At 71.6% G+C, this 115,343-nt stretch carries 91 protein-coding genes, 1 tRNA gene, 2 rRNA genes and 1 other RNA gene (2 of these 95 only partly in view); 34 read left to right on the top strand and 61 right to left on the bottom strand.

The features are described from left to right. On the top strand, positions 1 to 54 hold the final stretch of the coding sequence (locus tag DEJ46_RS25000) for an isochorismatase family protein (protein WP_150269826.1). The gene continues 543 nt to the left of window position 1, outside the view; 54 of the gene's 597 nt are visible here — the last part of the coding sequence; the start codon falls outside the window, past its left edge; the stop codon is at positions 52 to 54. A gap of 35 nt (positions 55 to 89) precedes the next feature. Here DEJ46_RS25000 and DEJ46_RS24995 read toward each other — a convergent pair whose 3' ends face one another. Both DEJ46_RS24995 and DEJ46_RS24990 read right to left on the bottom strand, forming a co-directional pair. Beyond that, on the bottom strand, positions 90 to 401 hold the full coding sequence (locus DEJ46_RS24995) for a hypothetical protein (protein ID WP_024756391.1): 312 nt from the start codon (positions 399 to 401) through the stop codon (positions 90 to 92). A gap of 123 nt (positions 402 to 524) precedes the next feature. Next, positions 525 to 2,933 (bottom strand): immune inhibitor A domain-containing protein, encoded by a 2,409-nt coding sequence (locus DEJ46_RS24990; protein WP_150269824.1) that lies wholly within the window; start codon positions 2,931 to 2,933, stop codon positions 525 to 527. Between the two features lie 370 nt (positions 2,934 to 3,303). Between DEJ46_RS24990 and DEJ46_RS24985 the strand changes: the two genes are divergently transcribed. Beyond that, positions 3,304 to 3,603, top strand: a complete 300-nt coding sequence (locus DEJ46_RS24985; protein ID WP_150269822.1) for a hypothetical protein — start codon at positions 3,304 to 3,306, stop codon at positions 3,601 to 3,603. Between the two features lie 35 nt (positions 3,604 to 3,638). Here the strand turns inward: DEJ46_RS24985 and DEJ46_RS24980 are convergent, their stop codons facing one another. Together DEJ46_RS24980 and DEJ46_RS24975 are read right to left on the bottom strand one after the other, a co-directional pair. Further along, positions 3,639 to 4,397: an RDD family protein gene (locus tag DEJ46_RS24980; protein WP_150269820.1), complete on the bottom strand. Its 759-nt coding sequence runs from the start codon at positions 4,395 to 4,397 to the stop codon at positions 3,639 to 3,641. Between the two features lie 102 nt (positions 4,398 to 4,499). Further along, positions 4,500 to 6,014: an RDD family protein gene (locus DEJ46_RS24975; protein WP_150269818.1), complete on the bottom strand. Its 1,515-nt coding sequence runs from the start codon at positions 6,012 to 6,014 to the stop codon at positions 4,500 to 4,502. A gap of 328 nt (positions 6,015 to 6,342) precedes the next feature. Between DEJ46_RS24975 and DEJ46_RS24970 the strand changes: the two genes are divergently transcribed. Next, positions 6,343 to 6,834 carry an SsgA family sporulation/cell division regulator gene (locus tag DEJ46_RS24970; protein ID WP_150269816.1) on the top strand — a complete coding sequence of 164 codons (492 nt, stop codon included), beginning with the start codon at positions 6,343 to 6,345 and terminating at the stop codon, positions 6,832 to 6,834. 35 nt (positions 6,835 to 6,869) lie between these two features. On the opposite strand, the gene DEJ46_RS24965 is transcribed toward DEJ46_RS24970, so the two are convergent. Continuing rightward, complete coding sequence (locus DEJ46_RS24965) at positions 6,870 to 8,237, bottom strand: FAD-binding oxidoreductase (protein ID WP_150269814.1); 1,368 nt, start codon at positions 8,235 to 8,237, stop codon at positions 6,870 to 6,872. 98 nt (positions 8,238 to 8,335) lie between these two features. On the opposite strand from DEJ46_RS24965, the gene DEJ46_RS24960 reads away from it, so the two are divergent. Then, positions 8,336 to 9,919 carry a tetratricopeptide repeat protein gene (locus DEJ46_RS24960; RefSeq protein ID WP_223835066.1) on the top strand — a complete coding sequence of 528 codons (1,584 nt, stop codon included), beginning with the start codon at positions 8,336 to 8,338 and terminating at the stop codon, positions 9,917 to 9,919. Between the two features lie 116 nt (positions 9,920 to 10,035). Here DEJ46_RS24960 and hppD read toward each other — a convergent pair whose 3' ends face one another. Continuing rightward, on the bottom strand, positions 10,036 to 11,181 hold the full coding sequence (gene hppD / locus DEJ46_RS24955; protein WP_150269813.1) for a 4-hydroxyphenylpyruvate dioxygenase: 1,146 nt from the start codon (positions 11,179 to 11,181) through the stop codon (positions 10,036 to 10,038). A 121-nt stretch (positions 11,182 to 11,302) separates the two neighbouring features. Between hppD and DEJ46_RS24950 the strand changes: the two genes are divergently transcribed. From DEJ46_RS24950 to DEJ46_RS24935, 4 genes are all read left to right on the top strand, one after another. Next, positions 11,303 to 11,770, top strand: a complete 468-nt coding sequence (locus DEJ46_RS24950) for an Lrp/AsnC family transcriptional regulator (RefSeq protein ID WP_150269811.1) — start codon at positions 11,303 to 11,305, stop codon at positions 11,768 to 11,770. 135 nt (positions 11,771 to 11,905) lie between these two features. Continuing rightward, the gene (locus DEJ46_RS24945) at positions 11,906 to 12,487 is read left to right on the top strand and encodes an ArsR/SmtB family transcription factor (RefSeq protein WP_150269809.1); all 582 of its coding nucleotides are present in this window, start codon (positions 11,906 to 11,908) and stop codon (positions 12,485 to 12,487) included. A 53-nt stretch (positions 12,488 to 12,540) separates the two neighbouring features. Further along, positions 12,541 to 12,735, top strand: coding sequence for a hypothetical protein (locus DEJ46_RS24940; protein ID WP_150269807.1), 195 nt, complete (start codon positions 12,541 to 12,543; stop codon positions 12,733 to 12,735). Next, complete coding sequence (locus tag DEJ46_RS24935) at positions 12,732 to 14,144, top strand: MFS transporter (RefSeq protein WP_150269805.1); 1,413 nt, start codon at positions 12,732 to 12,734, stop codon at positions 14,142 to 14,144. The genes DEJ46_RS24940 and DEJ46_RS24935 overlap by 4 nt, the downstream gene beginning before the upstream one ends. Here the strand turns inward: DEJ46_RS24935 and DEJ46_RS24930 are convergent. Next, positions 14,077 to 14,859, bottom strand: a complete 783-nt coding sequence (locus tag DEJ46_RS24930; RefSeq protein ID WP_150269803.1) for a S16 family serine protease — start codon at positions 14,857 to 14,859, stop codon at positions 14,077 to 14,079. The genes DEJ46_RS24935 and DEJ46_RS24930 overlap by 68 nt on opposite strands. 9 nt (positions 14,860 to 14,868) lie before the next feature. After that, positions 14,869 to 16,038 (bottom strand): alpha/beta hydrolase family protein, encoded by a 1,170-nt coding sequence (locus DEJ46_RS24925; RefSeq protein ID WP_150269801.1) that lies wholly within the window; start codon positions 16,036 to 16,038, stop codon positions 14,869 to 14,871. An 86-nt stretch (positions 16,039 to 16,124) separates the two neighbouring features. On the opposite strand from DEJ46_RS24925, the gene DEJ46_RS24920 reads away from it, so the two are divergent. Continuing rightward, complete coding sequence (locus DEJ46_RS24920; RefSeq protein WP_150269799.1) at positions 16,125 to 17,114, top strand: ArsR/SmtB family transcription factor; 990 nt, start codon at positions 16,125 to 16,127, stop codon at positions 17,112 to 17,114. Here the strand turns inward: DEJ46_RS24920 and DEJ46_RS24915 are convergent. From DEJ46_RS24915 to DEJ46_RS24880, 8 genes are all read right to left on the bottom strand, one after another. Continuing rightward, positions 17,111 to 17,752, bottom strand: coding sequence for an IclR family transcriptional regulator (locus tag DEJ46_RS24915; protein ID WP_017237054.1), 642 nt, complete (start codon positions 17,750 to 17,752; stop codon positions 17,111 to 17,113). The two genes, DEJ46_RS24920 and DEJ46_RS24915, sit on opposite strands and share 4 nt — an antisense overlap. A gap of 440 nt (positions 17,753 to 18,192) precedes the next feature. After that, on the bottom strand, positions 18,193 to 19,983 hold the full coding sequence (locus tag DEJ46_RS24910; RefSeq protein WP_150269797.1) for a DEAD/DEAH box helicase: 1,791 nt from the start codon (positions 19,981 to 19,983) through the stop codon (positions 18,193 to 18,195). Between the two features lie 123 nt (positions 19,984 to 20,106). Then, positions 20,107 to 20,478 carry a type II toxin-antitoxin system death-on-curing family toxin gene (locus tag DEJ46_RS24905; RefSeq protein WP_055643226.1) on the bottom strand — a complete coding sequence of 124 codons (372 nt, stop codon included), beginning with the start codon at positions 20,476 to 20,478 and terminating at the stop codon, positions 20,107 to 20,109. Next, complete coding sequence (locus DEJ46_RS24900) at positions 20,475 to 20,672, bottom strand: Arc family DNA-binding protein (protein WP_055646260.1); 198 nt, start codon at positions 20,670 to 20,672, stop codon at positions 20,475 to 20,477. The genes DEJ46_RS24905 and DEJ46_RS24900 overlap by 4 nt, the downstream gene beginning before the upstream one ends. A gap of 33 nt (positions 20,673 to 20,705) precedes the next feature. After that, complete coding sequence (locus DEJ46_RS24895) at positions 20,706 to 22,208, bottom strand: MFS transporter (RefSeq protein WP_150269795.1); 1,503 nt, start codon at positions 22,206 to 22,208, stop codon at positions 20,706 to 20,708. A gap of 203 nt (positions 22,209 to 22,411) precedes the next feature. Next, positions 22,412 to 23,197 (bottom strand): ABC transporter permease, encoded by a 786-nt coding sequence (locus DEJ46_RS24890; RefSeq protein WP_150269793.1) that lies wholly within the window; start codon positions 23,195 to 23,197, stop codon positions 22,412 to 22,414. Positions 23,198 to 23,295: 98 nt separating this feature from the next. Next, complete coding sequence (locus DEJ46_RS24885) at positions 23,296 to 24,261, bottom strand: ATP-binding cassette domain-containing protein (RefSeq protein WP_150269791.1); 966 nt, start codon at positions 24,259 to 24,261, stop codon at positions 23,296 to 23,298. Positions 24,262 to 24,379: 118 nt separating this feature from the next. Continuing rightward, positions 24,380 to 25,048, bottom strand: a complete 669-nt coding sequence (locus DEJ46_RS24880; RefSeq protein ID WP_150269789.1) for a DUF4097 family beta strand repeat-containing protein — start codon at positions 25,046 to 25,048, stop codon at positions 24,380 to 24,382. Positions 25,049 to 25,305: 257 nt separating this feature from the next. Between DEJ46_RS24880 and DEJ46_RS24875 the strand changes: the two genes are divergently transcribed. From DEJ46_RS24875 to DEJ46_RS24850, 6 genes are all read left to right on the top strand, one after another. Continuing rightward, complete coding sequence (locus tag DEJ46_RS24875) at positions 25,306 to 26,055, top strand: helix-turn-helix domain-containing protein (protein ID WP_150269787.1); 750 nt, start codon at positions 25,306 to 25,308, stop codon at positions 26,053 to 26,055. A gap of 118 nt (positions 26,056 to 26,173) precedes the next feature. Continuing rightward, positions 26,174 to 26,248, top strand: a tRNA-Cys gene (locus DEJ46_RS24870). A gap of 177 nt (positions 26,249 to 26,425) precedes the next feature. Then, positions 26,426 to 26,809 (top strand): phage holin family protein, encoded by a 384-nt coding sequence (locus tag DEJ46_RS24865; RefSeq protein WP_150269784.1) that lies wholly within the window; start codon positions 26,426 to 26,428, stop codon positions 26,807 to 26,809. A 335-nt stretch (positions 26,810 to 27,144) separates the two neighbouring features. Further along, positions 27,145 to 28,113 carry a serine/threonine protein kinase gene (locus tag DEJ46_RS24860; RefSeq protein WP_411757780.1) on the top strand — a complete coding sequence of 323 codons (969 nt, stop codon included), beginning with the start codon at positions 27,145 to 27,147 and terminating at the stop codon, positions 28,111 to 28,113. A 78-nt stretch (positions 28,114 to 28,191) separates the two neighbouring features. Continuing rightward, complete coding sequence (locus DEJ46_RS24855; RefSeq protein WP_150269782.1) at positions 28,192 to 30,384, top strand: protein kinase domain-containing protein; 2,193 nt, start codon at positions 28,192 to 28,194, stop codon at positions 30,382 to 30,384. Between the two features lie 64 nt (positions 30,385 to 30,448). Continuing rightward, positions 30,449 to 32,551, top strand: a complete 2,103-nt coding sequence (locus DEJ46_RS24850) for a protein kinase domain-containing protein (RefSeq protein WP_150269780.1) — start codon at positions 30,449 to 30,451, stop codon at positions 32,549 to 32,551. Positions 32,552 to 32,590: 39 nt separating this feature from the next. Here DEJ46_RS24850 and DEJ46_RS24845 read toward each other — a convergent pair whose 3' ends face one another. The 15 genes from DEJ46_RS24845 to DEJ46_RS24775 form a co-directional block, all read right to left on the bottom strand. After that, positions 32,591 to 33,241 (bottom strand): hypothetical protein, encoded by a 651-nt coding sequence (locus DEJ46_RS24845; RefSeq protein ID WP_223835064.1) that lies wholly within the window; start codon positions 33,239 to 33,241, stop codon positions 32,591 to 32,593. A 17-nt stretch (positions 33,242 to 33,258) separates the two neighbouring features. Next, positions 33,259 to 35,577, bottom strand: a complete 2,319-nt coding sequence (locus tag DEJ46_RS24840; RefSeq protein ID WP_150269777.1) for a DUF6571 family protein — start codon at positions 35,575 to 35,577, stop codon at positions 33,259 to 33,261. 63 nt (positions 35,578 to 35,640) lie between these two features. After that, on the bottom strand, positions 35,641 to 36,057 hold the full coding sequence (locus tag DEJ46_RS24835) for a hypothetical protein (RefSeq protein WP_150269775.1): 417 nt from the start codon (positions 36,055 to 36,057) through the stop codon (positions 35,641 to 35,643). 52 nt (positions 36,058 to 36,109) lie between these two features. Continuing rightward, the gene (mycP, locus tag DEJ46_RS24830; RefSeq protein WP_150269773.1) at positions 36,110 to 37,348 is read right to left on the bottom strand and encodes a type VII secretion-associated serine protease mycosin; all 1,239 of its coding nucleotides are present in this window, start codon (positions 37,346 to 37,348) and stop codon (positions 36,110 to 36,112) included. A 17-nt stretch (positions 37,349 to 37,365) separates the two neighbouring features. Next, entirely contained in the window at positions 37,366 to 38,853 is a 1,488-nt protein-coding gene (locus tag DEJ46_RS24825; RefSeq protein ID WP_223835062.1) for a WXG100 family type VII secretion target, read from the bottom strand. A gap of 93 nt (positions 38,854 to 38,946) precedes the next feature. Beyond that, positions 38,947 to 39,420: a hypothetical protein gene (locus DEJ46_RS24820; RefSeq protein ID WP_150269770.1), complete on the bottom strand. Its 474-nt coding sequence runs from the start codon at positions 39,418 to 39,420 to the stop codon at positions 38,947 to 38,949. A gap of 121 nt (positions 39,421 to 39,541) precedes the next feature. Continuing rightward, positions 39,542 to 41,869 carry a xanthine dehydrogenase family protein molybdopterin-binding subunit gene (locus DEJ46_RS24815; protein ID WP_150269768.1) on the bottom strand — a complete coding sequence of 776 codons (2,328 nt, stop codon included), beginning with the start codon at positions 41,867 to 41,869 and terminating at the stop codon, positions 39,542 to 39,544. After that, a complete protein-coding gene (locus tag DEJ46_RS24810; protein WP_150269766.1) occupies positions 41,866 to 43,359 on the bottom strand; it encodes a 2Fe-2S iron-sulfur cluster-binding protein in 1,494 nt (497 codons plus the stop codon). The genes DEJ46_RS24815 and DEJ46_RS24810 overlap by 4 nt, the downstream gene beginning before the upstream one ends. Then, positions 43,356 to 44,231: an FAD binding domain-containing protein gene (locus tag DEJ46_RS24805; RefSeq protein WP_150269765.1), complete on the bottom strand. Its 876-nt coding sequence runs from the start codon at positions 44,229 to 44,231 to the stop codon at positions 43,356 to 43,358. Before DEJ46_RS24805 ends, DEJ46_RS24810 begins: the two co-directional genes overlap by 4 nt. A 249-nt stretch (positions 44,232 to 44,480) precedes the next feature. Beyond that, complete coding sequence (locus tag DEJ46_RS24800) at positions 44,481 to 46,121, bottom strand: beta-N-acetylhexosaminidase (RefSeq protein WP_150269764.1); 1,641 nt, start codon at positions 46,119 to 46,121, stop codon at positions 44,481 to 44,483. A 4-nt stretch (positions 46,122 to 46,125) separates the two neighbouring features. Further along, positions 46,126 to 46,971 carry a carbohydrate ABC transporter permease gene (locus DEJ46_RS24795; RefSeq protein WP_150269763.1) on the bottom strand — a complete coding sequence of 282 codons (846 nt, stop codon included), beginning with the start codon at positions 46,969 to 46,971 and terminating at the stop codon, positions 46,126 to 46,128. Continuing rightward, entirely contained in the window at positions 46,968 to 47,948 is a 981-nt protein-coding gene (locus tag DEJ46_RS24790; RefSeq protein WP_150269762.1) for a carbohydrate ABC transporter permease, read from the bottom strand. The genes DEJ46_RS24795 and DEJ46_RS24790 overlap by 4 nt, the downstream gene beginning before the upstream one ends. A gap of 9 nt (positions 47,949 to 47,957) precedes the next feature. Continuing rightward, positions 47,958 to 49,262, bottom strand: coding sequence for an extracellular solute-binding protein (locus DEJ46_RS24785; protein WP_150269761.1), 1,305 nt, complete (start codon positions 49,260 to 49,262; stop codon positions 47,958 to 47,960). A 268-nt stretch (positions 49,263 to 49,530) separates the two neighbouring features. Beyond that, complete coding sequence (locus DEJ46_RS24780) at positions 49,531 to 49,818, bottom strand: DUF3039 domain-containing protein (RefSeq protein ID WP_024761666.1); 288 nt, start codon at positions 49,816 to 49,818, stop codon at positions 49,531 to 49,533. A 30-nt stretch (positions 49,819 to 49,848) separates the two neighbouring features. After that, entirely contained in the window at positions 49,849 to 50,409 is a 561-nt protein-coding gene (locus DEJ46_RS24775) for a YqgE/AlgH family protein (protein WP_093875854.1), read from the bottom strand. Between the two features lie 297 nt (positions 50,410 to 50,706). Between DEJ46_RS24775 and murA the strand changes: the two genes are divergently transcribed. After that, positions 50,707 to 52,047: a UDP-N-acetylglucosamine 1-carboxyvinyltransferase gene (gene murA, locus DEJ46_RS24770; protein WP_150269760.1), complete on the top strand. Its 1,341-nt coding sequence runs from the start codon at positions 50,707 to 50,709 to the stop codon at positions 52,045 to 52,047. A 115-nt stretch (positions 52,048 to 52,162) separates the two neighbouring features. Here the strand turns inward: murA and DEJ46_RS24765 are convergent, their stop codons facing one another. From DEJ46_RS24765 to DEJ46_RS24735, 7 genes are all read right to left on the bottom strand, one after another. Continuing rightward, complete coding sequence (locus tag DEJ46_RS24765; protein WP_017237029.1) at positions 52,163 to 52,444, bottom strand: HU family DNA-binding protein; 282 nt, start codon at positions 52,442 to 52,444, stop codon at positions 52,163 to 52,165. A gap of 312 nt (positions 52,445 to 52,756) precedes the next feature. Further along, positions 52,757 to 54,169 (bottom strand): NAD-dependent malic enzyme, encoded by a 1,413-nt coding sequence (locus DEJ46_RS24760; RefSeq protein WP_150269759.1) that lies wholly within the window; start codon positions 54,167 to 54,169, stop codon positions 52,757 to 52,759. Positions 54,170 to 54,581: 412 nt separating this feature from the next. Beyond that, positions 54,582 to 56,921 (bottom strand): HelD family protein, encoded by a 2,340-nt coding sequence (locus DEJ46_RS24755; RefSeq protein ID WP_150269757.1) that lies wholly within the window; start codon positions 56,919 to 56,921, stop codon positions 54,582 to 54,584. A gap of 63 nt (positions 56,922 to 56,984) precedes the next feature. Next, the gene (locus DEJ46_RS24750) at positions 56,985 to 57,545 is read right to left on the bottom strand and encodes a GNAT family N-acetyltransferase (protein WP_150269755.1); all 561 of its coding nucleotides are present in this window, start codon (positions 57,543 to 57,545) and stop codon (positions 56,985 to 56,987) included. A 66-nt stretch (positions 57,546 to 57,611) separates the two neighbouring features. Continuing rightward, a complete protein-coding gene (locus tag DEJ46_RS24745) occupies positions 57,612 to 58,751 on the bottom strand; it encodes a uroporphyrinogen-III synthase (protein WP_150269753.1) in 1,140 nt (379 codons plus the stop codon). An 84-nt stretch (positions 58,752 to 58,835) separates the two neighbouring features. Beyond that, complete coding sequence (locus tag DEJ46_RS24740; protein ID WP_150269751.1) at positions 58,836 to 60,191, bottom strand: nitrate/nitrite transporter; 1,356 nt, start codon at positions 60,189 to 60,191, stop codon at positions 58,836 to 58,838. Between the two features lie 193 nt (positions 60,192 to 60,384). Beyond that, the gene (locus tag DEJ46_RS24735; RefSeq protein WP_317852192.1) at positions 60,385 to 61,386 is read right to left on the bottom strand and encodes a LysR family transcriptional regulator; all 1,002 of its coding nucleotides are present in this window, start codon (positions 61,384 to 61,386) and stop codon (positions 60,385 to 60,387) included. A gap of 47 nt (positions 61,387 to 61,433) precedes the next feature. Between DEJ46_RS24735 and DEJ46_RS24730 the strand changes: the two genes are divergently transcribed. Next, positions 61,434 to 62,726 carry an MFS transporter gene (locus tag DEJ46_RS24730; RefSeq protein WP_150269749.1) on the top strand — a complete coding sequence of 431 codons (1,293 nt, stop codon included), beginning with the start codon at positions 61,434 to 61,436 and terminating at the stop codon, positions 62,724 to 62,726. 49 nt (positions 62,727 to 62,775) lie between these two features. Here DEJ46_RS24730 and ssrA read toward each other — a convergent pair. The 5 genes from ssrA to ftsE all read right to left on the bottom strand — a co-directional run bounded on the left by ssrA (position 62,776) and on the right by ftsE (position 66,713). Further along, positions 62,776 to 63,169: a transfer-messenger RNA gene (gene ssrA / locus DEJ46_RS24725) on the bottom strand. A gap of 98 nt (positions 63,170 to 63,267) precedes the next feature. Further along, positions 63,268 to 63,816 carry an SsrA-binding protein SmpB gene (gene smpB / locus DEJ46_RS24720; protein ID WP_223835059.1) on the bottom strand — a complete coding sequence of 183 codons (549 nt, stop codon included), beginning with the start codon at positions 63,814 to 63,816 and terminating at the stop codon, positions 63,268 to 63,270. Positions 63,817 to 63,834: 18 nt separating this feature from the next. Further along, the gene (locus DEJ46_RS24715) at positions 63,835 to 65,004 is read right to left on the bottom strand and encodes a S41 family peptidase (protein WP_150269747.1); all 1,170 of its coding nucleotides are present in this window, start codon (positions 65,002 to 65,004) and stop codon (positions 63,835 to 63,837) included. 78 nt (positions 65,005 to 65,082) lie between these two features. After that, on the bottom strand, positions 65,083 to 66,000 hold the full coding sequence (ftsX, locus tag DEJ46_RS24710; RefSeq protein ID WP_150269745.1) for a permease-like cell division protein FtsX: 918 nt from the start codon (positions 65,998 to 66,000) through the stop codon (positions 65,083 to 65,085). A 23-nt stretch (positions 66,001 to 66,023) separates the two neighbouring features. After that, positions 66,024 to 66,713 carry a cell division ATP-binding protein FtsE gene (ftsE, locus tag DEJ46_RS24705; protein ID WP_150269743.1) on the bottom strand — a complete coding sequence of 230 codons (690 nt, stop codon included), beginning with the start codon at positions 66,711 to 66,713 and terminating at the stop codon, positions 66,024 to 66,026. Positions 66,714 to 66,948: 235 nt separating this feature from the next. Between ftsE and DEJ46_RS24700 the strand changes: the two genes are divergently transcribed. Further along, the gene (locus DEJ46_RS24700; RefSeq protein ID WP_055643192.1) at positions 66,949 to 67,131 is read left to right on the top strand and encodes a hypothetical protein; all 183 of its coding nucleotides are present in this window, start codon (positions 66,949 to 66,951) and stop codon (positions 67,129 to 67,131) included. 161 nt (positions 67,132 to 67,292) lie between these two features. Here DEJ46_RS24700 and DEJ46_RS24695 read toward each other — a convergent pair whose 3' ends face one another. From DEJ46_RS24695 to DEJ46_RS24680, 4 genes are all read right to left on the bottom strand, one after another. Beyond that, positions 67,293 to 68,108, bottom strand: a complete 816-nt coding sequence (locus DEJ46_RS24695) for an LPXTG cell wall anchor domain-containing protein (protein WP_150269741.1) — start codon at positions 68,106 to 68,108, stop codon at positions 67,293 to 67,295. A 397-nt stretch (positions 68,109 to 68,505) separates the two neighbouring features. Then, positions 68,506 to 69,609 carry a peptide chain release factor 2 gene (prfB, locus tag DEJ46_RS24690; RefSeq protein WP_150269739.1) on the bottom strand — a complete coding sequence of 368 codons (1,104 nt, stop codon included), beginning with the start codon at positions 69,607 to 69,609 and terminating at the stop codon, positions 68,506 to 68,508. Positions 69,610 to 69,742: 133 nt separating this feature from the next. Continuing rightward, positions 69,743 to 70,999, bottom strand: a complete 1,257-nt coding sequence (locus DEJ46_RS24685; protein ID WP_150269737.1) for a serine/threonine-protein kinase — start codon at positions 70,997 to 70,999, stop codon at positions 69,743 to 69,745. Positions 71,000 to 71,106: 107 nt separating this feature from the next. Then, a complete protein-coding gene (locus DEJ46_RS24680; protein ID WP_150269735.1) occupies positions 71,107 to 72,825 on the bottom strand; it encodes a serine/threonine-protein kinase in 1,719 nt (572 codons plus the stop codon). A 449-nt stretch (positions 72,826 to 73,274) separates the two neighbouring features. Here DEJ46_RS24680 and DEJ46_RS24675 point away from each other — a divergent pair, with 449 nt between their 5' ends. From DEJ46_RS24675 to DEJ46_RS24660, 4 genes are all read left to right on the top strand, one after another. Beyond that, positions 73,275 to 77,537 carry an FHA domain-containing protein gene (locus tag DEJ46_RS24675; RefSeq protein ID WP_150269733.1) on the top strand — a complete coding sequence of 1,421 codons (4,263 nt, stop codon included), beginning with the start codon at positions 73,275 to 73,277 and terminating at the stop codon, positions 77,535 to 77,537. Between the two features lie 123 nt (positions 77,538 to 77,660). Further along, positions 77,661 to 79,037: an ABC transporter substrate-binding protein gene (locus DEJ46_RS24670; protein WP_150269731.1), complete on the top strand. Its 1,377-nt coding sequence runs from the start codon at positions 77,661 to 77,663 to the stop codon at positions 79,035 to 79,037. A gap of 9 nt (positions 79,038 to 79,046) precedes the next feature. Next, positions 79,047 to 80,384 carry a carbohydrate ABC transporter permease gene (locus tag DEJ46_RS24665; RefSeq protein ID WP_150269729.1) on the top strand — a complete coding sequence of 446 codons (1,338 nt, stop codon included), beginning with the start codon at positions 79,047 to 79,049 and terminating at the stop codon, positions 80,382 to 80,384. Continuing rightward, positions 80,381 to 81,304 carry a carbohydrate ABC transporter permease gene (locus DEJ46_RS24660; protein WP_150269727.1) on the top strand — a complete coding sequence of 308 codons (924 nt, stop codon included), beginning with the start codon at positions 80,381 to 80,383 and terminating at the stop codon, positions 81,302 to 81,304. The genes DEJ46_RS24665 and DEJ46_RS24660 overlap by 4 nt, the downstream gene beginning before the upstream one ends. Before the next feature lie 50 nt (positions 81,305 to 81,354). On the opposite strand, the gene DEJ46_RS24655 is transcribed toward DEJ46_RS24660, so the two are convergent. Next, the gene (locus DEJ46_RS24655) at positions 81,355 to 81,954 is read right to left on the bottom strand and encodes a TetR/AcrR family transcriptional regulator (RefSeq protein WP_190622874.1); all 600 of its coding nucleotides are present in this window, start codon (positions 81,952 to 81,954) and stop codon (positions 81,355 to 81,357) included. A gap of 139 nt (positions 81,955 to 82,093) precedes the next feature. Here DEJ46_RS24655 and DEJ46_RS24650 point away from each other — a divergent pair, with 139 nt between their 5' ends. From DEJ46_RS24650 to DEJ46_RS24640, 3 genes are read left to right on the top strand one after another with little or no spacing between them, the layout of a single operon-like run. After that, a complete protein-coding gene (locus tag DEJ46_RS24650; RefSeq protein WP_150269724.1) occupies positions 82,094 to 83,074 on the top strand; it encodes an ABC transporter permease in 981 nt (326 codons plus the stop codon). Then, entirely contained in the window at positions 83,067 to 83,900 is an 834-nt protein-coding gene (locus tag DEJ46_RS24645) for an ABC transporter ATP-binding protein (protein ID WP_150269722.1), read from the top strand. Before DEJ46_RS24650 ends, DEJ46_RS24645 begins: the two co-directional genes overlap by 8 nt. Positions 83,901 to 83,930: 30 nt before the next feature. After that, positions 83,931 to 85,295 carry a glycosyltransferase 87 family protein gene (locus DEJ46_RS24640; protein WP_223835058.1) on the top strand — a complete coding sequence of 455 codons (1,365 nt, stop codon included), beginning with the start codon at positions 83,931 to 83,933 and terminating at the stop codon, positions 85,293 to 85,295. A 95-nt stretch (positions 85,296 to 85,390) separates the two neighbouring features. On the opposite strand, the gene DEJ46_RS24635 is transcribed toward DEJ46_RS24640, so the two are convergent. Beyond that, a complete protein-coding gene (locus tag DEJ46_RS24635; RefSeq protein ID WP_150269720.1) occupies positions 85,391 to 90,358 on the bottom strand; it encodes an NAD-glutamate dehydrogenase in 4,968 nt (1,655 codons plus the stop codon). A gap of 431 nt (positions 90,359 to 90,789) precedes the next feature. On the opposite strand from DEJ46_RS24635, the gene DEJ46_RS24630 reads away from it, so the two are divergent. Then, positions 90,790 to 91,344, top strand: a complete 555-nt coding sequence (locus tag DEJ46_RS24630; RefSeq protein ID WP_150269718.1) for a DJ-1/PfpI family protein — start codon at positions 90,790 to 90,792, stop codon at positions 91,342 to 91,344. A 217-nt stretch (positions 91,345 to 91,561) separates the two neighbouring features. Here the strand turns inward: DEJ46_RS24630 and DEJ46_RS24625 are convergent, their stop codons facing one another. Together DEJ46_RS24625 and DEJ46_RS24620 are read right to left on the bottom strand one after the other, a co-directional pair. After that, complete coding sequence (locus DEJ46_RS24625; RefSeq protein ID WP_150269716.1) at positions 91,562 to 92,230, bottom strand: HAD family hydrolase; 669 nt, start codon at positions 92,228 to 92,230, stop codon at positions 91,562 to 91,564. A gap of 62 nt (positions 92,231 to 92,292) precedes the next feature. Continuing rightward, positions 92,293 to 92,802 (bottom strand): DUF6912 family protein, encoded by a 510-nt coding sequence (locus tag DEJ46_RS24620; RefSeq protein WP_150269714.1) that lies wholly within the window; start codon positions 92,800 to 92,802, stop codon positions 92,293 to 92,295. A 274-nt stretch (positions 92,803 to 93,076) separates the two neighbouring features. Between DEJ46_RS24620 and DEJ46_RS40090 the strand changes: the two genes are divergently transcribed. Next, the gene (locus tag DEJ46_RS40090) at positions 93,077 to 93,544 is read left to right on the top strand and encodes an Rv3235 family protein (protein WP_150269712.1); all 468 of its coding nucleotides are present in this window, start codon (positions 93,077 to 93,079) and stop codon (positions 93,542 to 93,544) included. 105 nt (positions 93,545 to 93,649) lie between these two features. Here DEJ46_RS40090 and secA read toward each other — a convergent pair whose 3' ends face one another. After that, positions 93,650 to 96,457, bottom strand: a complete 2,808-nt coding sequence (gene secA, locus DEJ46_RS24610) for a preprotein translocase subunit SecA (protein WP_150269711.1) — start codon at positions 96,455 to 96,457, stop codon at positions 93,650 to 93,652. A gap of 239 nt (positions 96,458 to 96,696) precedes the next feature. On the opposite strand from secA, the gene DEJ46_RS24605 reads away from it, so the two are divergent. Then, a complete protein-coding gene (locus DEJ46_RS24605; RefSeq protein WP_150269709.1) occupies positions 96,697 to 97,284 on the top strand; it encodes a GNAT family N-acetyltransferase in 588 nt (195 codons plus the stop codon). Between the two features lie 42 nt (positions 97,285 to 97,326). Continuing rightward, a complete protein-coding gene (locus DEJ46_RS24600) occupies positions 97,327 to 98,496 on the top strand; it encodes a winged helix-turn-helix domain-containing protein (RefSeq protein WP_190622872.1) in 1,170 nt (389 codons plus the stop codon). 41 nt (positions 98,497 to 98,537) lie between these two features. Here DEJ46_RS24600 and DEJ46_RS24595 read toward each other — a convergent pair whose 3' ends face one another. The 7 genes from DEJ46_RS24595 to mtrA form a co-directional block, all read right to left on the bottom strand. Next, positions 98,538 to 98,654: a LuxR C-terminal-related transcriptional regulator gene (locus DEJ46_RS24595; protein WP_411757834.1), complete on the bottom strand. Its 117-nt coding sequence runs from the start codon at positions 98,652 to 98,654 to the stop codon at positions 98,538 to 98,540. 61 nt (positions 98,655 to 98,715) lie between these two features. Next, positions 98,716 to 99,483: a response regulator gene (locus DEJ46_RS24590; RefSeq protein ID WP_150269705.1), complete on the bottom strand. Its 768-nt coding sequence runs from the start codon at positions 99,481 to 99,483 to the stop codon at positions 98,716 to 98,718. Between the two features lie 215 nt (positions 99,484 to 99,698). Then, complete coding sequence (hpf, locus tag DEJ46_RS24585; RefSeq protein WP_055643172.1) at positions 99,699 to 100,379, bottom strand: ribosome hibernation-promoting factor, HPF/YfiA family; 681 nt, start codon at positions 100,377 to 100,379, stop codon at positions 99,699 to 99,701. A 294-nt stretch (positions 100,380 to 100,673) separates the two neighbouring features. Then, positions 100,674 to 101,489 (bottom strand): ComF family protein, encoded by an 816-nt coding sequence (locus DEJ46_RS24580; protein ID WP_150269701.1) that lies wholly within the window; start codon positions 101,487 to 101,489, stop codon positions 100,674 to 100,676. A 190-nt stretch (positions 101,490 to 101,679) separates the two neighbouring features. Next, complete coding sequence (locus DEJ46_RS24575) at positions 101,680 to 103,548, bottom strand: LpqB family beta-propeller domain-containing protein (protein WP_223835056.1); 1,869 nt, start codon at positions 103,546 to 103,548, stop codon at positions 101,680 to 101,682. Then, complete coding sequence (gene mtrB / locus DEJ46_RS24570) at positions 103,538 to 105,553, bottom strand: MtrAB system histidine kinase MtrB (protein WP_190622870.1); 2,016 nt, start codon at positions 105,551 to 105,553, stop codon at positions 103,538 to 103,540. Before mtrB ends, DEJ46_RS24575 begins: the two co-directional genes overlap by 11 nt. 2 nt (positions 105,554 to 105,555) lie before the next feature. After that, the gene (gene mtrA, locus DEJ46_RS24565; protein ID WP_024758631.1) at positions 105,556 to 106,233 is read right to left on the bottom strand and encodes a two-component system response regulator MtrA; all 678 of its coding nucleotides are present in this window, start codon (positions 106,231 to 106,233) and stop codon (positions 105,556 to 105,558) included. A gap of 330 nt (positions 106,234 to 106,563) precedes the next feature. Between mtrA and DEJ46_RS24560 the strand changes: the two genes are divergently transcribed. Genes DEJ46_RS24560 through DEJ46_RS24540 form a run of 5 tightly spaced genes read left to right on the top strand, consistent with a single transcriptional unit; the run spans position 106,564 to position 111,980 of the window. Beyond that, on the top strand, positions 106,564 to 107,778 hold the full coding sequence (locus DEJ46_RS24560) for a hypothetical protein (protein ID WP_150269697.1): 1,215 nt from the start codon (positions 106,564 to 106,566) through the stop codon (positions 107,776 to 107,778). A gap of 4 nt (positions 107,779 to 107,782) precedes the next feature. Beyond that, a complete protein-coding gene (locus DEJ46_RS24555) occupies positions 107,783 to 108,475 on the top strand; it encodes a DUF4129 domain-containing protein (RefSeq protein ID WP_150269695.1) in 693 nt (230 codons plus the stop codon). Further along, complete coding sequence (locus tag DEJ46_RS24550; RefSeq protein ID WP_150269693.1) at positions 108,472 to 109,677, top strand: DUF4350 domain-containing protein; 1,206 nt, start codon at positions 108,472 to 108,474, stop codon at positions 109,675 to 109,677. Before DEJ46_RS24555 ends, DEJ46_RS24550 begins: the two co-directional genes overlap by 4 nt. Then, complete coding sequence (locus DEJ46_RS24545; RefSeq protein ID WP_150269691.1) at positions 109,674 to 110,657, top strand: AAA family ATPase; 984 nt, start codon at positions 109,674 to 109,676, stop codon at positions 110,655 to 110,657. Before DEJ46_RS24550 ends, DEJ46_RS24545 begins: the two co-directional genes overlap by 4 nt. A 12-nt stretch (positions 110,658 to 110,669) precedes the next feature. Further along, positions 110,670 to 111,980 (top strand): DUF58 domain-containing protein, encoded by a 1,311-nt coding sequence (locus DEJ46_RS24540; protein WP_150269689.1) that lies wholly within the window; start codon positions 110,670 to 110,672, stop codon positions 111,978 to 111,980. A 105-nt stretch (positions 111,981 to 112,085) separates the two neighbouring features. Here DEJ46_RS24540 and rrf read toward each other — a convergent pair. Together rrf and DEJ46_RS24530 are read right to left on the bottom strand one after the other, a co-directional pair. Continuing rightward, positions 112,086 to 112,201, bottom strand: a 5S ribosomal RNA gene (gene rrf / locus DEJ46_RS24535). Positions 112,202 to 112,285: 84 nt separating this feature from the next. After that, positions 112,286 to 115,343, bottom strand: a 23S ribosomal RNA gene (locus DEJ46_RS24530); it runs 61 nt beyond the window's last position.

Here is a 115,343-nt window from a genome sequence, read left to right as displayed (position 1 = left end):
CTGGAGGAGCTCGCGACGGCGGGCGTGGAGCTGACCGGCGAGCCGGTGGTCTGAGAAGCCCCTGGGTGGTCTGCAGGCCCCTCGCGGAGCTACGCCGCGGGCTCCTTCGGGAGCGTGCGGACCGGGTGCCAGAGTTCCTGGGCGGCGCCGGGCGCGGATCTCCAGAGCAGGCCGTCGGGGTGGTGCAGGACGGCCGTGATCTCGTCCGGGGTGGGCGGCTCGCTGTTGCCGCGGAGGTAGACCGCGCGCAGACCGAGGTTCCGCAGCCGGGTCAGGGCGCGGGCGCGGTTGGCGGCGTGGACGAGGAAGCGGACCGAGGCCCCGTCGCGGGCCGGGCTGGGCAGCCCTATCGCGACGACCACGCTGCCGCCCGGCAGCTTGCAGAACCCTCCGTTGGGCATGCGGAACCACTCCCCCGTGGATCGGATGTCAATAAGAACTGCGGTCAGACGCACCTAAACACGATCGGCCGCCGCCCGCTAGGGGGCGACGGCCGATCATGGTTTGACCTGCGGTTTTACCGACTACTTGGTCGACGGACCAACCTGGACCGTGATCGTCTGGCCATCCTTCGGCTCCTTGACGACCTGAATCTTGGTGTTGGTGTCAGTTACCTTGACACCGGCACGCTCGGTCTCGGGGTACCAGTAGGTGCCCTTGCGGTCGTCGAAGACCGGGTTACCGGCCTGCGACGGAACCCAGGTGCCCACGCCCGCCTTGTGCAGCTGGAAGCCGTCCGTGCGGGAGAGGCTGAAGGGGGCGTCGTACGACTGGACGCGGTTGCGCATCAGCGTGCCGTCGGACCACTTCAGCGGGCTCGGGTGCGCGTCGATCGGGAGGATACGACCCACGCCCGGGTGCTTGGAGGTGTTGTTGTCCTTCTGGGACAGGTCCCACTTCCAGATGAGCAGACCGTTCTGGTACGGGTAGTGCTCGACCCAGCCGGCCTTCTCGCCCGTGAACCCGAAGTTGTACGGGCCGACCTTGAGGGTCGAGTCGTACGAGACGTACTGGCGGTTCTCCGCGATGTAGTACTGCTCGTAGTCCTTGCTGAAGCCCTTCGCGATCCGCGAGAAGCCCTTCGAGACCCAGCCGTTGTCACCGTTCTCGGCGTTGTCCGAGAAGACGGTGGCACCGTCCGCGGCGAGGGTGATGGCGTCGGCGGTGAAGCCCTTGCCGCCCGCGCCGCCGTCCGTCTGGTAACGGAAGCGGAGGTCGAACTTCTTGCCCGCGAAGGCGTCGAGGCTGTAGACGAGCTTCTTGTGCGCACCGGAGACGTCCGTCAGCGACGGGGAACCGGCGGCGTCGCGCGGGAGCGCCACACCGTCGGCCGTGCCGTCGAGGACGGTCCAGTTGGCGCCGCCGTCGGTCGAGGCCTCGGCGTAGAGGAAGTCGTAACCCTTCTCGATGTCCCACCAGCCCTGGAGCTCCAGGGAGGCCGAGGACTTGCCGGTCAGGTCGACCGGGCGGGTCAGGGTGTTCTTGAGGTCGTCACCCATGTTGCTCCACCACTGGGTGGCACCCTCGGCGGGGGCCACGACCTCGGTGGGAACCGACTTCTTCGGCAGCTCGACGACGAGCGCCTGCGGGTTCTTGGTGTTGTACTCCGAGACGCCCAGCTTGTGGGTGGTCTTGGTGCCACGCTGCCAGTCGTTGACCTTGGCGTAGTTCAGCCAGCCGAGCTGGAGCTTGTCCCAGGAGGTCATGTCGCCGGGGAGGTCGCCGATGGCGTCCTTGCCCTGGCCGAGCCAGGAACCGGACGACATCAGGGTCCAGAACCCGGTCGAGTTCTCGCCGCCCGAGGTGTCGTAGTGGTCCGGCAGACCGAGGTCGTGGCCGTACTCGTGCGCGAAGACGCCGAGGCCGCCGTTCTCCGGCTGCATCGTGTAGTCGCCGACCCAGATGCCGGTGTCGCCGATCTGCGTACCGCCGGACTTGTTGTTCGCCGGGCCGGTCTTGCCGGCGTTGGTGCCGTACGCGTACCAGCGGTGGGCCCACAGCGCGTTGGTGCCCTCGGCGCCGCCACCGGCCGACTCGTCCTCGCCCGCGTGGACGATCTGGAAGTGGTCGATGTAGCCGTCGGGCTCGTTGAAGTTGCCGTCGGCGTCGAAGTCGTAGCGGTCCCACTGGTCGTACTGCGCCAGGTCGGCCTTGATCTGGGCGTCGGTCTTGCCCTGGGCCTTCTGGCCGGCCGCCCACGCGGTGACGCCGTCACGGACGGTGTCCCAGACGTTGGGGCAGTTGGTGTCGCCGCAGTAGTTCGAGCCGTAACGGGCCTCGTTGTAGTCGACCTTGACCCAGTCGGAGACCGCACCGTCGACCGAGTAACGGCCGGACGAGGTCTTCTCGTAGTAGGTCTTCAGGGACTGCTTCGGCTTGCCCTTGGCGTCCTTGCCGGTACCGAAGTACAGGTCCTGGAAGTGCTGCCGGTTGTAATCCGCCTGCCAGGCCGTGGAGTTGTCGTTCGCACGGTCCGGCTTGGCTATGCGGTTGTGCAGCGGACCGGGCTCGCCGCCGTACATCGGCTTGAGCTCGTCCGTGTCGTCGTCCTCGCGGTCGACGAGGGTGGTGTTGTCCACCTTGTCGCCGAACTCGACGAGGATCGTGAAGATCTTGTCGGTCTTCTCGCGGCCGAGCTCGACGTACTTCTTGCTGTCGAGCTTGACGACCTGCGAGCCCCCGCGGCGCTCGACCTTGGCCTCGCCGTTCAGCACCTGCTCCAGGGCGGCCTTGCGCTGCTGCTCCTGCTCCTTGCTGTACGGCCCCTCGAGGTCGTGGTCGACCGTCGTCTTGTCGACGGTCTGGATGCCGGCCGGCGACACCTTGCCGTCGCTGTCGGCCCAAGCGGTGGAGAAGGTCGAGGCGGTCGCGGCGGTGGCCGCGAGCGCCACGACGACTGCGGACGCTCTGATCGCCCGTCGTCTGTTGGTCACTTGATGTAGTCCTCCCCGGCGCCCACGCACCCGGACCGAAGGTGGGGTGTCCGTCCTGCGGGGTCGCGCGTCACAAGTGACGACATTTGACCGGAGTGGCGCCAGAAAAGACAGATCTTGACTTGCACATACCAACTGCACTATGCGGGTGCGGAATTCCGATAATCGGACACCCGATGGGCCTCGCTCACACCCGACCTGCCCGTCCGGCCGGCCGGCAGGCGCATCACGGCGGGCCTCGGGCGGATCGCGTGACTCCGTGCGCCCCCCGTGCACCGGCACGGTGGGTTAGGTCACGCTTACCGCTGGTTCCCTCCGGGCATCCACCGTCATAGAGTCGAACCGATGTCCTGAGGGGGCGGTACCTGTCATGCAGCGACCGAACGCCGCACAACTCGCCTACGGTTCGGCCACCGTCGTCCTCGCGACCGTCGCCCTGCTGTTGCTCTCCCGTACGACGACGACCTTCGGGATCGCGGTGATCTGTGCCGCGGGCCTGCTGCTCGGCGTTCTCGTGGCGGTGACGATGCCGGTACGGGCGAGGTCCGTCAAGACCTCCGCGGCGCAGGTTCCCGCCGCTCCCCCCGCTTCTTCGCCCGTCGGGAACGAAGAGATCCGGGTACCGGCCGCGCGCGTGGGCGCGGGCGCCGATACCCGGATCGGTTCGTGAAGCTCTGCTGAGCGGTCGGTCTACCCGACGGTCGTCTACTGGGCGGTGACGACCACCGTCTTCGCCGCCTTGTCGTGGAGGCCCTGCTTGTAGGGCTTGTCGACCAGGATGAGGATGAGGATGAGCAGCGGCCACAGGCAGGCGCAGCAGACCAGCGCGGGCAGCCACAGCACGATGGCCCGCAGCAGCGACTGGCTCATCGGGGGCGTCGAGCCGTCGTTGAGCATCGCGGTCCGGAGCTTCATCAGCTTCTTGCCGATCGTCTGGCCGTTCTTGGCCGTCAGCACCGTGTCGTAGGCGACGTACGCGACGATCGTGATGAGCTGGAAGACCAGCTGACTGCCGCCGTTGAGGCTGTTGACGGTGTCACCGAAGTCGTTGCCGTCCCGGGTCGCCCGCTCGTAGATGTCGAACGGGATGCCGATGATCGCCAGCGGCACCGTGACGATCACCCAGTCGATCAGCCGGGCCAGGATGCGACGGCCGGTCTCGGCGAGCGGCGGCATCCCGGAGAGCGGATCGGTCCCGCCGTAGCCACCGCCGTAACCCCCGTACGGGGGCGGGGGCGGGGGCATGTTGTCGTACGGAGAACCGGACGAGGGACCGTAGGGGCTCCCCGGCGGAGGCCCGGGCGGGGGCTGCCCGCCGGGCGGCTGCCCGCCCGGGGGTTGCCCGGGCGGGGGCGTCCCGTCAGGCGGCGGCTGGCCGGCGGAGGGCGGTGCGGGCTCCTGTGGCCTCTTGAGGAACGGGTCCTCCTCGGGCGGCTGGCCGGGCGGCGGCTGATCGGTGCTCATGGGGGCAGTGCATCCCGGGGGCGGCCACCCCGCACGAAATCAACGCCCGTTCGGGGGACGGCCCCGGCGTGATCGGGCCGGCCTCGATCCGCCGGACACCGGTTAGCGGGCGACGAAGGTGCGGGCCGCCTTGTCGTGCCAGCACTGCCGCCAGGGGCGGTCGAAGAGGCACCACAGGACGTTGAGGACGCCGATGACCAGGAGCCCGAGGACGCTGTAGACGAGCCAGCGCCGCAGGGCCGCGCCGAACCGCGGCGGCTGGTGCGCCTCGATGTCCCGCACCTCGATCCCGCACAGCTTCTTGCCCAGGGTCCGCCCCCACTTGGCGGTGGGCAGCGCCTCGTACAGGACGCCGATGACGAAGAACGAGGCGAGCGCGATGCCGAACTGCACGGAGGTCGTCGCGTCCAGGAGCCAGACCTGGACGGTCGTACCGGACTGCTTGGCCGCCTCGATCTTGCCGTCGATGTGGTCGAGAGCGGCGGTCACGAAGGGGAAGCCCGCGGCGCCGACGAGGGCGCCCAGGACGACGGTGTCGATCAACCGCGCCAGCAGGCGCCTGCCGAGACCCGCGGGGCGGGCGGCTGCCTGGGCGCGGGCCGCCTGCTGGAACACGTCCTCGACCGGCGGCTTCCACGGCAGGACCGGCGGCTGCTGCTCCTGCTGCTGCTGTTCCTGGGGCTGGGACTGGGACTGGGACTGCGGCTGCGGCTGCGGCTGCGGCTGGGGTCGCGGCTGGACCTGCTGCTGCGGCCGAGCCTGCGGCTGCTGTGCCCAGGAGGGCGTGGAGGGTACGGGGGCGGGAGCGGGGGCCGCGGGCTCGGGGGCCGACTGCGGGACGGGAGCGGGCGCGGGGGTGACGGGCATTCCGCCGAGACGCGCGGCTCCCCCGGTCGACCGGGGGTCCGCCGCCGGGGCGGGGGCGGGGGCGACCGCGTGGGGCTCGGCCGGCTCGCTCGCGCCCGCGACGGGCCACTCGGCCGGGGTCCTCGGGTCGGGGACGGCGGGGGCCCGCCGCTGCGGCTGGGGCCGGGCCGGGGGCTCGGGCTGCTGCTCCTGGGGCGCGCCCCAGGCGACCTTCTGGTCGCGTTCGCCTCCGAAGCCGGTCTGGCGGGCGGTGTCCGCCTGCCAGGCCGAGGAGGGCTCCGGCGTCACCGGCTCCTCCTCGAAGTCGTCGAAGAAGACGGGTCCCGTCTCCTCGACCGCCGGCACGGGGGCCGCGGGCAGGGCCGCAGGGACGGGCGCAGGGGCCAGCGCCTGGCTGTGCCCGTGGTTCTGTGCCGCGATCTGCGCCGGGCCTTGGGCAGGGTTCCGCGCCGGGCTCGGTGCGGGGGCCTGGCTCTGGGCCGGCGCGAGGTTCTGCGCCGCCGCCGGGTTCTGCGCGGCCGGGTACTGCGCGACCACAGGTGCCGGCGCGGGGCCGGAGGCCAGGATCGGGCCCGCGGGGATCGCCCCGGCGGGCGGGTTCGGCGTGCCCTCACCGTCCTTGGGGGCCGGCCGGCTCGTACCGGGTACCCAGGCGCCCCCGTTCCAGTACCGGATGTATCCGGGAATGGACGGGTCCGGGTAGTACCCCGCCTGCGGTACCTCTCCGCCGCCTCCAGGAGGAGTAGCCACTGCCCCGACTCCGTTCAGTCACAACGCCTTTGATCCCACGGCCGCTCCCCCGGGCATGCCGCGCCCAAGGAGGACAGTAACGAAGAACGTCCCCGAGGGAAGAAAGAGCCCACGAGAAAGACCGCCTTCGGGCGACAGAGACCGGAATCGATCACTCATGGTGATGTTCGGGCCGATGCCTCCGGGGTCCGCGGTGCTCCGCGCCCGCCTTTCCGGGTCTCTCAAAAACTTTCCGAAAAAACTTCCCGAAGTCGCGTAATGAACGGCGTGGACCCCGCTCTCTCCTGGTGAAGGCCCGTCCGGGGCCTCCACGAGAGGACGTACGACCATGCAGAACACCGACAACACCACCGTCGAGCGCGAGCTGGAGCTCAAGCTGGTGCTCTCCCCCGAGCGCGCCATTCCCGTCCCGGCCCGGCTCGCCTACCGCACCGACGACCCGTACGCCGTCCACATCACCTTCCACGTCGGCTCGGACCACCCGGTCAACTGGACCTTCGCGCGCGAGCTGCTCGTCGAGGGCGTCTTCCGGGCGTGCGGCCACGGCGACGTCCGCATCTGGCCGACGAAGGTCGAGGGCCGCAACGTCGTCCTGATGGCGCTCTCCTCCCCCGACGGCGACGCCCTGCTCGAAGCCCCGTCCGCGCAGGTGTCCGCCTGGCTGGAGCGGACCCTGCGCGCGGTGCCGCCGGGCACCGAGTCCGAGCGGCTCGGCATGGACGACGGGCTCGCCGAGCTCCTGGCGACCACCGTGATCACCGACGAGCTGTGGCTGCGCGACCCGTGGCCGTCGGACGAGTCGCAGGACGGCGAGCTGTGAGCCGCGTGCCGTACCTGACGCTCGTACCGGAGGTCTCAGAAGAGCTTTCCGGGGTTGAGCAGCCCCAGCGGGTCGAAGGTGTGCTTGATCCCGCGCTGGAGTTCGAGGCCGACCGGGCCCAACTCCCTGGCCAGCCATTCCTTCTTGAGGACGCCCACGCCGTGCTCGCCGGTGATCGTGCCGCCGAGGGCGAGCCCGAGCGCCATGATCTCGTCGAAGGACTCCCGCGCGCGCCGCGACTCGTCCTCGTCGGCATGGTCGAAGCAGACGACGGGGTGGGTGTTGCCGTCCCCCGCGTGCACGCAGACGCCGATGGTCAGGTCATATTTCTCCGCGATCGCCGACGTGCCGTCGAGCATCGCGGCCAGCTTCGTCCGCGGCACGCACACGTCGTCGATCATCGTCGCGGACTTGATCGTCTCCAGGGCCGTGAGGGAGAGCCGGCGTGCCTGGAGGAGGAGTTCGGACTCGGCCGTGTCCGCGGCCGGGACGACCTCGGTGGCGCCCGCGGCCGTGCACAGCTCCCCGACGGCGGCCAGATCGGCGGCCGGGTCCGGGGTGTCGAAGGCACACAGGAGGAGCGCCTCGGTGGTGTCGGGCAGCCCCATGTGTGCCAGCCGGTTGACGGCCTGGACGGTGGTGCGGTCCATGAGTTCGAGCAGCGACGGGGTGTGGCCGCGCTCCATGATCGCGCAGACGGCCTCGCAGGCGGCGGCCGTGGAGGGGAACTCGGCGGCGAGCGCGAGCTGCGCCGGGGGCTGCGGCCTGAGCGCGAGCACGGCCCCGACGACGATGCCGAGGCTGCCCTCGGAGCCGACGAAGAGCCTGGTCAGGTCATATCCGGCGACGCCCTTGGCGGTGCGGCGGCCGGTGGTCAGGAGCCGGCCGTCGGCGAGGACGACGTCGAGGCCGAGGACGTACTCGGCGGTGACGCCGTACTTGACGCAACACAGACCTCCGGAGGCGGTGCCGATGTTCCCGCCGATGGTGCACGTCTCCCAGCTGGAGGGGTCCGGCGGGTAATACAGGCCGTGTTCGGCGACGGCCCGTGACAGCACTGCGTTGACGACACCCGGTTCGACGACGGCGATCCGGTCGACCGGGTTGATCTCCAGGATGCGGTCCATCTTGACCAGGGAGAGCACGATGCAGCCCTCGGAGGCGTTGGCGCCGCCGGACAGGCCCGTGCGGGCTCCCTGGGGGACGACGGGGACACGGAGTTCGGTGGCGGTCCGCATGACGTGCCGGACCTGTTCGACGGTGCGCGGGAGCACGACGACCGCGGGGGTGCCGGCCGCGCAGAAGCTCGCCATGTCGCGGGAGTAGGAGGCCGTGACGTCCGGGTCGGTGAGGAGCGCCTCGGCGGGCAGCCCGGCGCGCAGCCGCGTCAGAAGATCGTCCATGCATCCAGCGTGGCACCCGGGGCCATCGGTGTGAACCCGCCGGAGCGGGCGCTTCGTGTGCTCTTCGTACAGGCGCGTACGGGCGCACAGTGAGCGCCATGAAGACCCAGAACGTGTCGAGGACGGTCCTTGCGGCGGGCGTGGGCGCGGTCCTCGCCGCGACGGCCCTGCTGTATGTCCCCGAGTTCGTCGGCCAGGGGCCGCCGCCCCCGCCCGGTCCGGCGGAGCGGGCGACGATCGCGGCGCACGCCGGCGCGCAGGCCGCGCTGCCGGACCTGGCCGCGCTGATCACCGACCGGGAGAAGTGGCTGCGGGACCACCCCGAGGACGACGCGTCCTGGGCGGCGCTCGGCGCGGCGTACACGGAGCGCGGGACGCGGATCGGGGACGTACGGGACTACCCGAGGGCCGAGCGGGCGCTGAAGCGGTCCCTGGCCGAACGGCCCGCCGCCCGGGGCAACGTGGACGCGCAGCTGGGGCTCGGGGCGCTCGCGGGGGCGCGCGGCGACTGGAAGTCCGCCAAGGAGTGGGGCGAGCGGGTGCGGAAGGCGGAGCCGGGGCGCTGGCCCGCGTACCCGGTCCTGATCGACGCGTACAACGGCCTCGGCGACTACGAGGCCGCCCGGAAGGCGGCGGAGAAGCTGGAGGAGCTGCACGCGGGCGCGGTCGTGCGCGCGCGGGCCGCGCAGGCGTACCGGAACCGGGGCTGGCGCGAGGACGCCGACGCGGCGGCCCTGGACGCGGCGGCGCTGGCGGAGACGGACGCGGAGAAGGCGGCGTCGCTGGGGCGGCTCGGGGACCTGGCGTGGGAGCGGGGCGAGGCGGCGGAGGCGCTCGCCCGGTACGGCTCGGCGCTGCGGCTCGTACGGGACCACGGGCCGTCGCTTGCGGGGCGTGCGCGGGCGCTCGCGGGCCTGGGCCGTACGGACGAGGCGCTGCGCGACTGGCGGGCGGCGCTGGCCCGGCTGCCGCTGCCGGAGTACCTCCTGGAGGCGGGCGAGCTGTACGAGGCGGTGGGCCTGGAGGGGGAGGCGCGGGCGCTGTACGAGCGGCTGCGGAGCGGCACGTGGGTGCGGGGCGAGGTGGCTCTGGGGCTGCTGGAGGCGGACCACGGCACACCGGAGGCGGCGGTCACGCGGCTGCGGGCGGAGTGGGCGCGCGGGCACCGCTCGGTGGCGGTGGCGGACGCGCTGGGGTGGGCGCTGTACCGGGCCGGGGAGCCGAAGGAGGCGCTCGGGTACGCGAAGCGGGCCACGGACGAGGGGCTGCGGAGCGCGCTCTTCACGTACCACCTGGGCGAGATCGAGCGGGCGCTGGAGCAGACCGGCCCGGCCCGCCGTCATCTGGCGGAGGCGCTGCGGATCAACCCGGAGTTCTCCCCGCTGCACGCCCGGCGGGCGGAGCAGGCCCTGACGGCCCTGGGCGAACTGCCCGACGAGCTCCCGAAGGAACTCCGCCCGGAGCCGCCCGCGCAATCCGCGAAGGCGGAGGGACCGAAGGCGGAGGGACCGAAGGCGGAAGAGGCGGCGGGGCCGAGGGAAGCGGCGGAGGGCGCGACGGCTGCCGACGGCGGCGGCGACGCGAAGGCCCCTGGGACGGCGGGGGCGCCCGGGACGGCGGAGGTGGCGGGCTCAGCGGCGGCGGGTCCCGGCCCGGCGGCCTCGGGCGCGGCACGCGAGTAGCGCGGGCGCGCGCCGTCGGAGGTGCTCCCGGCCCACCCCCCGTATGGGCCGGGAGCACATGCGGGAGGGTCCCGGAGCCGGAGCCCCGGAACCCTCCCGCACGGCGGTGGCGGCGACTAGAGGTTGCCGCGCTTCTCCTGCTCCCGCTCGATCGCCTCGAACAGGGCCTTGAAGTTGCCCTTGCCGAAGCCCATCGAGCCGTGGCGCTCGATCATCTCGAAGAAGACGGTCGGGCGGTCCTGCACCGGCTTGGTGAAGATCTGCAGCAGGTAGCCGTCCTCGTCGCGGTCGACGAGGATCTTCAGCTCGCGCAGGGTCTCGACGGGCACGCGGGTCTCGCCCGCCCACTCGCCGAGGGTGTCGTAGTACGAGTCGGGGGTGTCGAGGAAGGCGACGCCCGCGGCCCGCATCGCGCGCACGGTGGCGACGATGTCGTTGGTGGCGAGGGCGATGTGCTGGACGCCGGCGCCGCCGTAGAACTCCAGGTACTCGTCGATCTGCGACTTCTTCTTCGCGATCGCCGGCTCGTTGATCGGGAACTTCACCTTGAGGGTGCCGTCCGCGACGACCTTCGACATCAGTGCCGAGTACTCGGTCGCGATGTCGTCGCCCACGAACTCCTTCATGTTCGTGAAGCCCATGACCTTGTTGTAGAAGCCGACCCAGTCGTTCATCTTGCCGAGCTCGACGTTGCCGACGCAGTGGTCGATGGCCTGGAAGGTGCGCTTGGCCGGCGGCTCGACGATCGGGTTCGCGGAGACGAAGCCCGGCAGGTACGGGCCGTCGTAGCCGGAGCGCTCGACGAGGGTGTGGCGGGTCTTGCCGTAGGTGGCGATGGCGGCGAGGACGACGGTGCCGTTCTCGTCCTTCAGCTCGTACGGCTCGGTGAGGCCGGTGGCGCCGTGCTCGACGGCGTAGGCGTACGCGGCACGGGCGTCCGGCACCTCGATCGCCAGGTCGACGACGCCGTCACCGTGCTCGGCGACGTGGTCGGCGAGGAAGCGGCCCCGGTCGGTCGAGGCCTTGATGACGGAGGTGAACACGAAACGGGCGGCGCCGTTGGTGAGGACGTAACTGGCGGTCTCGCGGCTGCCGTTCTCCGGTCCGGAGTAGGCGACCAGCTTCATGCCGAAGGCCGTGGAGTAGTAGTGCGCGGCCTGCTTGGCGTTGCCGACGGCGAAGACGACCGCGTCCATTCCCTTGACCGGGAAGGGATCGGCCTTACGCGCGGTGGAGGGGGTGTGATCGATGGTCTCAGTCATGGCAGCAATGTCCCGCCGTTCGGCAAGGTGCGCAAGAGTTTGTTGTTCTGCTGGTCAATCTGTACAGCGACGCGCGAGTATGGCCGTGCGACTTGTACATCCTGACCACGGGGAGACCGTTGTGGCGATCGATCATTTGGACGGCCGGCTGATCACGCTTCTCGCGCGCGAGCCGCGCATAGGGGTCCTGGAGGCCTCGCGGCGTCTCGGGGTGGCGCGCGGGACGGTGCAGGCGCGCCTCGACCGGCTTCAGGCGAGCGGGGTGATCTGCGGTTTCGGCCCGCAGGTGGACCCGGCGGCGCTGGGCTATCCGGTGACGGCCTTCGCGACGCTGGAGATCAAGCAGGGCCAGGGGGCGGACGTGCGGGGGCACCTGGCGACGGTGCCGGAGGTGCTCGAACTCCACACGACGACGGGCCACGGCGACATGCTCTGCCGGCTGGTCGCCCGCTCCAACGCCGACCTCCAGCGGGTGATCGACAGGGTGGTGGGCTTCGAGGGGATCGTGCGGGCGTCGACGGCGATCGTGATGGAGAACCCGGTGCCGCTGCGGATCATCCCGCTCGTGGAGCAGGCGGCGCAGGAGTAGAGCGGAGGGCGGAGGGCGGCGAACGGGGCACGTACGCGAAGTCGCTGCAAAGAAGTTGCTGCAAAAGATCCTCTGCAAAGAAGAGGATGCAAAGAAACCCTTGCAACCTCTTCTTTGCAACTCTAGGCTTGGGCCATGCCCGAGCCCGAGAAGCACCTGAGCCGCACCCTGGACCCGCGCTCCCTGCGCGGTCTCGCCCACCCGCTGCGCATCCAGCTGCTGCGCGCCCTCCGTCGCTACGGGCCCGCCACCGCCTCCCAGTTGGCCGAGCGGCTCGGCGAGTCCAGCGGCGCGACCAGCTACCACCTGCGCCAGCTCGCGGCCGTGGGCTTCGTCGAGGACGACCCGACGCGCGGCAAGGGCCGGGAGCGGTGGTGGAAGGCGGCCCAGCAGGGGACGTCCGTGGACGAGACGCTCCACAAGAACCCGGACCCCGAGGTCCAGGGCGCCCTCGAGGTCTTCCTGTACGAGGTGGCGAGCATCCACACGCAGGAGCTGAACACCTACCTCGGCACCCGGCAGGACTGGCACGAGGACTGGCACGGCGCCTCGGACATGAGCGACTTCACCCTGCGACTGCCGGTCGAGAAGCTGCGCGAGCTGACCGGGAAGGTCCACGAGCTGATCGACAGCTACCGCGACACCGCCGACACGGACGCCCCGGGCGCCGAGCGCGTGCGGGTGCATCTGCACGCGTTCCCGCAGCAAGAGGACTGAACCGCCGCGCCACAGGCGCGCGCGCCTCCACTCCCATGGAAGGAACCCGCACCATGCACGCCGACATCCACCTGCAGCTGCACACCCTGGCCGCGACCGAGCTGCGGCACGCGGCGGCGGCCTTCCGCCGGCAGGCCGCCGAGCAGGCCCCCACCACACCCCTACGCATCCAACTGGGTTGGATGCTCGTCGAGTTGGGCCTGCGGATGGCCACCCCGGCGAACCGGCCGGTCACCTTGGCCGCATGACCGCCCCGGGGGGAAACGAGACCGCCGCCGGCACCGCCGCGGCGAAGCACGCCCGAGGCCCACTGGCCACCGTCCTCACCGCCAACGCCGTGTCGATCACGGGCAATTCACTCACCCTCATCGGCGTCCCCTGGTTCGCGCTCGACACCACGGGAAGCCCCGGCAAAGCGGGGTTCGTCGCCTTCTGCGCCGCCCTCCCCGTCCTCCTCTCCACGCTCGCCGGCGGACCGCTCATCGACCGCCTGGGCCGCCGCCGGGTCAGCATCGCCTCCGACCTGGTCTGCGGGCTCTCGCTCGCCACGATCCCGCTGCTGCACCGCCTCGGCGTCCTGGAGTTCTGGATGCTCTGCGCGCTGATGGCGGTCACCGGCCTGTGCCACGCGCCGGGTGAGACGGCCCGGCACGTCCTCGTCCCCGACCTCGCACAGCGGGCCGGGACGGCGCTCCCCCGGGTGGCGAGCCTGTACGACGCCGTGGCCCGCGGTGCGCGGATGGCGGGCGCCGCCCTCGCCGGTCTGCTCGTCGCCTTCCTGGGCGCCGACACGGTCCTGCTCCTCGACGCGGCCACCTTCGGCCTCTCCGCGCTGCTCGTCACGGCCGGCCTGCGCGGGGTGCCCTCGGCGGAGCCGATGCGCGACGGGCCCCGGCTCTCCCCCGCCCGCTACCGGGCCGACCTGCGCGAGGGGTACGCCTATCTGTTCCGGGCCCGGCTCATGCTCGGCATCATGGTCATGGTGATGGTCACCAACGGCCTGAGCCAGAGCTGGAGTTCGGTGCTGCTGCCGGTCCACGCCCGGGAGGAGCTGGGCGGTCCGGCCGCGCAGGGCCTGCTGGTCTCGGTCTTCGCCGGCTGCGCGCTCGTCGGGGCGCTGCTGTACGGGGCCGTCGGGGTGCGGCTCCCCCGCCGGGCCGTGTTCGCGGCGGGGTTCCTCGTCGGCGGCGCCCCGCCGTACGTGGTGGCCGCGCTGACCGACACCACGGCGCCGCTGCTCGTGACGCTGGCGGCGGCCGGATTCGGCGTCGGGGTCCTCAACCCGATCCTGACGACGGTCATGTACGAGCAGGTCCCGGAGGCGCTGCGCAGCAGGGTCGTGGGCGCGAGCACGGCCGGGGTGCTGCTCACGACCCCGCTCGGGGGTCTGGCGGCCGGCTTCCTGGTCGAGCGGGTGGGTCTGACGCCGACGCTGCTCGGGATCGGTGCGCTCTACTTCCTCACGACCCTCGCCCCGCTGGTCTTCCCCGCCTGGCGGGGAATGGACGCCCCGCCCGCCCCGCCGGCCGCAGCTGCCACACCTGCCCCGCCCGCCACGCACCCGGCGGGCACACCCGACGGCGGATCCGTCAGCAGCTCGGGACCTTCGACTCCTGCCCCTGTTCCAGGGCCCGGAGGGACGCGACCGCGTCGCTGAGCGCGGTGACGGGGACGAGCCGGAGGTCCTTCGGCTGCTCGGCCTGGGCGTCGGAGCACTCCGCCTTCGGTACGAGGAAGACGGTGGCCCCGTCCCGCGCGGCGGCCTGGGTCTTGAGAGACACGCCCCCGACGGCGCCGACCGTGCCGTCCGCGTCGATCGTTCCCGTACCGGCGACGACCTTGCCCCCGGTGAGGTCGCCGTCGTCGAGCTTGTCGACGATGCCGAGGGAGAAGAGGAGCCCGGCGCTGGGTCCGCCGATGTCGGCGAGGTGCAGGGTCACCTTCACCTCCTCGGGGTCCAGCTCGAGGTAGTCCAGGGCGGCGAGGGTCGCCGCGTCCTGGGACTGCTTCATCTGCCCGAGGTTGCGCTTCTCGATCTCGGCGTCGGACTTCCCCGACGGGTAGACCGACTCGCGCGGCAGGACGGCCCGGTCGGTGCGGAACCAGGCGTCGGCCACGTCGCCGAGGTCGACCTCGGTGGACGGCCCGGTCGCGAGGATGGTCGTCATCCGCAGCTGCCCCTCGGTCGGCCGGACCGGGGCACCGGTGATCGTGATGACCTCGCGCCCCTTGTCCTTGCCGAGCACGTCGGCGGTCGTGCCGGGCTGCGCGATCGCGTACGGCAGCGGCGCGAGCCCGACGACGGCGAAGAGCGCGGCGACGGGCAGGGCGCAGAGCGCGAGGGCACGGTGACGAGAAAGGCTGGAGAGCACGCATCCAATCTAACGGGACGCGTCCCTCCCCCGGGCCGGGGGCACGGGGGCCGGCAGGTGGCGGGCGAAGAAGGACCGCGTCCCGCGCCGCACGGCGTGGACCGCCGCCGCCGGGTCGGCCGGCCCGATGAGCGCGGCCCGCGCCGCCGCGGTGACGAGCCCGGCGGCCTGGAGCTGGGGCACGAGGAAGGCGTAGTCGCCGAACACCCAGTGGTTGCTGCCGGGCAGCGGGACGCGGTGGGCCGGCACGCCCGCCCAGGAGCGTGCGAGGCGTGCGGCGCCCTCGAATCCGTCCGTGCGGAACATGAGGAGCGGCCGGTCGAGGCCTTCCACGAGGTCCGGGTCCAGGTCGAGGTACCCCTCCAGGTTCACGCCCGCGGCGAGCCGGTCGTCGGTGGCCAGTGCGTGCACGGCGGCGGTGCCGCCCGCGGAGTGTCCGTACACACCGATCCGGCGGAGGTCCATGACGGGCATGCCGGGGGCGAGGGGCAGGCTCCCGAGCCGGTCGAGGACGAAGCGGATGTCCGCGACCCGGGTGTCGATCATGGTGCGGAAGGTCGCCGGGTCCGGATTCCCGCGCAGGACGGTCCAGCGCATCCCGCTGGGCAGCTCCACCTGGCTCGCGTCGCCGGGGTGGTCGACGAGGACGACGATCCGGCCGTGGCTCGCCAGGTCCTCGGCGAGGGTCGTGCCGAGCGTGCGGGAGTCTCCGCCGCCGGGGCTGTACACGAGTACCGGCCGGCGGCCCGGGAGGGCCGGGGCGTCCACGTGCCCGTGGGTGAGGGCCGCGCCCCAGTCGACGCCGGCGGCCGGCAGCCCGGGGCGCACCAGGGGCGCCAGGCCGGCGAACTCCCTGGCCTCCGCGGGGGTGAGCTGCGGGGCGCGCGGGTGGTCGCGGACGGTGCGGGCCGGGTACAGGACGCTGATCATGACCTCCCGTACGCCGGCGGCGGGCTCCCAGGGGTCGTTGCGGGAGGTGTCCGTCAGCGCGAAGGTGCGGAGGCCGGCGGGGTGGGGGCCGGTCGGCCCGGGCAGCCGGAGGGCGGCCGGTGCCGGTGCCGCGGCCCTGGCCCTGGCGGTGGCGGTGGCGGCGGCGGCGGGGCCGAGCAGGGTGGCGGCTGCGGCGAGGAGTGCGCCCTTGGCGACGGTGCGGCGGGCGGGTGCGGTGTGCTGGGTCATGCACGGCATCCTTGGGCGGGGCGGGGCCGCGCGCGAAGGTTCAGGCCAGGCCCGAAAGGCAGGCGGACGTCGAGGAGTTCGGACAGGTGCTGCGGATCCACTTCACGGCGGACGACCTCGCACGGGTGCGGTTCGCGCCCCGCCCGTCGCCCGTGCCGGAGCTGCACGCGGCCCTCATGATGCTGGGCGCACCGCACGAGGAACTGCTCTTCGGGCGCTGGCGGGGCAGACTGTCGCGCGCGCTGCCGGCGGCGGCCGGGCCGCTCGCGGACCTGGTGCCGGGCGGGGTGGCCCCGCACTTCCTCGACGTCCTCGGCGGGACGCGGGAGGAGGGCTTCGCGCTGATCCGCGCGAGCCGCCCGGAGTTCGTGCGGTCGGAGCTGGAGCGGGTGTACGCGGGCGGGGGTCCGGTGCCGTCGTGGGTCCACGCCCTGCACCGCGGGGACGCCGGGGCGTGGCGCACGCTGGACCGGGCGCAGGCGGCGGCGTACGAGACGGTCCTGGCCCCGGTGTGGCCGCTGGTCCAGGACCTGCACCGGGCGGAGTTCACCCGGCACGCGCTGACGCTCGCGGAGCAGGGCCTCGGCGCCGCCCTGACGGCCGCGGGCCCGGGATCACGGCTGCGGGACGGGGTGTGGGAGTGGCCCGGCGTCTCCGGCAGCCCCTACGGCCCGGGCGGCCGGGACGTGCGGCTCGACGGGCGGGGGCTCGTGCTGCTGCCGACCTTCCACTGGCGGGGCGGACCGCTCGTCCAGGACCTGCCGGGGTGCCCCGTGGTCCTCGCCTACCCGGCGGGCCGGGGCCTGCCGCTCGCCCCGGACGGCGACGGCACGCGCGAGGAGGCCCTCGCGGGGGTGCTCGGCAGGACCCGGGCCGAGCTGCTCCACGCCCTGGACGAGGCCAGGACGACGACGGGCCTGGCCCGCCGTCTCGGCGTCAGCAACGCGACGGCCTCGGCCCACGCCCAGGCCCTGCGCGCGGCGGGCCTGATCACCACGACCCGCACGGGCAGATCGGTCCACCACGCCCGGACACCGCTGGGCGCGCTGTTGGTCGACCCGCTGGACCGGTCCTAACGCAGGGCGTCGGCGACCTCGCGGGCCGCGTCGACGACGCGGGGGCCCACTCGCTCGGGGACGGCGTCCGCGAGCATCACGACGCCGACGCTGCCCTCGACGCCCGTGACGCCGACCAGCGGTGCTGCGGCCCCGCTCGCGCCGGCCTCCAGCTCGCCGTGGGTGAGGGTGAAGCCGGGTTCGATCAGGGAGCCCTGGCGGGCGGCGAGGATCGCGCGACCCGCCGCGCCCCGGTCGAGCGGGTGACGGAAGCCGGCCCGGTAGGCGACGTGGTAGTCGGTCCAGGTCGGTTCGACGACCGCGACGGCGAGCGCCTCCGCCCCGTCGACGAGCGTCAGGTGGGCCGTGGCCCCGATGTCCTCGGCGAGCGAGCGCAGCGCGGGCAGCGCGGCCTCCCGGACCAGGGGGTGCACCTGCCGGCCGAGCCGGAGCACGCCGAGGCCGACGCGGGCGCGGCCGCCGAGGTCGCGGCGGACGAGGGCGTGCTGTTCGAGCGTGGCCAGCAGGCGGTAGACCACCGTGCGGTTGACCCCGAGTTTGTTGGACAACTCGGTGACGGTCAGGCCGTGGTCCGTGTCGGCGAGCAGTTTGAGGACTCTGAGTCCCCGGTCGAGCGTCTGGGAGGTTTCCGCGGTCACGACGCCCTCTCCTTCGGAGTGAGTGGCGGCGGGCTCTCACGGGATCGCGACGCCGGTCCCGTCGGCGACGCACGTCAGAGGCCGCCGGCAGGAAGGGGTACACCGGCTGCGCTCCGCGGCGGCGCTGCCACGGGGCGATTGCTTTTGAGCCGGGACAGTAGCGACCCGCTCCGCTCAGCGGAAGACCTCGTCCAGAATCCGGGCGTCGGGGACCGGATAGAGACGGTTCGGGACCTTCGTCGGCCGGACGAGGGACTTTGGCTGACAAGATCGCCTTTGTCGTGCCTCTGGCGTGGAAGGTGCTCGGAGGCCGACCGTGGGGGCCTGCCTCCGGGCCGGGTCCCGTTCCGCGGGACGCGTGAGGCCCGTACGCGCAGACTCGTACGGGCCTCAGTGACATCCTGACCGACATCCGGCGGCGGTGCGCCGGATGCGGGAACTCACCGCATGCGGGTGGCCCACTCCTGGACCTTCTTGATCCGCTCGCGGATCTGCCCGGCGGTGGCCTCGGCGCTCGGCGGTCCGCCGCACACCCGCCGCAGCTCGGTGTGGATCACGCCGTGCGGCTTGCCGGTCTGGTGGACGTAGGCGCCGACCATCGTGTTGAGCTGCTTGCGCAGTTCGAGCAGTTCCTTGTGGGAAACGACGGGACGCCGCTCCGCGGGAAGCTCCAGCAGGTCCGCCTCGTCGTCCGGCTTCTTGCGGCTGTGCGCGATCTGCCGGGCCTGGCGCTTCTGCAGCAGCAGCTGGACCTGGTCGGGTTCGAGGAGGCCGGGGATGCCGAGGTAGTCCTGCTCCTCGGCGCTGCCGGGATGGGCCTGCATGCCGAACTCGGCCGCGTTGTAGAGGACGCGGTCGAAGACGGCGTCGGACTCCAGGGCCTCGAAGGGCAGCATGTCCTGCTCGCCGGTGTCCTCGTCCTGCTGGCGCTCGGCCTCGGCGAGCTCCTTCTCGGACTCGGCGTACGGGTCCTCCTCGCCCTGCTTCTTGGGCTTGTCGAGGACGTGGTCGCGCTCGACCTCCATCTCGTTGGCGAAACCGAGGAGGCTGGGGATCGTCGGAAGGAACACGGACGCGGTCTCGCCGCGCCTGCGTGAACGCACGAAACGGCCGACGGCCTGTGCGAAGAACAGCGGGGTCGAGATGGTCGTCGCGTAGACGCCGACCGCGAGGCGGGGGACGTCGACCCCCTCGGACACCATGCGGACGGCGACCATCCAGCGGTCGGTGTTCTCGCTGAACTCGTCGATGCGGTTCGAGGCGCCGGTGTCGTCGGAGAGGACGACGGTGGCCTTGGTGCCGGTGATCTCGCGGATGAGCTTGGCGTACGAGCGGGCCGAGTCCTGGTCGGAGGCGATGACGAGCCCGCCCGCGTCCGGAATGGACTTCCGGACCTCGGTGAGCCGCTGGTCGGCGGCCCGGAGCACGTTCGGCATCCAGTCGCCCTTGGCGTCGAGCGCGGTGCGCCAGGCCTGCGAGACGGCGTCCTTGGTCATCGGCTCGCCCAGGCGGGCGGCGATCTCGTCGCCGGCCTTGGTGCGCCAGCGCATGTTGCCGCTGTAGGAGAGGAAGATGACGGGCCGGACGACGCCGTCGCCGAGGGCGTTGCCGTAGCCGTACGTGTAGTCCGCCGAGGACCTGCGGATGCCGTCGTTCCCCTCCTCGTACGTGACGAAGGGGATGGGGTTGGTGTCGGAACGGAAGGGGGTGCCGGTGAGGGCCAGCCGCCGCGTGGCCGGCTCGAACGCCTCCAGGCAGGCCTCGCCCCAGGACTTGGAGTCTCCGGCGTGGTGGATCTCGTCGAGGATGACGAGGGTCTTGCGCTGTTCGGAGCGGTTGCGGTGGAGCATGGGCCGGACTCCGACGCCGGCGTAGGTGATGGCGACCCCGTCGTACTCCTTGCTGAGCGGCCCGGCGCTGTAGTCCGGGTCCAGCTTGATCCCTATCCGCGCGGCGGCGGCGGCCCACTGCTTCTTGAGGTGCTCGGTGGGCGCGACGACGGTGATCTGCTGGACCACGTGGTGGTGCAGCAGCCAGGACGCGAGGGTCAGGGCGAAGGTCGTCTTGCCGGCGCCGGGGGTGGCGACGGCGAGAAAGTCACGGGGCTGCTCCTGGAGGTACCTGTCCATGGCGCCCTGCTGCCAGGCTCGCAGCTTGCCGGCGGTACCCCAAGGGGCCCGGCCGGGGAAGGCGGGAGAGAGGTGATGGGAGGAGGTGGTGGTAGTAGTCACGATCTCCGGGTTCGACGCTCGTCCAGATATGACAACCGGGCCACCTTACCGGTGAGGCTGTGGCGAACGGGGCCGGACGAGGCCGTGACCTCGTCCGGTGCGGCGGTTGTCACACCTGCCGGATCAGCGTGCGAACCTCGGCAGCCGCGCTGCGATCTTGGGCACGTCGAGCGCCCCTTGGCACACGTCCAGGACGAACATCTCCGCCTCGTCGACGTCGAACGCGGGGTCGAGCGGATGGCCGTTCATGTGGAGGAACACCCAGGTCGCATACCAGGCGATGCGCTTGTTTCCGTCGACGAGACCGTGGTTGCGCGCGAGCGATTCCATCAGCGCGGCGGCCTTCTCCCAGATCTCGGGATAGGCGTCCTGGCCGAACACGCTCGTCTGCGGGCGGGCCAGGGCGGACTCCAGCAGACCGTAGTCGCGGACCTCGCTCGCCCCGAGGCGCCCCGCGAGGTTCAGGAGCTCCGGGAGCGTGAGGAAGTACGTCACGCAAGCCTCCGGTTGAGCTCCGCACTGGCCTTCAGGACATGCTCGGCCGCCTCGTTGAACAGCCGGGAGTGTTCGTTTATCGCCTTGATCACCGCCTCGTGCGCGAAGGACTGCATGCTGCGGCCCTCCGCCTCGGCGCGCTCACGCAGCGCGTCCAGCTCTTCCTGGGTGAACCTCACGTTAAGACCGGCCATGTACCACATGGTACCGAGTGGTACCGCACGGTGTCACGCGCTTTTCGGCTCCCCCAACCGCGTAGCGACCCACGCCCCCGCCGCCGCCACCCCCGCCATCGGCAGGAAGACCGCCGCGAAGGCCGTCGGGTGGGAGCCCGTCGCCGCGTGGGAGGTCACCGCGTGGCCGACCGCGCCGCCGCCCAGCGCCGCGAAGGCCGCGCCGCCGACCGCGAGGAGCAGGACGTTCGAGAGGCCGTCCGAGATCTGGAGGGCCGCCGAGTTCGCACCCGCCTCCTCCGGCGCCGACAGCTGCAGGAGCAGCACGCTCGTCGAGGAGATCACCGCGCCCATGCCGAGGCAGCCGACGGCCCAGGCCGCCGCGACCACCCACACCGGCACCGCCGCGATCAGGACGCTCGGCGCCGCCGCGATCGCGAGGGCGACGAGGACCATCCCGAGGACGACCAGGCGTTCGCGGTACGGCTCCGTCCACGGCCGGGCCTGGATCCACGAGCCGAGCGCCCAGGTGAGGCCGCCGACGGCGAGGGAGAGCCCGGCCAGGGTGACGCTCAGGCCGCGCTGGGTGACCAGCATCAGCGGGACGAAGGACTCGGCCGCGATGAAGGACCCGGCGGCGATGCCGCGCAGCAGGATCACCGCGGGCAGGCCGCGCGCCGCCCGGACGGTGCCGCGCGGCAGGAGCCCGCGGACGGCGGGCACGAGGAGCGCGACGCCCGCGGCGGCCGGAATCAGGGAGAGCCAGCGCAGCTCCTGCCCGGCGTACTGGAGCAGCCCCGCTCCGGCCGAGATCGCGAGCGCGAGGCCGATGCGCCGCCGGTCCCAGGGGGCGACGGGCGCCTGCGGGTCGGCGGGCCCCGAGGCGGTCCGGCGTATCGCGGGGAGGGCGAGGGCGAGCGGGAAGACGACGAGGGCGGGGATGCCGACGAAGACCCAGCGCCAGCCGAGGTGCTCGGTGATCGTGCCGGAGGCGAGAGGTCCGACCACGGAGGGGACGACCCAGCTCGCGGCGAACGCGGCCATGATCGCGGGCCTGAGGTGTTCCGCGTAGGCCCGGCTGACCACCACGTACAGCGCGACGATGACGAGGCCGCCGCCCAGTCCCTGCACGGCCCGGCCGAGGACGAAGAGCCACATCGTGCCGGCGGTCCCGGAGAGGAGCAGCCCGGCGGCGAAGGCGCTCATGCCGGCGGCGAGGGAGGCGAGCGGGCCGCTCCGGTCGGACCACTGGCCGGCCAGGACCATGCCGAAGAGGCTGGTGGTGAAGTACGCGGAGAAGGCGAAGGCGTAGGCGGAGACGCCGTTCAGCTCGCGGGCGGCGACGGGCATCGCGGTGCCGACGGCGGTGGCCTCGAAGGCGATGAGCAGGACGACGGAGACGATGCCGATGCTGAGCGCCCTGTGGTCGCCGTCGAGGACGGACCCCTTGGTGTCGTCGCGTGCGGCACGGGGTCCGGGGCTGTGGGCGGGGCCGGTGGTGACGTCGACGTCGACGTCGACGTCGGCGTCGGCCTCGCGGGGTTCGAGGGCGCTCATCCCCCCAGAGTAAGAGGTCAACCCGTGAATGACCCCTGTCAGGGACACCGGTCTTTGGTCCTCGGTCTCTGGTCCCGTACCCGCCCCGGAACGCCGACGGGGCGGCGTACTCCGACGTGGTGTCGGGGTACGCCGCCCTCGGGCGGTGCGGGGTGCGGGGTGCGGAGTGGGGTGCGGGAGGCGGCCCGCGGCCGTCACGGCGGCTACTTCGGGTCGCCGTTGAACTTCGAGGTCGACCAGAAGTAGCCGAGGACGGTGAGGCCCACGCACCAGGCGACGGCGAGCCAGCCGTTGTGGCCGATCTCGGTGCCGAGCAGGAGGCCGCGGAGGGTCTCGATGGCCGGGGTGAAGGGCTGGTACTCGGCGATCGGCTGGAACCAGCCGGGCATCGAGGCGATCGGGACGAAGGTGCTGGAGATGAGCGGCAGGAAGATCAGGGGCATCGCGTTGTTGCTGGCGGCCTCGGCGTTCGGGCTGATCAGGCCCATGCCGACGGCGATCCAGGTGAGGGCGGTGGCGAAGAGGACGAGCAGACCGAAGGCGGCCAGCCACTCCAGGGCGGTCGCGCCGGTGGACCGGAAGCCGATGGCGAGGGCGACGGCGCCGACGAGGACCACGCTCATCACGCACTGCAGGACGCTGCCGACGACGTGTCCGACGAGGACCGAGGGGCGGTGGATCGCCATCGTGCGGAAGCGGGCGATGATCCCCTCGGTCATGTCGTTGGAGACGGACACCGCGGTGCCGATGGTCGTACTGCCGATGGTCATCAGGAGCAGGCCCGGGACGAGGTAGGCGATGTAGTCGGAGCGGTCGCCGCCGCCGATGCCGGCGCTCATGGTGTCGCCGAAGATGTAGACGAAGAGCAGCAGGAGCATGACGGGCGTGAGCAGCAGGTTCAGCGTCAGGGACGGGTAGCGCCGGGCGTGCAGGAGGTTGCGGCGCAGCATCGTGGACGAGTCGCGCACGGCGAGGGAGAGGGAGCTCATCGGACGTTCTCCTCGGACTGGTTCGGCTGGGTGGGCTGTGCGGGCGGGTTGTGCGGGCGATCTGAGCGGGCGGGCTGTACGGGGAGGGATGGGCCGGGTTAGGCGGGCTGGTTCGGCCGGGTGGGCTGGGCGGGGACCTTGGAGCCGGTGAGGGCGAAGAACACGTCGTCGAGGTCGGGGGTGTGGACGGTCAGCTCGTCCGCCTCGACGCCGGCGGAGTCCAGCCGGTCGAGGAGGGACCGCAGTTCGCGCTGGCTGCCGTCGCTGGGGATCCGCAGCGACAGCGACTCGTCGTCCCTGAGCTCCTCGCCCGGGGCGAGGGCGAGGGTGGCGCGCCGGTACACGGCCGGGTCGGTGAAGCGGAGGCGTACGTGCCCGCCGGGGATGAGTCGCTTCAGCTCCTCGGCGGTGCCTTCGGCGACGATCCTGCCGTCGTTGAGGACGGCGATGCGGTCGGCGAGTTCGTCGGCCTCCTCCAGGTACTGGGTGGTGAGGAAGACGGTGACGCCGTCGGAGACGAGTTCGCGGATGATCTGCCACATGTTGTGGCGGCTGCGCGGGTCGAGGCCGGTGGTCGGTTCGTCGAGGAAGATGATCCGCGGGTCGCCGACCAGGGTCATGGCGATGTCGAGGCGGCGCTTCATGCCGCCGGAGTAGGTGGAGGCGGGCTTCTTCGCGGCCTCCGTCAGGTCGAAGCGCCGGAGGAGTTCGGCGGCGACCCGCCGCCCCTCGCTCTTGGACAGGTGGTGCAGGTCCGCCATGAGGAGCATGTTCTCCTCGCCGGTGATCAGGCCGTCGACCGCGGAGAACTGGCCGGTGACGCCGATCGCGGCCCGGACCGCCTGCGGGGCGGCGGCGAGGTCGTGGCCGCCGACGCGGATCTCGCCGGCGTCGGCACCGACCAGGGTGGAGAGGATCTTGACGGCCGTGGTCTTGCCGGCGCCGTTCGGGCCGAGCAGGGAGAAGATCGTCCCTGCGGGGACGGCCAGGTCGACACCGTCGAGTACGACCTTGTCGCCGTAGGACTTGCGCAGCCCGTTCGCCGCGATGGCCAAGTCGGTCATGGGGAGTGCTCCTTCAGGGATTTCAGAGGCTGGCTCGGTCAGGTGGTGCGGTGCGGTGCTGCGGTCATGCGCTGCGGTGAGGTGCTGCGGTCATGCGCTGCCGGCGTGCGGGCGGCGGTCAGAGGCTGCGGGCGGTGATGTCGCCGTACGCGGTGGTGGCCTGGATGTTCAGGCCGGCCTTGGCGCCCTCGCTGTTGCGGAGGGTGTTGCTGATGCGGCCGTAGGAGGTGCCGGCGTCGAGGGTGGCGGAGACACCGCGGGCGGCGCCGACCTCCAGGTCACCGGCCTCCGTGCGCAGGACGACCGCGCCGCCCATCGCCTCGGCGATCTTGATGTCGCCCTTGCTCGTGCTGATCTGCGCGGCGCCGCCCAGGCGGCCGACGGTGATGTCTCCGGCCTGGAGGGTGAGGCGGACGGCGGCGGTCTCGTCGAGCTTGACCGTGCCCTGCGCGCTCTCGAAGGTGACGTCTCCGAGGCGTCCCACGCCCCGGAGGTCGGCGGCGGCCGTCTTCGCCTCGACGCGGGAGCCGGCGGGGAGCTGGACCGTGACCTCGACCGAACCGGAGCTGCCGAGGATCTTGCTCTTCGGCTGCGCGGCCTCGATCCGCAGGACACCGTCGGCGTAGGCGACGGCGACCTGCCCGGCGGCCTTCACGTCGCGGCCCTTCGAGGCGTTCGCCGGGAGGACCTCGACCGTGGCGTCGGCCCGGTCGGCGGCGATGAAGCGGATGTGGCCCGCGGGGACGTCGAGGACGACGTCGATCGGGGCGGTGGCGGGGAACTGCATGTCGAACTCCTTGGCTTCCTGCGGACTGGGCGGCTGCCGGACTCTTGTCCGCGCCGTTTCCGACAAGAGAAACGCTACGTTGCATTCAAAGCTCAAGCAACAACTGCGTTGCATCAAATCCCCATCAGTACAGGTCAAGACCGAGATTTCATTGCAACCATCATGAGCTCTAACGCAACGAGCAAGGCTCGCGCGTTGCAATGAAATGGAAGTGAACGCTATAGTGCGGGCATCAGAGGAGTACGAAGGAGACAGCGATGCCCGGAGGCAGGCTCACCCAGCAGGAACGTCAGCAGATCGCGCTGGGACTGGCCGACGGCCTCGCCTACGCCGAGATCGCCAGACGCCTCGACCGTCCGACCTCGACCGTCACGCGCGAGGTGATGCGGAACGGCGGTCCCACCTCCTACCGCGCCGACCTCGCCCACCGCGCCACCGAACGCCGCGCGCACCGGAGCAGGCAGAGCGCGCCCCGGAGCCCGGAGGCGCTCCCGCAGGCCCACGGCCGCGACCCCGAGGCGGTGCGCGAGTACGAGGAGGTCCTCACCACCGTCTTCATGCAGTCCGGCATGCCCAAGATGATGTCCGGGGTGATGGCGTGCCTCTGCATCAGCGACTCGGGCAGCCTCACCGCGGCCGAGCTCGTCCAGCGCCTCCAGGTCAGCCCCGCCACCATCTCCAAGGCGATCGGCTTCCTGGAGAACCAGGCCTTCGTCCGCCGGGAACGCGACGAAGGCCGCCGCGAGCGCTACACCGTCGACGCCGACGTCTGGTACCAGTCGATGATGGCCAGCGCCCGGGCCACCGCCCAGATCGTCGAAACCGCGCAGCAGGGCGTCGGCATCCTCGGCGCCGGCACGCCGGCCGGCACGCGCCTCGAGAACATCGCCCGCTTCCTCGACTTCGTCAGCGAGAGCACCGCGCGCGCCGCGGAACAGGCCCGCGCGATCCTCCACACGACCTCGAAGACGCCCCAGGAAGCCGCGCAGGACGACACTTCCGCCTGAGCGGGCCCGACTCACCGTGAACGGGGTGTGGCAGCCCCGTTGCAGTCGCATGGCACGGCCCCGGAAACCCTTGAGCCCCTCCCGGCCGCCGCCCTACGGTCGTACCAGTGCACAACACGACCGTGTGCCCGAGTGGTTCAGGGGCTCGCCTGCAAAGCGAGTTACGTGGGTTCAATTCCCGCCACGGTCTCCACCGCCTTGACCAGGCAAAAGTGAGGGCGGCATCCCATCCGGGGTGCCGCCCTCACTTTTCGCCCGGCCGGGACAGACCCGCAGAGCGAGTTGCGTCGGCTCCGATTCCGATCACGGTCTCCACGCTCCCGCCCTCAGGACCTTCCCCGGCGCACGTCGCGTGTGCCACAGTCCGCCCATGAGTGATCAAGTCAGACGCAGACTGGGCATATTCGCCGGAGTCGGCCTCGCCGGCGGCCTGCTGCCCGGCATCACGCTGGGCGCGGAGACCGTCGACGCCGCCTTCTCACTGGTCGTCGCGGCCGTCGTCCTGACGGTCCTCACGCAGCTGGTCCACGTCGGCCCGTCGGGCCGCGTACCGGTGCCCGTCCTCGGCGCCCTCGGCGCGGTCGGCTTCGTCCAGGACGCGCTCATCTGGTGGTTGCTGTCCTGGCTGGGCCCGAAACTCTCGGACCTTCGGATCGAGGGCCTCGCGACGATCCTCCTCGCGGCCCTGATCACCCGCGCGACGGTCCTCCTCCTGTCCCAGATGTCCTCGGCGGTCGAGATCGCCGAGGACTGAGGGTGCTCGTTCCCGATTCGCCTCAGCAAGTTCTGTGCACGTTCCCTGCCTTGGCAATCACCGCGATCATCGTCACGTCACCACGCGTGCAGGCAATTCCCGCTGGGAATTCCCGCATGGAGGAGGGTGTTCACGCCACTTCGGCGCGCACGCATCCCTGATTCACCTTCGCAACCCGGACACCCCGAGCGTTCCCGGCCTCTGCCCGCCCCCAGCCCGCCGCCGCCACCGAGCGTCTCGATAGGCTCGCCCCGCCCCGGTTCGCCCCGGGGACGCCTCGACTGGAGTCACGACGACAGTCATGACGACAGCAACGACGACAGGGGGACTCACCGGTGGAACGGTCGCGCACGCAGGGGGACTCCGCGCCGGCTCGGGCGGCGGCGCGGACGGCTCCGGACCGGCGGATCGGTCCGTACCGGCTGATCACCCGCCTCGACCCGCCCGGCACCGCGGTCCCCTGCCGCCGCTTCGTGGCCCGCACCCCTGACGGCGGCCGTACCGTCCTCCTGAGCACTCCCCTGCCCGGCACCGACCCGGCGCGCTTCGCCGCCGAGGCGGCCGCGGCCCGGCACCTCCTCGGCCCGTGGATCGCCCCGGTGACGGACGTCGCCGAACCGGCAGGACCCGCCGGACCCCTCTGGTACGCGAGCCCCTACGTCCCCGCACTCCCGCTCCCCGTGGCCCTCGCCGTCCACGGCGGACCGCTGCCCGAGGCCACCGTCCGGGCCGTCGGCGCCGCCCTCGCCGAAGCGCTCGCCGCCGCGCACTCCCAGGGCCTCACGCACGCCGGAGTCTCCCCCGCCGCCGTCCTGCTCACCGCCGGCGGCCCCCTGCTGAGCTGCTTCGGCGCCGTACGGGCCGCCGCGCCCGACGGCGAGCCGCGCACCGGGCTGCCGGGCCTCGACGCGGGGGCGCTCGCCCCCGAGCAGGCCTCGGGCGGCCGGCCCCGGCCGCCCGGCGACGTCTTCGCCCTCGGCGCCGTCCTCGCGTACGCCGCCACCGGCCACACCGTGCCCGAGCGCGAGGAACTCCCGCCGACCCTGCGCCAGGTGGTCTCCTCCTGCCTGGCGCGCGACCCGGCCGACCGTCCGACAGCGGCCGCCCTGATGGCCTCGCTCGCACCGCCGACCGCGCACCACACGGTGCTGAACTCGGCCGGCGTGCTGCTCACCCCCGGCTGGCTGCCGGGCCGGGTGATCGCCGCGCTCGCCCGCCAGTCGGCGGAGCTGCTCGCCGCCGAACTCCCCGGACTGCCGGAACAGACGGGCCCCGCGGAACACGCGACACCCGCCCGCGCCTGACACCCGAGGCCCGCACGCCTCCCGTCCCCACCCGGCGGGTCACCCCGCCCTCACCTTCGATCCGACGGACCTGACCTCATGCTGTCGCCCCTGACCCACGACGACCCGGCCGCCGTCGCCACGTACCGCCTTCTCGCCCGCCTCGGCTCCGGCGGCATGGGCACGGTCTACCTGGCGCGCACCCCCGGTGGCCGTACCGTCGCCCTGAAGACCGTGCACGCCCGGCTCGCCACCGACCCCGCCTTCCGCGCCCGCTTCCGGCTGGAGACGGACGCGGCGCGGATCATCGGGGCGCGCCACGGCGCGGCCGTCGTCGACGCGGACCCGCTCGCCGAGACCCCGTGGCTGGCGACCGAGTACGTCCTCGGACCGCCGCTCGACGACGCCGTCGCGCTCGGCGGCCCGCTCCCCGAGCCGACCGTCCGCGCGCTCGGCGCCGCGCTCGCCGGTGCGCTCGCCCAGCTGCACTCCTCGGACGTGGTCCACCGCGACCTGAAGCCCTCGAACGTCCTGGTCACCGCGTACGGCCCGAAGATCATCGACTTCGGCATCGCCCGCGCGGCCGGCGACGACCATCTGACCCGTACGGGAGCGGCGGCCGGCACCCCCGCCTTCATGTCCCCGGAGCAGGCGAGCGGCGAGGAACACCCCCCGGCCGGCGACGTGTTCGCGCTCGCGGGCGTCCTGGTCTTCGCCGCCACCGGCCACGGCCCCTTCGGTACGGGCTCCCCGGCCGACCTCCTGTACCGCGTGCGCTACGCCGAGCCCGACCTCAGCGGCGTACCGGAGGCGCTCCTGCCGCTCCTCACGGCCTGCCTCGCCAAGGACCCGGCCGCCCGCCCCACCACGGCCGACCTCATCGCCCATCTCCACGACGGCCACGGCGAGTTCGCGGACCACCTCCCCCCGCTGGTCCTCGCCGACATCGCCCGCCGCGCGACGGACGTCTGGCTCCACGCCCCGCACCGCCTGCCGGGCCCGGCGGGTGCCGCGTTCGCCGAGACCGCCCCGAGCACCCCGATCTCCCGCCGCCGCGCCCTCACCCTGGGCAGCGGCTCCCTCCTCGGCCTCGCGGGGGCGGGCGCGGGTGTGTGGGCGTGGCTGAACTCCCGGGACACGGAGGGCGGTTCGACCACGGGCGCCGGCCCGACCCCGACGGGCCCCACGGCCATCCCTGCCCCGACCTCACCCGACGGCGCGCCCGCGCCGCTCTGGAAGGACGACGTCCTCGACCGCGAGGAGAGGATCGCCCCGCTGCTGGCAGGCCCCGATGTCGTGGGCTTCGCGGAGACCATCTCCTTCCGCGCCGTCGACACGAAGGACGGCAGCGAGCTGTGGGCCGACTCGCGGGTCATGGAACCCCACCAGATCACCACCGACGGCACGAACTTCTACGTGTCCGACGGCAACTACGAGGGCCCCGGCGCCCTGAAGATCCGCACACTCGCGGCGCGCACGGGCAAGGAGGCGGCCCGGACGATCGAGCTGAAGGGCATCGACGGAACGACCACGCAGCTTCTCACGGCGGTCGGCGGCATCCTCTTCACCGCCTCGCGCCTGGGCAAGCGGGAGATCGACCCGGACGCGGACAACGTGGGCTGGCACCTGCTCGCCGTGAACCTGCGCACGGGCAAGGAGGCATGGCGGCATCCGTACGAATGGGACGGCGTCCGGCCGTGGCTCGCCCAGGTCGTCGGTGACCGCCTGATCCTCGGCAAGAACAGCGGCGACCTCGACTCGTTCCTCGTCCAGGCGAGGGACGTGCGCACGGGGCGGCAGCTGTGGAAGCGCCGGCTGCCGCTGAAGAAGTCCGCCGGGTTCGTCCCCGGACAGCTCTCCGCCGACGAGCGGCACGTCTACACGGGCGGCGACCGCCTCCGCGCCGTGCGCCTGACGGACGGGGCGGTCGCCTGGGAGTACGGCACAGGCAAGGACCCCATGGCCTACGGAGTTCCCGCCGTCGCGGACGATCTCGTCTACACGAACGTGAGCGGCCGGGGACTCGTGGCCGTCAACGCAATGAAGGGCACCGAGTTCTGGGCGGAGGAGCCGGGCAGTCGACCGCTGGCCCCACACGTCTACTTCAGGCCGGTCATCGGGAAGAAGTACGCGTACGCGCCCGTGCGCGGCGGTCTGAGCGCGGTCGACCTGGCGACGCGCCGCTCGGACTGGGTCTTCCCGACGGACGCCACGCGGTATGTCGTCGACAAGGAGCGGGCCCGCATCATCGGCGCCGGAACGTCGACCGTCGCGGCCATCCCCTACGTCTGACCCCGATGCCCCGACCCCAGTGTCCCCACCGTCCCCACCGTCCCCACCAACCGGAAAGCATCTCGTGACCACGCAGCCCCTCGCCACCGGCGACCCGCTCCGGCTCGGCCCGTACCGCCTCCTCGGCGTCCTCGGCGAGGGCGGCATGGGCAAGGTGTACGTCGGCCGGGACGCCTCCGGCGCCCCCGCGGCCGTCAAGGTCCTCCGGCCCGAGCTCGCCCACGACCAGCACCTCGCCCAGCGCTTCGTGCGCGAGGCCGACATGGCGCGGGCCGTCACGAGCCACGGCGTGGCCCGGGTCCTCGACGCGCAGACGGAGGGCGGGCGGCCGTGGATCGCCGCCGAGTTCCTCGCCGGTCCGACGCTGGACGTCGCCGTCCGCGCGTACGGGCCGATGGACGTGCCGACGGTCCGCGCCCTCGCCGCCCACCTCGCCCGTACGCTCCACGACATCCACGCCGCGGGGCTCGTGCACCGCGACCTGAAGCCCGCGAACATCGTGCTCACCTCGACCGGCCCGCGGATCATCGACTTCGGCATCGCCCGCCCCGAGCACGGGCTCACCCTCACGACCACCGGCCAGATCCCGGTCACCCCCGGGTACGGGGCGCCGGAGCAGGTCCTCGGGCAGCGCGTGGGACCGGCCTCCGACATCTTCTCGCTCGGCGCGGTCCTCGCGTACGCGGCGAGCGGCCGGCGCGCCTTCGACGCCGCCCATGTGGCGGCGGTGCAGTACGAGGTCGTCCACGGCGCCCCGGACCTGAGCCTGGTGCCGCCGGAGCTCCAGGAGCTGATCGGCCCGTGCCTCGCGAAGGACCCGGCGTTCCGCCCGGCTCCGCCGCAGGTCGTCCAGGCCTTCGCCCCGCCGAAGGGCGCCGACCGCGCCTGGCGCAAGGGTCCGCTCGCCGAGGACATCAAGCGGCGCGAGTCCTCCACGAAGCGCCTGGCGGCCCCCGAGGAGACCGCCGTACCCGGCGCGAGCCCGTCCCGGCGCCGCTTCCTCACCGGCGCGGCCGTGACCGTGGCGGTCCTGGGCGCCGGTGGCGGGGCGGGGGCCTGGTGGCTGAGCGGCCGCGGCGAGGAGAAGTCACCGACGGCCGATGTGCCGCCCGCCGTGGCGACCCCGGAGGCGGCCTTCGTCTCGATCATCGACACGGCGTACGGCGAGGTCCCGAAGCCCCTGTGGGGGCCCGTCGACATCGCCGTCGACGAGACCGAACTCCCGCTGCCCGTACGGGACGTGGTGGTCGTGCAGGCGAAGACGGGCGGTCTGCTCGCGCTCTCCGTCACGAAGGGCAAGGAGCGGTGGCGGGCCAAGGAGATCGACACCGCCGCCGGTTACGTCTCCGTCGCCGGCCGGCTCGTCGTGGGCGTCGACAAGAACGGCGTCGCGCACTCCTTCGTCGCCTCCACCGGCAAGCCCGTCTGGCAGACCCAGAACGACGTCGACCACCTCCTCGCCGCCGACGACACCCACGTCTACCTGGTGTCGAAGGACAACGAGCTGCGGGCGATCGACGCCTGGACCCTGGCCACCGCCTGGACGCGCCCGATGACCTCGCCGCGCTCCCCCCTCGGCCCGGCGAAGGCCGCCGTGGGCAGGAAGCGGCTCGTGATCCACGGCCGGGACGGCTGCGTCGCCGCGCTCTCCACGGAGACCGGCGAGACGGAGTGGGACGTCAAGGAGCAGGGCACCGACGGTCAGGCCCCCGCGCTCGGCGACAACACCGCCTACCTCGGCGGCCGCACGCTCACCGCCCGCCGCCTCGACCGCGGCGACTACCTCTGGGACGAGGAGGCCAAGAACGACGAGGGCCCGGGCTGGAGCACACCGGCCGTCGACGGCGACCACGTCATCGCGGCCGACGGATACAATGTCTACCGCTACAAGACCATGCTCGACATCGACTTCCCGGTCTCGGAGTGGTACGAGGTCCTGGACGGCACGGGCATCGGCACGGTCAACCCCCCGGCCGTGGCGGGCTCGACGGTCTGGGTCCACGCGCCCGACAACACCCACGTCCAGGTCGTCCACCAGAAGACCCACGAGCGTCTCTTCGTCGCGAAGATGAAGAACGAGGGCGCCTACCAGCTGGCGAGCGACGCGAACCGCGTCTTCATCGCCCGCGGCGGCCGGCTGTACGCCATGCCGGTCTACGGCCAGTAGCGGCGAGGGGCGTGGCGGCGCCCGCCCCGCCCCGCCCCCTCACGACGTCGGGTGCGCGGTGGGCGAGGGCACGCCCGTCGCCAGCCCGTCCTTCTCGCAGCCCAGCTTCTCGGAGACCTGCCGGGCCGCCGCGTTGGCGAGGGTGATCAGCCGGGTGCGCTGCTCCAGGTCCGTTTCCGGGATGCCTCCGGGGCCGTGGACGACCGCCTCGACGACGATGTCGTGGGCCGGCTCCTTGAGACTGCAGGAGAAGTAGAGCCTGCCGAGCCCCGAGGAGGAGTACGCCTGCAGGCCCGAGGCGTAGGAGGTCACGACCTTGGCGTGTTCCTGATTCAGCCCCGGGGCCTTCTTCGCCGGGCCGAACTCGATGGAGAGGCCGTCCTTCTCCCCCTCTGCGGGCAGGAGCCAGCAGTACTTCACCGGCTGCGGCCGGTACGAATCGGCCAGGGGCGCCTCGGTCGCGTCCTTCAGCAGGTCGAGAGCCTTGTCCGGCTCGGACATGCCGTCGCGGAAGCGCTCGCTGCCCATCGCGGCCGTGAGCGCGGCCACGGTGGGCGCGTCCTTCGCGAAGCCACGGCACACCTCGGCCGCCGTCAGGCCCTTCGCCTCCTCCGCACCGTCGCCGGTGTCGCCGCCGGAGCAGCCCGTGAGGAGAGCGGCCACGGCGACGGCCGCACCGATTCCTGCCATCGCGTTCCTCATACCCGTCACTTCTTCTCGTACGGGTCGGGGAGCGAGTTGTCGCGGGAGTGCATGCGCGAGTCCCGGACGTACTTGACCAGCTCCTCGTCGAGGTAGTTGCGGTCCCGCTCGCTCCAGCCGGGGGCGTTCGCGTAGGCGATGCCCGGCCTGAGCGAGTTCTCCTTGCCCATGGCCAGTGCCTCGTCCTTCAGGTCGTCCGACTTCTTCTTGAGCAGTTCGTCCTTCTCGTACTTCTCGGCCATGTCGTCGGCTTCCATGCCGATGAAGGTGACCACGGCGCCGCCCACCGTCTCGGCCGCCAGCGGTACGAGCACGCCACCGGCGCCACCGGTCAGGGCGACGACACCACCCGCGGCGACCGCGCCGACCCCGAACTTGACCCATTCGGTGGTCCTGCCGACGGCCTTCTTGTGCTCCTCGGAGTCCTTCTCGTAGTCCTTGTCGATCTGCGCCATGCGGGACTCGTCCATGATTCCCTGCGCCTCCGACCCGACGCGCAGGGTCGTCCGGGCGTCGGTGAGGTCGCGGTCCTCGAAGGTGGAGCCGGGCTTGGGGCCGACCTCGTCCAGGACGCTCGTCGTGTACAGCATCTCGGCCGCCGAGAGCGTGGAGTGCCCGGTCTCGCTCTGCGACACGATGCCCATGAAGTTGACGGCGTCGCCGCGGTTCCAGAGCAGCCCGGTGTCGAACTCCTCGCCGAACCGCGACTTGCCCTTGTCGTCGTTGTTGCCGAAGGGGGAGTTCGTCTTCTCCTCCATCGTCGTGTCGCTGTCCGTCTCCAGGGAGCGGTTCAGCTCGTCGATGTAGGCGGCGCCCATCTTGCCGAGGCTGTCGTCGATGCCCTTCTGCTCGTGCATGTACTTCGGGTCGCTGCCGTAGTGCTCGACGACCTTCTGCATGACCTCCGCGTTCTCCTTGGTCCGCACGTCCTTGAGACCCTCGGTCTCGGCGTCGTACGGATGGCCGGTGGTCGCGGATTCGAGGGCGTGGCCGAGCGCGTTGTAGCCGGGCTCCCTGGTCCTGTCGCCCTTGTCGTTGATCTCCTCGGGCCACTCGCGGTCCTTGGAGAAGTAGTCGAAGGGGTCGAGCTTCTTGTTGTCCTTGGTGTTCTCGGGCGTGACGTCGATGCTGCTGTTGAAGAAGTCCGTCGACGCCTTGGGGTTGTGCCCGAGCGCCTCCATGAAGCCGATCATGGGGTCGTTGCCGAGGTCGCCGCCCTGCCAGTTCAGGTGGCTCGGCATGCCGGTCAGCTGGCGCCAGGCACGGTCGGCGGGCAGCCGTCCGTCGTGCGTCATCTTGCGCTCGGTGGTGACGAGGCCGTTGCCGTAGTCCTTGAGGAACTTGTCGTCGTAGTCGCCGACGCGCATCAGGTTGCTCATGACCTGGAAGCCGTACGGGCTGGTGCCGCGCGTCTGGATCGGCTCGCTGCCGGCCTTGATGACGTCGGACTTCCACTGCTCCATCTCGGGGCTCGTGGAGTGGGTGGCGGTGGCGAGCGTCATGCTCCAGTTGGTCTGGAGCTCCTTCAGCTTGTCGCGGTGGTCGACACCGAGGCGCGAGCCGTCGCTCGGGTCGCCCATGTCCGCCCAGTACTCCATGCTGCCCTTCGGCCCGACCTCCAGGGCGAACTTCTCGGCGAAGTACGGGTCCTTCTGGTTGGCCTTGAAGAGGGCGTTGAGCCTGTCGATCTCGGCCGGGGTGGCGTCGTCGCCCTTCTTGTACAGCTCGTAGGCGGCATGCGCGTCCTCGGCGTCCTGCGCCTTCGAGGCGGCGGCGAGCGAGTCGTACTTCGTGCCGGCGAAGTTGTTCTGGTCGTTGCCGACGAGGCTGCGGAGCGCGCGCGACGCCACGTCGTCGGCGTTGTTCGCGCGGTCGATCGCGGCCTTGATGGCGGACCGCATGGCCTCGAAGTCGGCCTGCTCGGGCTTGGGCCCGTCGTAGTCCTTGGAGCGGCGGTCGGGGTGGATCAGGTAGCTGACGACACCGTCCTGGTCGATGCGTATGCCCTTGCCGGGGGCTTCCGCGACGAGCTTCTCCAGCTCGGTCTTCGCGGCCTGGAACTCGCTCTCCGCGTCTCGCAGGATGTTGCGGATGCTGGTCGCCCCGATGAGGGCGTCGCCGAACTCCTTGGCGGTCTTCCGGACGAACTCCTGGGTGACCCCGGCGTTCTCGCCCTTCCAGTCGGCCTTCTCGGCCTTGCCCTTGAGGCCGTTGTCGGCCTTCTCCTTGGACTTCTCCAGCTTGGACACCGCCTCCGACCAGACCGTGGCCGCCTCCTTGAGGCTGCCGAGCCGGGCATGGAGAACCTGGTCGAACTTCAGCATCTAACGTCCCTCGTCAGCTGTTGCCGTGCCGCTTGCGGTGCCGCCTGCCCTGCCGTCGCAGGCTTACTTGAAGTGCTCGTTGATCGTGGACATGGAGAAGTTCGTGACCAGCACTTCTTCATGGTTCGCGTGGCTGAGGACCGTGTCCTCGAGGTGGTTGTGGATGTGCGCGCAGGCGCTGAGGAGCGTCTCGGCCTGGCCGCGCCAGCTGTCCCACATGGTCCACATCGCGGATCCGGTCAGGAACCCGTCGCCGTCGAGGCTCTTGGCCGCCGCGTCCGTCTGGGCGCCGGCGTGGAAGGCGTCCCGCTCGAACCAGTGGAAGAGCTCCTGGGCCTCGTTGCCGATGGCCTTGAGGTCGGCGGACGTCACCTTGTAGTCACTGGCACCACCGCCCCCGCCGGACTCGGCGGGCACGCTGTTGAGCCTCATGGCAGCGCTCTCGCTGCGGACTTGGCCCCACTCCTCGTCGAACGACATCTACTTCCCCTGGTGAGTCACGGACGTTGTTCAGTGGCTGTGCAGGACGGAGTCAGTTCCGCCGTGAACGGAGTACGGGTACGGCGACACCGACACCGAGCAGCACGGCCGCACCGACCCCGAGCCCGATCCAGAGCCCGGTGTTCCCGCCTTCCTCTGCCGCGGCCTGCGGGGCCGGCGCGGGGGCGACGGTGGTGGCCTCCACCGGACCGGGGTCGGCCGGGGCGGTGGTCGCGGGAGCGGAAGGCGTGGCGGTCGCGACCTCGGTGAGGTCGTCGATGGGCCGGACGTCGGCCGGACCGGGGTCACCGGGCGTCTTCAGCGCACGGAGCGGGCGGATGGCTCCGTACCCGAGGAAGTCACTGCGCTTCTCGTCCCCGGCGGGCTTGGCGACGGTGTTGAGCATGACCTTCAGGACCTGGTTGTTGGTCCAGTCGGGATGCTTCGACCAGAGGAGCGCGGCGGCGGCGGAGGCGAGGGCGGTGGCGTCACTGGTGCCGCTGGACTTGCAGAAGCCACCGTTGTTGCACGCGGCGAAGATGTCCTTGCCGGGGGCCACGATGTCGACCTGGTCACCGTGCTGGGACGTCGGGACGTGCTTCCCCTTGTTGTCGGAGGCACCGACACCGACGACGCCGGGAGTGGCCCCCGGGTACTCCACTCTGTTGCTCTTGTCGCCGGTGTTGCCGACGGAGGCGAAGACGAGGGACCCCTTGTCGAGGGCGTACTTCACAGCATCCGTGAGCGCCTTCGAGCCCGCGTTGACGCCCTGCGAGATGTTGATGACCTTGGCGCCGGAGTCGACCGCGAACCGGATGGCCTCGGGGGCCACCCTGTTGAACTGCTCGTCCGAGGCCGCGGCGCTGCGGTCCTGGTCCGGGGCCGGAAGTCGAATGGGGAGGATCTTCGCCCCGGGGGCGAGGCCGAACGCCCCCGCCCCGCCGTTGGCCTTGCCCGTCCCGGCGATCATCCCCGCCATGCCCGTGCCATGGTTCGCGAGGTCGGTGTGTTCGTCCCCGGCCGCCTTGGGGGCCAGGTCCTTACCGTCCAGAACCCGCCCCTGGAGGTCGGGGTGGGTGGCCTCCACGCCGCTGTCGATCACTGCGACCGTGACGCCTTTGCCTGTGCTGAGCTGCCAGATCTCCTCGGCCCCCATGGCGTCGAGGTGCCACTGCTGGTCACGGGCACCCGCTGCCTGGGCGGGAACGGAGGCGATGCCCACCAGCAGCATCCCCAAGGCGGCCGAGGCGGTGACTCGGGCACGGCTCCGACGCGTACTGCTGGTAGACATCTGCTTCCTCGCGCTGATCAGTCGATGACGGGCGGCGCCACGCGGCGGTTGCCCTGCTGCCAGGTCTCCTCGTCCTCGACAAGGTAGTCGGGACGCTCTCCGTTCGTTTCCTCGCGCTCGCGGCCGGCCGGTGTCGTGGCTCCGCGCACGAGGCCGGAGCCGCCGGGCGTGAAGGGACGCGCACCGGCGCCCGCCGCAGCGCCGGGGCGCTGCGCCTTGCCGCCGACGACCCCGCCGGACTCACCGGCGAGTCGACGACCGCCGCTGATGCCGTTCTGGCCGGCGCCCATGCCACCGCCCATGGAGGTGCCCATGCCACCGCCCATGGGGCCACGGCCCATGCCCGTGCCGTTACGCGCGCCCTGCTCCGTGCCGATGACGGTGCTGCGCGGGATGCCGGTCGCGGGACGCCCGTGCGTGCTCTGCACCTGGCGTCCGCCACTGATGCCCTCGCGGGGAACGCTGAGACCGGTGCGCTGGCTGCCGGGCACCGGGCCACGAGGGTTCCCGTTGCCCCCGCTGATGGGCGGAGTGGAGGTCAGGGGACCCTGTCCGCTCTTCGAGGGGAACGGCGGCATGCCCGTGGTCACGTACGGAGGCGTACCGCCGTCCTTGGTGACCGGCGGCGGCGTGTTCTGCGTCGGTCCGGGGCCGGTCGTGGTGGGCGTCTGCTGCGGCAGCGTGTCCACGTTGTCGATGCCGAGGTCCACGGGAACTTCGGGCCTGACGTCGGTCGGGACGTCGGGCCTGTCGCCAGGCTTGACCACGTCCGTCGGGCCGGTCCGGTCGCCCGTCGGCGGGGTCACCGGCGAGTCGGGCGTGGTCCGGGTGTCCGGCTGTGTGCGGCTGCTGTCCGTACCTGTCCGTGTGTCCGGGCCCGTGGTACGGCTGTCGCTGGTCGGGTACTGGACGCGATCGGTCACGTTCCGATTAGTTCCGGGGTCCGCCGGCACGAACGCCCCCGGCGGCGGCGGGAACGTCGGAGGAACGTTGTTCCTCATGTTGGAGCTCGACCACGCGTACGCGGACGAGAGGCGGTCCATCTCCTTGGCCGCCGCCTCCTTGTTCGCCGCCTCCTTGGCTTCGATGGCGGCGAGCTCCTCGCTCGCGGCCATCGAGGACCGGGCCTGGCCGGCGATGTGCCGCGAGTCGGGGTCGTTGCGGTACTTCAGCGCCGCTTCGAGGTTCTCCTTGGCGGACGCGTGGGACGTGTACCGGGGCATGGCGCTCTGCGCCGAGGCGATGGCGGAGGAGTTCTCCTCCATCCACTTGGCCCCGGCCTTGCTGTAGTCCGCGAGCCCCTTCGTCGAATTGGCCACGTTGGTGGCCCACTCGACGAAGGCCTTCTCGGCCTCGCCCTCCCAGTCCATGCGCCGCATGCTGGCGCTCAGCTCTGCGGCGATCGTCTCCAGCTGCTCCGAGACCGACTTCAGTCGCTGCGCCGCGTCGCCTACATAGAAACTGCTGGCCTCGTCCAGCCACGCCAACATCTGCTGATGGGACATGGCGCGGAAGTTCGTTCCGCCGCCTCCGCCGCCCTCTGCAGGCCTCATCTCTCGCCTCTTCCCCGTGTCCCCGAAATTCTGTCCGACACCCGCCTACTTGTAGATGCCGCCATCCTCAAGACCCTTGGCGCCTTCGCTCTCCGGCGCTCCGCGGCCCGCTTCCTTGTCCGCCTTCTCCTTGGCGTCGAAGGTCCGCTGGTGGATGTCGATCATCTTGCGCTTGATGTCGTCGTCCATCTCCTCGAAGCCGTTCTTCGAGGCGACGACCGCGATCCCGAGCCCTTCCAGGCAGTCGTTGAGCAGGCCGGAGAGCTCCACGAGGCGCGAGAGGGTCCCGTCGTACGCCGCGTAGGCGCCCTGGGCCTCGCCCCAGGCCGCCCCGCCGCCACCGAACTGGGTGCGGGTCACCGGATTATCGGCCTTCAGCTTCCCGGGGCCGGCGGGCGAGCCCTGGAGCTCCTCGATCAGCCCCTCGACCTGCTTCCTGAACGTCTCCATGGAGTCGGCGCTGTACTTGACGGCCATCGCCCGCATCCCGGACGCCATCCCACCCAACGAGGCTTCCATGCCCGCGCTCCTCCCCCGTGTGAACTACCGTGCCGCGTCAACTCAAGTCTAGGAGTTCACTGTAGTCAGGAACGACGACAGAGCGCACCTCCGGGTTGCACAAGCAACGGACATCACATGGTTACGAATTGGGCACGGCGACGGCCGCCTGCGGGCGGATCGGGAGGCGGTTGACGGGTCGTCCGGTCGCCGCGCGCACCGCTGAGGCCACTGCGGCGGGTGAGGTGACGACCGGGACGGCGCTCGCCGCCTTCGCTCCGAACGGGGCGACGACATCGCGCTCTTCGATGAGTTTCACGATGCGAATGTCCGGGGCATCCAAGGATGTCGGAAGTGCGTAGCCGGTGAAGTCGGGGTGCCGGACCAGGCCGCGGGCGGTGCGGAGGTTCTCCGTGAGGGCCGCGCCGACGCCCTGGGTGACGCCCGCCTCGATACGGGTGGCGAGCTGGGCCGGGTTGAGGATGCGGCCGACGTCCTGGGCGACCGCCATTTCCACGACCCGTACCGCGCCGAGTTCGATGTCCACGTCCACCACCGCGCGGATCGCGCAGAAGGCGAGGCCGACGAAGGCGTCGCCCTGGCCGTCCTCGTCGAGCGGCTCGGTGGGGTGGGGGCGGCACTGGGCGGTGGCCCAGAGTTCCTTGCCGTCCATCGCCTCCGTGACCGTCGTCGACAGGACACCGTCGTACGAGGTGATCTTGCCGTCGGTGATCTGGAGCAGCTCGGTCGACATGCCGAACTTGTGGGCCAGCGGCTGGAGGAGCTGCGTGCGGACCATCTTGGCGGCGCGCTCCACCGCCCCGCCCGAGACCCAGGTGTGGCGGCCGTGGGCCGAAGGGCCGGCCGGCGGCTGGTCGGTGTCGACGGGCGCGACCTGCACCTCGTCGATGCCGAGGGTCTCCTGCACGATCTGGCGGGCGAGCGTCGAGAAGCCCGAACCGGTGTCCACAGCCGAGCAGATGACCGTGGCCACCCCGTCCATGACCCGCACGGTGGCGGTCGAGACCTCGTCCATGCCCTCCGCGCCCAGCATGTGCACCATGCCGAGGGCGTAGCCCACGCCCCGCCGCACCGCGCCGGGTTCGCCCGCGCCCTCGGGGCCGCCCGGCAGCAGCCAGTCGTCCTCCGGGGTGTCCTTGGGGAGCGCCGGGAGGGGGAAGTCGCGTACGGCGGAGAGGAGTTCGGCCACCGGGGCCGGGCAGGTCACGGTCTGGCCGGTCGGCAGGATGTCGCCGGTCGCCATCACGTTCCGCATGCGCAGCTCGGCCGGGTCCACGCCCAGTTTGGCCGCGAGCTTGTCCATCTGCGCCTCGTAGGCGGCGCACACCTGCATCGCGCCCTCGCCGCGCACATGCCCGGACGGGGGGTTGTTCGTCCGGACCGCCCAGCCCTCGACGAAGGCGTGCGGGACGACGTACGGGCCGCAGGCGAAGGCCACGGCCGCCGCGAGCGACTCGGACGAGGAGTCGGCGTACGCGCCCGCGTCGAGCAGGATCTGCGCCTCCACCTTCACCAGGTGCCCTTCCGCGTCCGCGTGGTGGCGGTAGCGCAGCAGGGTGGGGTGGCGGTGGGCGTGGCCGAGGAAGGACTCCTCGCGCGTAGCGGTGAGCTTGACGGGGCAGCCGGTACGGAGCGCGAGGAGGCCCAGCGGGATCTGGAAGCCCGGGTCCTCCCGGTCTCCGGTGGCGCCCGGGACGCCGGTCACGACGACCTTGACCTGCTCGGGCTGGAGACCGAAGCAGGCGGCGGCCAGGTCCCTGTCGGTGTGCGGGTCGGTCGAGGCCGTGTACAGCTCGACGCCGCCGTCGGGGCGGGGCACGGCGAGGCCGGCCTCGGCTCCGATCGGTGCCGGGTCCTGGCGGCCGATCCGGTACAGGCCCTCGACGATGACCTCGCCGGTGGCCTCCGGGTCGCCGAAGCGCAGCGGGATGTGCCGGATCAGGTTGCCGTCGGGGTGCAGCGCCTCGGCGGCGAAGGCCTTCTCGGGGTCGGTGACCGGGTCGAGGATCTCGTACTCGACGCTGATCGCGGCCGCGGCGAGCCGGGCCGTGTCGGGGTGGTCGGCGGCGACGGCCGCGAGGGCCTCGCCGTGGTGCCGGACCAGGTCGGAGGCGAAGACGGGCCGGTCGGCGACGCGGCGGCCGTACGTCGCCGCGCCCGGCACGTCGGCGGCCGTCACCACGGCCCGTACGCCCGGCATGGCCGTCGCGGCCGTCGTGTCGACGGAGACGATCCGGGCGTGCGGGTGCGGGGAGCGCAGGATCGCGGCCCAGAGCAGGCCCTCGGCCCACAGGTCGGCGGCGTACGGGAAGGTGCCCTCGGTCTTCGCCCGGGAATCGGCCTGCGGGAGCGAGGTGCCGAGGCCGTGCGCGGGCTGCTCCTGGTCCGGTGTCCCGGGGGTGTCCAGGACGAGGGGAAGGGGAATGGCGGTGGTCGCGTCGCTGCTCACGCCGTGCCTCCGTCGTGCGCGTGGGGAATCTGATGCGGTACGCGGGGCTCGGCCGCCTCGGGACCGGTGGGTGCCGAGGCCGCGGCGCTCGCCTCGCGCTCGGCGACGACGTCCCGTACGGCTTCGAGCACGCCCCGGTAGCCCGAGCAGCGGCACAGGTTGCCGGCGAGGGCCTGGCGGGTCTCCAGCTCGGTGGGGGCGTGGTTGCCCTCCAGGAGGTCATGCACGGTCATGCACATGCCGGGGATGCAGAAGCCGCACTGCACGGTGCCGCACTTCGACATCGCCCGCTGCACGTCGGACGGCTCGCCGTCGGTGGCGAGGCCCTCGACCGTCCGCACCTCGGATCCGGCGGCGGTCGCCGCCGGCACCAGGCAGGAGGCGACGAGCCGGCCGTCGACCTTCACGTTGCACGCGCCGCACTCGCCCTGGGAGCAGCCGTCCTTGGCTCCGGCGAGGCCGAGGCGCTCGCGCAGGACGTAGAGCAGGGACTCTCCGATCCAGGAGCCGGTGACGGGCCGGTCGGTGCCGTTGACCCGCAGGGTGTACGAGGTGTGGGGGTGCTCGTCGCTGTCCGTGGAGGCGTAGGCGCCGGGCGCGGGGGCCGTCGCGCCGAGCCCCTCTGCCGGGACCTCGTCCGGGACGTCCGCCGGGACCTCGTCCGGGACGTCCGCCGGGACCTCGGCCGGAGCCTCTTCCGGGACCTCCGCGGCCGGGTCCGTGTGGACCTCCGCCGGAGCGTCCTCCACGCCGTCCTCGTCGGCGGCCGCGCTCTCCGCGACCGGCTCCTCGAAGGCCGGCTCCTCCGGCAGCGCCCAGGGCGCGGCCGCGCCGCCCGGCAGGGTCGCCGGGGCCTGGTCGTACGAGGGGGGAAGCGGGGGCTCGACCGTCTCCGGTACGGCCGCCTCCTGGACGACCGCCCCGGGTGCGGCCGGCTCCGGTGCGGCGACCGGGATCTCCCACTGGCCCGTGGAGCCCGCAGCGCCCGCGAAGTTCCACTCCGCCGTCGCGTGCGGGTCCTGGCCGAACGCCTCGCCGTGCTGCACGTGCTCGCCGTGCTGCACGTGCTCGCCGTGCTGCACGTGCTCGGGGTGCTGAAGGTGCTCGCCGTGCTGAAGGTGCTCGGGGTGCTCGACGTACTCGCCCTGAGCGAAGTACTCGGTCCCGTGACCCTGCCCCTGCGCCGGGCCCTGACCGTAGTCCTGGACCTGCTCGGCCTGGTCGAAGTGCTGGACCTGCTCCGCCTCCGTCGGCAGGTGCACGTTCCACGTGCCCGTCGCCGAGGGGTCGGTCGCCGCCGCCGGGGTGAGCGGCTGCAGCGGCATGATCATCGGCGGTACGTAGCCGTGGCCCGGCGCCTCCAGGGGCACGCCGTCCAGCATGAAGTCGGGCGGCAGCTGGACGAAGGCGGTCGCGTCGCCGTCGTACCCCTCGCTCTGCGGGATCGGCTCCCAGCCGCCCGGGTTCCCGTGCTGTTGGTCGTTGCTCATGCCAGTGCCCTCCCCAGTGCCCGTCGGGCGAGTGCGGCGACGGTGCGCCGCAGGTGCAGTACGGCGGGCGGCAGCTGTTCGTCGCCCTGCGGGTCCGGAATGCATGCGGCGGCGACGTACTCGCCGAACGCCGTGAGCGCCTCCGGGGCCAGCCCCCGGTCGTTGTCCCAGTCCACCAGCGAGGCGATCCAGCGCTCCGCCTCCAGCGGGCGCAGGGGCATCGGGGCGACGGCGCCGACCGCGCAGCGCACCCCGCGCCGGGCGGGGTCGAGGACGACGGCGACGGAGGCGGTGGCGCGGGCCGGGCCGGTGCGGCCGGTGGCCTTGAGGAAGACCTGGGGGGCGTGGAGCAGCGGGACGCGGACGAAGCCGACCAGCTCGCCGGGGGCCAGCAGGTCGCGGCCGGCGAGGAGGTGGGAGACGGGGATCTCGCGGGTGCCGAGCGGGCCCAGGACGACGAGGTCGGCCTCCAGGGCGGCGAGCACGGGCAGCGAGTCGCCGGTCGGCGCGGCGGTGACCACGTTGCCGCCGAGGGTGCCCGCGTTGCGGATCTGGGGCGGGCCGGCGGCGCGGGAGGCGGCGGCGAGGGCCGGGATGAGGGCGGCGAAGTCGGGGCGGCCCATCCGGGCGTGGGTGAGGCCCGCGCCGAGGAGGGCGTGGCCGTCCTGGTACTGCCAGCCGCGGATCTCGTTGATGCGGCTCAGGCCGACGAGTCCGGCGGGGCGGAGCTGACCTCTGTTGACGGCGGCCATCAGGTCGGTGCCGCCGGCGACGGGCACGGCGGCCGGCATGGCCGTGAGCGCCGCCACGGCCTCGTCGAGCGAGGCGGGCAGCGTCACGGACTGCGCCGTCTGTGGTGCGTGCGTGGTCAACCCGCTGCCCCTTCCCGGTGTCCCGGTGGTCCCCGACTGTGCCCGGCCGTCGCGCCTGCTGTCACGTCTGTGGTCGCGCCTGCGTGTGGGCGTACCGTACGTGCTCACAGGCCGGACGTGGCAACTCTGGCACATCTTCCGAGCCGTCCGGCGCGAGGGTCCACGAAGGACTGTTCCGTCCAGGACGCCCCATGAGGGACGGTAACTTCCCTTTCGCCGCTCTTGGGTGAACCGGGGACGCGAGCTGCCTCACACGATCGGGGGCGCCCCCTCCAGGGGCCTGCCGAGCACCCCCGGACGCCGCTGCCAGGGGTGGGGGCCGGCGGGCGGCCGGTAGTCGACGCCGAGGGCGTCGAGGCGCCGGTAGTGGGTGTCCATCCGGCGCTCGAAGCCCGGGTAGTCGCGGTCGTCCGGGGCGGGCAGCGCGGACCAGGCGACCTCGGCGAAGGCGGCGAGGCGCGGGAAGACCTGGTAGTCGACGCGGGCCCGGTTCTCCATGACCTCCGTCCAGACGTTGGCCTGGGTTCCCAGGATGTGGGCGGCGGCCTTGGGCGAGATGCCCGGCGGAACGGGATCGAAGCGGTAGACGTCCTCCAGGGTGCGGACGTACCCGATGGGCATCGGCTCGTCCTCGCCCGGCGCCTGACGGTGGTCCAGGTACACCTGCTGCTCGGGGCACATGACGACGTCGTGGCCCGCCTCGGCGGCGGTGATCCCGCCCGCGTAACCCCGCCAGGAGGAGACGGCGGCGCCTTCCGCGAGGCCGCCCTCCAGGATCTCGTCCCAGCCGATCAGGCGGCGTCCTCGCGCGGCGAGCCAGCGGTCGAAGTGGCGGATGAACCAGGACTGGAGGCCGTCCTCGTCCCCGACGCCCAGCTCCTCGATGCGGGCCTGGGCGGCCGGGGAGGCCTTCCACTGGTCCTTGGGGCACTCGTCGCCGCCGATGTGGACGAAGGTGGACGGGAAGAGTCCGAGGACCTCCTCCAGGACGCCCTCGTAGAAGCGCAGGACGGCCTCGGTGGGGGCCAGGACGTTCGGGTTGACTCCCCAGGTGTCCCAGACGGTGAGGGCGGCGGTGTCGACGACGTCGGTGTTGCCGAGCTCGGGGTAGGCGGCGATGGCGGCCTGCGCGTGGCCGGGGAGGTCGATCTCGGGGACGACGGTGATGTGCCGCTCGGCGGCGTACGCGACGATCTCGCGGATGTCGTCCTGGGTGTAGAAGCCGCCGTGCGGGGTGTCGTCCCAGAGGGGCGAGGCCCGGTGGCCCCACTTGCTGCGGGAGCGCCAGGCGCCGACCTCGGTGAGGCGGGGGTGCCGCTCGATCTCGATGCGCCAGCCCTGGTCGTCGGTGAGGTGGAAGTGGAAGACGTTGAGCTTGTGGGCGGCGAGCAGGTCGAGGCAGCGAAGGACGTCGTCCTTGGGCATGAAGTGCCGGGAGACGTCGAGGAGGAGGCCGCGCCAGCCGAAGCGTGGCCGGTCCTCGACCGTGATCCGGGGCAGCTCCCACTTCCCGTCCTTCACGGGCGCCTTGCGGTACGCCTCCGGGCCGAGGAGCTGCCGGAGGGTCTGGGCCCCCCAGAACACCCCGGCGGGGCCGCCGCCCTCGACGAGGACGGCGGCGTCGGGGGCTTCCGTGGTGAGGCGGTAGCCCTCGGGGCCGTGTTCCCGCTCCACGTCCGCGCTGATCCGGAGCCGGACCGCGTGCGGTCCCGCTCCGTCGGCCAGGGGCAGTCCGGTGGCGGCGCCCAGGGCGGCGCGGAGCCGGCGGGCGGTGGATTCGGTGCCGGGTCCCGTGTCGAGCGTGGTCCGCTCGTCGAGAGAAACGGCGCCGGGGGTGGACGGGCGGCGCACGAGGAGGGGTACGGGGATCAGGGCGTGGTCTGCGGTCATCGCGTCAGTCCTTCACCGCCCCGCCCAGTCCCGAGACCAGGCGGCGCTGTACGAGTACGAAGAAGACGAGCACCGGGAGGGTCATCACGGTCGAGCCGGCCATGATGCCTCCCCAGTCGTTCTCGTCGGGCTTGAAGAAGACGAGCAGGGCCATCGGCAGGGTCGACTGCGAGGTGTCGCTGATGAGGAAGGACTTCGCGAAGAGGAAGTCGTTCCAGGTCGAGATGAACGAGAAGACGCTCGTCGCCACGAGGCCGGGGAAGACCAGCGGGAAGAGGATCTGCCAGAGGAAGCGCGTACGGCTCGCGCCGTCGATCTGGGCCTGTTCCTCCAGGGCTTCAGGGACCGCCTTGACGAAGCCCCGGAGCATCCAGATCGCGAAGGGGAGCGAGAAGGCGAGGTGCGGCAGGATCAGCGAGCCGAGGGTGTTGAGCTGGCCGAAGTCCCGCATGAGGAAGAACAGCGGGATGGTGAGCGCCTCGACCGGCACCATCTGGGCGACCAGGAACATGACGAGGAGCGTCGTCCGGAACCGGAAGCGGAACCGCGTGACCGCCGTCGCCGCCAGGAAGGCGATGAGCGCGGAGGCGAGGACGACCGTGCCCGCCACGATCAGCGAGTTGAGGAAGTAGCGGCCGAACTCCTGCTGGTCGAAGACGCGCCGGAAGGAGTCGAGGGACGGGGAGAGCGTCCACGGCCGGGGCTCCGTCGACTGGATCTCGCCCGCCGGCTTGAGGGCCGAGAGGACCATCCAGTACAGCGGGAAGGCGACGGCCGCCGCGACGAGCAGCGTGACCGCCTCGGCTGCGAGGCGCCCGGGCCGCCGGACGCGGAAGAGGGTCGGGCTCAAAGTTCTTCTCCCTGGCGTCGCAGGAGCCGCAGGTAGACCAGGGTCACGGCCAGCAGGATCAGCAGCATGACCACGCCGATCGCCGAGCCCAGGCTGTACTGGGACGAGGCGAAGGCCTTCTGGTACGCGTACACGTTGAGGACGAGGTTCTGGCCGGCGATGCCGCCGCCGTTGGTCATCACGTAGATCTGGGTGAAGAGCTTGAAGTCCCAGATGATCGACTGGATGGTGACGACGACCAGGATCGGCCGGAGCATCGGCGCCATGACCGAGCGCCAGATCCGCCACTGCGAGGCGCCGTCGAGGGCGGCGGCCTCCAGGACCTCGGACGGGATGGCCTTGATGCCCGCGTAGACGGTGACCATCACGAACGGGAAGGAACACCAGACGACTTCGAGGAGGACCAGGGCGAAGGCGCTGTACCGCCCGTACGTCCAGGAGAAGTCGCCCAGGCCGAGGAGCCGGTTCACCGGGCCGAAGTCGGGGTCGAAGAGGAAGACCCAGACGGTGGAGCCGGTGACGGCGGGTGTGGCCCAGGCGCCGAGCGCGGCCACCATCAGGGCGAGCCGCGGCAGGGCCCGGACGCGGGTCAGGAGGACGGCGAGGGCGCAGCCGACGGCGAGCGTGGTGACGACGCAGGCGGCGGCGAAGAGGACGGTGGCGAGGAGGACCTGCCAGAACTGGGGGTCGGTGAAGAGGGCCGTGTAGTTGCCGAAGCCCTTGAAATAGGTGGGTTCGCCGCCGCTGACCTGGGCCTGGGTGTACTCCAGGAAGGAGATGAGGCCGAGCTGGTAGACGGGGTAGACGAGGAGTCCGCCGATGACGGCGAGGGCGGGCAGGAGGTACAGCCAGGGGGTCCAGGCGCTCGTGCGGCGCCGGACGGTGCGCGTGGGTGCGGGGGTGGGGGTGCGGCCGGTGGTCCGCGTGCGGCCCCGGGGGGCCGGGAGCGTGGCGGAGGTCGTGTCAGGGGTCGTCATGCGTGCGGCTCAGCTCGTCGGCGCGAAGGCCGCGTCCATCTTCTTCGCGGCGTCGTCGGCCGCCGCCTTGACGTCCTTACGGCCGCTCACGACCTCCTGGAACATCGTGGGCAGGACGAGGGAGGAGTCGATCTGGCCCCATCCGGGTGACGCCGGGACGAACCTGGTGCCGGCGTCGAGGGTGTCGATGAAGGGCTTCACGAAGGGCTGGCGCTGTGCGGCGGCGGCCCGTACGTCGGTGTAGGTGGGCAGGAAGCCCATCGCGTCGAAGAGCTTGCCCTGGGTGTCCTTGCCGGTGAGGGACTTCAGGAGGTCGACGGCGAGGGTGCGGTGCGAGGTGCTCTTGAGGATGCCGATGTTGTTGCCGCCGGCGAAGGCAGGGGCGATGGAGCCGGGGGCCGTGCCGGGCAGCGGGACGACCGCGTACTTCCCCTTGACGGTGCCGGCCTCGACGGCCGCGTGGCTGAAGTCGCCGCCGATGGCCATGGCCGCCTTGCCGGAGGCGAATGCGGTGACGGTCGCATTGCCGCCCATCTGGGCGCACTTGGCGGCCGGGCAGTTGTCGTCGCCGAAGAGCGAGGTGTACGTGGCGATGCCCTTGAGCGCGGCCTCGCTGTTGACTGCTGCTTTGTAAGAGCCGTCGTTCTCCGTCGCGAGTTCGCCGCCGGCGGCCCAGACGAAGGGCATGGCGCCGTAGGTGTAGGCGCCGCCGACGGCGATGCCGTACAGGTCGGGCTTCGCCTTGCGGATCTTCTTGGCGGTGGCGACGAGTTCGGCCTGGCTCTTGGGGGCGGTGAGGCCGAGTTCCTTGAAGACGTCGGTGCGGTAGTAGAGGGCGCGGAGGCCGACGAAGAGCGGGGAGCCGTAGACCTTGCCGCCGACGGTGACGGACTTCCGGGCCGTCGGGTCGGTGTCCTTCGCCTCGCCCCAGGCCGCGAACTCGGCGCTGATGTCGGCGAGTCCGCCGTCCTTGACGTATCCGGCGGTGTCGGTGTTGCCGTACTCGATGAGGTCGGGAGCGGACTTGGGGTCGTTGAAGGCGGCCTTGACGCGCTGGGCGCGGGTCTCGACGGGGATGTACTCGACCTCGACCTTCGCGCCCTGGTTGCGCTTCTCGAAGGCGGCGACGGCCTGGGCGACGACCTGTTCCTTGGGCTTGTTGCTCACCTCCTGGAAGAGCCAGACGCGCAGGGTGCCGCTCTTCTCGTCCGCCGCGGCCTTGCCGTCCGAGGTCTGGGGCGCGCAGGCGGTGGCGGTGAGGCCGGCGAGCAGGAGTGCGGCGGCCGGAGCGGCAAGGCGGGCAGGAAGCTTCATGGCGGATCCCCTCCAGGTGCGTTGCAACATACGCAATGAGCGTTTCGTTCTGCACAACACGCGTGAGGTTAGGCGTGGTTCCGGTGAGCCGACAAGAGGTCTCGACCACCTCAACCACTCCGTGACCGGCGAAAGCACCCTGCGCAACGGGGCCGGGGGGGGGACGCGGAGAGGGCGGAAAACGCGAAACGACCCCCGCCGCACGCACCGAAGTACGCACGACGGGGGCCGCCCCGACGTCAGGACCTACCGGATCTGCGGGATCCGCCTACTTGTCCTTGCCGCCCTTGTCCTTGTCGCCACCGCCGGCGCCCATGGACTCGTAGATCTCCTTGCACATCGGACAGACCGGGTACTTCTTGGGGTCGCGCCCCGGTACCCAGACCTTTCCGCACAGCGCCACGACGGGAGTCCCGTCGAGGGCGCTCGCCATGATCTTGTCCTTCTGGACGTAGTGGGCGTAGCGCTCGTGGTCGCCGTCACCGTGGGACACCTGTGGAGTCGGCTCCACGAGGGTTCCCGTACCTGCCCCGCGCTCGGGCTCGAGAGTGCTCATAACCGCCAAGGGTACTGAAAGCCGTGGGGCTCAGTTGAGGGACGGGTCGTCGGGGTACGTCGCGATCATGGCCAGTTCCCCGCGCTGGCGGCGCAGGACCTGCCGCCAGAGGGTCTCGGGGTGCGGCGAGGAGACGTCGCCGGGCTCCGACTCGACCACGTACCAGGCTCCGTCGCCCAGCTCGGTCTCCAGCTGGCCGGGGCCCCAGCCCGCGTACCCGGCGAAGATCCGCAGCGAGCCGAGGGCGGGGCCGAGCAGCTCGGGCGGGGCCTCCAGGTCGACGAGGCCGATCGCCCCGTACACCCGCCGCCAGCCGAGGGGGCCCTCGTCCCCGGGGATCACGGCGACGCCGAGCGCCGCGTCGAGCGAGACGGGGCCGCCTTGGAAGACGACTCCGGGTTCGCCGGCGAGTGCGGCCCAGGGCGCGAGGATGTCGCCGACGGTCACCGGCGTCGGCCGGTTGAGGACCACGCCGAGCGAGCCCTCGTCGTCGTGATCGAGCAGCAGGACGACCGCGCGGTCGAAATTCGGGTCCGCCAGCGCGGGGGTGGCCACGAGCAGCCGTCCTGTGAGCGAGGACACCTCGGTCATGCGACACATGATCCCGCATCTTCGGCGTTCGCGGGGGTTGTCGGGCGCGATCGGGGCGCGGCGGCGGGAAGTCGGCGGCCTTCGCAGTTCAGAAGGGCGCGGGAGGTCTTCGCGTACGGGCGACGCACGGACGAACCGACACAAGCGGACGGTAACGCTCCGCAAGATCACGAGAACAGAGGGTGTTGTGCCGAATTCATTACATCTGACAGACCCCCCGACGCACCCGATCGGGGTCTCATGGCCCCTTACCCTTTTCTCTGGCCACCCGACCGACCCGACCGGAACGCGAGATTCATGACCGGCACAGACGATGTCCTGCTTGTCCACGGCGGAACCCCGCTGGAGGGCGAGATCCGCGTCCGCGGCGCGAAGAACCTCGTGCCCAAGGCGATGGTCGCCGCCCTGCTCGGCAGCGGTCCCAGCCGACTGCGCAATGTGCCCGACATCCGTGACGTCCGCGTGGTCCGCGGACTGCTCCAGCTGCACGGTGTGACGGTCCGTCCGGGTGAGGAGCCCGGCGAGCTCGTCCTCGACCCGACGCATGTGGAGTCCGCGAACGTCGCCGACATCGACGCGCACGCCGGCTCGTCCCGCATCCCGATCCTCTTCTGCGGCCCGCTGCTGCACCGCCTCGGCCACGCCTTCATCCCGGGCCTCGGCGGCTGCGACATCGGCGGCCGGCCGATCGACTTCCACTTCGACGTGCTGCGCCAGTTCGGCGCCACGATCGAGAAGCGGGCGGACGGCCAGTACCTGGAGGCCCCGCAGCGGCTTCGCGGTTGCAAGATCCGCCTCCCGTACCCCTCGGTCGGCTCGACCGAGCAGGTGCTGCTCACGGCGGTGCTCGCCGAGGGCGTCACCGAGCTGTCGAACGCGGCGGTGGAGCCCGAGATCGAGGACCTCATCTGCGTCCTGCAGAAGATGGGCGCGATCATCTCCATGGACACCGACCGGACCATCCGGATCACCGGTGTCGACCGCCTCGACGGCTACACCCACCGGGCGCTCCCGGACCGCCTGGAGGCGGCCTCCTGGGCGTCGGCGGCGCTGGCCACCGAGGGCAACATCTACGTGCGCGGCGCCCAGCAGCGCTCGATGATGACCTTCCTCAACACCTACCGGAAGGTGGGTGGCGCCTTCGAGATCGACGACGAGGGCATCCGCTTCTGGCACCCGGGCGGCTCGCTCAACGCGATCGCCCTGGAGACGGACGTGCACCCCGGCTTCCAGACGGACTGGCAGCAGCCGCTGGTCGTGGCCCTGACGCAGGCCTCCGGCCTCTCCATCGTCCACGAGACGGTGTACGAGTCGCGCCTCGGCTTCACCTCCGCGCTGAACCAGATGGGCGCGCACATCCAGCTGTACCCCGAGTGCCTGGGCGGCTCCGACTGCCGCTTCGGCCAGCGCAACTTCCTGCACTCCGCGGTCGTGAGCGGCCCGACCAAGCTCCAGGGCGCCGACCTGGTCATCCCCGACCTGCGCGGCGGCTTCTCGTACCTGATCGCGGCACTGGCCGCCCAGGGCACGTCCCGGGTGCACGGTATCGAGCTGATCAACCGCGGCTACGAGAACTTCATGGAGAAGCTCGTCGAGCTCGGCGCCAAGGTCGAGCTCCCCGGCAGCGCGCTGGTCTGACGCGCCAGGACACCGCCGTGAGCGTGTGCGGGCCCCTGTGGGGCCCGCACAGGGCATACGAAAGGGCGGCCACCCCCTGACAGGGTGGCCGCCCTTTCTGCGCCTCTAGGCTGCCTTACTTGCCCTTGGCGGCTTCCTTGAGCTTCGAGCCCGCGGAGACCTTCACGCTGTAGCCGGCCGGGATGTTGATCGGGTCGCCGGTCTGCGGGTTACGAGCGGTGCGAGCGGCACGGTGGGTGCGCTCGAAGGTCAGGAAGCCGGGGATGGTGACCTTCTCGTCGCCCTTGGCGACGACCTCACCGACGGTCTCGGCGAGAGCGGCCAGCACGGCGTCGGCGTCCTTGCGGGTCACCTCGGCGCGGTCGGCCAGGGCGGCCACCAGCTCACTGCGGTTCATGTTGTTACTCCCGTGTTCTTCTTGCCTGTGAGGCGTGCCACGCGGCGGAAGCCGCGTGATTGGGTACAGCGAAGCCGATGCTGCCAGGGCCTTCGGACAGTCCCCGGACCCGGGTCTAATGACAGACCCTCGCGCCCAAACACGCATCCTGCCCCCACCAGCGGCGGGAACGCCAATCCGGCACCCCCTGGGGTCACACGAAAAGCGCCGGAGCCCCGTAGTGGTGACGTTCCGTCGACTCCGTGATTTCCGTACGGAGCCGAAAAGCCACCCTAAAGGCGGGTTTGCGGCATCGCGAATCGCGACGCGCCGTCAGCGCCCGCTCGCGGCCTTGGCCGCGTTGCGCACGGCGCCGGCCACCGCGCCCGCGACCTTGTCGTTGAAGACCGACGGGATGATGTAGTTCGGGTTCAGCTCGTCCTCGGTGACCACGCCGGCGAGGGCGGAGGCCGCCGCCAGCATCATCTCCGTGTTGACGGTACGGGACTGAGCGTCCAGCAGGCCGCGGAAGACACCCGGGAAGACCAGGACGTTGTTGATCTGGTTCGGGAAGTCCGAGCGGCCCGTGGCGACGACGGCGGCCGTCTGGCGCGCGGCGGCCGGGTCGACCTCCGGGTCGGGGTTCGCGAGCGCGAACACGATGGCGCCGTCCGCCATGGCGGCGACGTCCTCGGCGCCCAGCAGGTTCGGGGCCGAGACGCCGATGAAGACGTCCGCGCCGACGACGGCCTCCTTGAGGGTGCCGGTGACGCCCTCGGGGTTGGTGTTGTCGGCGATCCAGCGCAGCGGCGAGTCGGCCGGGGCGTCCACGAGGTCCGCGCGGTCGGCGTGTACGACGCCCTGGATGTCGGCGACGACGGCGTGCTTGACGCCCGCCGCGATGAGCAGCTTGAGGATGGCCGTACCGGCCGCGCCGGCACCGGACATGACGACCCGTACGTCACCGACGCTCTTGCCCACCACGCGCAGCGCGTTGGTGAGGGCGGCGAGGACGACGATGGCCGTGCCGTGCTGGTCGTCGTGGAAGACGGGGATGTCGAGGGCCTCGCGCAGCCGGGCCTCGATCTCGAAGCAGCGGGGCGCGGAGATGTCCTCCAGGTTGATGCCCGCGAAGCCGGGGGCGATCGCCTTGACGATCGCGACGATCTCGTCGGTGTCCTGGGTGTCGAGGCAGAGCGGCCAGGCGTCGATGTCGGCGAAGCGCTTGAAGAGGGCGGCCTTGCCCTCCATGACCGGCATGGCGGCCATCGGGCCGATGTTGCCGAGGCCGAGGACGGCGGAGCCGTCGGTGACGACCGCGACGGTGTTGCGCTTGATGGTGAGGCGGCGGGCGTCCTCGGGGTTCTCGGCGATCGCCATGCACACGCGGGCGACGCCCGGGGTGTAGATCATGGAGAGGTCGTCACGGTTGCGGATGGGGTGCTTGGACGCCATCTCGATCTTGCCGCCGAGGTGCATCAGGAACGTACGGTCGGAGACCTTGCCGAGGGTGACGCCCTCGATGGTCCGCAGCTGCTCGACGATCTCGTCGGCGTGGGCCGTAGAGGTGGCGGCGATGGTGACGTCGATGCGGAGCTTCTCGTGGCCGGAGGCGGTCACGTCGAGGCCGGTGACGGATCCGCCGTGGGACTCCACCGCCGTGGTGAGCTGGGAGACCGCGGTTCCGCTCGCGGGAACCTCCAGCCGGACCGTCATCGAGTACGAGACGCTGGGCGCCGTTGCCATGGCCGAGTTCCTCTGCTTTCCCTGAGCTTCATTGCTACGCCGCCCCGGCTGGTTGCCCGGCGGCGCCCTCCGATGGTCGCACCTACCTGCGGGTAGCAGGTAATGCGGTCATTTTGTTTTCGGAAAGTAGTTTCCACCATACGAGAGACGCTGGGGAAACAGAAGAGGCCCCCGTCACCAGGGGTGACAGGGGCCTCAACTTTGTACGTACGTCTAAATGGCACCGACCCGCCATGCTCGCCTCGCGGCAAGTGGTCCCTCTAAGGGACGAAGGTTGGGCCCGGGGGCTTGGATCGAGCCGGTGCCACGACAAGGCTAACAAACCACCCTGCTTGGTGATTCCAGCGCCACAGGTTGACCGGAAATCGGCCCCCGGACCCTCCTTCCGGCTCAGCCGGGCGGCCCTTCCGGCTCAGTCCCGCAGCAGGTCCGGCACCCCTGCCTCGTCCGGCATGTCCCCCGGCCCCGCGACCACCGTGAGCTGCTGCGTCGCGCGCGTCAGCGCCACGTACAGCACCCGCAGGCCGGCCGGGGACTCGTCCGCGATCTCCGCGGGCGAGACGACCACCGTCGCGTCGTACTCCAGGCCCTTCGCCTCCAGGGAGCCCAGCGCCACCACCCGGTCGCCCAGCTCGGCCAGCCAGCGGGCGGCCTCCGCGCGCCGGTTCATGGCGACGACGACGCCCACCGTGCCCTCGACCCGCTCCAGGAGCAGCGCCGCCTCGGACCGTACGGTTTCGGCCAAGTCACCCTTGTCCTGAACCGGGACGAACCGGGGCTCGACGCCCGTCGAGCGGACCGCGCGCGGCGATTCCTTGCCCGGCATGGCGAGGGCGAGCACCTTGGCGGCGAGCTCGGCGATCTCCGCCGGGTTCCGGTAGTTCACGGTCAGCTCGAAGCGGCGCCGGGGCCGGCTGCCGAGGGCCTCGTCCCGCGACTCGGCGGCCTCGTCCGGGTCGGACCAGGAGGACTGCGCCGGGTCGCCGACGACCGTCCAGGTGGCGTGCCGGCCGCGCCGTCCGACCATCCGCCACTGCATGGGCGTGAGGTCCTGCGCCTCGTCGACGATGACGTGCGCGTATTCGGTGCGCTCGGCGGCGAGCCGCTCGGCGCGCTCGCGCTGCGTCTCCTCGCGTACGGGCATGAGCTCTTCCAGGCCCGAGAGCTGGTCCAGCGGGTCGTACTCCCGCTTCTTGCGGGGCCGTGCGGGGGCGCCGAGCAGGGTGTGGAGCTCGTCGAGGAGCGCCACGTCGTGGACGGAGAGCTCCCGGCGGCGCAGCGAGCGGGCGAGCCGCCGCACCTCTCCCGGGTTGAGGATCCGGCGGGCCCAGCGGCCGAGCCTCCGCTCGTCGGCCATCGCGTCGAGCACCGCACGCGGGGTGAGCTCGGGCCACCAGGCGTCGAGGAAGGTGAGGAAGGAGTCCTCCGTCGACACGTCCTCGTCGAAGGAGGAGCGCAGCTCGGCCGCGAGCTCGGGGTCGCTGTGCCGTCCTGCCGAGCCGGACTTGGCGTACAGCGCGTCGAGGAGCAGCCGCCGGGCGCGCGGGCGCAGCAGGTTGACGGGGGCGGTGCCGCCGAGGACGTTGTGGCGGATGCGCCGCAGGTCGTCGGCCTCCAGCTCGATCCGTCGGCCGAAGGCGACGACCCGGAGCCGGTTGGGCGTCCCGGTGGGTGCGGGGGCCTCCTCGCCGAACTCCAGCTGGTCCCCGGCGGGCTGCCGGGGCGCGGGGGTCTCCAGGGCGCCGCGGGCGGCCTTCCGCAGCACGTGGACCATGCGGGAGGAGCCCTTGACGCGGGCGACGGCCGGCTCGTCGTAGGCGGTGGCCTCGGCTCCGTCGACGAGGTTGCCGACGGCGCGGATCGCGACCTGGCCCTCCTCGCCGAGGGAGGGCAGGACGCCCTCGGTGTACGAGACGAGGAGCGGGGTCGGGGAGACGATGAGGATGCCGCCCGCGTACCGCCGCCGGTCCTGGTAGAGCAGGTAGGCGGCCCGGTGCAGGGCGACGGCGGTCTTGCCGGTGCCGGGCCCGCCCTCGACGTACGTGACGGAGGCGGCGGGCGCGCGGATGACGAGGTCCTGCTCCGCCTGGATGGAGGAGACGATGTCCCGCATGGTGTGGCTGCGGGCCTGACCGAGGGCGGCCATCAGGGCACCGTCGCCGATCACGGGCAGCTCGCGCCCGTCGAGGGTGGCCCGCAGCTCGGGGCGCATCAGGTCGTCCTCGACGCCGAGGACCCGGCGGCCCTTGGAGCGGATGACCCGGCGGCGGACGACGCGGCCGGGGTCGACGGGCGTCGACCGGTAGAAGGGCGCGGCGGCGGGGGCGCGCCAGTCGATGACGAGCGGCGCGTAGTCGGAGTCGAGGACGCCGATGCGGCCGATGTGGAGGGTCTCGCCGATGTCGGCCGTGTTGTCGTCGCGTACGGCGTCCTCGGCGGGCTCGACGGAGGTGTACGCGCCGTCCGGGCCCTTCTTGCCGTCCTTGCCGTACAGCAGGTCGATCCGGCCGAAGAGGAAGTCCTCGAACTCGTTGTTGAGCCTGTTGAGGTGGATGCCGGCACGGAACACCTGGGCGTCGCGCTCGGCGAGGGCGCCGGGCGTGCCGACCTGGCCCCGCTGGGCGGCGTCGTTCATCAGGAACTCCGCCTCGTGGATCTTCTCCTCCAGCCGGCGGTAGACCCGGTCAAGATGTTCCTGCTCGACACCGATCTCACGGTCCCTGACCGTGTCCACGGCTTCCTGCGCGGCCACCTAAGGCCCCCTTCTGACGTGCACTGGGCAGCCGTCGAGCGTACGCCACCGGAAGGCACCGTGTCAGGCGCGATCACCGTTCACGGGGCGTGATCCCGGAAAGCCGGGCGGCGGGTCGTCGTGGAGGAGCCGCTGGAAGAGGTGGTGGTCGCGCCACTCGCCGTCGATGTGGAGGTAGCGGGGCGCGGTGCCGATCTGCACGAACCCGCTCTTGGCGAGGACCCGTTGGGAGACGCGGTGGTCGAGGACGGTGCACGCCTCGATCCGGTGCATCCCGAGTTCCTCGCGGGCCGCCCGGCAGGCCTCCTCGACGAGCGCGGTGGCCACGCCCCGCCCGGCGTGTTCCCCGTCGACCCAGTAGCCGAGGGAGCCGCTCCGGAAGGGCCCGAGGACGATCCCGGAGAGGACCGCGGCGCCGATCACGGTGTCCCCCTCGACGGCGAACCACCGCACTCCGCCGTCCGCGAGCCGCTCGGCCTGTCCCTCGGCGGTGTAGTACCGCTCGGGCCGGTACGGCTCCCAGGGCTTCATGTACTCCCGGTTGCGCAGCAGGGCGGCGGCGAGCGCGGGCGCGTCGGCGTGTTCGGCCGGTCGGATGCGGAAGGAGGTGGCGGCTGCGCTCATCCCCGTACCGTAACTCCCTTGCCGGACAGGCCCTCGCGGCCCCGGCCGTGATCCGTCGGAGAGGCCCTACGGGGTGTCGTACTTGTCGTCCGCCGTCGGGTCCAGGGCGAGCCGGTAGCCGCGCTTGACGACGGTCTGGATCAGCTTCGGGGTGCCGAGCGCGGTCCGCAGGCGGGCCATCGCCGTCTCCACCGCGTGCTCGTCGCGGCCGGCACCGGGCAGCGCCCGCAGCAGGTCGGCGCGGGAGACGACCCAGCCGGGGCGGCGGGCGAGCAGTCCCAGGAGGGCCATCCCGGCGGGCGGGACCGGGCGCAGGCGGCCGTCGACGAGGACGGCGTGCCCGCGGACCTCCATCCGGTGGCCGGCGACGGGCAGGACCCGGGAGCGGGCCGGGAGCTCCGTGCAGAGCAGCTGGACGAGCGGGCCGAGCCGGAAGCGCTCGGGCTGGTACGTGTCGATGCCCTCCGCCTGGAGCGGGAGCGCCGTCACGGGGCCCACGCACACCGCGAGGACGTCGTGCCGGAGCGCGGCGACGAGCTCCGCCCGTACGCCCTTCTCCTCCGCGCGGGAGAACAGCGAGACGGCGGCCGGGGCGCTGGTGAAGGTCACCGCGTCCAGGGTGCGGGCGAGGGTCGCGTCGAGGAGCCGGTCCAGGGGGCCGGTGTCCTCCGGGGGCATCCAGCGGTAGACGGGGACGACGACGACCTCGGCGCCGCCGGCCGTGAGGGCCTCCACGAAGCCGGGCAGCGGCTCCCCGTGGAGCTGGAGGGCGACGCGCCGGCCGTCCACGCCCTCCGCGAGGAGCCGGTCGAGGACCTCGGCCATGGACTCCGAGGAGGGCGACCAGGACTCGGTGAGTCCGGCGGCCCGTACGGCTCCCTTGACCTTGGGGCCCCGGGCGAGGAGCTCGACCTCCCGGAGGACGGCGAGGAGCTCCTCCCCGTGCCCCCAGCCGTCGGCGGCCTCGACCCAGCCGCGGAAGCCGATCGCCGTGGTGGCGACGACGACGTCCGGGGCGTGGGCGATGAGCTCCTTGGTCGCGGCGAGGAGTTCGGTGTCGTCCGCGAGGGGCACGATCCGCAGGGCGGGACCGTGGACGACGGCCGCGCCGCGCCGGCGCAGCAGCGCGATGAGTTCGTCCGCGCGCCGCGCCGCGGTGACGCCGACGGTGAAGCCGGCGAGGGGGCCGTGTTCTTGCTCGTCCATGGGACCAGATGCTGACGGGGCCGCGTGTCGGACTCGGTTCGCGCGTATTTCCTGGTCGTTACGGTCCGCGCCGGGCACGGTGGATCACACCTTCGCGTAGCCGGGCCGGGTCTCCGGGTCCTCGGCGCCCTCGGCGGTCTCGGGCACGGACGTCGGCCGGCGAAGGTATACCGCCCAGGTGACGACGATGCAGGCCGCGTAGAAGGCGAGGAAGGCGACGAAGGCCCCGGTGCCGGTGCCGGCGGTCTGGAAGGACTGGCGGAAGGCGAGGTTGATGCCGAGCCCGCCGAGCGCGCCGACGGCTCCGATGAGGCCCATGGAGGCCCCGGAGAGCCGCCGCCCGTAGGCCTCGGCCGCTTCCCCGGCGAGACCCTTGCGGTGTCCCTGGGCGAGGAAGATCGCCGGGATCATCTTGTACGTGGAGCCGTTGCCGAGGCCGCTGAGGACGAAGAGGCCGATGAAGCCGATGAGGAAGACGGTGAGGGACTCGATGACGGAGGCGTAGATCACCACTCCGGTCGAGGCGGCCATCGCGGCGAAGGTCCACAGGGTGATGCGGGCGCCGCCGTGCCGGTCGGCGAGGGAGCCGCCGACGGGGCGGATGAGGGAGCCGAGGAGCGGGCCGATGAAGGTGAGCGAGGCGGCCTGGAGCGGGGTGCGTCCGAACTGGGTCTGGAGGACGAGCCCGAAGGCGAAGCTGTAGCCGATGAAGGAGCCGAAGGTGCCGATGTACAGGAAGGCCATGATCCAGGTGTGGCGGGCCCGCACGGCCTCCTTCGCGGCTCCGGTGTCGTTCTTGACCGGGGCGAGGTTGTCCATGAAGAGCGCGGCGCACACGGCGGCCGCGACGATCAGGGGCAGGTAGACGCCGAGCACGATCCGGGGGTGCATCGCTCCGGCGGTGCCGATGACGAGCAGGCCGACGAGCTGGACGACGGGGACGCCGATGTTGCCGCCGCCCGCGTTGAGGCCGAGTGCCCAGCCCTTCTTCCGCAGCGGGAAGAAGGCGTTGATGTTGGTCATGGAGGAGGCGAAGTTGCCGCCGCCGACGCCGGTGAGCGCGGCCACCAGGACGAAGGTCGTGTACGAGGTGCCGGGCTCCATCACCGCGAAGGCGAAGCCGGCGGGGAGCAGGAGGAGCAGGGCGCTGACGACGGTCCAGTTGCGGCCGCCGAAGCGGGCCACGGCGAAGGTGTACGGGATCCGGATCAGCGCGCCGACGAGGGTGGCGGTCGCGATCAGGAAGAACTTCCCGGCCGGGTCGATGCCGTACCGCGGTCCCATGAAGAGGACCATGACCGACCACAGGCTCCAGATGGAGAAGCCGATGTGCTCGGAGATCACGGAGAAGAGGAGGTTCCGCTTGGCGATCCGCTCCCCCTTCTCACGCCAGAAGGTCTCGTCCTCCGGTTCCCACTTCTCGATCCATCGGCCACCCATCACGCACCTCCACGGAGTCGGAACCCTGATGCGACCGACGCTAGGGAGGCCGCGTTTCAGCCCGGTGCCGCGAGGTGACGGGGACGGAACCTTGCTCTCACCCGGAGTACGGGGTCCCTGTGAGCGCCCCCGTTTTTCTGGGCTCGGTTCTCCCCCTGCCTTCGGCGGGGGACCCCGCGGGGCGCTGAAGCCCTCAGGCGCCCGGCAGTCCCGGCTCCCCCTCCGGCAGCCAGCAGCCCGCCGGGCGGGTCCGCCAGTCCTCCCGGGCGCCGATCTCGGCGACGGCGGCCCGCAGGGCGTCGAGGCCGGGATGGCGCAGCCCCTTGCGCCACACCAGGCTCACGGGCGACAGGGGTACGGGGTCGACGAGCGGGCGCAGCACACTGCCCGGCATGGACGGGAAGCCGACGACGGCGAGGACCGGGGTGCGGTGCTTGGCCATGATGCGGCCGAACTCCTCCTTGCCGACGGCGAGCGGCGCGGGCGGGGCGATCGCGATGCCGCGCCCGGCGAAGAGCCGTGCGGCGAGGTCGGTCCACTCGGGCGTGCGGTCGTTCCCGGCTCCCGCGTAGATCCGCTCCCCGGCGAGCCCGGCGAGCGGGACCTCGGGCAGGGCGGCGAGCGGGTGGTCCTCGGGGAGGATCACGGCCATCCGCTCGTACCGCACGAAGACGGAGTCGAGCCGCGCCCGCAGTCCGGCGTCGAGCCCTCCGTAGCGGCCGAAGGAGGCGTCGAGCCGGCCGGCGAGGATCTCCCGTACGGCGCCGGTCAGCCCGCTCTCGTAGCGGGCCATCAGCTCCTGGTCCGGGGCGAGTTCACGCGCCCGGACCAGCACCTCCTCCGGGCCGAGGCCGGGGCTGTTGAGGTCGACGAGGAGCGGCCGGGGCGCGGCGCGGAAGGCCTCGGCGAGCTCGTCGTGGGCGGCCAACACCCTTCGCGCGTGAGGGAGGAGCCGTTCGCCGTCGGCGGTGAGGGCGACCTGCCGGGTGGTCCGTACGAAGAGCTCGGCGCCCAACTCCCGCTCCAGGCGCCGGATGTCACGGCTCAGGGCCTGCTGGGCGAGGTAGAGGCGGGCGGCGGCCCGGGTGAAGTGCAGCTCCTCGGCGACGGCGGTGAAGGCACGCAGGAGGCGGGGGTCGATGTCGTACGAGGAGGTCACCGCCGCATTTAACAACACGGGTGCGTGAATGGCCACCGATCAGGTGTTGGACCGGCGGGGACCGCGCCCGCGAACCTTGATCCATGCCGCAACCGGACCTCACCCTCACCCCGGCGGGCCCGGCCCTCGCCCCGCGCTACGGCGAACACCCGCAGCCGGCACCCTGGACCGCCGATCACCGCCCCACCCCCTCCCGGCCCCTTCCCCGCAACGCCTACCTCCGCCTCTTCGCCCTCCCCGGCACCCGCGCCTTCACCGCGGGGAACCTGATCGCCCGGATGCCCAGCGGCATGTTCGGCATCAGCGCCGTGATCATGATCGCGGGCCGCTACGACTCCTACGCCCTGGCCGGCGCGGTCACCGCGACCGGCCTGGCCTCCGGAGCCCTGGCCGCCCCCTGGATCGCCCGGCTCGTCGACCGCCGCGGCCAGGCCCGCGTCGCCGTCCCTGCCGCGGCGTACATGGCGCTGGGCCAACTGCTCCTGCTTCTCTGCGTCCACGAGAAGGCCCCCGCCTGGACGCTCTGCCTCGTCGCCGCCGCCACCGCCACCGCCCCGAACATGGGCGGCATGTCCCGGGCCCGCTGGGCACACCTCCTCCGGGACGACCCGGACGCCCTGCACACCGCCAACGCCTTCGAGCAGGCAGTCGACGAGCTCTGCTTCATGCTCGGCCCGGTGCTCGCCGCGTTCCTCTGCTCGACACTCTTCCCGGAGGCCGGCACCCTCGTGGCCGCGGCCCTCCTCCTCGGCGGCGCCCTGCTCCTCACCACGCAGCGCGCGACCGAGCCGCCGATCGCGCCCCGTACCGCCGCGGGCTCGCCGCTGCGGACCAGGGGCATGGTGCCGCTCCTCACGGTCTTCCTCGCCACCGGGGCGGTCTTCGGCTCCATGGAGGTGGTGGCCCTGGCCTTCGTGGACGGGCCCGCCGCCGGCCCCGTCCTCGCCCTCCAGGCCGCCGGCTCCTGCGCGGCGGGCCTCCTCTACGGCCGCGCCCGCCGCACCGCCCGGCTCGGCACCTGCCTGGCCGCGATGGCCGTCCTGATGGCGATGCCGCTGCTCGCCGCCACGACCGGCTCGCTCCTCGCCCTCGCGGGCGGCCTGCTGGTGGCGGGCATGGCGACGGCCCCGACGATGCTCACGGGCATGGGCCTGGTCCAGCGGCTGACACCCGCGTCCCAGCTCAACGAAGGCATGACCCTCGCGGTGACCGCGCTCCTCGCCGGCGTCGCGGCGGGCTCCGCCACCGGCGGCTGGGCCGCCGACCACGCCCCCTTCCCCGCCTTCGGCTTCCTCGCCCCGATCGCCGCGGCGACCCTGGCGCTCGCCCTGTGCACGGCGACCGGCACCGGCCGGCGCACCCGCGTCCCGGCATGACAAAGGCCCGGCAGTCGTGAAGACTGCCGGGCCTCTGCCCACATGGGATGAGTGGAGATGGCGGGAATCGAACCCGCGTCCAACGGTGCGGAATCAGGGCTTCTCCGTGTGCAGTCTGGTACGAGTTTCTCAGCCCTCCGGATCACCCAGACAAGTCCGGAACGGGCTCAGTCACTGTTTGATTTCCCTCCGACCCCCGTGACCGGGGCTGGAGGTTTAGATCCCTAAATGACGCCAGGATCCGGGTCGGGACCACCCCCGGGCTGACGCTCCTCACAGAGGCTTCTGTTCGTTACCTAAAATTAGGCAGCGAGGGCGAAGCGGGAGTTATCGCTCTTGGTGTTGGCGATTATTGGTTGCGACATATGGTTTACGAGATCATTGCCGCTTCCTCGACACGCTTCCCACTGCTTCGACATCCGCTGTCGAAACCGATCATCCCCATGTTGCTGTATTCAATTGAAAACACAGTTCAAACGCCGCACCCTCTGTGGGGTGCGTGACCCATCGTACGTGACCGACGGGTGCCCGTGCCAGCGAATTAGCCGCGCTCGGCGGCCTGCGCCGCCCGCTGCCGCCGCTTCGCCGCCGCGATGGCCCGGTTGGTCTCGCGCGTGTCCTGCTGCTCGCGCAGCGTCTGGCGCTTGTCGTACTCCTTCTTGCCCTTGGCGAGCGCGATCTCGCACTTCACCCGGCCGCCCAGGAAGTACAGCGCGAGGGGCACGATCGTGTGACCCGTCTCCGAGGCCTTCGACTCCAGCTTGTCGATCTCGGCGCGGTGCAGGAGCAGCTTGCGCTTGCGCTTGGCCGAGTGGTTGGTCCAGCTGCCCTGCATGTACTCCGGGACGTGGATGTTGTGCAGCCACGCCTCGTGGTTGTCGATCTGGACGAAGCCGTCGACCAGCGAGGCCCGGCCCATCCGCAGCGACTTCACCTCGGTGCCCATGAGCACGACACCGCACTCGTAGGTGTCGATGATGTGGTAGTCGTGGCGCGCCTTCTTGTTCTGCGCGATCAGCTTGCGCTCGGGCGCCTTGTCCGTCGTCTTCTTCGCAGGCTTGCCCTGCACGTTCACGAGTCCCTTTGCCATAGTGCGGTCATTTTCGCACTACGAGCCCCCTCCGAGGCCACTCAATACCGTACGGGCCCGCTCCTCGGCCTTCTCCGCCGCCGTCAGGTCGGGGGTGATGCCCCGGCCGTCCACCGTGTGCCCGGCGGGCGTGCGGTAGTGGCCGACGGTCAGCTCCGCGACGGAACCGTCCGGCAGCGCGCTCGGCATCTGCACCGAGCCCTTGCCGAAGGTCCGCGAACCGACCGTGACCGCCCGGCCCCGGTCCTGCAGGGCGCCGGTGAGCAGCTCGGCCGCGCTCATCGTGCCGCCGTCGATCAGCGCCACCAGGGGCCGGCCGGTGTCGCCGCCCCCGTCCGCGTACACGGCCCGCTGCTCGCCCTCGACGTCGTACGTGGCGACCAGGCCGCCGTCGAGGAAGGCGGAGGCGGCGACGGCGGCCTCCGCGACCAGGCCGCCGGAGTTGCCCCGGAGGTCCAGAAGGACTCCGGCGCCGGCGGGTGCCTCCCGTACCGCGTCCCGTACGCGCGCGCCCACGCCCTTGGTGAAGGCGGCCACCTTGATCAGGACGGCCCCGTCGTCGAGGCGGCGGACGGTCACCGGGTCCGTCGCGAGCCGGGCCCTGCGCAGGGTCTCCGTCCAGGCGGACGGGCCGCGCTCGACCCGGAGGGCGACGGCCGACCCGGGGACGCCGTCGCCGCGGAGCAGGGAGACGACCTCGGAGACCGAGAGCCCGCCGACCGGGCGTCCGTCGACGGAGAGGAGCCGGTCGCCGGCCCGGAGCCCGGCCCGCTCGGCGGGGCCGCCCGCCTGGACCCGGGTCACCTGGACCCCGTTCTCGGCGGTCCGGCCCGCGGAGAGGCCGACACCCGTGTAGGCGCCGTCGAGGGCCTGCTCGAAGTCGGCGTACTCCTTCTTGTCGTACACCGCGCCCCAGCGGTCACCGCTGCGGCTGACGAACTCCTCGGCGGCCTGCTTGCCCGACTTCCCGTCGGCCATGGCCGCGGCGGCGGCCCGGTTCAGGGCGGCGCGGTCCACCGTCGCCGCACGGGCGGCGTCCGGCGACTCCGCGCCCGCGGCGTCCCGCCGGGGCAGGGACCCGGTGGCGGCGGCGGTGGCGAGGACACCGGTGAAGACCAACGTCAGAACGGCCCCACGGAGCACTCCGCGGGGCCGGATACAGAAATGGCGATCGGTGCCGGCCGACATGGCGCCCACTCTAGGACAAGGGAAAGGCGCCGCACGGGCTTTGCCCGCACGACGCCATTCGCCGTCAGAGGTGTCTTCTCACACCTTCAGGTACTTGCGCAGCGCGACGAAGGCGGCCACGGCCGGCATCAGCAGGCCGATGGCGAGCACGAGCGGCAACTTGGCGAGGACGGCGTCCCAGCCGATGAAGTTGACCAGCTGCATCTTCTCGGCGAGCGCGATGCCGTGGTCGATGAGGAAGTACCGGCCGACGAGCAGCAGCACGCAGGCGACGGCGCCGCCGAGGAGTCCGGCGAAGGCGGCCTCCATGATGAACGGCATCTGGATGTAGAAGCTCGACGCACCGACGAGCCGCATGATCCCCGTCTCGCGGCGGCGGCTGAAGGCCGAGACGCGGACGGTGTTGACGATCAGCATCAGCGCGATGACCAGCATCAGGCCCATGACGCAGAGAGCGGCGATGTTCATGCCGTTCATCAGGTCGAAGAGGTTCTGCAGGGTGTCCCGCTGGTCCTGGACCGACTCGATCCCGTCACGCCCGGCGAAGGCGGTGGCGACCACCTGGTACTTCTCCGGGTCCTTGAGCTTGACCCGGAACGACTCCTGCATCTGGTCCGGCGTGATGACGGAGGCGATGGCGGTGTCGCCGTACTCCTCCTTGTACCGCTTGAACGCCTCGTCGGTCGACTCGTAGAAGACGGACTCGACGATGTCCATGTCCTCCAGATCGCCCTTGATCTGCTCCTTCTGCTGCGCCGTGACGGCGCCCTTGGGGCACTTGGTCCCGTCGGCCGCGTCGGCCTTGTTGCAGAGGAAGAGGGAGACGTTGACCTTGTCGTACCAGAAGTCCTTCATCGTGCTGACCTGCTCGCGCATGAGCAGGGCGCCGCCGAAGAGGGCGAGCGAGAGCGCCACGGAGATGATGACCGCGAAGGTCATCGTGAGATTGCGCCGGAGACCGACGCCGATCTCGGAGAGCACGAACTGAGCGCGCATGGTGTGTTCTGTCCCCTACCTGCTCAGTGCTGGTATCCGTAGACGCCGCGCGCCTGGTCGCGGACGAGCCGGCCCTGCTCGAGCTCTATGACGCGCTTGCGCATCTGGTCGACGATGTTCTGGTCGTGGGTCGCCATGACGACGGTGGTCCCTGTCCTGTTGATGCGGTCGAGCAGCTTCATGATGCCGACGGAGGTCTGCGGGTCGAGGTTGCCGGTGGGCTCGTCGGCGATCAGCAGCATCGGGCGGTTGACGAAGGCGCGGGCGATGGCGACGCGCTGCTGCTCACCACCGGAGAGCTCGCCCGGCCGCCGGTCCTCCTTGCCGCCGAGTCCGACCAGGTCGAGCACCTGCGGAACGGCCTTGCGGATCTCGCCGCGCGGCTTGCCGATGACCTCCTGGGCGAAGGCCACGTTCTCGGCGACGGTCTTGTTGGGGAGCAGGCGGAAGTCCTGGAAGACGGTGCCGAGCTGGCGCCGCATGTGCGGCACCTTCCAGTTGGAGAGGCGGGCCAGGTCCTTGCCGAGGACGTGCACCTGGCCTTGGCTGGCGCGCTCCTCACGCAGGAGCAGCCGCAGGAAAGTCGACTTTCCGGAGCCGGACGAACCGACGAGGAAGACGAACTCCCCCTTCTCGATCTCCAGGGAGACATCCCGGAGCGCGGGGCGGTTCTGCTTCGGATAGGACTTGGAGACGTTGTCGAATCGGATCACGGATGCACCACGGTCGGCCGGGAGTAGGTGTGCGTGACCTTACGCGAACGGGGAAGGCCCGCGCAGTCGCGGTCCTGGCTTGCGTGCTTTATCCTTTTCGCCCTTTCGGGCGGAAGGCGGGCATTCCGGTGGGGCGCGCCGAAACGCCCCGGAGCTGGCAGAGTGGTAGGGGGAACGTCCGGGCCCCTCCGGGCGTTGTCCTGGTGTGGATCCCTGTGCGGGAGGAGGAGAGCGCATGACCTACGACCGACTGGTGTGCGCCAACTGCGCGGCCCCGGTCGCCGAGGGCCGTTGCCCCGTCTGCCGCGCGAACCGGGAGCGTCTGACCCCTCAGGGCCTGACCCCCGCGATGCTGCTGACGCTGGCGATCGCCCTACTGGCCGCGATCGCGCTGCTCGCGGCAGTCCAGGCGGCCTAGAGCGCCCACCGGGGGCCGGCCCGGCCGGACGGACGTCACACACGAGCCGGAAGCATGACGAAGGGCCGGGGGGAGCGATCTCCCCGGCCCTTCGTCATGCACGCGCGTTCAGGTCCACGCACTCGCGTCCACCGTCACGCGCTCACGTTCACGCGGTTCCGTCAGACGGCGGCGTTGCCGCCACCCGCGACGAGACGCGGCAGCATACGGAAGCCGATGCCGCCGGCGATCATGGTCGCGGCACCGATGACCAGGAACGAGGTCTCGGCCGCACCGGTCTCGGCGAGCTCCTCCTTCGCCTGGCCCTGCTGCACGGGCTGCGAACCGGCGTTGTTGGTGTCGGTGTTGCTGTTGCCGGAGTCCACGCACTCGGCGCCGTCGAGGTCGACGGTGCAGGTGCCGGCGTCGCCGGAATCGCCGGTGGAGCCACCGGCGTCGGCGCCGTCGTCCGGAGTCACGGGGCTGTCGGTCGCACCCGGGTCGGTCCCGTTGTCGGTCCCGCCGTTCTGGTTGCCGTTGTTGCCGCCGTTGTCGTTGCCGTTGTTGCCGTTGCCGGGCTGCGTGGTCTCGTTGCCGCCGGGCTCGGTGGTCTCGTTGCCGCCGGGCTCGGTGGTCTCGACCGGCGGGGTGGTCTCCACCGGAGGCGTCGTCTCGACCGGCGGGGTGGTCTCCACCGGAGGCGTCGTCTCGACCGGCGGGGTGGTCTCCACCGGAGGCGTCGTCTCGACCGGCGGGGTGGTCTCCACCGGAGGCGTGGTCTCCACCGGCGGAGTCGTCTCGACCGGCGGGGTGGTCTCGACCGGCGGCGTCGTCTCGCAGCCGGTGTCACCCGGGAGGCACGTGGGCGCCGGGGTCGGGTCGTTCTCGTTGAAGGCGCCCACGGCCTGCGCGGCACCGGCCGCGGTCAGCGAGGCTCCGGCTGCGATCATCGCTCCGGCGGCGATGCGCGCGAAACGGATTCGCATCTGCTTGGTCATCTGGCTGCTACCCCCAGTAGCTCAACTCGTCATGGGGCAGCGCTCGGGGCCGCGCGCAGCAGGGGCGGCGTCACGACTGGGCCGGCCCCCGTTCACAAGCGCCCCAGAAATGCGCATGCCAGTACGTCACCCTTCCGAGTTTCCGATGAAGCGTCAAGGCCGTTGCGCGTGCGATGCCCGAAAGATCCACAAGTACCCGGCATCGGACGATGCAACTGTGACGTAATCCCGTAACTCCGGGCCCGGCAAGACCAGTTCCCTTGTCGACAAAGCGCCCTGACGGCCCCTCTTCCGCTTGCGTCAGCGAATCCGCGCGAGGGTACGGAACGAGTCCGGGCCCCGCACCGAGTGGATGCGGGGCCCGGAATCGTACGGCTGAACGGGTCAGCCGGGAGGGCTACTTGTCCTGCTGCTTGCGCCAGCGGATGCCGGCCTCGAGGAAGCCGTCGATCTCGCCGTCCAGGACCGACTGCGGGTTGCCGACCTCGAACTCCGTCCGGAGGTCCTTGACCATCTGGTACGGGTGCAGGACGTACGAGCGCATCTGGTTGCCCCAGGAGCTGCCGCTGTCCTTGAGCGCGTCCATCTTCGCGCGCTCCTCCTGGCGCTGACGCTCCAGGAGCTTGGCCTGGAGGACGTTCATGGCGCTCGCCTTGTTCTGGATCTGGGAGCGCTCGTTCTGGCAGGAGACCACGATGCCGGTCGGGAGGTGCGTGATGCGCACCGCCGAGTCGGTGGTGTTGACGCCCTGGCCGCCGGGGCCCGAGGCGCGGTAGACGTCGACGCGGAGGTCCGACTCCTCGATCTCGACGTGGTCGGAGGACTCCACGACCGGGAGGACCTCGACGCCCGCGAAGGACGTCTGGCGGCGGCCCTGGTTGTCGAAGGGCGAGATACGGACCAGGCGGTGGGTGCCCTGCTCGACGGAGAGCGTGCCGTAGGCGTACGGCGACTTCACCACGAAGGTGGTCGACTTGATGCCGGCCTCTTCCGCGTACGAGGTCTCGTAGATCTCCGTCGCGTAGCCGTGGCGCTCCGCCCAGCGCAGGTACATGCGCTGGAGCCGCTCGGCGAAGTCGGAGGCGTCGACGCCGCCGGCCTCGGCGCGGATGTTGACCAGGGCCTCGCGCTCGTCGTACTCACCGGAGAGGAGCGTGCGGACCTCCATCTCGTCGAGGGCCTTGCGGACGGAGATGAGCTCCGTCTCGGCCTCGGCGAGGGTGTCCGGGTCGTCCATCTCCTCGGCGAGCTCGAAGAGCACTCCGAGGTCGTCGATCCGCCCGCGCAGGGTCTCGGCCTTGCGGACCTCCGCCTGGAGGTGCGAAAGCTTGCTCGTGATCTTCTGCGCCGCCTCCGGGTCGTCCCACAGGGACGGGGCCGCGGCCTGCTCTTCGAGCACGGCGATGTCGGCCCTCAGCTTCTCGAGGTCCAGGACGGCCTCGATCGACCCCATGGTCGAGGAGAGGGACTTCAGCTCTTCGGATACATCGACGACTGCCACGCGTCCAGCGTAACGGCTCCGGGCCGGGAGCCGAACCTTTGCCCGTCACGGCCGATCTCCCCGCATCCGGGAGGGCCGCCGCGGCCGCCCTCCCCGGTACGGACGGGAGGACCGGCCGACGGCGGGACGACCGCTACGGCTGGGAGGACTGCTTCGAGTCCTGCGGCGGCGCGTCCCCGTCCCCGGAGGCCACCAGGTAGCCGCCGGCGCCGAGCGCTCCGGCGACCACGGCCGCCGCGACGGCCAGGGTGATCCTGCGCTTGCGGACCACGCCCGCCTTGTGGCGTGCCGAGCCGGGGCGCGGGGCGCCCGCCGAGCGGGGGGCCCGGGCGGTGCCGAGGGGGCCGCCGGAGAGCTCGTCGGGGGCCGGGACCCGCATGGAGGTGTGGGTGTCGCGGTTGGAGTCGGCGGAGGCACCGGGGACGAGCGGGACGGCGGCGCGGCGCGGGCCGGGCTCACCGGTGCCCGCACCGGTGGCGTACGCGTCCTCCTCGTACTGCTCCGACGCCTGGGCGGACGCCGGGGCCGGGTCCGAGTCGGGCTCGTCCACGTCCAGCGGCGGGATGCCCTTGAGGAGCGGCAGGACGTCCTTGAGGCGGGCGGCGAGCTCGGAGGCGCGCAGCCGGGATGCGGGGGCCTTCGCCAGGCACTGGACGATCAGCTGCCACAGCTCCTCGGGGATGCCGGGGAGCGGGACGACGGTCTCGGTGACGTGGCGGCGCAGGACGGCGCCGGGGTGGCCGCCGCCGAAGGGCGTGAAGCCGGCGAGCAGCTCGTACAGGACGGTGGCGAGGGCGTAGATGTCGACGGCGGCGCGCGGCGGGAGGCCCTCGACGATCTCGGGGGCGAGGTAGTCGGGGGTGCCGATGATCCGGGTGGCCTTGGTGCGGCCGGGGGTGTCGATCAGCTTGGCGACGCCGAAGTCGGTGAGGAGGGCGGGGTGGGCGCCGCCCGGGCCGAGCGGGCCCTCCATGTCGAGCAGGATGTTCTCGGGCTTGACGTCGCGGTGGACGACCCCGGCGGCGTGCGCGGCGGCCAGGGCGTCGGCGACGTCGGCGGTGATCGCGACGGCGGCCTCGGGGGCGAGCCGCCGCTCCCGGTCCAGGCGGGTGCGCAGGTCGGTGCCGCGCACGAGGTCCATGACCAGGGCGAGGTCGTTGCCGTCGACGACGAGGTCGCGGACCTTGACCACCCGGGGGTGGTCGAGCCCGAGCAGGGCGGTGCGCTCCTGCACGAAGCGGCCGACGAGCTCCTGGTCCGAGGCCAGGTCCTCGCGCAGCAGTTTGACGGCGACGGGCCCTTCGGGCCCCTCGCCGAGCCACACCGTTCCGGCGCTGCCCCGCCCGAGGATCTGGTGGGTGGTGTAGCGGCTGCCGATGTTCCGTGCCAAGACTGCTCCCTCAGCGGCTGCGGTTCGCGTCAAAGCTACGCGTCCGCAGCCGCCGGTCGTCACTTCCGAACGGAAATCACCCTTCGGAAGTCGATAAATCGGCAGTATTACTGCCCCGTACCGCCGGTAGTACCCCCGGAGCCGGTGGCCTCGCCGATCGTGGAGATCCAGTCGGTGACCTTCGAGATGCCGTCGCCGATGGCCTCCCAGTAGCCCTTGCCCTCGGCGATCCAGCCCTGGAGCGGGGTCAGCTCCCAGATGAGCCAGCCCGCGACCACGAACAGGACGATCGTGAACAGGCAGCCCTTGAGGCAGCCGAGGCCGGGGATCCGCATCGGGTTCGCGCCGCGCTGGCGCGGCGGGCGCGGCTCGCGCGGCGCGGGCGCCTGGGGCGGCGGCTGCGGCGGCGTGTACTGCTGCTGGGGCGGCTGCTGCTGCGGCTGCGCGTACTGCTGCGGAGGCGGCGGCGCGTACTGCTGCGGCTGGTGCTGCGGCTGGTACTGCTGCGGGGCGGGGCGCTGCGGCTGGTGCTGCGGCGGCCGCTGCTGGCCGTACTGACCGGGCTGCCCCTGCTGGCCGTACTGGCCCTGCTGGCCCGGCTGCTGCTGCGGGCGCTGCGGGCGGCGGCGCAGCGGGTCCTCGCTCGGGTCGAGGTACTGCACCTGCGTCTGCTCGTTGCGGTCGCGGGCCGCGCGCAGCTGGCTCTGCCAGGGGTGCGGGTCCTCGGACTGCGGCGGCTGGGACGGTACGGGGGGCATGACGGCCGTCGGATCGGCGACGCCCGCCGGGCCGCTGGTCGGCATCACGCTGGTCGCGGCGGCCGGGTCGTAGTGCGACGGGGATCCGCCGGTGCTGGGCAGCACCTGGGTGGCCCCGGCCGGGTCCACGCCCGGGGTCTCGGGGACCGGAGCGGGCGTCGGGTCGGGGGCGAGAAGCGCCCCGACACCGTCCGCCGCCTCGATCTGGGCGGGCGTGGCGTGGACGCCGATGCCGGCCGCGACGGCGCGCAGGCCGCGGGCGAGGTTCTCGGCGCTCGGACGCAGGTCGGGGTTCTTGCTGAGGCAGCGCTCTATGACCGTCCACAGGGGGCCGGGGACGGTCGAGGGGCGGCGCGGCTCCTCGCTGAGGTGCCGGTGGAGGACCTCGAGGGCGGTGCCGCCCGCGAACGGGGGCCGGCCGGTGACCAGCTCGTACAGCAGGATGCCCGCGCCGTAGATGTCGACGGCGGAGGTCTGCGGGCGGCCCTCGGCCGACTCGGGCGCCACGTACGCGGGCGTGCCGACGAACTCGTGCGTCCGGGTCAGGCCCGGTGAGTCCGCGAGGCGCGCGATGCCGAAGTCGGTGAGCATCGGGTGCATCTGGCCGCCCTGCTCGGCGAGCAGGACGTTGGCCGGCTTGAGGTCGCGGTGGACGACGCCGTCGGCGTGGCTGGCGGCGAGCGCGTCGGCGATCTGGGCCGTCAGGAGCGAAGCGGCGACCGGGGTGAGCGGTCCGCTCTCCCTGATGTACCGGTGCAGGTCGGGGCCCTCGACGAGGTCCATGACGAGGGCGAGGACATCGCCCTCGACGACCAGGTCGCGGGTGCGCACGATGTTCGGATGGGTGAGCCGGAGGAGCACGGACCGCTCGCGCAGGAAGCGCATCACGATGTCCGCGTCGTTGGCCAGCTCCTCCTTCAGGACCTTGATCGCGACGGTCTCGCCGGGCTGGCCGGGCACGGCCGCCTCGGCGCCCGCCGTCTCCCGCTGGCGGGCTCGCCAGACGGTGCCCGTGGCGCCGCGTCCGAGCGGCTCCTCGAGCAGGTACTTGCTGCCGATAGGCCGCACGTCACGCGCTCCCTGCTGATCGTGGTCCTGGGGTGGTCTCGTGTGGTCCCCGGGGTCCCTGTTATGTGTTGTGACCCGTCCGGGTGTCGGACCCACTTTAGTGCCGCCGAACGGGTCACAGGCCGGTCGTCCACAGGCGGAGATTGCCCTGAGTTTGTCCGGAAGAAGACGCTCCGCGGGTCTCGACGGTTGCCCTGCATGCTCCCGAGGCATGCCCAACCAGGCATTTTTTGGACCACAGCCGACCATTCAAGATCACTTGTGGCCGACCCGGGGGCGTGTTGTCGGTGGCAGGTGCGAGGATGCCTACAGCACGTCGCATCAGTGGGGTCGGGAGCCCCCCGCGCCGTGCCGACCTGTACCGGGCGACGCGTCCGTGCCGGGTGGGGGGAGTCACACAGGGCGGTCCCCCTGCCGGGCATCTCGCGCAGAAGGGACCGCTGACGGCGATGCAGATCCGGCTGACCGTCCTCGCGCCGCACACGGGCCATGGCAGCCACGGCGGCCACGGCGCCGCGCGCGCCTGCGACGTGCTCGTCACGGCCCCCGCCGGAACGGCGCTCGCCGCCGTCGCCTCCGGTCTGGCCGCCGCCGTCACGGGCCCCGACAGCTCCGCCTCGGGCACGACCGTGCTCTACGCGGGCGGGGACCGGCTCGACGGCCGGCGCAGTGTGCTCGGCGAGCCCCCGCTCGTCGACGGCGCCGTCCTCTCGCTCCAGGTCCCCGGCCCCGACGAGCGGGTCGGCGAGGCCGCGTCCGCCCGGCTCCACGTGGTCGCGGGCCCGGACGCGGGCGGAGTGCATCTGCTGCACGGCGGACCGATCAGAATCGGCCGCTCCGTCGACGCCGACGTGCCGCTCGACGACCCGGACGTCTCGCGCGCGCACTGCACCGTGACCGTCGGCGACGACGGCCGCGTGACCGTCTCCGACCAGGGCTCGACGAACGGGACGACGCTCGACGGCGTGCCGGTCGGCGACCGCCCGGTCCGGCTCCTCCCCGGCTCCCTGCTGCGCCTCGGCGAGTCCGCCCTCCGTCTGACCGGCCCCGGCGACGAGCCCGGCGGTACGGAGGCGTTGGCGACGGCCCCCGACGGCGAGGGCCATCTGCGCATCGCGCGCGGGACGGCCGGGCCGCCGAGCGGTGCGCCGACGCCCGTCGGCCTTTCGGGACACACGTCTGCCGACGCCACGCACGGGGGCGCGCGCGGTGTCCCGTACGACCCCTCCCACGCCCCGCACCGCACGTCCCAGGACGGCCGGAGCGGCGACGGGTACGTGGATCCGTACGCGCAGCCGTACGCCTCCGAGCCCTACCGCGACCGCCCCGATGCCTCCGCCTCCCCCTCCCCCGGCGCCTCCGGCCACGCGCGCGCGGAGGAGCCCGAGGGCGCCCACGACCCCGCCGGCGGCGAGGCCCACAGCAGGACCCGCCGGACCCGCCCCCAGGGCGCCGCGCCGGCCCCGGCACCCGGCCGCACGGGCGGGAAGCGCGGGCTCGGCGCGTGGGCCAGGCGCCTCACCGGCGGGCGCGAGGAGCTCCCGGCCCCGGACGGCGGCTCCAGGACCTCCCCGGACACTCACGCGGGCACTCCCGCCGACACCCTGGGCGGCGCCCGTACGAACCCCGGCGGACGGGACACGGCCACGGGGCCCGGCTCAGGGCCGGGAGCGGGCTCCGGGCTCGGACCGGGGCCTGTGGCGGACACCTGGCCCGACCCGGCCACCGTCCTGCTCACCGCCCTCGGCCCGGGCCCCCGCCTCTGGGAGCGGGCCCAGGACCACGCCGAGTCCCTTGTGGTCCGGCTCGGCACGACCGACCGCGCCGAGCTCTCCGGGGTGCCGGTCACCGTCGGACTGCGCGAGGCCGGTTCGCTCGGTCTCGCCGGCCCTGCCGACCGGCTCGCCGGGCTGGCCCGCTCGGTCGTGGCCCAGCTCGCCGCCCTGCACTCCCCCGCCGATCTGGAGATCGTGCTGATCAGCGCCGACCGGAACCGCTCCCTGGAGGAGCGGCGCCGCGCCTGGGGCTGGCTCGGCTGGCTCCCGCACGTCCGCCCGGCCCACGGCCAGGACTGCCGCCTGCTCCTGGCGTACGACCGCGAGCAGGCCCACGCCCGGACGACCGAACTGACCCGGCGGCTCGACGACGGCCCCCTCGGGCCCGGCTGGCCCAGCGCCGACCGCGCGTCCGTCGCCGAGGCCGCCGCGCGCCACACGGGGACGTCGACGGTCGTGATCGTCGACGGAGACCCCGGTTCCGCCGCGCTGCGCGAGACGGTCGCGCGCCTCGCGGGCGCCGGAGCGGCGGCGGGCATCCACCTCCTGTGCCTTGCCGAGGCGCCCTCCGCCACCCCGGAATCACCGGTCGCCGCCACCTACGAGACCGCCTGCACCGCCTCCCTCGCCTTCCGCGAGTGCGGGGCCGCCGTGCTCCTGAGCGGCGACGTGGCGACGGCGCTGCGCCTGGTCCGCACCTCCGGCGGGCGGGTCGCCGGCCACGGCACCGTCGGTGTGGTCGACGCGGTCTCCGTCGCCTGGGCCGACCGGTTCGGCCGGGCCCTCGCCCCGCTGCGCACGGAGACGGCGGCGGCACCGCACGGCCGGGCCGCCGCGCTGCCCCCGTCGGCACGCCTCCTCGACGAGCTGGGTCTCGCCCGGGCGACCCCCGCCTCCCTGCTGGCCCGCTGGGCCTCCGCCGGGGACGGGACGGCCGTGCTCGGCGCGGGCCCGCGCGGCCCGCTGTCGGTGGACCTCACCCAGGAGGGCCCGCACCTGCTGATCGAGGGCCCCGCGGGCAGCGGCCGGACGGAGCTGCTCCGCTCGATCGCCGCGTCCCTCGCCGCCGGCGGGCGTCCGGACCGTCTCGGCCTGCTCCTCGTGGACGGGGCGGGCGGCGACCGCGGTGAAGGCCTCGCGGTCTGTACGGAGCTGCCGCACGTCACCGAGCACCTCGTCGCCTCCGACCCGGTGCGGATGCGGGAGTTCGCGCAGGCGCTCGGTGCCGAGCTGAAGCGCCGGGCGGAGCTCCTGGGCGACGGCCACTTCGCCGACCGGCGCGGGTCCCGTTCCGCGCACACGGCCGCCGACCGGCTGATCGGCCAGCGTGCCCCGAGTGCGACGGAATCCGTGCCCCAGGCCGCCCGCGCGACGGTCCGCGTGTCCGACGCGGGCGACCTCCCGGACCGGCCGAGCGGCCGCACCCTGCGCACGGGCGACGGCACGATCGGCTCCCTGCCGAGCACACACGGCACCCGCACCCCGGACGGCGACATCGGCGGCCGGCCGAGCGGCCGGATCACGTACGCGGGCGCGGACGACGTGAACGGCCGCTCCAGCGGGCGCGTGCCGTACCCCGGCGCGGACGACCTCGGAGGCCGCTCCAGCGGACGCGTGCCGTACCCCGGCGCCGACGACCTGGGCGGCCGCCCCAGCGGACGTACCCTCCGCGTCGGCGACGACAACGACCCGCTCCGCCCCGGCGCGGACGACGTGGGCGGACGCTCCAGCGGGCGCGTGCCGTACCCCGGCGCGGACGACCCGAACGGCCGCTCCAGCGGGCGCGTGCCGTACCCCGGCGCGGACGACCTCGGAGGCCGCTCCAGCGGACGCGTGCCGTACCCCGGCGCCGACGACCTGGGCGGCCGCCCCAGCGGACGTACCCTCCGCGTCGGCGACGACAACGACCCGCTCCGCCCCGGCGCGGACGACGTGGGCGGACGCTCCAGCGGGCGCGTGCCGTACCCCGGCGCGGACGACCCGAACGGCCGCTCCGGCGGACGCCTCCCGTACCCCGGTGGCGACGACCTCGACAGCCGCTCCAGCGGGCGCGTGTCCCGCGCGGGCTCCGGGGACCTCGGTGACCGCCCGAGCGGGCGGGTGCCGTACCCCGGCGCCGGTGAGGGCGGTGACCGGGCCGGTTCCCGTGCGCGGTCCGCGGCCGGGGACGGGTTCCTGGCGGACACGCCCAGCGGGCGGCTTCCCCGGCGCGAGAGCGGGTCCCCGGACGACCGGCCGAGCAGCCGGACCCTCCGCACGGGCGACGGCGACCTCGCCGACCGCCCGAGCGGACGCGTACCGCACCCCGCCGGCGAGCAGCCCGGGACGGCCGACCAGGCAGCCGGGCGGATTCCGCGGCCCGCCGTCGGGGAGTCCGGCTCCGCCCGGGCGGCGGGCGCCGGGCCGCTGCCGCGGCTCGTCGTCCTCGTCGACGACTTCGACGCCCTGGTCGCCCCCGCGCTCGGAGCCTCCGGCCGCCCGGCCGCCGGCTCCGTGGTGCGGGCCCTGGAGGCCGTCGCCCGGCACGGCGAGCGGCTCGGGGTGCACCTCGTCGCGACCTCGTCGCGGCCGGACCGCACGGCCGACACGGAGCTGGCCCACGGGGCCCGGCTGCGGATCGTGCTCGACGCGCCCCCGGTGGCGGCGGGCCCGGACGTGCCGGCCGCGGGGCGGGGCAGGCTCGGCCACCCGGACGGCCGCGTGACCCCGTTCCAGGCGGGCCGCGTGACCGGCCGCATCCCGCGGACGGCCACGCTCCGCCCGGTGGTCGTCCCGCTGGAGTGGGAGCGGATGGGCGACCCGCCCACCCGCCGCCCGGTCCGCGAGCTGGGCAACGGCCCGACGGACCTGGCCCTCCTCGCGAGCGCCCTCGACCGGGCGGCCCGTTCGGTCGAGGCGACGCCCATACCGCCGCTCGCCCCCGCCACACGCGCCTGACGGAACGTCACGAGGGCGTCACGATCGCCCGCTTGACGCGGAAGGCGGTATTGCGGGGGCTCCGCAACCCGGCGTAGACCTGTCGGACGGGACAGCGACGCGCACGGGAGAGACGGGGCAGCGATGCGTACAACTCTTCGTCCACGCAAGACCGCAGTGACCCTCACCGCACTCACGGCGCTCACCGCGCTGGCCCTCGCGGCCTGCGGCGGGGGCGGTGGGAGCGACGGTGAGGCCGGCAAGGACCCGAGCGGCACCCCACCCGGCTCCGGCACCTCCCTCAAGGGCGAGAAGATCGAGGTCGCCGCCGTCTGGACGGGCCCGGAGCAGGAGAACTTCACCAAGGTCCTGCGGGAGTTCGAGAAGCGCACCGGCGCGACCGTCACCTTCGTGCCCGCCCAGGACCCGATCGTGAACTTCCTCGGCACGAAGATCGCCGGCGGCTCGCCACCCGACGTGGCGATGCTCCCGCAGGTCGGCGCGATCCAGCAGGCCGCCGCCCAGAAGTGGCTGAAGCCGGTCGGCCCCGAGACCGAGGCCCAGCTCGCCGCGAACTACTCGCCGGGATGGCAGCGGCTCGGCGCGGTCGGCGGCACCCAGTACGGCGTCTACTTCAAGGCCGCCAACAAGTCCCTGGTCTGGTACAACACCGCGGTCTTCGAGAACGCGGGCGCGACCGAGCCGAAGACCTGGAAGGAGTTCCTCACCACCGCCGAGACCATCTCGGCCTCCGGCGTCACCCCGGTCTCGGTCGGCGGCGCGGACGGCTGGACCCTCACCGACTGGTTCGAGAACGTCTACCTCTCCCAGGCGGGTCCCGCCAAGTACGACCAGCTGGCCAAGCACGAGATCAAGTGGACCGACCCGTCCGTCGCCGCGGCCCTCACCACACTCGCCGAGCTGTTCGGGAAGCCGGCGCTGCTCGCGGGCGGGACGAGCGGCGCACTGCAGACCGAGTACCCGGTATCGGTCACCCAGACCTTCACGGGCGGCGACCAGCCCAAGGGCGCGATGGTCTTCGAGGGGGACTTCGCGGCCGTCAACATCGCCCAGACGAAGGCGAGGATCGGTACGGACGCGAAGGTCTTCCCGTTCCCGGTGGTCGGCGGCGGCACCGCTCCGGTCGTGACGGCCGGCGACGCGGCCGTGGCGCTGAAGGACACCAAGGGCGCGCAGGCGCTGCTCGCCTTCCTGGCCTCCCCGGACGCGGCGAGGATCTGGGCGGCCGAGGGCGGCTTCCTCTCCCCCAACAAGAACCTGGACCCGGCCGCGTATCCGAACGACGTCCAGCGCGAGATCGCCAAGGCCCTCGTGGACGCCGGTGACGACTTCCGCTTCGACATGTCGGACCAGATGCCGCAGTCGTTCGGCGGGACCCCGGGCAAGGGCGAGTGGAAGGCGCTCCAGGACTTCCTGAAGAACCCGAAGGACGTCGCCGGGACGCAGGCGCGTCTGGAGGCGGACGCGGCGAAGGCGTACCGGGCCGCCGCGAAGAGCTGAGGCCCCGGCATGCCGAGGACCGCCCGCACCGACACCAGGAGCACCACCAGGGACAGGAAGAGGAGCAGGGCGGTCGCGGCGGGGTTCCTGCTCCCCGCGCTGCTCCTGCTGGGGGCGCTGGTCGTCTACCCGATCGGGTACTCCGTCCAGCGCTCGCTCTTCGACCGCTCCGGCTCCTCCTTCGTGGGCCTGGACAACTACCTCGCGCTCGTCACCGACGACTCGCTGCGCACCGCCGTGCGGAACAACCTGATCTGGCTGGTTCTCGCCCCCGCGGTCGCCACCGCCCTCGGCCTGCTGTTCGCCGTGCTGACCGAACGCATCCGCTGGGGCACGGCGTTCAAGCTGGTCGTCTTCATGCCGATGGCGATCTCGATGCTCGCGGCCGGCATCATCTTCCGGCTCGTCTACGAGCAGGACCCGGACCGGGGGGTCGCCAACGCCGTCTGGGTCGGGGTCCACGACACCTTCGCAGAGGCCTCGGGCTTCCCCCGGGCCCGGCCGCTCCCCGTCCACCCGCTCACGGCGGCCGGCGGCGGCGCGTACATCACCAAGGAGGCGGTACGCGCCGGGCAGCCCGTCCGTCTCCCGCTCGTCGGGGTGGCTCCCGGCCGGATGCCCGAGGAGGCCCGCCCGGCCCGCGAGCCCGCCACGCCGCCGGCCACCGGGGACGCGGTCACCGGAACGGCCTGGCTGGACTTCACCAAGGGCGGCGGCGGGAGGCCGAACGTCGTCGACCCGGCCGAACAGGGCCTCGCCGGGCTGCGGATCGAGGCGCTACGGGACGGGAAGGTGGTCGCCACCACCACAGCGGCGGCCGACGGCACCTTCACCCTGCCCGCCGACCGCGCCGACGGAGCCGTACTGCGGCTGCCCGCGAGCAACTTCCGGGAGCAGTACGACGGCGTGGAGTGGCTGGGCCCCTCGCTCGTCACCCCGGCCGTGATCGGGGCGTACGTGTGGATGTGGGCCGGCTTCGCGATGGTCCTGATCGGCGCCGGGCTCGCGGCCGTACCGCGCGAACTGCTCGAAGCGGCGCGGGTGGACGGGGCGAACGAGTGGCAGGTGTTCCGCCGGATCACGGTCCCGCTCCTGGCCCCGGTCCTCGTGGTCGTCCTCGTCACCCTGATGATCAACGTGCTCAAGGTCTTCGACCTGGTCTTCGTCATCGCGCCGGGCTCGGCGCAGGACGACGCGAACGTGCTCGCGCTCCAGCTGTACCGCTCGTCCTTCGGCACGGACGCGGACCTCGGGGTCGGCTCGGCCATCGCCGTCGTGCTGCTCCTGCTGGTGCTGCCGGTGATGGCGGTCAACATCCGTCGCATCCGAAGGGAGACCCGCCGATGACCTCCCTCACCCCGAGGACCTCAACCACGTCGGAGGCCTCAACCACCCCGAGGACCTCAACCACCCCCAAGGTCTCCACCGCCTCCAGGGTCGCGGCGCGCGCGGCCGGCGGCGCGGTCCGCGTCCTCCTCGTCCTGGCCGGCCTGTTCTGGCTGCTCCCGACGGCCGGGCTGCTCTTCTCCTCCTTCCGCGCGCCCTCCGACATCGCGGGGAGCGGCTGGTGGGAGGTGCTCGCGGCCCCGGCTCAGCTGACGACCGAGAACTACACCCGGCTCCTCGCGAACGGCACGATCACCGGCTCGCTCCTCTCCACCGTCCTGATCACCGTCCCGGCCACGCTCCTCGTCCTCCTCCTCGGCTCGTTCGCCGGATACGCCTTCGCGTGGCTGGAGTTCCCGGGCCGCGACTGGTGGTTCCTGGGGGTGGTGGCGCTGCTCGTGGTCCCGGTGCAGGTCGCGCTGGTCCCGGTGTCGAAGCTCTTCGGCGCGGTCGGGCTCTTCGAGACGACGCTCGGGGTCGTCCTCTTCCACACGGCGTTCGGCCTGCCGTTCGCGATCTTCCTGCTGCGGAACTTCTTCGCGGAGATCCCGCGCGAACTCCTGGAGGCGGCGCGGCTCGACGGGGCGGGCGAGGTCCGGCTCTTCACACGGGTGGTGCTGCCGCTCGGCGGTCCGGCGATCGCCTCGCTGGGGATCTTCCAGTTCCTGTGGGTGTGGAACGACATGCTGATCGCGCTGATCTTCGCGGACTCGCAGTCGCCGCCGATCACGGTGGCGCTCCAGCAGCAGGTCCGGCAGTTCGGCAACAACGTGGACGTGCTGGCGCCCGGGGCGTTCCTGTCGATGGTGGTGCCGCTGGCGGTGTTCTTCGCGTTCCAGCGGCAGTTCGCGTCGGGGGTGATGGCTGGCGCGGTGAAGTAGGTCCTCCGGGAGCGGTGCAACAGGCCCACCCGGAGCGGCTCGGGGACGCCTCAGGCGCGCAGCGCCGCCACCGCCGCGCGCGCGAGCCGGTCCACGTACCCCTCGGGCAGGGGCGTACGGACGACGACGAGGCGCCAGTAGAGCGGGCCGACGACGAGGTCGAGGGCCTCGGCCGGGTCGGTGTCCCCGGGGAGTTCACCGCGGGCGACGGCCTCGCGGACGATGCGGGCCATGACGCCCTGCTGGCCGTCGAGCAGCGCGTCGCGGATGGCGTCGGCGATCTCCGGCTGCCGTGCGGCCTCGACGAGCAGGTCGGGGATGACCTGCGAGGCGATCGGGTGGCGCAGGGCGTACGAGGCCATCTCCAGGAGCGCGCGGACGTCCCCGTCCAGGGAACCGGTGGCGGGCACCGGGACGCCCTGGGCGGCGAAGGCGCCGACGAGGTCGAGGACGAGCGCGAGCTTGGACTTCCACCGCCGGTAGACGGCGGTCTTGCCGACGCCCGCGCGGCGCGCGATGCCCTCGATGGACATCCGGGCGAAGCCGACCGCCGCGAGCTCCTCGAAGACGGCGTCACGGATCGCCTCGGTCACGTCCTCGCGGAGTACGGCGGCTCCGGCGGGGGTGCGGCGGGGGGTCGGTTCGCTCATGAACGGCATCCTAACCAACGACGACGTTACGACGATACGGTTGCGTTCCGACGTGAGAGCGCCCTAACCTCCACGTAGCGACGATACGGACCCGTTCCATCGCCGACGATGCCCGCACCCCTCGTCGAAAGCGCCCGCCGTGACCACCACCCCGACGCTCCCCGCGCCCGGCACGAAAGCCCCACAGGGACCCACCCCCGAGCCCCCCGGCCCCGCGCCCGGCGCACGAACCCCCGCGCCGCAGGCACCCGCCCCCGACCTCCGCGCGCTCGCCCTGCGCCACGGTCTGACCGTCAGCGGCGCCCGCCCCTCCCTCCCCGTCTACGTCCGGCAGCTCTGGTCCCGCCGCGACTTCATCGCCGCGTTCGCGACCGCCCGCCTCACCGCCCAGTACAGCCAGGCCCGCCTCGGCCAGGTCTGGCAGGTGATGACCCCGCTGCTCAACGCGGCCGTGTACTACGCGATCTTCGGCGTCCTCATGAACGCCAAGCACGGCGTCCCCGACTACGTCCCGTTCCTGCTCACCGGCATCTTCGTGTGGACCTTCACCTCCGACACGGTCCTGGCCGGCACCCGCGCGATCAGCGGCAACCTGGGCCTGGTGCGTGCCCTGCACTTCCCGCGCGCGAGCCTCCCGATCTCGCTCGCGCTGCAGCAGCTCCAGCAGCTCCTGCTCTCCCTCACCGCGCTCGGCGTGATCCTCATCTGCTGCGGCGAGTTCCCCACCTGGAGCTGGCTGCTCGCCGTCCCGGCGCTCGCCTGCCAGGCCCTCTTCAACGCCGGCGCGGCCCTCGTCCTCGCGCGGCTCGCGGCCCGCACCCCGGACATCAGCCAGCTGATGCCGTTCGTGCTGCGCACCTGGATGTACGCCTCCGGAGTCATGTGGTCGATCCAGAACCTCGCGAGCACCGCCCGCTTCCCGGACACCGTGGTGCTGGCCCTCCAGTGCAACCCCGCGGCGGTCTACATCGACCTCATGCGCTTCGCGCTGATCGAGAGCTACACGGCGGCTCAGCTGCCGCCGCACGTCTGGGCACTGGCCGCCGGCTGGGCCCTGCTCGCCTTCACGGGCGGCTTCATCTGGTTCTGGAAGGCGGAGGAGACGTACGGCCGTGGCTGACATCCAGGAAACCCCCACCCCCACCCCCACCGTCGTCGTCGACGACGTCCACATCACCTACACGGTCCACGGCGGGCACCCCGGCGGCCGGGGCAGCGCCACCGCCGCCCTCGGCCGGATGCTGCGCCGCGGCCGCACGGTCCCGGCCGGCCGCCGGGTCCACGCCGTGAAGGGCGTGAGCTTCGCGGCGTACCGGGGCGAGGCGATCGGCCTGATCGGTTCGAACGGTTCGGGCAAATCGACGCTCCTGAAGGCCATCGCGGGCCTCCAGCCCGTCGAGAAAGGCCAGGTCTACACCCACGGCCGACCCGCCCTCCTCGGCGTCAACGCGGCCCTGATGAGCGATCTGACCGGCGAGCGGAACGTGGTCCTGGGCGGCCTCGCCATGGGCATGAGCCGCGCGGAGGTCCGCGAGCGCTACGACGGGATCGTCGAGTTCTCCGGCATCAACGAGAAGGACGACGCCATCTCCCGCCCCATGCGGACGTACTCCTCCGGGATGGGCGCCCGGCTGCGCTTCTCCATCGCCGCCGCCAGGAGCCACGACGTCCTGCTCATCGACGAGGCCCTGTCGACCGGCGACGCGCGCTTCCGGCGGCGCAGCCGGCGGCGGATCGACGAGCTGCGGGCGGAGGCGGGGACGGTCTTCCTGGTCAGCCACTCGAACTCCACCGTCACGGAGACCTGCGAGCGCGCGCTGTGGCTGGAGGCGGGGATCCTGCGGATGGACGGCCCGGCGAAGGAGGTGGTGGCGGCGTACGAGGAGTTCACCGCGGCAGCAGCCACGGCGGGCGCACCCGGCACAGCGGACACCAAAGCGGAGTAAACAAGACATAGCGGACTACAGTGCGGAGGGATGACGAACGAGCACCCGCAGCCGCCACGCCGGGCCCGGACCGACCCTCCGTCACCCGCCACGCCCCGGTCCCCCACCGCGCCGGCCTCGCCCACCGCACCCCCTCCCCCCTCCCTGACCGGGTCCCCCTTCGACTCGGACACCTTCACCTCCGCCACCTTCGTGACGGTCGGCCGCGGCCCCACCCTCGCCCTCGCCGCCGTCTGGCTCCTCACCCGCGTCGGCATGCTCCTGCTGCTGCTCCGCGACGACCTCGGCATCGGCGGGGTCGCCCGAGAGGTGGACCTCTACCGGCACTGGTACGGGCAGTTCGCGAACGGCACCTTCCCGCCGGGCGACGTCACCTGGCAGTACCCGCCCGGCGCGGGCCTCGTGATCATGGCACCGGGGCTCCTGCCCTCCCTCACCTACTTCCAGGCCTTCGTGGTCCTCGCCCTCCTCGCGGACGCGGTCATCACCTTCGCCCTCGCCCGCGCCGACAGCGAGCGCGTCACGCACGGCGCCTGGTACTGGGTCTGCGGCCTCCCGCTGCTCCTGCACCTCCCCCTCGCGCGGTACGACGTCCACACCACCGCCCTCGCCGTCCTCGCCCTGCTCGCCGTCAACGCCCGCTCGACGGGCGCCCATCAGTTCGGCGGCGCGCTCGCCGGGATCGGCGCCATGGTCAAGGTCTGGCCGGCGCTCACCCTGATCGGCACGCCCCGGGGCCGTACCACCCGCGAGGCCTGGACCGCCGCCGTCACCGCCGCGGTCGCCCTCGTCGCCACCCTCGCGCTGTTCTTCTCCGGCTCGTTCGGCTTCCTCCGCATGCAGGGCAACCGCGGCATCCAGGTCGAGTCCCTGGGCGGCACCGCCCTCGCGCTGGCCAAGGCCGCGGGCATCTGGCCGGGCCGGGTCGAGTTCCGCTACGGCTCCTTCGAGTACGTCGGCCCGTACGCCTCCAGCCTGGGGCACCTCGCGCTGCTGCTCACCGTCATCGCCCTCGGCTGGCTGCTGCTCTGGCGCGTCCGGGCCCGGCGCTGGACCCCCGCGACCCCGCTCGACGCGGCCTTCGCCGCCGTCCTGCTCTTCACCGTCACGAGCCGGGTCATCAGCCCCCAGTACATGGTCTGGCTCCTCGGCCTCGCGGCCGTCTGCCTGACCTCCCGCCGGACCGTGATGCGCCCCGCGGCCCTGCTGCTGCTCCCGGCGGCCGCGCTGAGCTCGCTCGCGTACCCCGTCCTGTACCTGGAGGTCCTCGCCGGCACGCCCTCCGGCATCACCGTCATGGCCGTCCGCAACGCCCTGCTCCTCGCGGCGGCCCTGCTCGCCGCCCGCCGCCTGTGGACCTCGACGGTCACCGGGCCCCCCGAGCAGGCCGACTGAGGATCAGGCCGCCGGAGGACGAGGGAAGGGCCCCACCGGAAAACCGGTGGGGCCCTTCTCCACGTGCTTCACACGGCTAGCCGTGCTTCACAGGACTAGCTGTGCGAACGCAGCAGCGTGCGCATCGTCCGCATGGCCACCGACAGGTTCGCCAGGTCGAAGGTGTCCGAGCCCTGGATCTCCTCCAGGGTCGTCCGCGCGCGGCCCAGGATCGCCGCGTTCTTCTCCTCCCAGGCCTTGAACCGCTCCTCCGGGCTCGACGTGCCGTTGGCGGCCGTCAGGACGTCCGCGGTGAGCGCCGAGTGCGCCGCGAAGAGGTCCTCGCGGATCGAGGCGCGGGCCATCGACTGCCAGCGGTCGCTGCGCGGCAGCTCGATGATCCGGTCCATGAGGTCGGTGATCCGCAGCCGGTCGGCCAGGTCGTAGTAGACCTCGGCCACCGCGAGCGGCTCCTTGCCCGACCGGTCCGCGATCGCGACGATGTCGAGGATCGGGAAGGCGGACGAGAAGCCGGCGACCCGCAGCGCGAGCTCCTCCGGCACGCCGACCTCGGTCAGCTCGGTCACGATCGACTGGTACCACTCCAGGTCCGCGCCGTGCAGCAGCTCCGGCAGACGGCCCCAGACCTCCTCCACCCGGTCGGCGAAGAACTCGATGGTCTCGCCGATCTGCAGCGGCTGCGGCCGGTTGTTGAGCAGCCAGCGGGTGCCGCGCTCGACGAGCCGGCGGGAGTGCAGCCGCATCCGGGTCTGGACGTCGGCGGGCACCTGGTTGTCGAGCGCCTCGACGGCGTCCCAGACCTGGCCGAGGCGGAAGACCACCCGGGCCGCGGTCTGCGCGCGGACGATCTCCTCGATCGACGCGCCGGTCTCCTCGCGGAGGCGGTGCAGGAAGGTCGAGCCACCGGTGTTGACGGTGTCGTTGACCAGGACCGTGGTGATGATCTCGCGGCGCAGGGCGTGGTTGTCGACGGCCTCGGTGAACTTCTCGCGCAGCAGCGTCGGGAAGTACGCGTGGAGCAGCCCGCGCAGGTACGGGTCGTCCGGGAGCTCCGTACCGATCAGCTCGTCGGCCACCGTGATCTTGGTGTACGCGAGGAGGACGGCGAGCTCCGGCTGGCTCAGGCCCCGGCTGTTGTTGAGCAGCTCGCGGATCTGCCGGTCGTTGGGCAGGAACTCCAGCTCCCGGGAGAGGCTGCCGTCGCGGCCCAGGCGGCGCATGAAGCGCTGGTGGGCGTGGAGCAGCGAGGGCGACTGGGTGACGGCGTTGGCGAGGGCCGTGTTCTGCGCGTAGTTGTTGCGCAGGACGAGCGTGCCGACCTCGTCCGTCATCTCCGCGAGGATCTTGTTGCGCTGCTTGACGGTCATGTCGCCCTCGGCGACGAGCCCGTTGAGCAGGATCTTGATGTTGACCTCGTGGTCGGAGGTGTCGACGCCGGCGCTGTTGTCGATGGCGTCGGTGTTGACCTTGCCACCCTCGCCCTCGGGGCCGCCGGTGCGGGCGAACTCGATGCGGCCCAGCTGGGTCGCGCCGAGGTTGCCGCCCTCGCCGATGACCTTGGCGCGGACGTCCTGGCCGTCGACGCGGATGGCGTCGTTGGCCTTGTCGCCGACGTCGGCGTTGGACTCGGCCGAGGACTTGACGTACGTACCGATGCCGCCGTTCCACAGCAGGTCGACGGGCGCGTGGAGCACGGCCTTCATCAGCTCGGCCGGGGTCATCTTGGTGACGCCGTCCTCGATGCCGAGGGCGGCCCTGACCTGCGCGTTGACCGGGATGGACTTGGCGGTGCGGGGGTGGATGCCGCCGCCTGCGGAGAGCAGCGAGGTGTCGTAGTCCGCCCAGGACGAGCGGGGCAGGTCGAAGAGGCGGCGGCGCTCGGCGTACGAGACGGCCGCGTCGGGGTTGGGGTCGATGAAGATGTGCCGGTGGTCGAACGCGGCGATCAGGCGGATGTGCTCGCTGAGCAGCATGCCGTTGCCGAAGACGTCACCGGACATGTCGCCGACGCCGACGACCGTGAAGTCCTCGGTCTGGGTGTCGTGGCCCAGCTCGCGGAAGTGGCGCTTGACCGACTCCCAGGCGCCGCGGGCGGTGATGCCCATGCCCTTGTGGTCGTAGCCGGCCGAGCCGCCGGAGGCGAAGGCGTCGCCGAGCCAGAAGCCGTATGCCTCGGCGACCCCGTTGGCGATGTCGGAGAAGGTCGCGGTGCCCTTGTCGGCGGCGACGACGAGGTAGGTGTCGTCCTCGTCGTGGCGGACCACGTCGAGCGGCGGCACGACCTCGCCCGCGACCAGGTTGTCGGTGATGTCGAGCAGCGCCGAGATGAAGGTCTTGTAGCTCTCGATGCCCTCGGCGAGCCAGGCGTCACGGTCCACGGACGGGTCCGGGAGCTGCTTGGCGACGAAGCCGCCCTTGGCGCCGACGGGCACGATGACGGTGTTCTTCACCATCTGCGCCTTGACCAGGCCGAGGATCTCCGTACGGAAGTCCTCACGGCGGTCGGACCAGCGCAGACCGCCTCGGGCGACCTTGCCGAAGCGCAGGTGGACGCCCTCGACGCGCGGCGAGTACACCCAGATCTCGAAGGCCGGGCGGGGCGCGGGCAGGTCGGGGATGGCCTGCGGGTCGAACTTCATCGACACGTAGGAGTGCGGGGCGCCGTCGGCGGACTTCTGGAAGAAGTTCGTCCGCAGCGTGGCCTTGATGACGGTGAGGAAGGACCGCAGGATCCGGTCCTCGTCCAGGCTCGCGACCTGGTCGAGGGCGGCGTCCAGCTCCTCCAGGAGCGCGTCGATCAGCTCGGTGCCGGCGCGCTGGCGCTCCGGGGCCATCCGGGCCTCGAAGAGGTTGACGAGCAGCCGCGTGGTGTGGACGTTGTTACGGAGGGTGTCCTCCATGTAGTCCTGGCTGAAGGTCGCACCGGCCTGGCGCAGGTACTTGGCGTAGGCGCGCAGCACCATCGCCTCGCGCCAGTTGAGCCCGGCGGAGAGGACGAGGGAGTTGAAGTTGTCGTTCTCGGCCTCGCCGGTCCAGGTGGCGGCGAAGGCCTCCTGGAAGCGCTCGCGGGCGTCGTCGCCGAGGTAGTCGCCGCCGTTGCCGGTCGGGAGCGGCATCCGCAGACCGAAGTCGTAGACCCAGGCGTGGGTGCGGTCGGCGCAGCGCAGCTCGTACGGGCGCTCGTCGGTGACCTCGACGCCCAGCCGGTTGAGGACCGGCAGGACGGCGGAGAGGGAGATCGGATCGCCGGTCTTGTAGATCTTGAAGCGGCGCTCGCCGGGGCCGGCGACGACGGGCTCGTAGAGCGAGAGCGCGAAGTCCTTGTCCGTACGGGCGAGGGCCTCCAGGTGGACCAGGTCGGCGACGGCCGCGCGCGGCGAGTGGTCGGCCTTGTAGCCCTCGGGGAAGGCGTTCCCGTAGCGGCGCAGCAGCTCGGCGGCGCGCTCCTCGCCCAGCTCGGCGTTGAGCGCCTCGCCGAAGCCGTCGGCCCAGGAGCGGGCGGCCTCGACGAGCCGGGACTCGATGCGGTCGACGTCGGCGTCGGTCAGCTTGGCGAGCTCGGTGCCGGGCTTGACGCGGACGACGAAGTGCAGCCGGGAGAGGATCGACTCGGTGTTCCAGGCGGTGAAGTCGACGCTGGTGCCGTCGAGCTCCTCCTTCAGGATGTCGATGATCCGCAGCCGGACGCGGGTCGTGTAGCGGTCGCGCGGCAGGTAGACGAGGGCCGAGTAGTAGCGGCCGTACTCGTCCTGGCGCAGGTACAGCCGCAGCCGGCGGCGCTCCTGCAGGTAGAGAACCGACGTGACGATGGACTGGAGCTGGTCGACGGGCGTCTGGAACAGCTCGTCGCGCGGGTAGGTCTCCAGGATCTGGAGCAGGTCACGGCCGTCGTGGCTGTTCGGCGAGAAGCCGGCGCCCGCCAGGACCTCCTGGACCTTGCGCTTGACGACGGGGACGCGGCGGACGGACTCGGTGTAGGCGGCGGACGAGAACAGCCCGAGGAACCGGCGCTCACCGATGACGTTCCCGTCGGTGTCGAACTTCTTCACACCCACGTAGTCGAGGTACGAGGGGCGGTGCACGGTCGCCCGGCTGTTGGCCTTCGTCAGGATCAGCAGCTTGTGCTCGCGCGCCTTGGCGCGGGCGTCGGCGGGCAGCCGACTGAAGGAGGGCGAGACGGGGTGGGCGTGGTGGCCCTCGTCGTCGCCGGCGTGCTGCGGGTCGGAGCGCAGGATGCCGAGGCCGGTGCCGGGCACGGCGGACAGGGCGTCGCCGTTGACGAGCTCGTACTCACGGTAGCCGAGGAAGGTGAAGTGGTCGTCGGCGAGCCAGCGCAGCAGCTCGCGGGCCTCGTCCACCTCGGTGGGGCGCAGGTCGGAGGCGGTGGGCTCGGCCGGGAGGCCCTCGGCGATCCGCAGAGCGGCATCGCGCATCTTGTCCCAGTCCTCGACCGTCTCGCGGACGTCGGACAGGACGCGGAGCAGGTCCGCGGTGATCTGCTTGAGGTCGGCGCGGTCGGTCTCGCGGTCGATCTCGACGTGGATCCAGGACTCGGTGAGCGCGTCGTGCGGCAGCTCGCCCTCGATCTGGGCCGCCAGGACCTCGATGAGCCTTCCGGCGACGTCACGGCGGACGAGGACCTGCGGGTGGATCACGACGTGGATGCCGCGGCCCTGGCGGGACAGCTCGTTGGTGACGGAGTCGACGAGGAAGGGCATGTCGTCGGTGACGACCTCGACGACGGAGTGGCTGCTGGTCCAGCCGTTCTCCTCCACCGTCGGGGTGTGGACGCGCACGTTCGCGGTGCCCTGCGGGCGGTTCTCCGCGAGCCGGAAGTGAGAGAGCGCGGCGCCGAACACGTCGACCGGGTCCCGGTCGCCGAGGTCCTCCGGCGCGGTGTGCAGGTAGTAGCGCTGGAGGTATTCGAGCACGGTGTCCCGGTCCGGGCGCTCGCCCGAACCGCCAGGGCCCGTCGGAAGTCGCCCCCCGACCGGGCTGTGCTCAGCTACCCGAGCGGCCCTTTCGAGCAGCTCGGCCTTGGCTTCGTCCAGCTTGGTCTGCATGTCCTCTGACTCCTGTCGCGCGCCGTTGCGTGACGTCGGTGGAAGAAAGGGCACAACGCCACGACGCGGTGATTCCTGTCGAAGACGACGGTATGCCCGGATGAGAGATGCCCAGGTCGTTATCGGCCACAGAACGCGGCGCGCCCGGACGGAGAGGATCGGCGAACGCACGGTCGACCCGACCGCTGTAGCGGGTCGGGCGGCAGCCGGGGGCTTCGCTGCCCCCACGGCGTATCGCGCTGATCACGGCAAAAGCCTATCGCTCTCGCCCCCCGAAGCGTCATGAGCCGTATGCGTACAAAAGAGCGGGCCAAGTTTGACGATATGGACAGCGACACGTGTCCTCTTGGCAAAGCGGCCCGCCCGGGGCAGCGTGTACGCAAGCATGGGCACAGCACGACAGACCGACCCATCTGTGACCTGGGAGAGCCATGGCGAAGATCCTGATCGTGACCGGGGACGCGGCGGAGTCGCTGGAGGTGATGTACCCCTACCAGCGCCTCCTTGAGGAGGGTTACGAGGTCGACATCGCCGCCCCCGCCCGCAAGCAGCTCCGCTTCGTCGTCCACGACTTCGAGCCCGGCTTCGACACGTACACGGAGAAGCCCGGCTACACCTGGCCCGCGGACCTGGCCTTCTCGGAGGTCGACCCGGGCGCGTACGTGGCGGTGGTGATCCCGGGCGGCCGGGCACCGGAGTACCTGCGCAACGACCCGGAGCTCCGCAAGATCCTGAAGGCCTTCTTCGACGCGGACAAGCCGGTGGCCCAGATCTGCCACGGCCCGCTCCTGACGGCGGCGGTCGGCGGCCTGGAGGGCCGCAGGGTCACGGCGTACCCGGCCCTGGAACTGGACATGCAGGCGGCCGGCGCCACCTTCCAGGACACGGCAGCCGTGGTCGACGGCCTCCTGGTCTCCTCCCGGGCCTGGCCGGACCACCCCACCTGGATGCGCGAATTCCTGAAGATCCTCCGAACAAAGTCCTGACCGCGGGCCGGGTGCCAGGGCTGGTTGCGGATCTGCACCCGGCGAGTGCCGGCATGCGTTCCGCCGGGGCGTGGGCGTCCCCCCTCTGGGGGAGCATGCCCACAACCACCCACCGGGCCGCACCCGGCCCCCACCGCGCCCACCAAAGGACAGAGCCACCCTGCGGACGCAGCCCGCGGACAGCCTCAGCCGCCCCGCCCCGCAGGGGTGACAGGCCCTAGACCAGCTCCTCGGCCACAGCGACCGCCTCCGCGAGCGAGTCCACCACCGGCGCACCCACCCGCTCCAGCGAAGCCCGACTGTGCGACCCCCCGGTGTAGAGCACCGCCTTCGCACCCACGTGCGCCGCCGCCACCGCGTCGTCCGCCGCGTCGCCGATGACGACCACCCGGTCCGCCGGGACGGCGAGCGCGGCCAGGTGCCGCACCATGTGCCCGGACTTCCCGTCCTTCGACGCGTCGACGCGCCCGTCCATCCGCACGAACCGCTCGGCGATCCCGTGCCGCCGCACCAGCGGTATCAGCTCCGTGTGCGGCGCCAGTGACAACAGCGACTGCGTGAACCCGGACTCCTGCCGCGCCGCGAGCAGCTCCGCCGCGCCGGCGGTCAGCAAGCAGGCCTCGGCCCGCTGCCAGTAGTGCCGGTGGAAGGCCCCGTCCATGACGGTCCACTCCTCGTCCGTGGGCAGCCGCCCCATCAGCCGCTCGTAGAACTTCGGCACCGGCACCGTGTACAGCTCGCGGTACCGCTCCAGGGTGATCGATTCGAGCCCGAGCTCGGCGAAGGCCGCGTTCGTCGCTCCGATCACCGCGCCGATGTCGTCGAGCAGTGTCCCGTTCCAGTCCCAGACCAGATGCTTGCCGCGCAAGCCGTCGTGCTTCCCCATGGAGAAACGGTACCGGCCCCCTCCGACAACGCCCCCGGCCCGGGGCCGACCCACCTGCCCCACTACCGCCGCAGCAGCTCAGGAATCTCCTGCACCCCGAACCACAGCAGCTCATGGTCCTCGGCCCCGTCCACGACGAACTGGGCGTCGTCGTCGCCCTGGTCCGCCGCCCCGAGCGCGCCCGCCGCCGCCGTGACGTCCTCCACCGCGTCGTCCGCGTCGGCGTGCACCGCCCCCGCCTTGGCCAGCGGAACCGGCCCCGTGATCCGGACCTCGCCGATGGAACCGGCGTCGTGCCCCCCGTCGGGGTCGGCGGCCACGTCCTTGTCGGCCACGTCGACGGCGAGGACGACCCGGCACCGGGGCGCCCCGGGAAGGCCGGCGAGGAGCCGCAGGGAGGCGGCCGCGGCCCGGTTGAGCGCCGCGTACTCCAGCTCCTCGATGTCGTCGGAGACGTACCACTCGCGCAGTGCGGGGGTGACGGCGTACGCGGCGATCGGTCCGGGCCCCAGCTCGCCTGCCGTGTGCACCTGTGCGAGACCGGGGAGGGTCAGAGGGACGTACACGCGCATGGCTGGCCGCTTTCGTAGACGGAGAGGCCCTCAGGATACGTGCGGAGTCCCCCTTCGGGGCGGCAGGCCGAAGGCGCCGCCCGTCCACCGCGGTCACCCCCCTCCAAGCCCCTGAAGAGCCACTTTTCCCCCGCGTCACCCTGATAGGTGATCCCGCCCGATGGCTCCCGCGCGGCCAGGGACTCCTTGCGGGGGCTCCGACCCCGCCCGTACAAGATCCCCAACAGAAGTTACCGACCGGTACCACTCGGTTACGCAACGACAGGGGCTCACCATGGACAGCTACACGGCCACCACCCGCCCGCGCACTCCACGCCCCCGCACCGCCCCCGGCGGCCCCGCCGGCACGAGGCCTCGCGGCGGCGCGGGCACCCACCCCCGGACCCCGGCCCCGCCGCGAACCCTCCCCCCGCACACCGTCTTCGCGGAGCGCCTGCTCGCGGTGCTCAGCGGCGAGCGGCCGGTCCACTGGATGCTCGGCCACACCGTCGGCGAGGCCTACGAGCAGCTCGTCCACCTCGCGCCGGCGACGCCCCTGCGGTCGCTCGGCCCCCGCCCGGTCCTGCGCCGCTGCTCCGTCCAGCTGGACCGGCACCGCACGGCCATGGAGGCCTTCGCGAGCATCGCCACCGGCCGCCGCGTCCGGGCCATGGCATTCCGCCTGGAGCTCGGCGCCGACCAGCGCTGGCGCTGCGCCGCCGTGGAGCTCGACGGACTCGGCGTGGCCGCCCGGCACCCATGACGAAGGGGCCGGCACCCACCGGGTACCGGCCCCTCCACTCACGACCTCACAACGTCCACCGCATCAGCAGCCCGCGTCACGACGCAGACCGCGTCAGCGGCCGCGTCACTTCTTGCGACGACGCCCGCCGCTCGCGTTCTTCTGCGCCTTACGACGCTCCGCCCGCGTCATCCCGTCGCCGGAGTCGTCACCGGACTCGAAGTCGCCCTCGACGACCCCGCCGTCGCCGTCGACGGTCGGCGCGGAGAAGTGCAGCCGGTCCGGCCGCTGCGGCGCGTCGAGCCCCTTGGCGCGGATCTCCGGACGCCCGTTCCCGGCGGGGACGGCGTCCGTCTTGTCGAGCGAGGGAGCGCTCGACTGCACCGGGACCTCCTCGACCTGCTGCTCGACCTGGACCTCCAGGTTGAACAGGTAGCCGACGGACTCCTCCTTGATGCCCTCCATCATGGCGGTGAACATGTCGAAGCCCTCGCGCTGGTACTCGACCAGCGGGTCCTTCTGCGCCATGGCGCGCAGGCCGATGCCCTCCTGGAGGTAGTCCATCTCGTAGAGGTGCTCGCGCCACTTGCGGTCCAGGACCGACAGGACCACACGCCGCTCCAGCTCACGCATGATCTCCGAGCCGAGCTGCTTCTCACGGGCGTCGTACTGCTCGTGGATGTCGTCCTTGACCGACTGGGCGATGAACTCGGCGGTGATGCCGGCCCGGTCCCCGGCCGCGTCCTCCAGCTCCTCGACGGTGACCTTCACCGGGTAGAGCTGCTTGAACGCGTTCCACAGACGGTCGAGGTCCCACTCCTCCGCGAAGCCCTCGGCGGTCTCCTGGCGGATGTAGTCGTCGATCGTGTCGTCCATGAAGTGCTGGATCTGCTCGTGCAGGTCCTCGCCCTCCAGGACGCGGCGTCGCTCGCCGTAGATGACCTGACGCTGCCGGTTGAGGACGTCGTCGTACTTCAGGACGTTCTTGCGCGTCTCGAAGTTCTGCGTCTCGACCTGCGACTGCGCGGAGGCGATGGCACGGGTGACCATCTTGTTCTCGATGGGCACGTCGTCCGGCACGTTGGCCATGGCCATGACGCGCTCGACCATCTGCGCCTTGAACAGGCGCATCAGGTCGTCGCCGAGCGACAGGTAGAAACGGGACTCGCCGGGGTCGCCCTGACGGCCGGAACGACCGCGCAGCTGGTTGTCGATACGGCGCGACTCGTGGCGCTCGGTACCGAGGACGTACAGGCCGCCGAGCTCCTTGACCTCCTCGAACTCCGCCTTCACGGCCTTCGCGGCGCGCTCCAGGGCGCCGGGGAGGGCCGCGGCCCACTCCTCGACGTGGTCGACCGGGTCGAGACCCGCCTGGCGCAGCTCGGCCTCGGCGAGGTCGTCCGGGTTGCCGCCGAGCTTGATGTCCGTACCGCGACCGGCCATGTTCGTGGCGACCGTGACGGCGCCGCGGCGGCCGGCCTGGGCGACGATGCTGGCCTCGCGGTCGTGGTGCTTGGCGTTGAGGACCTCGTGCTGCACCCCGCGCTTGGAGAGCTGCTGCGAGAGGTACTCGGACTTCTCGACGGAGGTCGTGCCGACGAGGATCGGCTGACCCTTCTCGTGCTTCTCCGCGATGTCGTCGACGACGGCGGCGAACTTGGCGACCTCGGTCCGGTAGATCAGGTCGGACTGGTCCTTGCGGATCATCGGCCTGTTCGTGGGGATCGGGACGACGCCCAGCTTGTAGATCTGGTGGAACTCGGCGGCCTCGGTCATGGCCGTACCGGTCATGCCGGAGAGCTTCGAGTACAGGAGGAAGAAGTTCTGCAGGGTGATCGTGGCGAGGGTCTGGTTCTCGTCCTTGATCGCCACCCCTTCCTTCGCCTCGATCGCCTGGTGCATGCCCTCGTTGTAGCGGCGACCGGCGAGGATACGGCCGGTGTGCTCGTCGACGATCATGACTTCGCCGTCCATGACGACGTAGTCCTTGTCCTTCTTGAACAGTTCCTTCGCCTTGATGGCGTTGTTCAGGTAACCGACGAGCGGGGTGTTCACCGACTCGTAGAGGTTGTCGATGCCCAGCCAGTCCTCGACCTTGGCGACGCCCGCCTCGTGGATGGCGACGGTGCGCTTCTTCTCGTCGACCTCGTAGTCGCCGGTCTCCTCGATGCCCTTGAGCGGGTTGCCGGGCTCGCCCTTGGAGAGGCGGGTGACCAGCTTGGCGAAGTCGCCGTACCACTTGGTGGCCTGGTCGGCCGGGCCGGAGATGATCAGCGGCGTACGGGCCTCGTCGACGAGGATCGAGTCGACCTCGTCGACACAGGCGAAGTTGTGGCCGCGCTGGACGAGCTCGTCCTGGGACCACGCCATGTTGTCGCGGAGGTAGTCGAAGCCGAACTCGTTGTTCGTGCCGTACGTGATGTCGCAGGCGTACTGCTCACGACGCTGGGCCGGGGTCATGTTGGCGAGGATGCAGCCGACCTGGAGGCCCAGGAACCGGTGCACGCGGCCCATGAGCTCGGAGTCACGCTCGGCCAGGTAGTCGTTCACCGTGATCAGGTGGACGCCCTTGCCGGAGAGCGCGTTGAGGTACGCGGGGAGGGTGCCGACGAGGGTCTTGCCCTCACCGGTCTTCATCTCGGCGACGTAGCCCAGGTGGAGCGCGGCGCCACCCATGAGCTGTACGTCGTAGTGGCGCTGTCCGAGGACGCGCTTGGCCGCCTCGCGGACCGTCGCGAACGCTTCCGGCATGAGGTCGTCGAGGCTCTCGCCGTCGGCGTACCGCTGCTTGTACTCATCGGTGAGCGCCCTCAACTCGGCGTCGGAGAGGTTGACGAAGTCCTCTTCGATGGAGTTGACCTGGTCCGCGATGCGGTGCAGTTTGCGCAGGATCTTGCCTTCGCCTGCACGCATGAGCTTGTTGAAGACGGACACTGAGGCTGGTCTCCTTGCCGGTCGGGCCTGGCACTGGGTCTTGTGATCGACGCGAGCGCGGGCACGGCAGGTGGTCCCCACCGCAACGGCCATCGTAAGCGAGACCGCCCTCGCGAAGGGAGGCCCGCAGTGCCCGAGCCGCGAGGCCACCCTCACAGAGAACGCACGAGGTGGGCGGAAGGTGCCGCCCCACCCGAAAAGTGTTCGCTTCCGGCCGGGCGGCTCACGACAATCCAGTCATGGAACCGATCACCCTCACCACCGATCGACTGCGCCTGCGGAACTTCGTCCCCGGCGATGCCGACGCGGTGTACGACATCTGCCAGGACCCGGACATCCGGCGCTGGACGGTCGTACCGGACCCGTACACCCGGCAGGACGCCGAGTTCTTCCTGCACCGGCTCGTGCCGGACGGCTGGCGCGAGGACTCGGACTACACCTTCGCCGTCGAGCCGGTGGCCGGCGGCCCGCTGCTCGCCGCGGTCTCGCTGACCAGCCGCGGCTCGGGCGTCTGGGAGGTCGGTTACTGGCTCCGCGCGGAACACCGGGGCCACGGCTACATGACGGAGATCGTCAGGGCGCTGGCCCACTGGGCGTTCACCGGCCTGGGCTGCACCCGGCTCCTCTGGCGCGCCGAGCTCGGGAACGCCGGGTCGCGCGCGGTCGCCGAGCGCGTCGGCTTCGCCGTTGAGGGTGTCCAGCGGGCCGGCCTCGTCAACAAGGGCACGCTCCGCGACTGCTGGGTCGGCGCCCTGCTCCCCTCCGACTTCGGCCTGCCGAGCCCGCTGCCGTACCTCCCGGCCCGCGATCAGCCCGCCCAGGCCTGATCGCGGGCCCGGTTGTCAGTGCCGAGCTCTAGGGTGCGGATCATGACGACTGCGCCGCGCCCCGCCGCCGAACTCTCCGCCGACGAAGCCCGCCGGATCGCCCTGCGCGCCCAGGGGTTCCTGGGGGCGCCCGACCGCAGGGCCGGGGTCCGCGGGGTGCTGCGCGCCCTCGGTCAGGTCCAGCTCGACACGATCTCCGTCCTGGCCCGCTCGCACGAGCTCATCCCGTACGCGCGCCTGGGCGCCGTCGGCCGTACGACGGTCGAGGACGCCTACTGGACCGAGTCGCACGCCTTCGAGTACTGGTCGCACGCCGCCTGCATCCTGCCCGTCGAGGAGTGGCCGCACTTCGCCTTCCGCCGACGCGCCTACCGCGACCGCCCGCACTGGGGGCACGAGCTGTCCCCGGGGGCGTACGACAAGGTGATCGACCAGCTGCGGGACCGGGGGCCGCTGACGGCGACCGAACTGGGCGGCGCGAAGAACAAGGGCGAGTGGTGGGACTGGTCCGACTCCAAGATCGCCGTCGAGCGGGCGCTGATGCACGGCGAGGTCGTCGTCACGGAGCGGCGCAGCTGGAAGCGGGTGTACGACCTGGCCGAGCGGGCGATCCCGCAGGAGCTGCTCCACGACGACCTGGACGACACCGAGTGCGTGCGGCGCCTGGTCCGCCAGGCCGGCGAGGCGCTCGGTGTGGGCACCCGCGCGGACATCGCCGACTACCACCGGATCAGGGCCGAGCAGTTCGACGCGGTGGTCGAGGCCTCGGGTCTGGTGCCGGTGACGGTGGCGGGCTGGGGGAAGCCCGCCTGGGCGGACCCGGCGGCGCTGGCGACGGAGCCGCGCGGCCGGCACCGTACGACGCTGCTCTCGCCGTTCGACTCGCTGATCTGGGAGCGCCCCCGCACGGAGCGGATCTTCGGTTTCACGCACCGCCTGGAGGCGTACGTGCCGAAGCCGAAGCGGGTGCACGGCTACTTCGCGATGCCGGTCCTGGCCGGCGGCCGGCTGGTCGGCCGGGTGGACCCGGCGCGCGAGGGCGGCACCCTGGTCGCCCGGCAGGTCACCCTGGACGGCCCCAAGGCCGTACCGGCGGTGGCTCAGGCGCTGCGCGAGGCGGCCGAGTGGGTCGGCTGCGACGCGGTCTCCGTGGTCCCGGAGCGCATGAACCACCCGGAGCTCGCCCCGGACTTGGTACGGGCCCTGGGCTGACCCCACGAGCCCATCAGCGGTCCAGGGCGCCGACAGCGGCCCTAGCGGATCTCCAGGATCTTCTCCCGCATCGCGTAGACCACGGCCTCCATGCGGGAGTGGAGCTGGAGCTTCTCCAGGATGTTCCGCACGTGGTTCTTCACCGCGTTCTCGGAGATACTGCATCCCCCCGGGGGATAACCCCCGGACCCCCAGCAGCACCTCCCCCGTGCCGGAGCCTCAGCGGATCTCCAGGATCTTCTCCCGCATCGCGTAGACCACGGCCTCCATGCGGGAGTGGAGCTGGAGCTTCTCCAGGATGTTCCGCACGTGGTTCTTCACCGTGTTCTCGGAGATGAAGAGCTCCTTGGCGATGTCCCGGTTGTTCATGCCGGTCGCGACGAGCTTGAGGACCTCCAGCTCACGGTCCGTCAGCCGAGGCGCGGGCACGAGCCTGCGCTCGTCGGTGCGCTGGATCATCGACTTGAACTCGGTGAGGAGCTTGGACGCCATCGACGGACTGATCTGCGACTGCCCGTCGGCGACCGCGCGGATCGCCGTGGCGACCTCGTCGGTGGAGATCTCCTTGAGGAGGTAGCCGGTCGCCCCTGCCTTGATCGCGTCGTAGAGGTCGGCCTCCTCGTCGCTGATCGTCAGCATGATGATCTTCGCGCTGGGGGCCACCTCCTTGATCGAGGTGCACGCCTCGATGCCGCCGCGCCGGGGCATCCTCACGTCCATCAGGACGATGTCCGGCAGCAGATCGGCGGCCTTGTCGACCGCCTCGGCCCCGTCACCGGCCTCGCCGACGACCTGAATGTCCTCCTCCTGGGCGAGGACGATCTCCAGGCCTCGACGGAAGAGGGCGTGATCGTCCACGACAAGGACCCGAATCGGCTCCTTGCGACAGTCGGCACTGTCCGAATCCGATCCGTCCGGCGCGCTCTCCGGAGTGACTGCCCCAAAGGGCTCACGCCCCCTGAGCACCGGCCCGAAGCTGTCCGCCATCGTTCCTCCCCCTGAAGGCCGTGGCCTGAATTCGTTTCCGGTCCTCCAACCGCTGCTCGACGAGCACCGGTTGGCGTGCACGACATGATTTCATGCCCCGGCGGCGCGCGGGGTTACCCATGGGCGCGCGGGGGTGCCCCTGGGGGCGCGAACCGCGCTCCAGGGGCACCGTGTGGGACTCCTGAGGTGTTTGTGGGTGGTGCGGTGGCGGGCCGTCAGCCGCCGAGTGCACCGCCGGCGCCGCCGCCCTCGGCGAGCGGGTCGCTCTCCAGGTGGATGACGCCGTAGTCGTACGCGTGTCGCCGGTAGACGACGCTCGGCTGCTTGTTGTCCGAGTCGACGAACAGATAGAAGTCGTGGCCGACCAGCTCCATCTCGTAGAGCGCCTGGTCGAGCGTCATGGGGGCGGCCCGGTGGGTCTTCTCACGCACCACCAGCGGGCCTTCGCCCTGGACCTCGATCGAGCCCATCATCGTGGTGGGCACCTTGTCGGACTCGTCGGCGACCAGCTGGCCGTTTCCGTTGAGCTGGGCGGCGCCGGGCACCACGTCCCCGACCTCCGCTGCCGACAGCCTGCCGTTGCCACGGCGGGTGTATCGCTTGTCGTGCTGCTTGCGCAGCCGGGCCTCCAGCTTGTCGCTGGCGAGGTCGAGGGCTGCGTACGGGTCGCCTGCCGCCGCTTCGGCCCGGATCACCGGGCCTCGGGAGTGGAGGGTGATCTCCACGCGGTCCGACCGGTCGGCCTGCCGCGGGTTGTGCTCCTTGGACACCTCGACGTCGAGGCTGATCACCTTGCCGTCGAGCTTCTGGATCTTCTCCAGCTTCAGCTTCTCGGCCACGTGCTTGCGGAACCGCTCGGGCACCTCGGTCTTGCGGCCCTTGACGACGATGTCCACGCAGAACTCCGTTCCCGGATCGCCCTGATCGGCACCTTGGCCGCAGGGCATCTCCCTTTGCACCAGACTCCGGTGGTTACCGGAGCTCGGACTCGGCGACTTTCACCTCCTCCTCCCCAGTCGACAAGATCCCCACCCCATCGACACGAGGTTAATTCGCCCTGAACTCCTGTCCTGTAGGCGCAACCATGTATTCGGCGAGGCAGTGGCATTCGCCATTCCTCACAACCGAACATAGCCCCTTCGGACGGGTGTCGGCACCCGCTACCGCGACATACCTCCGATCGGGTGCTCTCACCTCTCACCACCTGCAACGATCCAAGTTCCCGGCGAGTTCCGGTTTATTTCGAACGAAGCGGGAGAGGATGCGATCACAGCCGCCCGCCGCTGTTCGAATCCGTGCTGCGCGGAACTCTCCTGCGATCTTTCCGTCATTGCCTGAGGTAATCCAGGAATGAACGGTCGGTGTACGGCTCCGAGTGCGCGCGCCGCCTCCGCGAGCGAGGCGCCCGTCGTCATCAGATCGTCCACGAGAACCACCCTTCCGGTCCCGAGCAGGCGCGCACCGCCCGGTACGACCTCCAGCGCCCCCGAGAGGTTCGCCAGCCGTCCGCGCGCTCCGAGACCCGCCTGGTCCGCCACGTACCGCCGTTGACGCAGCACGGGCACGACCCGCGCGGCCCGCCCGGCACGCCGCAGCCGGGCGGCCGCGGCCAGCGCGATCCGTCGCGTCGGATCGTGGCCACGCGCCCGCACGGAGCGCCGTGAGGACGGCATCGGTACAAGGAGCAGGGGCGGGGAGGCGGGGCCCGTGACGGGCCCGGCAGCGGCCGTCACGGCGGCGGCGAGCGCCCCGCCCAGGGGTCCGGCGAGCGCCAGCGCCCCACGTTCCTTGTGAGCGAGGAGGAGTTCCCGTACGGCGTCGGCGTACGGCGCGGCGGCATGGACCGCCGGCAGCCCCGCGGGTTCGGGCGCGGGCTGCACCCTGCGCGGTCCTGAGCCGGTCAGCGCGCCCGCGCACTCCGGGCACAGGACGGTGCGCGGCCTGCCGCAGCCTCCGCAGGCCACCGGCAGCACCAGCCCGGCGATCTCGCGCCACCACCCCCGCATGACTCCACTGTGCGCGCTCCCGCCGCCACGGACCACCCCTGTGGAAAACCGTCAGCCACCGCTCCCGGGGCCCGCCGCCCGGCCCCCGCACCGAGGCACACCGGCCCCGCACCGGAAACCCCGCCGAGCACCGGCCGGGCACCCCGAATCCGTCAGGTCGCAGCTCGACCCGACGATTTCGCCCGCTCCCCTACCCGGGGTAGACCGCCGAAGCGCCCGACTTGACCACCGACTGCCAGTTGGTGCCCGGAGCCAGCCGGACGATGCCGTCGTTCCCGGAATTCGCCACCACCGGCGCCCCGTCGCCGTTCGGCGCGGCGACCGAGGTCACCCCGTTCAGGCCGGGGAGCACCGAGCTCGCCGAGGTCGAGCCGTCCGTCTGGAGGTAGCGGATCTGCTGGACGCCGCCCGCCTCCTTGCCGACGACGACCAGACGGCTCGGCCCGGCCCAGGAGACGGCCGTGACCGACTCCATGCGCGGCGCGGCGGGCTGCAGGTCGACGACCGAAACCGCGGGCTCCGCGCCCTCCTTCTGCCGCTCGATCCGGCCGATCTGCAAGGTGGTGCGCTCCCCCTGCTTGACCAGCAGGGCGATCCGCACGCCGTCCGCCGAGACCCGCAGGGCCTCCACGCGCATGCCCTCCGTCAGCCACGGCGCACGGACCTCGACGGGTTCGCCGGAGCCGCCCGGCACCATCCACAGGTGCGCGTCGGCGGGGTTGCGGTCGGCGACCCAGAGGTCGCCCCGGCCGTCCCAGCTCGGCGCGGAGAGCCGGTCCGTGGGACGGACCGCCTTGCTCGACAGCACCGCCGGCAGCGGGTCCTGCTCCGTGGTGATCGAGGAGACGAACAGATCGCGTCCGCCCGACCCGACCCCGGCGGCCCGGGTCTCACCACGGTCGACGGCGACCGAGGTGAGCGGCGTCGTGCCGCTGCCGAACGGCCCCGGCACGACCCCTGCGGGCTCGTCGGTCTCCTTGCCCTGGACCGCCAGCATCTTCAGCTTGCCGTGCTCGTCGAGGAAGTACGGGTTCTCCTGCGGCGCGGTGTTGCGGACCGCCGCGAACTCCGCCGCCTGCTCCTTGCCCAGGCGGCACAGGGACTCCCCCTTCGGCTTCAGGAGCTCGACCTGCTCGACGCGTACGGAGGTCAGGTCGCCCAGTGTGAAGAGCAGCTGCGCCGCCATCCGCCGGCACGCCTCGCCGCTCACCAGCTCGGCCTTGGCGTTGAGCGGCACCTTCAGCGTGGACTGGTCGTCCGTCGCCAGCGAGGTGACACCCGCCTTCAGCTCCGTACCGGAGGGAAACTGCGAGTCGACGGCCGTCTTCAGCCAGTTCGTCGGCCCTTCGAGCAGCGCCTTGACGGTCTGCGTCACGGGATCCATCCGGGTGACCGGGTCCTGCCGCTGCCGGATGTAGACCGGGTCGGCCACGAGCCAGTCCTCCCGGGAGGCGAAGTAGTACTTGTTGACCGACCGGTAGTTGCGCAGGAAATCGGCCTCGCCGAGCACCAGACCGGACGGCAGGCTGTCGATGCGCCATTCCTTGCCCTTGCCGTCCTCGGAGGGCTGCTGCACGACGTGGATCGACTGGACGTACGCGGCGGGGCTGTGCGGCTGGTAGGCGTGGCGGGCGTCCACCGTCGCGATCTTGCGGCCGGAGAGCGGGTAGGCGCGGCCCTGGTTGTCCGGGTCGGCGTTCCGGTCGGCCTGTTCGCGGTCGGGCGCGGTGGTGAGCACCGTAATGCTCTGCTCCGGCTTCCAGGTCTTCGAGGCAGCGTCCGTCAGATACTTGCGGGCGGTGGCGAAACCGGGGTCGTCGCTGGTCATGGCCTCCAGGAAGCCGTCGACGATCTCGTCCGGGTCGGCGTTCTCCCGGGGGGCGACGGCATAGACCCGCACCTGCGAGTCACCGAGGTTCGCCCCCTTCACCGTCTCCACGTCACCGCTGTCGGGCATCGTCGCGCACCCGGTGACGACGAGCCCGCCGCACGCGGCCAGCACGATCGCCCGTGTGTTCCCGCCCCGCCCCGCGCGTCCCTGTCGGGAGTCAGCGCCCACGTGTCCCGTCCTCCCGCTCCGCGTTCCCGGTTCCCCCGGCCGTCGCCGTGCTCGCCCCGACGCCGTCACTCTCCGTCGCCGCTCGCGGCACCACTCTGGACCCGCTGCCGGGCAGGGCCGTCGGGTCGACGGTCGCCCTCGGCGCCGCGGGCAGCCTCGGCGGTACGGGGAGCGACGGCCTGTCTCCGGCGGGCTGCGCTGGAAGCGCCACGCGGCGCGTGCTCTCCTGTACGCGCCCGGCGGTCGCCTGTTCACGATTGCGCCGCGAGTCCTCGGGCTCCAGCGGGATCGGGGAGCCGCGCAGCGGTTCGTCCGCGGTCCTCGGCAGGGTCAGCCGGAACTGCGACCCGCCGCCGGGCTCGCCCCAGGCCTGCAGCCAGCCGCCGTGCAGCCGCGCGTCCTCCACGGCGATCGACAGTCCGAGGCCCGTACCGCCGGTGGTGCGCGCGCGGGCCGGGTCGGCGCGCCAGAAGCGGTTGAACACCCGGGTCGCCTCGCCCGGCTTGAGTCCGACGCCGTAGTCGCGGACGGCGACGGCGACGGCCCCGCCGGCGGCGGCGAGCTTCACCACCACGTCCCGTCCCTCACCGTGCTCGACGGCGTTGACGACGAGGTTGCGCAGCACCCGCTCGACCCGGCGGGCGTCCGCCTCGGCCACCACCGGCTGCTCGTCGCCGAGGACGACGATCCGGGTGCCCTTGCGCTCGGCGAGGGGTTCGGCGCCACCGATGACCCGGCGCACGACCTGGCGCAGGTCTATCGGCTCGGCCTCCAGGGCCGCCGCTCCCGCGTCGAAGCGGCTGATCTCCAGGAGGTCGGAGAGCAGCGACTCGAAACGGTCGAGCTGATCGCCGAGGAGCTCGGCGGCCCGTCCGGTGACGGGATCGAAGTCGACGCGGGCCTCGTGGATGACATCGGCGGCCATCCGGACCGTGGTCAGCGGGGTGCGCAGCTCGTGCGAGACGTCGGAGACGAACCGGCGCTGCATCCGCGACAGCTCCTCGAGCTGCTGGATCTTGAGCTGGAGGCTCTGGGCCATCTTGTTGAAGGCCTCGCCGAGGCGCGCGATGTCGTCCTCGCCGGTGACCTTCATCCGTTCCTGGAGGCGGCCGGCCGAGAGCCGCTCGGCGATCCCGGCGGCCATCCGGACGGGCGTCACGACCTGCCGGACCACGAACCAGGCGATGGCGCCGAGCAGCACGACGACGAACAGGCCGGCGGTCGCGAGGGTGCCCTTGACGAGGGTGAGCGAGTCCTCCTCCTGCGTCAGCGGGAAGAGGTAGTACAGCTCGTACGGGGTGCCATCGGCGTCGTTCAGCCGCTTGCCGATCACCAGCCCGGCCTCGGACGGTTCACCGCTGGTGTAGTAGATCCGGGTCGACTTCTGGAAGGTGTTCGAGCCCTGGGCGACGTGGAGCCTCAGGTCGGCGGGGATGCTCTTGGTGGGGTCGACCTCGCCGGAGGCGCGGGCGCCACGGCTCGCGGTGTCACCGGTGTCGAGGGAGAGCGCGACCACGTTGAAGGCGCTCTGGCCGCCACTGGCGAGTTGCTCGACGAGCGTGGAGCGCCAGTTCACGGACGCGCCGGTCCGGCCGCCGTCCTGCTGGCCGGGCGCCGACGAGGTGATCGCCGCCCGGTCCTGCGCGGCGGAGAACCCCCCGGCGGCCTGGCTCTGGGCGGCCTGCTCCTTGGCGTCGAGCAGCCCGTTGCGGACCTGGCCGATGACGACGAGGCCGAGCAGCAGCACCACGCCGAGGGACATCAGCAGGGTGCCCGCGACGACCCTCAGCTGAATGTTCCGGCGCCACAGCCGCACAGCGGGCAGCAGCGGTCGGCGGACCCAGCGGGCGAGGAGCCGGAACACCGGTCCCCCCGGTGCCCCGTCGCTGAGGAGCCGCCCGCCCAGCAGGCGGCCGAAACGCGGGCCCCCCCGCCCCGGTCCGGCAGCCCGCCCCGTACGGTCTCCCGGGTCCCCGGGCTTCGGAGCAGTACTGCCTGTAGTCATTGTCAGCTCGGTCCCGCCTTGTAACCGACACCACGGACGGTCACCACGATCTCCGGGCGCTCGGGGTCCTTCTCGACCTTCGAGCGCAGCCGCTGGACGTGCACGTTCACCAGCCGGGTGTCGGCCGCGTGCCGGTAGCCCCAGACCTGCTCCAGCAGGACCTCACGGGTGAAGACCTGCCACGGCTTGCGCGCCAGTGCGACCAGCAGGTCGAACTCGAGCGGGGTCAGGGCGATGGACTGCCCCTCCCGCTTCACGGAGTGCCCGGCCACGTCGATGACCAGGTCACCGATGGTGAGCTGCTCCGGCGCCGGCTCCTCGGACCTCCGCAGCCGCGCCCGGATACGGGCGACGAGCTCCTTCGGCTTGAACGGCTTGACGATGTAGTCGTCGGCCCCGGACTCCAGGCCCACCACAACGTCGACAGTGTCACTCTTCGCGGTGAGCATGACGATCGGCACACCCGACTCGGCCCTGATGAGCCTGCACACCTCGATGCCGTCCCTTCCGGGCAGCATCAGGTCCAGCAGCACCAGGTCCGGCTTGGCCTCCCGAAAAGCGGCAAGCGCCTTGTCACCGTCCGCGACGAACGACGGATCGAACCCTTCACCCCGCAGCACAATCCCGAGCATCTCGGCCAGTGCGGTGTCGTCGTCGACGACAAGAACGCGTCCCTTCATATCGACATCATCCCATTAGCCAATCGTTACCTGCCGTGACCTGTCCCACAGCGTCTCCCCCAGCCCGGGCCGCGACCTCGTGGATCGCGCTCCTCTCGGCCCGCCGTCGCACGGATCGCGCGTCCTGGTCGGGCATTCGCACAGTGTGCCGCCTACCGCCCGGACAATGAAGGTCCGGACAAAGGTACGAACGAGACTGCCGCTCCCGCCCACGGATGGCCCCCACGTGGCACGATGGCACCCGGCCCGCCGCCGTGTCCGGTGTCGGCCGCCGTGACCGAGCCGGTTCGCCGATCCGGCACCGCGACCATTTCCCGAGGTGGACGAACCGTGAACGACACTCCGGGCTGGACCTCGCCCGGATCCGCCCCCTCCGACGGCCAGGACGGCTCCGGGATCCCCCGGCCCACCACCCCCGCCGACGCGAACGGTTCCGCCCCTCAGTGGTCCAAGGACCAGCCGCCCGCCGGCCGCTGGACCCCGCCCACCGGCCAGACGCCACCCCCGGCCCCCGGCCAGAACTGGGGGGCTCCGCCTCCGAACGCGCACTGGGGCAAGCCGCCGGCCGCGAAGCCGGGCGTGATCCCGCTCCGCCCCCTCGGCCTGGGCGAGATCCTCGACGGCTCGGTGAAGACACTCCGCACCTACTGGCGCACGGTGCTGTCCTTCTCGGTCATGGTCTCGGTGATCTCCCAGGTCGCCAGCATCCTGGCCGAGCGGTATCTCGTCCCGAAGACACCGGCGCTCAGCCCTGACGCGACACCCGCCGAGCAGCTGGAGCAGTCGGTCCAGTCCGCCCAGGACTCCATGATCGGCCTCGGCCCCGCCCTGATCGTCACGCTGATGGCCTCCGTCGTCTGCGCCGCCCTGCTGACCGTCGTCATCAGCCGCGCGGTCCTGGGCCGCCCCGTCTCGCTCGGCGAGGCCTGGCGCGAGGCCCGCCCGCGCCTGCTCCAGCTCATCGGACTCACTCTGCTGATGGCGGCCATGAGCGCCGGCATCATGCTCGCCGGTCTGCTGCCCGGTCTCCTGATCGGCGGCGCCCCGGGCGTGGCCCTGATCGTGCTCCTCGGGCTCGGCGCCACGGTGGCGGCGATCTGGCTGGTGATCCGCTTCAGCCTCGCCTCCCCGGCCCTGATGCTGGAGCGCCAGGGCGTCATGACGTCGCTGAAGCGCTCGGCCAAGCTCGTGCAGGGCTCGTGGTGGCGGATCTTCGGCATCACGATCCTGACCCAGCTGCTGATCTTCGTCTTTGCCATGATCATCGCGATCCCGTTCACCATCGTCGCCATCGCGGTCGACGGCGACGGCTTCTCCGGAATCCTCACCGGCTCCGCCCCCACCTTCGGCTGGACCTTCCTGATCATCACCGGCATCGGCGGCGTCCTCACCAGCGCGGTCACCTACCCGATCTCGGCCGGCGTCACGGTCCTCCTCTACGTGGACCAGCGCATCCGCCGCGAAGCGCTGGACCTCGAACTGGCCCGGGCCGCCGGCCTCCCCGGCTACGGCCCCACTCCCGGCGACGAGACCGTCGGGGGCTGATGCCGTGACGGTCCCGGGGGGAACGACCGCACCACTCACGCTCCAGCGCGCCGACGGCGACGTACCGGTGGACATCTCCCGCATCCCCGCCCGCGAGGCGGCGGAGCGGGAGCTGTCCGAGCCGATGTACCACCAGAACGATCCGAACCTCCTCCAGCGCGGGCTCGACCGCTTCTGGGAGTGGGTCGACGACCTCTTCAGCGCGGCCTCCGGGGCCACCCCGGGCGGCGGCGTCGGCCTCGTCGCCATCGTCCTGATCGTCATCGCCCTCGTCGCCGCCCTGTGGTGGCGACTCGGCACCCCCCACCGCTCACCGGCCACCACCGGCGACTCCCTCTTCGCCGACGGCCCCCGCACCGCCGACGAACACCGCGCGGCCGCCGCCCGCCACGCCACCGCCGGCGACTGGAACCAAGCCGTCCAGGAACGGATGCGGGCCATCGTCCGCTCCCTCGAGGAGCGCGTCCTGCTCGACCCCCGCCCCGGCCGCACCGCCGACGAGGCCGCCGCCGAGGCCGGCCGCTCGCTCCCGTCCCACGCGGACGACCTGCGCCTCGCCGCCCGCGCCTTCGACGACGTGACATACGGCGGCCGCACCGCCGACGAGCCCGCGTACCGCCGCATCGAGGAACTGGACACCGCCCTGCAGCGGACCCGGCCCGCCCTCGACACCGCTTCCCCAGGGGCGCCCTCATGAGCCGACCGGCCGCCGAGTCCACCTCGACCGCCCCGTCCGCCCGCCAGATCTGGACCCGCGTCCGTGGCGCCGCCCTCGTCCTCGCCCTGATCCTCATCGGCGGCATCGCTCTCGCGACGATCCGCTCCACCGAATCCCACGGCGCCCTCGACCCCCGCTCCGCCGACCCCACCGGCAGCCGCGCCGTAGCCGAACTGCTCAGGGACAGCGGCGTCACGGTCACCACAGCCACCACCCTCGACGAGGCGACAGCAGCCACGGACGCCCGCACCACACTCCTCGTCACCACACCCGACCTTCTGACGGAGACCCAACAGGCCACCCTGCGCGCCACGATGACCCGGTCGGACACCCGCACGGTCCTCGTCGGCGCCGGTCACGCCTCCCTCCCCACCCTGGCTCCGGAAGTCACCAACGCCGCCGACACCCCGGTGACGAACCGCGCCCCCGCCTGCACCCTGCCCGCCGCCACCCGCGCCGGCAGCGCCGAACTCGGCGGCGAGCGCTACGTCATCACCCCCGGCACCGAGGCCGACACCTGCTACCCCGCCGACGGCAAGCCGACCCTGGTCCGCCTCCCCAACAGCACCGGCACCGCCGACACCGTCCTCCTCGGCTCGCCCGACATCCTCTACAACAACCGTCTCGACCAGCAGGGCAACGCCTCGCTCGCCCTGCAACTCCTCGGCTCCCGGCCCCATCTCGTCTGGTACCTCCCCTCTCTCGCCGACGCCTCGGCCACCGCCGACACCCCCGCCGGCGACACCACGGACAACTTCCTCTCGCTCATCCCCTCCGGCTGGCTGTGGGGCACGCTCCAACTCGCCGTCGCCGCCCTGCTCGCCGCCATCTGGCGCGGCCGCCGCCTCGGCCCCCTGGTGACAGAACGCCTCCCCGTCGCCGTCCGCGCCTCAGAGAGCACCGAGGGCCGCGCCCGCCTCTACCGCAAGACGGACGCCCGCGACCGCGCCGCCACCGTTCTCCGCACGGCGACCCGAACCCGCATCGCCCCTCTCCTGGGCGTCGCCGTCCAGGACGCCCACTCCCCCGAGCGCCTGCTCCCCGCGCTCTCCGCCCGTCTCCCCGAGACCACCGCGGACCCTCGAACCCTCCTCTTCGGCCCGGCTCCCGCCGACGACGCCACCCTCATCCGCCTGGCGGACCAACTCGACGCCCTCGAAAGAGAGGTACGCACCTCATGAGCGCCCCGACCCCCGAGACCGCTACGGACTCGGACAGCGCCCGCGCCTCCTTGGAGGCCCTGCGCGCCGAGATCGCGAAGGCCGTGGTCGGCCAGGACCCCGCCGTCACCGGTCTCGTCGTCGCCCTGCTCTGCCGGGGACACGTCCTCCTCGAAGGCGTCCCCGGAGTGGCCAAGACCCTCTTGGTCCGCTCGCTCGCTGCCGCCCTCGAACTCGACACCAAGCGCGTCCAGTTCACCCCCGACCTCATGCCGAGCGACGTCACCGGCTCCCTGGTCTACGACGCCCGGACCGCAGAGTTCTCCTTCCAGCCCGGCCCGGTCTTCACCAACCTGCTGCTCGCCGACGAGATCAACCGCACGCCCCCGAAGACCCAGTCCTCACTCCTCGAGGCGATGGAGGAGCGTCAGGTCACCGTCGACGGCACCCCGCGCGCCCTCCCGGAACCCTTCCTGGTCGCCGCGACCCAGAACCCTGTCGAATACGAGGGCACCTACCCTCTCCCCGAGGCCCAACTGGACCGCTTCCTCCTGAAGCTGACGGTCCCTCTGCCCTCACGCACCGACGAGATCCAGGTCCTCACCCGGCACGCCGATGGCTTCGACCCCCGCGATCTGAAGGCTGCCGGCGTCCGCCCGGTCGCGGGCCCCGCCGAACTCGAAGCCGCCCGGGCCGCCGTGGCCAAGGTCGCGGTCTCCCCCGAGATCGCCAGCTATGTCGTCGATATCTGTCGTGCCACGCGTGAATCCCCCTCACTCACGCTCGGGGTCTCCCCCCGAGGCGCCACCGCCCTGCTCTCCACCGCCCGCGCCTGGGCCTGGCTCACCGGCCGGGACTACGTCACCCCCGACGACGTGAAGGCCCTCGCACTCCCCACCCTGCGTCATCGCATCCACCTGCGGCCCGAGGCCGAGATGGAGGGAGTCACCGGTGACTCCGTCATCAATTCGATCCTCGCCCACGTCCCCGTCCCCCGCTGAGAACGGCGCCCCATGGCCCTCACCGGACGAACCGCGCTGCTCGCCGCCCTCGGATCGCTCCCCGTCGGCATCCTCGCCCCCAGCTGGGCGGGGATGCTCGCGGTGAACGCGCCCCTCTCACTAGCAATTCTGTGCGACTACGCCATGGCCGCGCCAGTAAGAACGCTCCAGTTCACTCGAAGCGGTGACACATCCGTTCGACTCGGTGACGCGGCAGAAGTCCAGCTCACGGTCACCAACCCGTCCCGCCGCCGCCTCCGCGCCCACCTCCGCGACGCCTGGCCGCCCAGCAGCTGGCTCCCCGGCACCGAGCAGGCGGCGTCCCGTCACCAGCTCACGGTCCCCGCCGGCGAGCGCCGCCGCCTCACCACCAGACTCCGCCCCACGCGCCGCGGCGACCGCCGAGCGGAACGGATCACCGTCCGCTCGTACGGCCCCCTGGGCCTCGCCGCCCGACAGGGCAACCACGAGGTGCCCTGGACCGTCCGCGTCCTGCCGCCCTTCACCAGCCGCAAGCACCTGCCGTCCCGCCTGGCCCGCCTCCGCGAGATGGACGGCCGCACCAGCGTGCTGACCCGCGGCGAGGGCACCGAGTTCGACAGCCTCCGCGAGTACGTCCCCGGTGACGACACCCGCTCGATCGACTGGCGCGCCACAGCACGCCAGACCGCGGTCGCCGTCCGCACCTGGCGCCCCGAGCGCGACCGCCACATCCTCATCGTCCTCGACACGGGCCGCACCTCGGCCGGCCGTGTCGGCGACGTCCCCCGGCTGGACGCCGCGATGGACGCAGCGCTTCTCCTCACCGCCCTGGCCTCCCGAGCCGGTGACCGCGTGGACCTCGTGGCCTACGACCGCCGCCTCCGCGCCCAGGTCCAGGGCCGATCCGCGGGCGACGTTCTGCCCGCTATGGTCAACGCCCTCGCCCCGCTCGAACCGGAGCTCGTCGAGACGGACGCCCGCGGCCTCGCCGCCACGGCCCCGTCACGTGCCCCGCGCCGCTCTCTCGTCGTCCTCCTGACGGCCCTGGACGCGGCCCCGATCGAGGAGGGCCTCCTCCCGGTGCTGCCGCAGCTCACGCAGCGCCACACGGTTCTGGTGGCCTCCGTCGCCGATCCCCATACCGCCGTCATGGCAGGAGCCCGCGGCACGATCGAAGCTGTCTATGAAGCCGCCGCCACCACCCAGACGCAGTCACAGCGTGCCCGTACGGCGGACCAGCTCCGCCGCCACGGCGTCACCGTCGTCGACGCCTCTCCCGACACCCTCGCTCCCGCCCTGGCCGACGCCTACCTCGCCCTGAAAGCAGCCGGCCGCCTCTGACCCATGGCCTTATATCCGTCTCCCGGCCAACCCTCCGAAGGGGATCCGGCCCGTAAACGCAGAAAAGCCCCGCACCATAAGGTGCGGGGCTTTCCCACAATGATTGTTCGGCGGCGTCCTACTCTCCCACAGGGTCCCCCTGCAGTACCATCGGCGCTGAAAGGCTTAGCTTCCGGGTTCGGAATGTAACCGGGCGTTTCCCTAACGCTATGACCACCGAAACTCTATGAAGATATGAACCGCCGCACCACCCAAAGGGGGGCGTGTTCGTTACTTCAGAACTAACACAGTGGACGCGAGCAACTGAGGACAAGCCCTCGGCCTATTAGTACCGGTCAGCTCCACCCATTACTGGGCTTCCACATCCGGCCTATCAACCCAGTGGTCTACTGGGAGCCTTACCCTCTCAAGGAGGTGGGAATACTCATCTTGAAGCAGGCTTCCCGCTTAGATGCTTTCAGCGGTTATCCCTCCCGAACGTAGCCAACCAGCCATGCCCTTGGCAGGACAACTGGCACACCAGAGGTTCGTCCGTCCCGGTCCTCTCGTACTAGGGACAGCCCTTCTCAATATTCCTACGCGCACAGCGGATAGAGACCGAACTGTCTCACGACGTTCTAAACCCAGCTCGCGTACCGCTTTAATGGGCGAACAGCCCAACCCTTGGGACCGACTCCAGCCCCAGGATGCGACGAGCCGACATCGAGGTGCCAAACCATCCCGTCGATATGGACTCTTGGGGAAGATCAGCCTGTTATCCCCGGGGTACCTTTTATCCGTTGAGCGACGGCGCTTCCACAAGCCACCGCCGGATCACTAGTCCCGACTTTCGTCCCTGCTCGACCCGTCGGTCTCACAGTCAAGCTCCCTTGTGCACTTACACTCAACACCTGATTGCCAACCAGGCTGAGGGAACCTTTGGGCGCCTCCGTTACCCTTTGGGAGGCAACCGCCCCAGTTAAACTACCCATCAGACACTGTCCCTGATCCGGATCACGGACCGAGGTTAGACATCCAGCACGACCAGAGTGGTATTTCAACGGCGACTCCACCATGACTGGCGTCACGGCTTCAAAGTCTCCCACCTATCCTACACAAGCCGAACCGAACACCAATATCAAACTGTAGTAAAGGTCCCGGGGTCTTTTCGTCCTGCTGCGCGAAACGAGCATCTTTACTCGTAGTGCAATTTCACCGGGCCTATGGTTGAGACAGTCGAGAAGTCGTTACGCCATTCGTGCAGGTCGGAACTTACCCGACAAGGAATTTCGCTACCTTAGGATGGTTATAGTTACCACCGCCGTTTACTGGCGCTTAAGTTCTCAGCTTCGCCACACCGAAATGTGACTAACCGGTCCCCTTAACGTTCCAGCACCGGGCAGGCGTCAGTCCGTATACATCGCCTTACGGCTTCGCACGGACCTGTGTTTTTAGTAAACAGTCGCTTCTCGCTGGTCTCTGCGGCCACCCCCAGCTCAAGGAGCAAGTCCTATCACCGGTGATGGCCCCCCTTCTCCCGAAGTTACGGGGGCATTTTGCCGAGTTCCTTAACCATAGTTCACCCGAACGCCTCGGTATTCTCTACCTGACTACCTGAGTCGGTTTAGGGTACGGGCCGCCATGAAACTCGCTAGAGGCTTTTCTCGACAGCATAGGATCATCCACTTCACCACAATCGGCTCGGCATCAGGTCTCAGGCTTAATGCGTGACGGATTTGCCTATCACACGCCCTACACCCTTACCCCGGGACTACCACCGCCCGGGCTGGACTACCTTCCTGCGTCACCCCATCGCTTACCTACTACCACCTTGGGTCGACGGCTCCACCACTTTCCTTTCCCCGAAGGGTCCGGAACGGCTTCACGGCCTTAGCATTAATGGGCTCGATATTGGGCGTTTCAAAGCGGGTACCGGAATATCAACCGGTTGTCCATCGACTACGCCTGTCGGCCTCGCCTTAGGTCCCGACTTACCCTGGGCAGATCAGCTTGACCCAGGAACCCTTAGTCAATCGGCGCACACGTTTCTCACGTGTGTATCGCTACTCATGCCTGCATTCTCACTCGTGAACCGTCCACAACTCGCTTCCGCGGCTGCTTCACCCGGCACACGACGCTCCCCTACCCATCACAGCGGGCGTTGGCCCTATTGCTGCAATGACACGACTTCGGCGGTACGCTTGAGCCCCGCTACATTGTCGGCGCGGAATCACTTGACCAGTGAGCTATTACGCACTCTTTCAAGGGTGGCTGCTTCTAAGCCAACCTCCTGGTTGTCTCTGCGACTCCACATCCTTTCCCACTTAGCGTACGCTTAGGGGCCTTAGTCGATGCTCTGGGCTGTTTCCCTCTCGACCATGGAGCTTATCCCCCACAGTCTCACTGCCGTGCTCTCACTTACCGGCATTCGGAGTTTGGCTAAGGTCAGTAACCCGGTAGGGCCCATCGCCTATCCAGTGCTCTACCTCCGGCAAGAAACACACGACGCTGCACCTAAATGCATTTCGGGGAGAACCAGCTATCACGGAGTTTGATTGGCCTTTCACCCCTAACCACAGGTCATCCCCCAGGTTTTCAACCCTGGTGGGTTCGGTCCTCCACGAAGTCTTACCTCCGCTTCAACCTGCCCATGGCTAGATCACTCCGCTTCGGGTCTTGAGCGCGCTACTAAATCGCCCTATTCGGACTCGCTTTCGCTACGGCTTCCCCACACGGGTTAACCTCGCAACACACCGCAAACTCGCAGGCTCATTCTTCAAAAGGCACGCAGTCACGAGACATAGCAAGCTATGTCCGACGCTCCCACGGCTTGTAGGCACACGGTTTCAGGTACTATTTCACTCCGCTCCCGCGGTACTTTTCACCATTCCCTCACGGTACTATCCGCTATCGGTCACCAGGGAATATTTAGGCTTAGCGGGTGGTCCCGCCAGATTCACACGGGATTTCTCGGGCCCCGTGCTACTTGGGTGTCTCTCAAACGAGCCGTCAATGTTTCAGCTACGGGGGTCTTACCCTCTACGCCGGACCTTTCGCATGTCCTTCGCCTACATCAACGGTTTCTGACTCGTCTCACAGCCGGCAGACTGTGAAAGAGAGATCCCACAACCCCGCATGCGCAACCCCTGCCGGGTATCACACGCATACGGTTTGGCCTCATCCGGTTTCGCTCGCCACTACTCCCGGAATCACGGTTGTTTTCTCTTCCTGAGGGTACTGAGATGTTTCACTTCCCCTCGTTCCCTCCACATGCCCTATGTGTTCAGGCATGGGTGACAGCCCATGACGACTGCCGGGTTTCCCCATTCGGAAACCCCCGGATCAAAGCCTGGTTGACGGCTCCCCGGGGACTATCGTGGCCTC

Source organism: Streptomyces venezuelae (assembly GCF_008642375.1).
GTDB lineage: Bacteria > Actinomycetota > Actinomycetes > Streptomycetales > Streptomycetaceae > Streptomyces > Streptomyces venezuelae_G.
The sequence above is the reverse complement of the archived record's forward strand: the minus strand, read 5'-3'. Positions and strand labels throughout refer to the sequence as shown.

Bases quoted from the DNA above. Each gene is read 5' to 3' on its own strand.
- DEJ46_RS24835 (WP_150269775.1), bottom strand. From the start codon at position 36,057: ATGTCGTTCGACGAGGAGTGGGGCCAAGTCCGCAGCGAGAGCGCTGCC.
- ftsX (WP_150269745.1), bottom strand. From the start codon at position 66,000: ATGCGCGCTCAGTTCGTGCTCTCCGAGATCGGCGTCGGTCTCCGGCGC.
- DEJ46_RS24625 (WP_150269716.1), bottom strand. From the start codon at position 92,230: ATGGGGAAGCACGACGGCTTGCGCGGCAAGCATCTGGTCTGGGACTGG.
- DEJ46_RS24540 (WP_150269689.1), top strand. From the start codon at position 110,670: ATGGCCCTCACCGGACGAACCGCGCTGCTCGCCGCCCTCGGATCGCTC.
- DEJ46_RS24765 (WP_017237029.1), bottom strand. From the start codon at position 52,444: ATGAACCGCAGTGAGCTGGTGGCCGCCCTGGCCGACCGCGCCGAGGTG.
- hppD (WP_150269813.1), bottom strand. From the start codon at position 11,181: ATGACTGAGACCATCGATCACACCCCCTCCACCGCGCGTAAGGCCGAT.
- DEJ46_RS40090 (WP_150269712.1), top strand. From the start codon at position 93,077: ATGGACAGCTACACGGCCACCACCCGCCCGCGCACTCCACGCCCCCGC.
- DEJ46_RS24730 (WP_150269749.1), top strand. From the start codon at position 61,434: ATGCCGCAACCGGACCTCACCCTCACCCCGGCGGGCCCGGCCCTCGCC.
- DEJ46_RS24865 (WP_150269784.1), top strand. From the start codon at position 26,426: ATGAGTGATCAAGTCAGACGCAGACTGGGCATATTCGCCGGAGTCGGC.
- DEJ46_RS24745 (WP_150269753.1), bottom strand. From the start codon at position 58,751: ATGGACGAGCAAGAACACGGCCCCCTCGCCGGCTTCACCGTCGGCGTC.
- DEJ46_RS24810 (WP_150269766.1), bottom strand. From the start codon at position 43,359: ATGAGCAACGACCAACAGCACGGGAACCCGGGCGGCTGGGAGCCGATC.
- mtrB (WP_190622870.1), bottom strand. From the start codon at position 105,553: ATGACTACAGGCAGTACTGCTCCGAAGCCCGGGGACCCGGGAGACCGT.
- DEJ46_RS24845 (WP_223835064.1), bottom strand. From the start codon at position 33,241: ATGGCAGGAATCGGTGCGGCCGTCGCCGTGGCCGCTCTCCTCACGGGC.
- DEJ46_RS24890 (WP_150269793.1), bottom strand. From the start codon at position 23,197: ATGAGCTCCCTCTCCCTCGCCGTGCGCGACTCGTCCACGATGCTGCGC.
- DEJ46_RS24945 (WP_150269809.1), top strand. From the start codon at position 11,906: ATGCCCGAGCCCGAGAAGCACCTGAGCCGCACCCTGGACCCGCGCTCC.
- DEJ46_RS24925 (WP_150269801.1), bottom strand. From the start codon at position 16,038: ATGACCCAGCACACCGCACCCGCCCGCCGCACCGTCGCCAAGGGCGCA.
- DEJ46_RS24825 (WP_223835062.1), bottom strand. From the start codon at position 38,853: ATGTCCCATCAGCAGATGTTGGCGTGGCTGGACGAGGCCAGCAGTTTC.
- DEJ46_RS24675 (WP_150269733.1), top strand. From the start codon at position 73,275: ATGCAGATCCGGCTGACCGTCCTCGCGCCGCACACGGGCCATGGCAGC.
- DEJ46_RS24895 (WP_150269795.1), bottom strand. From the start codon at position 22,208: ATGAGCGCCCTCGAACCCCGCGAGGCCGACGCCGACGTCGACGTCGAC.
- DEJ46_RS24965 (WP_150269814.1), bottom strand. From the start codon at position 8,237: ATGGACGATCTTCTGACGCGGCTGCGCGCCGGGCTGCCCGCCGAGGCG.
- DEJ46_RS24780 (WP_024761666.1), bottom strand. From the start codon at position 49,818: ATGAGCACTCTCGAGCCCGAGCGCGGGGCAGGTACGGGAACCCTCGTG.
- DEJ46_RS24545 (WP_150269691.1), top strand. From the start codon at position 109,674: ATGAGCGCCCCGACCCCCGAGACCGCTACGGACTCGGACAGCGCCCGC.
- DEJ46_RS24880 (WP_150269789.1), bottom strand. From the start codon at position 25,048: ATGCAGTTCCCCGCCACCGCCCCGATCGACGTCGTCCTCGACGTCCCC.
- DEJ46_RS24580 (WP_150269701.1), bottom strand. From the start codon at position 101,489: ATGCGGGGGTGGTGGCGCGAGATCGCCGGGCTGGTGCTGCCGGTGGCC.
- smpB (WP_223835059.1), bottom strand. From the start codon at position 63,816: ATGGCAAAGGGACTCGTGAACGTGCAGGGCAAGCCTGCGAAGAAGACG.
- DEJ46_RS24695 (WP_150269741.1), bottom strand. From the start codon at position 68,108: ATGACCAAGCAGATGCGAATCCGTTTCGCGCGCATCGCCGCCGGAGCG.
- DEJ46_RS24750 (WP_150269755.1), bottom strand. From the start codon at position 57,545: ATGAGCGCAGCCGCCACCTCCTTCCGCATCCGACCGGCCGAACACGCC.
- DEJ46_RS24620 (WP_150269714.1), bottom strand. From the start codon at position 92,802: ATGCGCGTGTACGTCCCTCTGACCCTCCCCGGTCTCGCACAGGTGCAC.
- DEJ46_RS24590 (WP_150269705.1), bottom strand. From the start codon at position 99,483: ATGGCGGACAGCTTCGGGCCGGTGCTCAGGGGGCGTGAGCCCTTTGGG.
- DEJ46_RS24740 (WP_150269751.1), bottom strand. From the start codon at position 60,191: ATGGGTGGCCGATGGATCGAGAAGTGGGAACCGGAGGACGAGACCTTC.
- DEJ46_RS24550 (WP_150269693.1), top strand. From the start codon at position 108,472: ATGAGCCGACCGGCCGCCGAGTCCACCTCGACCGCCCCGTCCGCCCGC.
- DEJ46_RS24635 (WP_150269720.1), bottom strand. From the start codon at position 90,358: ATGCAGACCAAGCTGGACGAAGCCAAGGCCGAGCTGCTCGAAAGGGCC.
- DEJ46_RS24855 (WP_150269782.1), top strand. From the start codon at position 28,192: ATGCTGTCGCCCCTGACCCACGACGACCCGGCCGCCGTCGCCACGTAC.
- DEJ46_RS24980 (WP_150269820.1), bottom strand. From the start codon at position 4,397: ATGAGCACCGATCAGCCGCCGCCCGGCCAGCCGCCCGAGGAGGACCCG.
- mycP (WP_150269773.1), bottom strand. From the start codon at position 37,348: ATGTCTACCAGCAGTACGCGTCGGAGCCGTGCCCGAGTCACCGCCTCG.
- DEJ46_RS24785 (WP_150269761.1), bottom strand. From the start codon at position 49,262: ATGAAGCTTCCTGCCCGCCTTGCCGCTCCGGCCGCCGCACTCCTGCTC.
- DEJ46_RS24670 (WP_150269731.1), top strand. From the start codon at position 77,661: ATGCGTACAACTCTTCGTCCACGCAAGACCGCAGTGACCCTCACCGCA.
- DEJ46_RS24900 (WP_055646260.1), bottom strand. From the start codon at position 20,672: ATGGCCGGTCTTAACGTGAGGTTCACCCAGGAAGAGCTGGACGCGCTG.
- DEJ46_RS24605 (WP_150269709.1), top strand. From the start codon at position 96,697: ATGGAACCGATCACCCTCACCACCGATCGACTGCGCCTGCGGAACTTC.
- DEJ46_RS24655 (WP_190622874.1), bottom strand. From the start codon at position 81,954: ATGAGCGAACCGACCCCCCGCCGCACCCCCGCCGGAGCCGCCGTACTC.
- DEJ46_RS24935 (WP_150269805.1), top strand. From the start codon at position 12,732: ATGACCGCCCCGGGGGGAAACGAGACCGCCGCCGGCACCGCCGCGGCG.
- DEJ46_RS24700 (WP_055643192.1), top strand. From the start codon at position 66,949: ATGACCTACGACCGACTGGTGTGCGCCAACTGCGCGGCCCCGGTCGCC.
- DEJ46_RS24630 (WP_150269718.1), top strand. From the start codon at position 90,790: ATGGCGAAGATCCTGATCGTGACCGGGGACGCGGCGGAGTCGCTGGAG.
- DEJ46_RS24875 (WP_150269787.1), top strand. From the start codon at position 25,306: ATGCCCGGAGGCAGGCTCACCCAGCAGGAACGTCAGCAGATCGCGCTG.
- DEJ46_RS24775 (WP_093875854.1), bottom strand. From the start codon at position 50,409: ATGACCGAGGTGTCCTCGCTCACAGGACGGCTGCTCGTGGCCACCCCC.
- DEJ46_RS24760 (WP_150269759.1), bottom strand. From the start codon at position 54,169: ATGGCAACGGCGCCCAGCGTCTCGTACTCGATGACGGTCCGGCTGGAG.
- DEJ46_RS24960 (WP_223835066.1), top strand. From the start codon at position 8,336: ATGAAGACCCAGAACGTGTCGAGGACGGTCCTTGCGGCGGGCGTGGGC.
- murA (WP_150269760.1), top strand. From the start codon at position 50,707: ATGACCGGCACAGACGATGTCCTGCTTGTCCACGGCGGAACCCCGCTG.
- DEJ46_RS24885 (WP_150269791.1), bottom strand. From the start codon at position 24,261: ATGACCGACTTGGCCATCGCGGCGAACGGGCTGCGCAAGTCCTACGGC.
- DEJ46_RS24985 (WP_150269822.1), top strand. From the start codon at position 3,304: ATGCAGCGACCGAACGCCGCACAACTCGCCTACGGTTCGGCCACCGTC.
- mtrA (WP_024758631.1), bottom strand. From the start codon at position 106,233: ATGAAGGGACGCGTTCTTGTCGTCGACGACGACACCGCACTGGCCGAG.
- DEJ46_RS24640 (WP_223835058.1), top strand. From the start codon at position 83,931: ATGACGAACGAGCACCCGCAGCCGCCACGCCGGGCCCGGACCGACCCT.
- DEJ46_RS24970 (WP_150269816.1), top strand. From the start codon at position 6,343: ATGCAGAACACCGACAACACCACCGTCGAGCGCGAGCTGGAGCTCAAG.
- DEJ46_RS24715 (WP_150269747.1), bottom strand. From the start codon at position 65,004: ATGTCGGCCGGCACCGATCGCCATTTCTGTATCCGGCCCCGCGGAGTG.
- DEJ46_RS24995 (WP_024756391.1), bottom strand. From the start codon at position 401: ATGCCCAACGGAGGGTTCTGCAAGCTGCCGGGCGGCAGCGTGGTCGTC.
- DEJ46_RS24665 (WP_150269729.1), top strand. From the start codon at position 79,047: ATGCCGAGGACCGCCCGCACCGACACCAGGAGCACCACCAGGGACAGG.
- DEJ46_RS24660 (WP_150269727.1), top strand. From the start codon at position 80,381: ATGACCTCCCTCACCCCGAGGACCTCAACCACGTCGGAGGCCTCAACC.
- DEJ46_RS24800 (WP_150269764.1), bottom strand. From the start codon at position 46,121: ATGACCGCAGACCACGCCCTGATCCCCGTACCCCTCCTCGTGCGCCGC.
- DEJ46_RS24600 (WP_190622872.1), top strand. From the start codon at position 97,327: ATGACGACTGCGCCGCGCCCCGCCGCCGAACTCTCCGCCGACGAAGCC.
- DEJ46_RS24940 (WP_150269807.1), top strand. From the start codon at position 12,541: ATGCACGCCGACATCCACCTGCAGCTGCACACCCTGGCCGCGACCGAG.
- DEJ46_RS24820 (WP_150269770.1), bottom strand. From the start codon at position 39,420: ATGGAAGCCTCGTTGGGTGGGATGGCGTCCGGGATGCGGGCGATGGCC.
- DEJ46_RS24790 (WP_150269762.1), bottom strand. From the start codon at position 47,948: ATGACGACCCCTGACACGACCTCCGCCACGCTCCCGGCCCCCCGGGGC.
- DEJ46_RS24840 (WP_150269777.1), bottom strand. From the start codon at position 35,577: ATGCTGAAGTTCGACCAGGTTCTCCATGCCCGGCTCGGCAGCCTCAAG.